Annotated in this window: 90 protein-coding genes (2 of these 90 cut by a window edge); 64 read left to right on the forward strand and 26 right to left on the reverse strand. The window is 42.4% G+C overall.

What is annotated here, in order from left to right:
• The 7 genes from ACSBL2_RS07950 to ACSBL2_RS07980 all read left to right on the forward strand — a co-directional run.
• Positions 1-34, forward strand: partial view of a hypothetical protein gene (locus ACSBL2_RS07950; RefSeq protein ID WP_442591149.1) — the final stretch only. The gene continues 689 nt to the left of window position 1, outside the view; only the last 34 of its 723 coding nucleotides appear in the window; the start codon falls outside the window, past its left edge; it ends in the stop codon at positions 32-34.
• A 439-nt stretch (positions 35-473) separates the two neighbouring features.
• Complete coding sequence (locus ACSBL2_RS07955; protein WP_442591150.1) at positions 474-2570, forward strand: nitrite reductase; 2097 nt, start codon at positions 474-476, stop codon at positions 2568-2570.
• Positions 2567-3358, forward strand: a complete 792-nt coding sequence (cobA, locus tag ACSBL2_RS07960; protein ID WP_442591151.1) for a uroporphyrinogen-III C-methyltransferase — start codon at positions 2567-2569, stop codon at positions 3356-3358. The genes ACSBL2_RS07955 and cobA overlap by 4 nt, the downstream gene beginning before the upstream one ends.
• Before the next feature lie 24 nt (positions 3359-3382).
• Positions 3383-4864, forward strand: a complete 1482-nt coding sequence (locus ACSBL2_RS07965) for a TSUP family transporter (protein WP_442591152.1) — start codon at positions 3383-3385, stop codon at positions 4862-4864.
• Positions 4865-4890: 26 nt separating this feature from the next.
• Positions 4891-5595 (forward strand): phosphoadenylyl-sulfate reductase, encoded by a 705-nt coding sequence (locus tag ACSBL2_RS07970; RefSeq protein ID WP_442591153.1) that lies wholly within the window; start codon positions 4891-4893, stop codon positions 5593-5595.
• Between the two features lie 25 nt (positions 5596-5620).
• Complete coding sequence (cysD, locus tag ACSBL2_RS07975; protein WP_442591154.1) at positions 5621-6511, forward strand: sulfate adenylyltransferase subunit CysD; 891 nt, start codon at positions 5621-5623, stop codon at positions 6509-6511.
• Positions 6511-7761 carry a sulfate adenylyltransferase subunit 1 gene (locus ACSBL2_RS07980; RefSeq protein WP_442591155.1) on the forward strand — a complete coding sequence of 417 codons (1251 nt, stop codon included), beginning with the start codon at positions 6511-6513 and terminating at the stop codon, positions 7759-7761. The genes cysD and ACSBL2_RS07980 overlap by 1 nt, the downstream gene beginning before the upstream one ends.
• Before the next feature lie 165 nt (positions 7762-7926).
• On the opposite strand, the gene ACSBL2_RS07985 is transcribed toward ACSBL2_RS07980, so the two are convergent.
• Positions 7927-8157 (reverse strand): outer membrane beta-barrel protein, encoded by a 231-nt coding sequence (locus ACSBL2_RS07985; RefSeq protein ID WP_442591156.1) that lies wholly within the window; start codon positions 8155-8157, stop codon positions 7927-7929.
• Positions 8158-8428: 271 nt separating this feature from the next.
• Entirely contained in the window at positions 8429-8653 is a 225-nt protein-coding gene (locus ACSBL2_RS07990) for a hypothetical protein (RefSeq protein ID WP_442591157.1), read from the reverse strand.
• Between the two features lie 499 nt (positions 8654-9152).
• On the opposite strand from ACSBL2_RS07990, the gene ACSBL2_RS07995 reads away from it, so the two are divergent.
• The 4 genes from ACSBL2_RS07995 (at position 9153) to ACSBL2_RS08010 (ending at position 15045) form a co-directional block, all read left to right on the forward strand.
• A complete protein-coding gene (locus ACSBL2_RS07995) occupies positions 9153-12104 on the forward strand; it encodes a CheR family methyltransferase (protein WP_442591158.1) in 2952 nt (983 codons plus the stop codon).
• Positions 12067-13689, forward strand: coding sequence for a PAS domain-containing sensor histidine kinase (locus tag ACSBL2_RS08000; protein WP_442591159.1), 1623 nt, complete (start codon positions 12067-12069; stop codon positions 13687-13689). Before ACSBL2_RS07995 ends, ACSBL2_RS08000 begins: the two co-directional genes overlap by 38 nt.
• A 214-nt stretch (positions 13690-13903) precedes the next feature.
• Positions 13904-14554 carry a response regulator gene (locus ACSBL2_RS08005; protein WP_442591160.1) on the forward strand — a complete coding sequence of 217 codons (651 nt, stop codon included), beginning with the start codon at positions 13904-13906 and terminating at the stop codon, positions 14552-14554.
• A gap of 119 nt (positions 14555-14673) precedes the next feature.
• Complete coding sequence (locus tag ACSBL2_RS08010; protein WP_442591161.1) at positions 14674-15045, forward strand: hypothetical protein; 372 nt, start codon at positions 14674-14676, stop codon at positions 15043-15045.
• Positions 15046-15148: 103 nt separating this feature from the next.
• Here ACSBL2_RS08010 and dcp read toward each other — a convergent pair whose 3' ends face one another.
• Positions 15149-17287, reverse strand: a complete 2139-nt coding sequence (gene dcp / locus ACSBL2_RS08015; RefSeq protein ID WP_442591162.1) for a peptidyl-dipeptidase Dcp — start codon at positions 17285-17287, stop codon at positions 15149-15151.
• A 182-nt stretch (positions 17288-17469) separates the two neighbouring features.
• Between dcp and ACSBL2_RS08020 the strand changes: the two genes are divergently transcribed.
• The 5 genes from ACSBL2_RS08020 to ACSBL2_RS08040 all read left to right on the forward strand — a co-directional run bounded on the left by ACSBL2_RS08020 (position 17470) and on the right by ACSBL2_RS08040 (position 22978).
• Positions 17470-17757, forward strand: coding sequence for a hypothetical protein (locus ACSBL2_RS08020; protein WP_442591163.1), 288 nt, complete (start codon positions 17470-17472; stop codon positions 17755-17757).
• A gap of 95 nt (positions 17758-17852) precedes the next feature.
• Positions 17853-19592 carry an ABC transporter ATP-binding protein gene (locus ACSBL2_RS08025; RefSeq protein WP_442591164.1) on the forward strand — a complete coding sequence of 580 codons (1740 nt, stop codon included), beginning with the start codon at positions 17853-17855 and terminating at the stop codon, positions 19590-19592.
• Positions 19582-21342, forward strand: coding sequence for an ABC transporter ATP-binding protein (locus tag ACSBL2_RS08030; protein ID WP_442591165.1), 1761 nt, complete (start codon positions 19582-19584; stop codon positions 21340-21342). Before ACSBL2_RS08025 ends, ACSBL2_RS08030 begins: the two co-directional genes overlap by 11 nt.
• 119 nt (positions 21343-21461) lie before the next feature.
• Positions 21462-22100, forward strand: coding sequence for a hypothetical protein (locus ACSBL2_RS08035; RefSeq protein ID WP_442591167.1), 639 nt, complete (start codon positions 21462-21464; stop codon positions 22098-22100).
• A gap of 89 nt (positions 22101-22189) precedes the next feature.
• Positions 22190-22978: a mechanosensitive ion channel family protein gene (locus ACSBL2_RS08040; RefSeq protein WP_442591168.1), complete on the forward strand. Its 789-nt coding sequence runs from the start codon at positions 22190-22192 to the stop codon at positions 22976-22978.
• 72 nt (positions 22979-23050) lie between these two features.
• On the opposite strand, the gene ACSBL2_RS08045 is transcribed toward ACSBL2_RS08040, so the two are convergent.
• Together ACSBL2_RS08045 and ACSBL2_RS08050 are read right to left on the reverse strand one after the other, a co-directional pair.
• Entirely contained in the window at positions 23051-25339 is a 2289-nt protein-coding gene (locus ACSBL2_RS08045; RefSeq protein ID WP_442591169.1) for an NADP-dependent malic enzyme, read from the reverse strand.
• A gap of 297 nt (positions 25340-25636) precedes the next feature.
• Positions 25637-26515 (reverse strand): PfkB family carbohydrate kinase, encoded by an 879-nt coding sequence (locus ACSBL2_RS08050; RefSeq protein ID WP_442591170.1) that lies wholly within the window; start codon positions 26513-26515, stop codon positions 25637-25639.
• A gap of 189 nt (positions 26516-26704) precedes the next feature.
• Between ACSBL2_RS08050 and ACSBL2_RS08055 the strand changes: the two genes are divergently transcribed.
• On the forward strand, positions 26705-27004 hold the full coding sequence (locus ACSBL2_RS08055; protein WP_442591171.1) for an ArsR/SmtB family transcription factor: 300 nt from the start codon (positions 26705-26707) through the stop codon (positions 27002-27004).
• Between the two features lie 10 nt (positions 27005-27014).
• Positions 27015-28118, forward strand: coding sequence for an NADH:flavin oxidoreductase (locus ACSBL2_RS08060; RefSeq protein ID WP_442591172.1), 1104 nt, complete (start codon positions 27015-27017; stop codon positions 28116-28118).
• 83 nt (positions 28119-28201) lie between these two features.
• On the opposite strand, the gene ACSBL2_RS08065 is transcribed toward ACSBL2_RS08060, so the two are convergent.
• Positions 28202-28612 (reverse strand): Dabb family protein, encoded by a 411-nt coding sequence (locus ACSBL2_RS08065; RefSeq protein ID WP_442591173.1) that lies wholly within the window; start codon positions 28610-28612, stop codon positions 28202-28204.
• A gap of 52 nt (positions 28613-28664) precedes the next feature.
• A complete protein-coding gene (locus tag ACSBL2_RS08070) occupies positions 28665-29531 on the reverse strand; it encodes an HD domain-containing protein (RefSeq protein WP_442591174.1) in 867 nt (288 codons plus the stop codon).
• Positions 29532-29679: 148 nt separating this feature from the next.
• On the opposite strand from ACSBL2_RS08070, the gene ACSBL2_RS08075 reads away from it, so the two are divergent.
• Entirely contained in the window at positions 29680-32415 is a 2736-nt protein-coding gene (locus tag ACSBL2_RS08075) for a response regulator (protein WP_442592228.1), read from the forward strand.
• A 63-nt stretch (positions 32416-32478) separates the two neighbouring features.
• Here the strand turns inward: ACSBL2_RS08075 and msrB are convergent, their stop codons facing one another.
• Positions 32479-32922: a peptide-methionine (R)-S-oxide reductase MsrB gene (gene msrB, locus ACSBL2_RS08080; protein WP_442591175.1), complete on the reverse strand. Its 444-nt coding sequence runs from the start codon at positions 32920-32922 to the stop codon at positions 32479-32481.
• Between the two features lie 445 nt (positions 32923-33367).
• Positions 33368-33802: a DUF1842 domain-containing protein gene (locus ACSBL2_RS08085; protein WP_442591176.1), complete on the reverse strand. Its 435-nt coding sequence runs from the start codon at positions 33800-33802 to the stop codon at positions 33368-33370.
• Positions 33803-34329: 527 nt separating this feature from the next.
• Here ACSBL2_RS08085 and ACSBL2_RS08090 point away from each other — a divergent pair.
• Entirely contained in the window at positions 34330-35592 is a 1263-nt protein-coding gene (locus ACSBL2_RS08090) for an ATP-binding protein (protein WP_442591177.1), read from the forward strand.
• 58 nt (positions 35593-35650) lie between these two features.
• On the opposite strand, the gene ACSBL2_RS08095 is transcribed toward ACSBL2_RS08090, so the two are convergent.
• Entirely contained in the window at positions 35651-36343 is a 693-nt protein-coding gene (locus ACSBL2_RS08095; RefSeq protein ID WP_442591178.1) for a peptidylprolyl isomerase, read from the reverse strand.
• Positions 36344-36386: 43 nt separating this feature from the next.
• A complete protein-coding gene (lspA, locus tag ACSBL2_RS08100; RefSeq protein WP_442591179.1) occupies positions 36387-36959 on the reverse strand; it encodes a signal peptidase II in 573 nt (190 codons plus the stop codon).
• A gap of 327 nt (positions 36960-37286) precedes the next feature.
• Between lspA and ACSBL2_RS08105 the strand changes: the two genes are divergently transcribed.
• From ACSBL2_RS08105 to ACSBL2_RS08135, 7 genes are all read left to right on the forward strand, one after another.
• Positions 37287-38609 carry a rhamnogalacturonan acetylesterase gene (locus ACSBL2_RS08105; protein WP_442591180.1) on the forward strand — a complete coding sequence of 441 codons (1323 nt, stop codon included), beginning with the start codon at positions 37287-37289 and terminating at the stop codon, positions 38607-38609.
• A 104-nt stretch (positions 38610-38713) separates the two neighbouring features.
• Positions 38714-40759, forward strand: coding sequence for a rhamnogalacturonan lyase (locus ACSBL2_RS08110; RefSeq protein ID WP_442591181.1), 2046 nt, complete (start codon positions 38714-38716; stop codon positions 40757-40759).
• A 12-nt stretch (positions 40760-40771) separates the two neighbouring features.
• Positions 40772-43123: a glycoside hydrolase family 2 TIM barrel-domain containing protein gene (locus ACSBL2_RS08115; protein WP_442591182.1), complete on the forward strand. Its 2352-nt coding sequence runs from the start codon at positions 40772-40774 to the stop codon at positions 43121-43123.
• A gap of 52 nt (positions 43124-43175) precedes the next feature.
• Entirely contained in the window at positions 43176-44012 is an 837-nt protein-coding gene (locus tag ACSBL2_RS08120; RefSeq protein ID WP_442591183.1) for a rhamnogalacturonan acetylesterase, read from the forward strand.
• Positions 44013-44014: 2 nt separating this feature from the next.
• The gene (locus ACSBL2_RS08125; protein ID WP_442591184.1) at positions 44015-45142 is read left to right on the forward strand and encodes a glycoside hydrolase family 88/105 protein; all 1128 of its coding nucleotides are present in this window, start codon (positions 44015-44017) and stop codon (positions 45140-45142) included.
• Between the two features lie 232 nt (positions 45143-45374).
• Positions 45375-45665: an L-rhamnose mutarotase gene (gene rhaM / locus ACSBL2_RS08130; protein WP_442591185.1), complete on the forward strand. Its 291-nt coding sequence runs from the start codon at positions 45375-45377 to the stop codon at positions 45663-45665.
• An 86-nt stretch (positions 45666-45751) separates the two neighbouring features.
• Positions 45752-48559 carry a glycosyl hydrolase gene (locus tag ACSBL2_RS08135; protein ID WP_442591186.1) on the forward strand — a complete coding sequence of 936 codons (2808 nt, stop codon included), beginning with the start codon at positions 45752-45754 and terminating at the stop codon, positions 48557-48559.
• Between the two features lie 62 nt (positions 48560-48621).
• On the opposite strand, the gene ACSBL2_RS08140 is transcribed toward ACSBL2_RS08135, so the two are convergent.
• Complete coding sequence (locus ACSBL2_RS08140) at positions 48622-50253, reverse strand: L,D-transpeptidase family protein (protein ID WP_442591187.1); 1632 nt, start codon at positions 50251-50253, stop codon at positions 48622-48624.
• A 160-nt stretch (positions 50254-50413) separates the two neighbouring features.
• Between ACSBL2_RS08140 and ACSBL2_RS08145 the strand changes: the two genes are divergently transcribed.
• The 4 genes from ACSBL2_RS08145 to dnaA all read left to right on the forward strand — a co-directional run bounded on the left by ACSBL2_RS08145 (position 50414) and on the right by dnaA (position 55508).
• Entirely contained in the window at positions 50414-51034 is a 621-nt protein-coding gene (locus ACSBL2_RS08145; RefSeq protein WP_442591188.1) for a phosphatase PAP2-related protein, read from the forward strand.
• A 105-nt stretch (positions 51035-51139) separates the two neighbouring features.
• On the forward strand, positions 51140-52597 hold the full coding sequence (locus tag ACSBL2_RS08150) for an aminoacyl-histidine dipeptidase (RefSeq protein WP_442591189.1): 1458 nt from the start codon (positions 51140-51142) through the stop codon (positions 52595-52597).
• Between the two features lie 43 nt (positions 52598-52640).
• On the forward strand, positions 52641-53831 hold the full coding sequence (gene fabV, locus ACSBL2_RS08155) for an enoyl-ACP reductase FabV (RefSeq protein WP_442591190.1): 1191 nt from the start codon (positions 52641-52643) through the stop codon (positions 53829-53831).
• 246 nt (positions 53832-54077) lie between these two features.
• Complete coding sequence (gene dnaA, locus ACSBL2_RS08160) at positions 54078-55508, forward strand: chromosomal replication initiator protein DnaA (RefSeq protein WP_442591191.1); 1431 nt, start codon at positions 54078-54080, stop codon at positions 55506-55508.
• 73 nt (positions 55509-55581) lie between these two features.
• Here dnaA and ACSBL2_RS08165 read toward each other — a convergent pair whose 3' ends face one another.
• A complete protein-coding gene (locus ACSBL2_RS08165; RefSeq protein WP_442591192.1) occupies positions 55582-57159 on the reverse strand; it encodes a protein adenylyltransferase SelO in 1578 nt (525 codons plus the stop codon).
• Between the two features lie 238 nt (positions 57160-57397).
• Here ACSBL2_RS08165 and ACSBL2_RS08170 point away from each other — a divergent pair, with 238 nt between their 5' ends.
• From ACSBL2_RS08170 to ACSBL2_RS08185, 4 genes are all read left to right on the forward strand, one after another.
• Positions 57398-57994, forward strand: coding sequence for an RNA polymerase sigma factor (locus tag ACSBL2_RS08170; RefSeq protein WP_442591193.1), 597 nt, complete (start codon positions 57398-57400; stop codon positions 57992-57994).
• Between the two features lie 219 nt (positions 57995-58213).
• A complete protein-coding gene (locus tag ACSBL2_RS08175; protein ID WP_442591194.1) occupies positions 58214-59170 on the forward strand; it encodes a DUF6515 family protein in 957 nt (318 codons plus the stop codon).
• A gap of 180 nt (positions 59171-59350) precedes the next feature.
• Positions 59351-60016: an HAD family hydrolase gene (locus ACSBL2_RS08180; protein ID WP_442591195.1), complete on the forward strand. Its 666-nt coding sequence runs from the start codon at positions 59351-59353 to the stop codon at positions 60014-60016.
• A gap of 87 nt (positions 60017-60103) precedes the next feature.
• Positions 60104-62011 carry an AAA domain-containing protein gene (locus tag ACSBL2_RS08185; RefSeq protein WP_442591196.1) on the forward strand — a complete coding sequence of 636 codons (1908 nt, stop codon included), beginning with the start codon at positions 60104-60106 and terminating at the stop codon, positions 62009-62011.
• Between the two features lie 96 nt (positions 62012-62107).
• On the opposite strand, the gene ACSBL2_RS08190 is transcribed toward ACSBL2_RS08185, so the two are convergent.
• Both ACSBL2_RS08190 and ACSBL2_RS08195 read right to left on the reverse strand, forming a co-directional pair.
• Positions 62108-62350 carry a hypothetical protein gene (locus ACSBL2_RS08190; RefSeq protein ID WP_442591197.1) on the reverse strand — a complete coding sequence of 81 codons (243 nt, stop codon included), beginning with the start codon at positions 62348-62350 and terminating at the stop codon, positions 62108-62110.
• 37 nt (positions 62351-62387) lie between these two features.
• Complete coding sequence (locus ACSBL2_RS08195) at positions 62388-62621, reverse strand: hypothetical protein (RefSeq protein WP_442591198.1); 234 nt, start codon at positions 62619-62621, stop codon at positions 62388-62390.
• Between the two features lie 168 nt (positions 62622-62789).
• Here ACSBL2_RS08195 and ACSBL2_RS08200 point away from each other — a divergent pair, with 168 nt between their 5' ends.
• Complete coding sequence (locus ACSBL2_RS08200; protein ID WP_442591199.1) at positions 62790-63257, forward strand: hypothetical protein; 468 nt, start codon at positions 62790-62792, stop codon at positions 63255-63257.
• A gap of 86 nt (positions 63258-63343) precedes the next feature.
• Complete coding sequence (locus ACSBL2_RS08205; RefSeq protein ID WP_442591200.1) at positions 63344-65218, forward strand: PAS domain S-box protein; 1875 nt, start codon at positions 63344-63346, stop codon at positions 65216-65218.
• A 40-nt stretch (positions 65219-65258) separates the two neighbouring features.
• Here ACSBL2_RS08205 and ACSBL2_RS08210 read toward each other — a convergent pair whose 3' ends face one another.
• Together ACSBL2_RS08210 and ACSBL2_RS08215 are read right to left on the reverse strand one after the other, a co-directional pair.
• On the reverse strand, positions 65259-65876 hold the full coding sequence (locus ACSBL2_RS08210) for an NAD(P)H-dependent oxidoreductase (RefSeq protein ID WP_442591201.1): 618 nt from the start codon (positions 65874-65876) through the stop codon (positions 65259-65261).
• Positions 65877-66047: 171 nt separating this feature from the next.
• Positions 66048-66941 carry a LysR family transcriptional regulator gene (locus ACSBL2_RS08215; protein ID WP_442591202.1) on the reverse strand — a complete coding sequence of 298 codons (894 nt, stop codon included), beginning with the start codon at positions 66939-66941 and terminating at the stop codon, positions 66048-66050.
• Between the two features lie 205 nt (positions 66942-67146).
• Between ACSBL2_RS08215 and ACSBL2_RS08220 the strand changes: the two genes are divergently transcribed.
• The 3 genes from ACSBL2_RS08220 to ACSBL2_RS08230 all read left to right on the forward strand — a co-directional run bounded on the left by ACSBL2_RS08220 (position 67147) and on the right by ACSBL2_RS08230 (position 74834).
• Positions 67147-71520: a hybrid sensor histidine kinase/response regulator transcription factor gene (locus ACSBL2_RS08220; protein ID WP_442591203.1), complete on the forward strand. Its 4374-nt coding sequence runs from the start codon at positions 67147-67149 to the stop codon at positions 71518-71520.
• A gap of 235 nt (positions 71521-71755) precedes the next feature.
• Entirely contained in the window at positions 71756-73186 is a 1431-nt protein-coding gene (locus ACSBL2_RS08225) for a glycoside hydrolase family 28 protein (RefSeq protein ID WP_442591204.1), read from the forward strand.
• Positions 73187-73223: 37 nt separating this feature from the next.
• Positions 73224-74834, forward strand: coding sequence for a DUF5060 domain-containing protein (locus ACSBL2_RS08230; protein WP_442591205.1), 1611 nt, complete (start codon positions 73224-73226; stop codon positions 74832-74834).
• A gap of 108 nt (positions 74835-74942) precedes the next feature.
• On the opposite strand, the gene ACSBL2_RS08235 is transcribed toward ACSBL2_RS08230, so the two are convergent.
• The 3 genes from ACSBL2_RS08235 to ACSBL2_RS08245 all read right to left on the reverse strand — a co-directional run bounded on the left by ACSBL2_RS08235 (position 74943) and on the right by ACSBL2_RS08245 (position 78292).
• Entirely contained in the window at positions 74943-75863 is a 921-nt protein-coding gene (locus tag ACSBL2_RS08235; protein ID WP_442591206.1) for a helix-turn-helix domain-containing protein, read from the reverse strand.
• A gap of 193 nt (positions 75864-76056) precedes the next feature.
• Entirely contained in the window at positions 76057-76830 is a 774-nt protein-coding gene (locus ACSBL2_RS08240) for an SDR family NAD(P)-dependent oxidoreductase (RefSeq protein WP_442591207.1), read from the reverse strand.
• 514 nt (positions 76831-77344) lie between these two features.
• Positions 77345-78292 carry a hypothetical protein gene (locus tag ACSBL2_RS08245; RefSeq protein WP_442591208.1) on the reverse strand — a complete coding sequence of 316 codons (948 nt, stop codon included), beginning with the start codon at positions 78290-78292 and terminating at the stop codon, positions 77345-77347.
• A 612-nt stretch (positions 78293-78904) separates the two neighbouring features.
• Between ACSBL2_RS08245 and ACSBL2_RS08250 the strand changes: the two genes are divergently transcribed.
• From ACSBL2_RS08250 to ACSBL2_RS08315, 14 genes are all read left to right on the forward strand, one after another.
• Positions 78905-80572 (forward strand): tetratricopeptide repeat-containing sensor histidine kinase, encoded by a 1668-nt coding sequence (locus tag ACSBL2_RS08250; protein WP_442591209.1) that lies wholly within the window; start codon positions 78905-78907, stop codon positions 80570-80572.
• 12 nt (positions 80573-80584) lie between these two features.
• Complete coding sequence (locus ACSBL2_RS08255) at positions 80585-81253, forward strand: response regulator (protein WP_442591210.1); 669 nt, start codon at positions 80585-80587, stop codon at positions 81251-81253.
• A 400-nt stretch (positions 81254-81653) separates the two neighbouring features.
• Positions 81654-81878, forward strand: a complete 225-nt coding sequence (locus tag ACSBL2_RS08260; RefSeq protein WP_442591211.1) for a hypothetical protein — start codon at positions 81654-81656, stop codon at positions 81876-81878.
• 56 nt (positions 81879-81934) lie between these two features.
• Entirely contained in the window at positions 81935-82603 is a 669-nt protein-coding gene (locus ACSBL2_RS08265; RefSeq protein ID WP_442591212.1) for a type I restriction endonuclease, read from the forward strand.
• Positions 82596-83009 carry a hypothetical protein gene (locus ACSBL2_RS08270; protein ID WP_442591213.1) on the forward strand — a complete coding sequence of 138 codons (414 nt, stop codon included), beginning with the start codon at positions 82596-82598 and terminating at the stop codon, positions 83007-83009. Before ACSBL2_RS08265 ends, ACSBL2_RS08270 begins: the two co-directional genes overlap by 8 nt.
• Positions 83010-83045: 36 nt before the next feature.
• Positions 83046-84593 carry a hypothetical protein gene (locus tag ACSBL2_RS08275; protein WP_442591214.1) on the forward strand — a complete coding sequence of 516 codons (1548 nt, stop codon included), beginning with the start codon at positions 83046-83048 and terminating at the stop codon, positions 84591-84593.
• Between the two features lie 21 nt (positions 84594-84614).
• A complete protein-coding gene (locus tag ACSBL2_RS08280; RefSeq protein ID WP_442591215.1) occupies positions 84615-84953 on the forward strand; it encodes a hypothetical protein in 339 nt (112 codons plus the stop codon).
• Between the two features lie 18 nt (positions 84954-84971).
• Complete coding sequence (locus ACSBL2_RS08285) at positions 84972-86630, forward strand: hypothetical protein (protein ID WP_442591216.1); 1659 nt, start codon at positions 84972-84974, stop codon at positions 86628-86630.
• The gene (locus tag ACSBL2_RS08290; RefSeq protein WP_442591217.1) at positions 86620-90489 is read left to right on the forward strand and encodes a hypothetical protein; all 3870 of its coding nucleotides are present in this window, start codon (positions 86620-86622) and stop codon (positions 90487-90489) included. Before ACSBL2_RS08285 ends, ACSBL2_RS08290 begins: the two co-directional genes overlap by 11 nt.
• 5 nt (positions 90490-90494) lie before the next feature.
• A complete protein-coding gene (locus ACSBL2_RS08295) occupies positions 90495-91748 on the forward strand; it encodes a hypothetical protein (protein ID WP_442591218.1) in 1254 nt (417 codons plus the stop codon).
• A 32-nt stretch (positions 91749-91780) separates the two neighbouring features.
• On the forward strand, positions 91781-92347 hold the full coding sequence (locus ACSBL2_RS08300; protein WP_442591219.1) for a TerD family protein: 567 nt from the start codon (positions 91781-91783) through the stop codon (positions 92345-92347).
• A 12-nt stretch (positions 92348-92359) separates the two neighbouring features.
• Entirely contained in the window at positions 92360-93013 is a 654-nt protein-coding gene (locus ACSBL2_RS08305) for a TerD family protein (RefSeq protein WP_442591220.1), read from the forward strand.
• A 27-nt stretch (positions 93014-93040) separates the two neighbouring features.
• On the forward strand, positions 93041-93733 hold the full coding sequence (locus ACSBL2_RS08310; RefSeq protein ID WP_442591221.1) for an OmpA family protein: 693 nt from the start codon (positions 93041-93043) through the stop codon (positions 93731-93733).
• 11 nt (positions 93734-93744) lie between these two features.
• Positions 93745-93957 (forward strand): hypothetical protein, encoded by a 213-nt coding sequence (locus tag ACSBL2_RS08315; RefSeq protein WP_442591222.1) that lies wholly within the window; start codon positions 93745-93747, stop codon positions 93955-93957.
• Positions 93958-94178: 221 nt separating this feature from the next.
• On the opposite strand, the gene ACSBL2_RS08320 is transcribed toward ACSBL2_RS08315, so the two are convergent.
• On the reverse strand, positions 94179-94940 hold the full coding sequence (locus ACSBL2_RS08320; protein ID WP_442591223.1) for an SDR family oxidoreductase: 762 nt from the start codon (positions 94938-94940) through the stop codon (positions 94179-94181).
• Positions 94941-95089: 149 nt separating this feature from the next.
• Between ACSBL2_RS08320 and ACSBL2_RS08325 the strand changes: the two genes are divergently transcribed.
• A complete protein-coding gene (locus ACSBL2_RS08325; protein WP_442591224.1) occupies positions 95090-95671 on the forward strand; it encodes a TetR/AcrR family transcriptional regulator in 582 nt (193 codons plus the stop codon).
• Between the two features lie 165 nt (positions 95672-95836).
• On the opposite strand, the gene ACSBL2_RS08330 is transcribed toward ACSBL2_RS08325, so the two are convergent.
• Positions 95837-96526, reverse strand: coding sequence for an IclR family transcriptional regulator (locus tag ACSBL2_RS08330; protein ID WP_442591225.1), 690 nt, complete (start codon positions 96524-96526; stop codon positions 95837-95839).
• A 93-nt stretch (positions 96527-96619) separates the two neighbouring features.
• Here ACSBL2_RS08330 and ACSBL2_RS08335 point away from each other — a divergent pair, with 93 nt between their 5' ends.
• Positions 96620-97342, forward strand: a complete 723-nt coding sequence (locus ACSBL2_RS08335; RefSeq protein ID WP_442591226.1) for a 3-ketoacyl-ACP reductase — start codon at positions 96620-96622, stop codon at positions 97340-97342.
• 463 nt (positions 97343-97805) lie between these two features.
• Here the strand turns inward: ACSBL2_RS08335 and ACSBL2_RS08340 are convergent, their stop codons facing one another.
• From ACSBL2_RS08340 to ACSBL2_RS08355, 4 genes are read right to left on the reverse strand one after another with little or no spacing between them, the layout of a single operon-like run.
• Positions 97806-99026, reverse strand: a complete 1221-nt coding sequence (locus ACSBL2_RS08340; RefSeq protein WP_442591227.1) for an ABC transporter permease — start codon at positions 99024-99026, stop codon at positions 97806-97808.
• Complete coding sequence (locus ACSBL2_RS08345) at positions 99013-100185, reverse strand: efflux RND transporter periplasmic adaptor subunit (protein ID WP_442591228.1); 1173 nt, start codon at positions 100183-100185, stop codon at positions 99013-99015. Before ACSBL2_RS08345 ends, ACSBL2_RS08340 begins: the two co-directional genes overlap by 14 nt.
• Before the next feature lie 29 nt (positions 100186-100214).
• Complete coding sequence (locus ACSBL2_RS08350; protein WP_442591229.1) at positions 100215-101018, reverse strand: DUF4249 domain-containing protein; 804 nt, start codon at positions 101016-101018, stop codon at positions 100215-100217.
• Positions 101019-101029: 11 nt separating this feature from the next.
• Positions 101030-103330, reverse strand: coding sequence for a TonB-dependent receptor (locus ACSBL2_RS08355; protein ID WP_442591230.1), 2301 nt, complete (start codon positions 103328-103330; stop codon positions 101030-101032).
• Positions 103331-104586: 1256 nt separating this feature from the next.
• Here ACSBL2_RS08355 and ACSBL2_RS08360 point away from each other — a divergent pair.
• The 8 genes from ACSBL2_RS08360 to ACSBL2_RS08395 all read left to right on the forward strand — a co-directional run.
• A complete protein-coding gene (locus ACSBL2_RS08360; protein WP_442591231.1) occupies positions 104587-105183 on the forward strand; it encodes an RNA polymerase sigma factor in 597 nt (198 codons plus the stop codon).
• A gap of 61 nt (positions 105184-105244) precedes the next feature.
• Positions 105245-106474 carry a FecR family protein gene (locus tag ACSBL2_RS08365; protein WP_442591232.1) on the forward strand — a complete coding sequence of 410 codons (1230 nt, stop codon included), beginning with the start codon at positions 105245-105247 and terminating at the stop codon, positions 106472-106474.
• A 5-nt stretch (positions 106475-106479) separates the two neighbouring features.
• Positions 106480-107400: a peroxiredoxin family protein gene (locus ACSBL2_RS08370; RefSeq protein ID WP_442591233.1), complete on the forward strand. Its 921-nt coding sequence runs from the start codon at positions 106480-106482 to the stop codon at positions 107398-107400.
• A gap of 254 nt (positions 107401-107654) precedes the next feature.
• Positions 107655-111215, forward strand: coding sequence for a SusC/RagA family TonB-linked outer membrane protein (locus ACSBL2_RS08375; RefSeq protein WP_442591234.1), 3561 nt, complete (start codon positions 107655-107657; stop codon positions 111213-111215).
• 20 nt (positions 111216-111235) lie between these two features.
• Positions 111236-112723, forward strand: a complete 1488-nt coding sequence (locus ACSBL2_RS08380; RefSeq protein ID WP_442591235.1) for a RagB/SusD family nutrient uptake outer membrane protein — start codon at positions 111236-111238, stop codon at positions 112721-112723.
• A gap of 187 nt (positions 112724-112910) precedes the next feature.
• Positions 112911-113423, forward strand: coding sequence for a TlpA family protein disulfide reductase (locus ACSBL2_RS08385; protein ID WP_442591236.1), 513 nt, complete (start codon positions 112911-112913; stop codon positions 113421-113423).
• A 200-nt stretch (positions 113424-113623) separates the two neighbouring features.
• Positions 113624-114343 (forward strand): DUF4369 domain-containing protein, encoded by a 720-nt coding sequence (locus tag ACSBL2_RS08390; protein WP_442591237.1) that lies wholly within the window; start codon positions 113624-113626, stop codon positions 114341-114343.
• Positions 114340-115343, forward strand: the 5' portion of a protein-coding gene (locus tag ACSBL2_RS08395) for a redoxin domain-containing protein (RefSeq protein ID WP_442591238.1). Its footprint extends 82 nt past the window's final position; only the first 1004 of its 1086 coding nucleotides appear in the window; its start codon is at positions 114340-114342; its stop codon lies beyond the right edge, outside the window. The genes ACSBL2_RS08390 and ACSBL2_RS08395 overlap by 4 nt, the downstream gene beginning before the upstream one ends.

Consider the following 115343-nt stretch of genomic DNA (forward strand, 5'->3'; position numbering starts at 1 on the left):
CCGGAACGGGATATTGTGGAAGACCTCAGAATAGTTTCCAACTACATCAGTTCTAATCAAGGGGACATATAACTCTATTGGAAATAAAGCTTGCCCCCGCTCCGGGCTCCTCTGTAAATGCTTTAGACCCGGTTTGCCCCGGATTAGCTTCAGGATATATCAAAGTCGATTTAATGCTTTTTAAAGGGCAGCTTACTTCAATTTTAATGCAGACTGTTTACCCCGGATATAAAACGTTCTAAAATATTTTTGTTATAAATTCAGCTTGTCATTCATATGGTAACGCTGTCATAACCTTTCTGTAAAAACATTTTACCCGGCATTTTCAGTCTAATTTAAATCATTCTAAATAGTCCCTATTTACATTTTTTACATTATAAAAACTACTAAACCTATATAGAATATATATATTTGTGTAGAGAGATGCTAAAACGTCTTTTTAAAACAAACAAAACAAACCAAGATTTATTGATATGCAAAGTTTTAGAACGGAGCTGGAAAATCCGATAGTAGAAAAAGATATTATAGATCTTGAACAAAAGATCCGTGCCTTTCGTGAAGGAAGAATCCATGATGAGAAATTCCGTAGCTTAAGGCTTGCCAGGGGAGTATATGGACAACGTCAGCCTGGTGTACAGATGGTACGTATCAAACTACCTTTTGGGAAAGTAACCTTCCAGCAATTGTTGCGTATTGCAGATGTTTCAGATGAATATGGCAGTGGCAACCTTCACCTGACTACCAGACAGGATATCCAGATTCACTTTGTGAGCCTTGACCGTACGCCAGAATTATGGGCTGAACTGGAACGTGATGATATCACCTTACGTGAAGCCTGCGGTAATACCGTTAGAAATGTAACCTCTTCCCCTGATGCGGGAATAAACCCGGATGAATTGTTCGACGTTTCACCCTATGCACAGGCTGTATTTAAATATTTCCTTCGTAACCCTATCTGTCAGGAAATGGGCAGGAAGATTAAAATATCTTTTTCCGCGACAGAAAAAGATACTGCATTCAGCTATATCCATGATTTAGGATTTATTCCCAAGTTGAATGAACACGGTGAACGTGGATTTAAGGTCATGCTTGGAGGTGGCCTTGGTGCACAGCCTTTTCTGGCAAACGCAGTCCATGAGTTCTTACCTGCCAACCAGTTGATTCCTTATACTGAATCACTTTTGCGGGTTTTTGACCGTTATGGGGAAAGAACAAACCGAAATAAAGCAAGGCTGAAATATCTGGTACAGAAGCTTGGACTGGAAGAAGTGTTGAGGTTGGTAGCAGAAGAAGTCCTTGCCAATAAGTCTAAGACTTTTGAGATTGATCTGGATACCGTGCCTCAGCCTGCATTTCCTGCTGCTGTGACAGGGATTGCTCAGATCAGCCCCGCCGATGAAGTACATTATCAGCAATGGCGCGATACCAATGTGGTCGCCCAAAAGCAAGAAGGCTTCTACGGCGTATATATCAAGGTTCCTGTTGGTGATATTAAAACAGACAAGGCAAGGTTGCTCGTAGAAGCGATCCGTCCGTATGCAGCCGATGAAATTCGCATTACCCAGAACCAGGGACTATTGCTGAAATTTGTCAGGGAAGAGGCATTGCCAGCCTTGTTTAATCAACTCAGTGCACTCAGCTTTGCCGCACCAGGATTTGACAGCCTGGCTGATGTGACGACCTGTCCGGGGACTGATACCTGTAACCTGGGGATCTCCAACAGTATGTCGCTTTCAGTTGTACTGGAAACGGTCATTTATGATGAATACCCTGACCTGATTTATGACAAAGACATTAAAATCAAAATTAGCGGCTGTATGAATTCCTGCGGACAGCATGGTCTGGCACATATCGGATTCCATGGCAGTTCTGTAAAAGCAAACGGCAAGGTTGTACCGGCCGTACAGGTAATGATTGGTGGCGGAACAGTAGGTAATGGTGAAGGAAGGGTAGCAGAACGCGTGATTAAAGTACCTACCAAAAGGGCACCAGAAGTCCTGAGGGCTGTGCTTGACGATTATCAGGCAAATGCAGCTGAAGGGCAAAGCTTCCATCTGTATTATGATGAAAAAGGTAAAGACCATTTCTATCAGCTGCTGAAGCCTATTGCAGACTTAACTACGTTGCAGGACCATGAATATGTAGATTGGGGACATGAAGAAACATTCCAGACAGCAATTGGTGTGGGGGAATGTGCGGGCGTGGTCATTGACCTGGTTGCGACGATATTATTGGAAGGCGAAGAGAAGCTACAATGGTCTAAAGAAGCCTATGTGGGAAAAGCATGGTCTGATTCCATCTATCATTCCTATAGTGTACTGGTCAACACCGCCAAGGCTTTGTTGCTGGATAAAGGCATTAACAGCAGTACCCAGATTGGTGTGCTGAAAGAATTTGACACGCATTATGTAGAAACTGGAGAAGTTAGCCTGCCTTCAACATTCAATGAGTTTGTTTTACAGATCAATAAAAATGAACCGACAGAAGAGTTTGCAAGTGCATACCTGAATCAGGCTGATGAGTTTTATTATCAAATGAGAGTGAAGAGAGAGGAGAAAGTTAAAGCATGATAACCACAGGAACAAGAAGAATAAGAGAACCCAGAATAACATTGGTGGGTGCAGGCCCGGGAGATCCGGAACTGATTACCATGAAAGGCGCAAATGCACTTAAAGATGCAGATGTGATTTTATATGATGCATTGGTCAATGAAGCGGTACTCGAATATGCCGCTAAAGATGTCGTTAAGGTCTATGTTGGGAAACGTTCCGGTGAACATTCCTATTCGCAGGAAGCGGTGAACCAGCTAATGGTGGATTATGCCCTGAACTACGGACATGTGGTTCGTCTTAAAGGCGGAGATCCCTTTGTATTTGGCAGAGGATATGAAGAACTGAATTTCGCAGCAAGTTACAGTATTCCTGCACAGGTCATCCCCGGTTTATCGAGTTCGATCTCTGTTCCCGGCCTGCAGCAGATTCCTGTTACCCACCGGGGATTGAGTGAAAGTTTTTGGGTGGTTACAGGAACAACGGCTTCGGGAGCCATTTCCAATGATTTATATGAGGCAGCAAGAACCAGGGCAACTGTGGTTGTGCTGATGGGATTGAATAAATTGAAAGATATTGTCAAACTCTATCAACAGGAACACAAAAACCGGTTGCCCGTTGCAGTCATACAAAACGGGTCTACAGAAAATGAGAAATTAGCCATTGGTATTGTAGATACTATTGTTGAACTGGTAGAAGAAAAAAATATCAAGGCACCTGCCATTCTCGTATTTGGCGAGGTGGTGTCCCTGCATCCGCAGTTCCAACCTATTAAAGATTTTTTTGCAGCCGTTAAGGAGGTAGATTAAGGAATAAGAATAAAGACGAATAAATTGACAAAGTTGGAAGGTAATCAGTTATTTCCCGTATTTCTGAAGTTAAATGAACTGCATACCGTAATCATCGGCGCAGGACCAGTGGGCCTGGAAAAATTAACGGCTGTTTTAAAACAGAGTGAAAATGCAAAGATAACGGTCATTGCAGCAGATATCATTGAAGAGGTATATGACTTAGCGCGACAGCTGCCGCAGGTTACTTTATTGCATAAAAACTATGAGTCGGCTGACCTTGCTGAAGCTGACCTTGTCATTGCGGCAACAAATAATAATGTATTGAACGAAGAAATAAAGCATGATGCCCACGCGCTAAAGTTATTGGTGAATGTAGCAGATAAACCTGCTCTGTGTGATTTCTATCTGGGTTCTATTGTTAAAAAAGGAGACCTTAAGATCGCCATATCTACGAATGGAAAATCACCTACAATAGCCAAGAGACTTAAAGAATTGTTCAATGATCACCTTCCCGAAGAGCTGGATATTACCCTCCAGCAGATGAGCGCATTCCGTAATACCTTAAATGGTGATTTTAATTCCAAGGTTAAGAAGTTAAACGAGGTGAGTGCCGTACTGGTAGAACAGCCTACTGTTGAAAAGGAACTGAAAACTGTTTCAGCCTTTCCTTCATTTAAATGGCTGATCTGGACTACAATTGTGATTGCTATAGGGATTCTTGTGACGATATTCTGGTACCGGGAACCACAGTTCCAGCAATATGTTGCAGAGATCAACCCTCTTTTCTACTGGTTTTTAGCAGGTGGTTTTCTGTTTGCTCTCGTAGACGGGGCTATAGGTATGTCCTACGGGGTCACCTCCACCGCTTTTTCCCTTTCGATGGGTATTCCTCCGGCATCAGCCAGTATGGGGGTACACCTTTCGGAAATCCTGAGTAATGGAATAGCAGGCTGGATGCACTATAAAATGGGAAACATCAACTGGAAACTTTTTAAGCTGCTTATTGTTCCGGGGATTCTTGGTGCAGTTGCCGGTGCATTCTTGCTCTCTTCGCTGGAGCATTACAGCCATTATACCAAGCCATTCGTGTCTTTATACACATTGATACTGGGCGGGATTATCCTTTCCAAAGCGTTTAATGTGAAGTCTAAGAAGAATGGTGGCAAGATCACTAAGATCCCCTTACTGGGATTATTTGGTGGTTTTATTGATGCGGTAGGCGGTGGTGGCTGGGGATCTATCGTCCTGTCAAGCCTGATTGCCGGAGGGAGAAATGCAAGATTTTCTCTCGGTACAGTGAAACTTACCCGCTTTTTTATCGCACTCATGAGCTCACTTACTTTTATCACGATGCTGAATTCTGCTCACTGGGAAGCGATAGGTGGATTGGTTATTGGAAGTGCCCTGGCAGCTCCGATAGCGGCAAGGGTATCCAACAGGATATCTGTGAAAAGTATAATGGTAGCTGTAGGTATTATTGTGGTGGTAGTGAGTCTGCGCAGTATCCTAAAGTTTATTTTTTAAAGATATTTTAACTAAATTGATATAAGATGAAAGCATACCTGGAGGAAATAGCAGCACAGATCAAAGATATGGAACCCGTTGAGGCCATAGCTTACCTGGCGGAGCTGTTTCCCGGACAAATTACTTTCTCCACCAGCTTTGGCTGGGAAGATCAGGTGATTACTGATATGATATTTAAAAACGACCTTCCTGTAAAAGTATTTACACTGGAAACTGGCAGGCTTTTTCCAGAGACGTATTATGTATGGAACAGGACCCTGGAGATCTATCAGAAACCTATACATGCCTATCACCCCGATGCCATCGCATTGGAAGAGTTGGTCTTAAAAAAGGGACCGAACAGCTTTTATGAATCTGTAGAAAACCGGAAGCAGTGTTGTAATATCCGGAAAATTGTCCCTTTGAAAAGGGCACTGGCGGGCAATAAGTGCTGGGTGACTGGAATCAGGGCAGAACAATCACTGAACAGGACTGATATGGCGAATTTGGAATGGGACGAACAAAATCAGTTGCTTAAGTTTCATCCCATCTTTTTTTGGACTTTAGATGAAGTAAAGGCATATATCAGGAAAAATAATATTGTATATAATACCCTTCATGACAAAGGGTTCCCCTCTATCGGCTGTGCCCCCTGTACGCGTGCGGTACGCGAAGGGGAAGATTTCAGGGCAGGACGATGGTGGTGGGAAGACCAGTCGAAGAAGGAATGTGGTTTACATGCCACAAAATAAGATTTTAACACATGAACACATACTAATGGACTATTTAGACGAATTAGAGGCAGAAGCAATTCATATTTTACGTGAAGTAGCGGGACAGTTTGAGAAGCCCGCATTACTGTTTTCAGGAGGGAAGGATTCGATTACGCTTGTGCGGCTTGCCGAAAAAGCATTCCGGCCTGGTAAGTTCCCTTTTCCACTGGTACATATTGATACAGGACATAATTTTGAAGAAACAATCAGCTACAGAGACCAGATGGTGGAACGGTTGGGAGAGAAACTCATTGTAGGATATGTACAGGAGTCTATAGACCAGGGTAAAGTCATAGAACAACGTGGCAAAAACGCCAGCAGGAATTCCCTGCAGACCGTCACCTTACTGGATACGATTGCCAAGCATGGTTTTGATGCCTGTATAGGTGGAGCGCGACGGGATGAGGAAAAAGCAAGGGCCAAAGAACGTATTTTCTCTATTCGTGATGAATTCGGACAATGGGATCCTAAACGTCAACGACCGGAGTTATGGAATATTTACAATGGTAAAATCCATAAAGGTGAGAATGTCCGTGTTTTCCCTATCAGTAACTGGACAGAACTGGATGTATGGAATTATATCCGCCGTGAGAAGATGGATCTTCCGTCGATTTATTTTGCCCATCAAAGAGATTGTATCACCAGAAATGGTCAGTTGATGGCCGCATCCCCATTCCTGAATATGGATGAGGATGATGTGGTGACCAGCAGAATGGTAAGGTTCCGTACTGTGGGCGATATGAGCTGTACCGCTGCAGTAGAGTCAGATGCCTATCTAATAGATGATATTATAGAAGAAATCAGCGCATCAAAAATTAGTGAACGTGGCGCGCGTTTGGATGATAAAGTGTCGGAAGCCGCAATGGAAGACCGCAAAAAAGGAGGATATTTTTAATGAACATACTTAAATTTTTTACAGCAGGCAGTGTGGATGATGGAAAAAGTACCCTCATCGGCAGATTGTTATACGATACGGATTCTATTCTGGCCGATCAGCTGGAAGCACTGCAGCAATCCAATCGTAAAAATGACGATGGATCTATTGACCTGGCGATTTTAACAGATGGATTACGCGCGGAAAGAGAACAGGGAATCACCATTGATGTGGCCTATAAATATTTCCAGACTGAAAAACGTAAGTTTATCATTGCCGATACACCGGGACATATCCAGTATACCCGGAACATGGTTACCGGAGCTTCAACAGCAAACCTGGCTATTATTTTAATCGATGCAAGAAACGGGGTTGTAGAACAAACCATACGCCATTCCTATCTGGTTTCTTTATTGGGAATCAGCCATGTGGTGATCTGTATCAACAAAATGGATATGGAAAATTACAGTGAGGAGGTGTATCTTCAGATCACAGCAGCGTATAAAACTCTTGCTGCGAATCTTAAGTTGAAGGACGTAACTTTTATTCCTGTTAGTGCTCTTAAAGGGGATAATATCGTTAACCATTCTGAAAATATGCCATGGTATACAGGAGCAAGCCTTCTGGACTTCCTGGAAACTGTGGAGACTTCAGAAAAGGAAACTTCTGATTTTGCAAGAATGCCGGTACAATGGGTAATACGCCCACAGACTGATGAATTGCATGATTATAGGGGTTATGCCGGAAGAATTTTGAGCGGTACCTTTAAGGTGAATGACCGGGTTACTGTTTTACCATCAGGAAGCAGTTCTGTGGTGGAACGGATTGAGGTTTTCGACCAGCAGCCGGAAGAGGCTGTTGCCGGTATGTCGGTTACCTTACACCTGAAAGATAATATTGATATCAGCAGGGGAGATGTTTTGGTCAATTCAAATCACCTGCCGCAAAGTTCACAGTTAATTGAAGCCGACCTGTGCTGGATGGACAATAAACCTATGGACGATTCGATTACCTATTTTTTACAGCATAACAGTAAATTAACCAAGTGTAAGATCCGTGAGATCCTCCACAAGGTAAATATCAATACGCTTGAAAAAGAGGAGGCTTATGAGTTCAAACTGAATGATATTGGTCGTGTGGTGATCAAAACAGCTGATGAACTGGCTTTTGATCTGTATACTGAAAATACAGCCAACGGATCCGCAATTCTGATCGACAGCCGTACCAACTTGACGGTAGGTGCTTTAATGTTCAGGGCTATAGTGGAATAATTGTAACCAATCAAACCTACTTTAACCCACATATTGATGTAGCAAATAGCCTTAAAATAAGAAACGGGGGATAACTCTTTCGAATTATCCCCCGTTATCTAATTAACGCTCTCATATACATAAGCGTTATAAAAGACATATTATTGTGTGTCGGCCCATTTTTTTCTAATTGCCTGATTGAACCCTGTTCTGTTCGGTTTCTGAATCCTTCAATCGCTCTCTGGCTACCTTGATCAGGCCATTGCCAAAATTATACGTAAATGTTAACCTGAAAATCCTGCTTTCCTGTTTCTGAGAAAGACGATAATCCCGTGAGGAGATAGTCGTGCTGATCTGTGGCCTCATGAGGTTGAATATATCGGCTGCTGCAAATTTAATATTTGCTTTGTTGTTCATGAATGATTTACTAAAGCCCACATCAATACTAAACAGTGGTTTTATGACTTAGCTTCCATACACCTTTGTAGAATGATAGTTTAGGAATAATTCAGCATTCATTGTTTCGTGTAATCGGAAAGTCTGTATTGTGTTTGCAAGCCAGGTAAATTTAACACGCTTAGATGCTGTTCCCATTAAATTTGCTGAACTGAACCGGTTATGGTAGAGGATAACATCATTCTCTGTATTTCCTGATTTTAAATTGAAGTGGGATAGTTTGTTTTAGGCCTCAAACCGAAAAAAGGAGTCTCACCTGCGCCACGACCAGGAAACTGATAAGGTTGTTTTGATCTTTGAAATAAGTGTCAATTTCGATGATTTCAATAATGCCTTCACCCGGGAATTTGATGATCGATCCTTTCTTTATCATCCAGATGATATAGAGTTCTGAGGCATATTCAACCTCGAGCCCCTGTTCGTATACCAGTCTAATGCGGCCTTTGATGGAACCCATAAGCTATAAATAATTAACGGCTATAAATTTGCAGAATGTTGAAAATTTTCAGGTTGAGCTGATGCTTACAAAGAACGTACTGTTATTTGTGAGTAAAGTACCCCTTTTATGAAGTTGAATACCCTATTTGATACCAATAATTTGTTGAGTTTTACTACATGCGTACTTTCGTATTTTGGGACAAATGTCACATAATGGAAGATGGTAGTTAAGAATTAATAGGATATTTATATTTGATAAGCCCTTTTAAAGCCGATTGGAGAAGGAAATAAGGGGCAGGAGATCAATGATCTACAGAAATGGCCAGCGATAGGAACACATTTCCTGCCGAAAGAGCGTATAATTACGTGCTGAAATGATATTCATTTGATTTCAGGAGCTTTACCAGCAAAATGATTTATTTCTACTGCCTTTTATAGCGCAGCGGGTTATTTATTTAAATATGTTTATGTAATCAGAAGTTTATAAGCCTTAACTTTATCTTTTATATTTCATCGGAATGGCAATGGCTAAAAACAGTTCAGATACTAAAGAGAGTTCGAAATCACAAATGAATTTCCCAATAATAGGGATGGGAGGGTCGGCAGGCTCCTTTCATGCTTTTGAGAAGTTTTTCCTGCATATGCCGATTAAAAGTGGAATGGCATTCGTTATTGTCATGCACCTTGATGGTGCGCATAATATGGATGTCTCCCGTCTGCTACAGCCGGTTACTGGAATGAAAATCGCTGAAGCGGAAGATGGCACACTCGTAGAACCGGATAAGGTCTATATCATTCCTCCGGGAAAAGATATGGGCATGCATAAAGGACGTTTGTTGCTAATGGAGGCATCAAGATATAAAGGTGTACATATGTCAATAGATTATTTCCTGCAAAGCCTCGCTGAAGATCAGTGGAGTAATGCCGTTGCCATCATTTTCTCTGGTATGGGAGCAGATGGTGAAACCGGGGTAAGGATGATCAAGGAAAAACTGGGAATGGCTATGGTTCAGGATCCACAAACAGCAGATTATCCAAGTATGCCTACAGCATCGATAAGGACTAATATGGTGGATTATATCCTTTCAGCAGAGGAAATGCCGGTGAAACTTATTCAATACCTCAACCATCCTGCATTGCAGGAATCGCAGGCCCATTCGGACTCCTTTCTGAACAATACCAACCAGACCCATCTGCAGAAAATACTCATGCTGCTGCGTTCGCATACCGGACATGATTTTACACTCTATAAGAAAAATACCATCGTCAGGAGGATTGAAAGAAGGATTGCTTTCCATCAGCTGCATGACTATGTAGATTATATCAACTTTTTACGGGAAAATCCCAATGAGATCCTGGCGCTGTTTAATGAATTACTGATTGGGGTAACAAAGTTTTTCAGGGATCAGTTTTCTTTTGATAGTTTGCAGGAGTTTTTGTTCGCCTTGCTGGATACCAAGAAAGGTGATGACCCTATCCGTATCTGGGTTGCAGGTTGTTCAACAGGAGAAGAGGCCTATTCTATTGCCATGCTACTCATTGAGTACCATGAAGCAAAAAATCTGACAAGGATTCCAAAGCTACAGATTTTTGCCACCGACCTTGACCCTCAGGCTATAGACCACGCAAGGACAGGATCATATTTTTCCAATATTATCTCTGAAGTGTCCCCGGAAAGATTGGAACGCTTTTTTATTAAAGGCAACGACGGTTACACGGTTAAAAAAGAAGTGCGCGAAATGATTGTATTCGCACAGCATAATTTAATTAAGGACGCCCCTTTTACACGACTGGATCTGCTGTGTTGCAGGAACGTGATGATTTACCTTACTGCTGAACTGCAGAAAAAGATCATTCCTGTTTTTCATTACTCTCTGAATGAAAACGGACTGCTGTTTCTGGGGCCGGCAGAGTCCGTGGGGACTTTCCATGAAAGTTTTACCACATTGGATACCAAATGGAAACTTTTTAAAAAGAAAGAAGGTGGAGCAACGATGAATAAAATGCTTGATTTTCCTTTTAACGTGGCCAACCAGAAAACGAAAAATTTAAAAATACAAAACAATAAAACATTGAAGAATCCTGTAGCTGAAATGTTTCATAAGATATTATTGGATAACTATACCCCAACCTCCTTATTATTAAATGAAAGGGGGGATATTTTATATGTGAATGGCAAAACCGGAAGGTTTATGGAAATCAATTCAGGTGAAGCTGTTTTCAATATTCACCGCCTAGCCAAGGAAGAACTGAAATATGCACTGGGTAATGCTTTACATCAGGCCTGGGAGCAGAAACACCATGTGGAAATTTCTGAACTTAAGGTAAAGGAAAACGGACAGGTATTCCTGATCGGCTTTAGGGTGGATTACCTGACGGAAGATCCGCTGCAGAACCTGCTGCTGGTTACTTTCCATGACCATGGCTTGCTGAAGAAAATACGCCGTGTATCCAAAACCACTGATCCGCTGAAAGTGGGCGAAGTGGAAGAGCTGGAAAAGGAACTGATCTACACAAAACAACAGCTTCACAGCACAATAGAACAGATGGAAACGTCATTGGAAGAACTGAAGTCGACCAATGAGGAACTGCAGAGTACCAACGAAGAATTACAAAGTACCAATGAAGAAGCTTTGACGACCAAAGAGGAAATGCAGTCATTAAATGAAGAACTGATGACGATTAACCTCCAGTACCAGAGCAAAGCGGAAGAGCTTACCCAGCTGAATAATGATATGAAAAACTTGCTGGACAATACAGAGATCGGAACGATCTTCCTGGATAACCACCTGAACATTCTAAGGTTTACCCCACAGGTCACGAAACTGTTCAATGTGATTCCTTCAGACCTGGGGAGATCCATTACCCACATTGTTTCTAATTTCGATTATCCCTCCCTGGAAGATTCCATTAAGGAAGTAATAGAGAAATTAGCGGGTAAAGAACTGGAAGTAAGTACAAAAAATGGCGACTGGTATAATCTCAGGATCATGCCTTACCGCACCATGGATAATTTTATCAATGGGGCAGTGGTCACATTTACCAGAATTACTCCGGTTAAAGCGATGGAGATTAAACTGAATAATCTATTGAATTATGCACAGGTGATGATTGACAGTGTTGCATTGCCGGCAGTATTAGTGAACAGGGAACTGCAGGTTTTACTCACCAATCATCAGTTCTCTAAATTATTTAATCTAAAAGAGCAAGATTTAAAGGACCAATCGTTATTGGAAATTGCTCGTAATTTATGGAAAACAAATAAGTTGGATGATTTGTTGTTTAACATTAGTACAGAAAAGGATGAACTGTTTATTCACCATGACTTTCAGGATGTGGGGATTAAGGATATGTTTATCAGGGTAGAGCCTTTAGGAACCGGGGTGAGTAAAGATCGTTCCATATTTATATTAACTTTCAGGGAACAAGATAGTGGAAAGCAAGAGAAATACACGGAAAGCAAAGCTTAACTCTTTAATTCGTCTGCGGTCAACTCCTATGGTCAATGGGAAGAATACGCTGTCTGAAAAAAACTTTTCAGGAGAAGAAGTGAATATTCTATTGAATGAACTACAGGTGTATCAGCTGGAGTTGGAGATGCAGAACGATGAGCTGAAAGCTTCCTACGCTACGCTTGACCAAGAAAGGGCCAAGTTTGTCGGCCTTTATGATCTTGCCCCGGTAGGGTATTTTATCCTGGATTATCTGGGCATGGTGGAAGAGGCCAATCAAAATGGGGTAGACCTGCTCAACAGTACCAAAAAGGCCATATTGAACCGGCGGTTCCAAAGTTTTATTGCCCGGCAATCCTGGGAAAGTTTCTATAACTTTTTGCATAGAATGCAGACTACAGATGGTAAACAGAGTGCAGAAATACAATTGGTTTTAGCCGACCAGCAGGTGATCTATACACGGATGGAAGGCAGGGCCATTTCAAGTATCATTGTAACCGATATCAAGTACTACATTACCGTTATTGATATCACCATCAGCAGAAATGCGCAACAGGTGCTCAGGGACACTACTGAACGACTGGAAATGACCTTGGAAGCTTCTTCAACAGGAACCTGGACCATTGGCTTTGGCACAGATGAGGTGTTCTTTGATGAGCATAGCTTTAAAATCCTTGGTATCAACAAATCAGAGTTTTGTACCACCATTAAAGGCCTTATTGATTATGTCCATCCTGAGGATCGGATTAGGGTCAGGCATTCCTTAATGCTCGCCGTAAATGGTTTAAAAGAAATAGATTTGGAGTTTAAGGTCGTGACAAGGGAAAAAAAGGTCAAATATATTGCCGCCAAAGGACACGAAATAGAATCATTGGATGACAAGAACTATTTTGCAGGAATTTTAATGGACATTACGGATCGAAAAGTGCTGGAAATGGAATCAGAGGACCTGCGCAATAGCCAGCAGCGGCTTATCCTTTCCGCTACCCTCGCTGCACAGGAGAAAGAACGCAATACCATCAGCCGTGCTTTACATGACAGTGTCTGCCAGATTCTGTATGGCATCAGGTTGAACCTGGAAAATCTGCAGCGGACAAAATACGTAACGGGTGATTTTAAAAATATCAATCAGCTGCTGGATCAGGCGATCAGGGAAACCAGGCAGCTTTCTTATGAACTTACGCCCTCGGTACTGAAGGATTTCGGTTTTGTAGCAGGGATTAAGGAAATGGCGCAACGTACCAGTACGCCGTTGTTTACAATAGATACTTTCATTCATAACTCTGCCGATTCACTCCATGGAGAAGTGCAATTGTCGGCTTTCAGGATGATTCAGGAATTGATCAGTAATTGTATCAAACATGCAAAAGCTACACGGGCAGAGATTAGTGTAAATGTAGAAAACCAACTGGTTATCATAACTGTTGCTGATAATGGAAAGGGATTGAAAACAAATATTGATGAAGCATATAAAATAGGATCCGGTCTCAGCGGGATTAAAAACAGGGTATTTCTTTTAAATGGTCAGCTTGATCTGGATAACACCAGTAATGGTTTAGTCATTACCATAAAGTTTGATAGCAAACTTGGCTATTCTGCCTGATTTTCCTGTGATTCACTGAGAGAAAAGGGTAAGGTAAAAGTATGAACCCTATTTTTCGGGATTAATACGTATGTATGGGGCAAAGAAATGGCTTAAATTCTTAAAAGAGAGGTGTTGTTATGGAGGAAAGTACGTGATTGTTGAATGTTGGGTTCAGATCTTAGTAAACTGTACAAAAAAAGCATAATTTAACCTTTAAATAAATAGCATAAAAATGTTGCAGGTAATTTTAGCTGAAGATCATAATATCGTTCGTAATGGGATAAGAATGCTTCTTGAAGCAGACCAGGAGATCAGTATTGCAGGTGAGGCAGTTAATGGGCAGGAAGTACTGGAAATGATTTCTTCCGGAATAAATGCTGATATTGTTCTTGCTGATATCAATATGCCCGGCCTGGACGGGATTACACTGATCAAACAGCTGAAAATTCAGCACCCTGATATACGTGTGGTTATTCTTTCTATGCTTGACAATGAAAAATATGTATTACAGGCATTTGGTGAAGGTGGTTTTGGCTACCTGTTGAAAAATGTAAGTGCTGATGAGCTGATCTTTTCCCTGAAACACGTCCATGGAGGAGGAAAATACTTGTGTGCAGAGTTGTCCATCAGGATGGTGGATAAATTAATTACGAATTCAGGCGCTCCCATCAATCCTATCCACCCCAAGATTGATTTTTCTAGTAGAGAAATTGAAATCCTTCATTTGATTGCCCAAGGCTTAACCAATAATGAAATGTCTGAAAGACTCTTTATCAGTAAACGGACTATCGAAGGACACAGGCAAAGTCTGATCGAAAAGACAGGCTCCAGAAATACCGCAGCATTGATCAGATTTGCTGTACTTGGTGGTATTGTTCAATAATGTTTATGGAATTTAATTATATTTTGCGTATTTATCCTATGCTTTTCAGGTGTTAGTACGTGTTCAGGTTATTTATAGTATCCCTAATATTGTTTTCGGTTTTTGTAGTTACACTATAAATGAAGGGGAAGAAAAAGATTTTGATGGTTAACCATGGCCGGGATATGGCAGATATCCTGGAAATGATTTTCATTCATCAATTGTATCAGGTAGATATTTGTACATCAATCACTGATATGGAAAGCATCTTTTTTAAGAAGAAACCAGATGTCATTGTGATGGGTGCCGGGATCGTAACAGGTTTAACAGAGATAGAGGAGCTTTATAAGAAAATCAAAAGAAATCAGTATACGCAAACAGTACCAGTGATTTACCTCTCTACAGATGGACATTTTTTTAATCAGAAAACTGAGCGTTTATTCAGAATTGACCCGCTTGACCTTTCATTACTTTCCCTGCAGATCAAAAGTCTGCTCTTTCAGACGGCCTAAATGAATTTGTTGACAGGTATTATATTTTCACCATGTCTAATATGAAGGAAGAAAGAGCGCATTCTCAGCTTTTTTTCCTTCATATTAGACGCATGGATGTTGCTTATCTTACTGTCAATCCTCTGTCTTTTAACATTGGTCCAATTTTTGGATCATGGCCACGAAAATCAAGGAATAATTTCCCATAATCGGCTGTGTTGCCCCGTGACAGTATCATGTCGCGAAAACGCTGCCCATTTGCCCGTGATAGTCCTCCATGTTCTTCAAACCAGGAATAAGCATCATCGTCAAGCATTTCCGTCCATAGATAAGCATAATAACCGGCAGCATAGCCACCTCCCCAGATATGGGAAAAGTAACTGGTACGGTACCTTGAAGGAACTTCAGGAAGGTCAAGCCTGGTCTTTTTCAGCGCGGCTTTCTCAAAATCATCGGTGTGTTGTAAAGGACTGTCAGCGCCAAGTTGATGCCATTCCATATCTAATGCCGCGGCCGCAAGGAGTTCTGTCAGCCTGTATCCCTGATTGAAGGTAGCTGCCTTTTTAATTTTATCGATTAATACCTGTGGCATCAATGCTTTGGTCTGGTAATGTACCGCATAGTTTTTGAGTACTTTGGGATCCAGTGCCCAGTGTTCGTTGAACTGCGAGGGAAATTCTACAAAATCACGAGCCACGCTGGTTCCGGATAAAACTGGATATTGCTGGTTTGCAAACAGCCCATGTAAACCATGTCCGAATTCATGGAACATCGTGCTCACATCATCATAACTTAATAATGCAGGCTGCCCGGCTACAGGTTTGCTAAAGTTACATACATTGTAGATGACCGGTTTTGTTCCGAATAACTTGGATTGTGTTACCATGTTGCCCATCCATGCACCACCATTCTTATTGTCACGTTTGAAATAGTCACAATAAAACAAACCAATAGTAGAATTGTCCTGATCAAAAACCTCAAAGACACGAACGTCTTCCTGATAAACCGGGAGATCTTTACGTTCTTTAAAGGTGATACCATAAAGTTGTGTGGCGGCATAAAATACCCCATCTTCGAGTACTTTATTCAGTTCGAAATAGGGTTTTATCTCGCTCTCATCAAGATCATATTTCTTTTTGCGTACTTTTTCGGCATAATAATTCCAGTCCCAGGTCTGCAATTTGAACCCTCCTTTTTGTAAGTCGATCTCTTCCTGGATATCTGCAGCTTCTGCTTTTGCCTTAGCCGTTGCAGCCGGTACCAATTGGGCAAAGAATGCATTTACCGCTTCTGGAGTTTTAGCCATCTGGTCCTGCAATTTCCAGGAAGCGTAGTTTTTAAAGCCCATCAAGCCTGCTTTTGCTGTACGGATCTGCGCTATTCTTGCAATGGTTTTACGGGTGTCGTTTGCATCGTCTTTTTCAGTCCTGTTCCAGGAAGCAAGGAACAATCGCTCACGGGTAGGACGATCATTTAAAGATTGAAGCAAAGGTTGCTGGGTGGTGTTCTGTAATGGAATTAACCATTTATTTTCAAGTTTCTGGCTTTTTGCACTTTGCGCTGCCGCATCGATTTCTCCCCTTGATAATCCTGCCAGATCTTTCTCCTTGTCCAGGATTAATCCACCGGCTTTATTGGCAGCCAGTAGGGAGTTGGAAAATTTAGCACTTAAAGAAGCCTCTTCCTCGTTTAGCTTTTTAAGCCTGGATTTATCTTCCTCTGATAGTTTTGCCCCCGCAAGTACAAATTGCTGATAATAGTATTCAATCAGGTGTACCGACTCAGCATCCAGTTTCAACTGCCCACGGTTACCATAAATGATCCCAATACGTTTAAATAAATTGGCATTGAGAAATATAGCATCCTGATGTGCGGCCATTTTTGGTGCAATCTCTTCCTGAAGCTTTTGCAGGCTGGCATTGGTATTCGCCCCGCTGAGCAGGTTAAAGACAGCATTCACCCGATTGAGCATCTGTCCACTTTTTTCCATCGCAACCAGTGTATTGTTAAAGTCAGCAGGTTGTGGATTGTCCGCTATTTTTTTAATCTCGGCCAGTTGGATGCGCATCCCTTCCTCAATAGCTGGTTGTATATCACCATCTTTAATCTGGTCAAAATCCGGAGCCTGGTAAGGTAGTTGACTTGTATTGGCAAAAGGATTAGACCCAGACTTGCTTTCCTTGTCCTGGTTTTGGTCATTGTTTCCACAGGATGTACCTAAGGCTACAATAGCCAAAAGTGGCATCATAAATTTTTTTTTCATATCGCTATCTTTTACAGGACGGAATTTACAACATTAAAAGAGAAAATAGGAATCTGTACGCTGCCGATTTTGGTCTGGATAGTTAAATAGGGTTGAAGGAACCTTCAGAATACCTATGGAGAAAATCGCGGCAAACAATCTTTTGCATTGTTCTGTTAAACCTGAACAAATTGACATACATTATGGATCCATTTAAAATTACAGTAAACCTGGACGGACAGGTATTTGACCTTCATATTCATCCGGAAGAATCTGCCACTTATAAAATTATATATAAAGGTGATCTCGTAGGTGCCATTACAATAGGAAATAATGGCGACTGGGAAGCGGTGGAAACGACAAATCTGACTCCTGAGATACATACACCTATGTATGAGTATGACGGTGCGAAGGATGAAGTGATGATTGATCTTCAAAACGGGCATGCACAACATATTGGCAATGCCATCTCACAATATTCAGCAAAATGACAGGTGGATCCATCTGCCATGATTATTTTTGTCTTATATTCGCTCTGCCCAATTTTTAGCTGGCCATAAATTGTCAGACAGGTGCTGAATATCAAATGAAAGAACAACCTAAAAGTGAAAAAAATGGCAGTGCTGGAATATTCAGTCTGCTGAAGCCTTATTCAGGAATGGTCATGTTTTTAATTCTCTTTGCACTACTAAGCAATGGATTGAATTTATGGCTGCCAAAGCTGATTGGTAACGGCGTTGATGCTTATTCCAATGGTAATTTTTCTTACAGGGCAACGATCATAAAATTTGCTGGTGTTGCCCTGATCATCTTTATTTTCAGCTACCTGCAGAGTATTGTACAGACCTACGCCTCCGAGCGTGTGGCACGCGACCTGAGGACACAGCTTGCGGAAAAGATTTCCAGGCAGAGTTTTGCATTTATTGAAAAAGCAAATCCAGCAAAGCTGCTGACCAATCTCACGGGGGATATTGATTCCATCAAACTTTTTGTATCCCAGGCTATTGTATCGATCGTTTCTTCCCTTTTTATCATCATAGGAGCCAGCATACTGCTTTTGACCATCAATTGGAAGCTCGGTTTAGCTATTATCGCCATTATTCCCATTATTGGAATTGCTTTTTTTTTGGTGATGAAAAAAGTAAAAGTGCTGTTCAAAAAAAGCAGGGAGGTCATCGACTGGCTGAATATGGTGATCAATGAAAGTATACTGGGGGCATCCCTCATCAGGGTGATCAATTCGCAGTTGCTTGAGTACGATAAATTCATGGGTGCCAGCACCCAGGCCAGAGATATCGGTCTCAGTATTTTACGCCTCTTTGCATGGCTTATTCCTGTGATCGTATTTACCGCGAATATAGCCGCATTGACGATTCTGGTTCTGGGTGGACATTTTGTGATTAGAGGTAGTATGACTCTGGGAGATTTTGCAGCCTTTAACAGTTATCTTGCCCTGCTGATCTTCCCCATTCTTGTGATAGGATTCATGAGCAATGTCATCGCGCAGGCCAATGCTTCCTTCCGAAGGATAAATGAGGTTCTTGACAAAAAAGAATTGCCTGCAACAGGAACTACAGCCGTAGCACTCAGCGGCGCCATAGAACTCAGGGAGGTAACGGTGAATTATGGGCAGAAACCTGCATTAAAGGATATTTCCATCTCTATAAAGGCCGGGGCAAGAATTGCAGTAATTGGGCCTACCGCTGCTGGAAAAACACAGCTGCTGTATTTACTGACCGGTCTGATCAAGCCCGACTCAGGGATGGTTTTGTTTGATGGACAGCCTATTGAAGCGTATAATAGTGAAGCTTTCCATAGTCAGGTGGGCTTTGTTTTTCAGGACAGTATCATGTTCAACATGAGTATCCGGGAAAATATTGCATTTAGTGACCTTGTTACCGATGAATCTTTAAAAAAGGCGCTGCTTACAGCCGAATTAAAGGACTTTATTGATTCGCTCCCCAACGGCCTGAACACGAAAGTGTCTGAAAGGGGATTAAGCCTTTCCGGGGGACAAAAACAGCGGATCATGCTCGCACGGGCGCTGGCTATAGACCCTAAGATCCTGCTGCTGGATGATTTCACCGCCAGGGTGGACTTTCAGACAGAACGCAATATCCTCAAAAATATTGAACTGAATTATCCCGGAATCACACTGATTTCTGTGACACAGAAAATAGCTGCCATTGAACAATATGAGCAGGTCATCGTCTTAATGCAGGGAGAAAAACTCGCTTCAGGAACACACCAGCAGTTAATGGACAATAGTCCTGAATATGTCCAGATTTTTAACTCTCAGCAAAGCACGAATTTATATGAATTATAATCTGAACAACCAGCCTGCTCCGGAGAAGAAAACGTCTACCCTATCGGGTTTGAAAAGTTTGCTGGGTCTCGTGTCTGAAGAAAGAAAAAACCTGATTATTGCCCTCATTTCGATTCTCACCAATTCAACGCTCAATCTTTTGGGGCCATTCCTCATCGGTTACACCATCGATCACTACATACAGCACAGGCAATTCAATGGAGTGCTGCTATTTGCCGGAATTCTGATGGCCATGTATGTCGTGTCATTTGCAACAAGTTATTTTCAGACCCAGCTGATGGGTGGGGTAGGCCAGCGTATCATCTTTGCCTTGCGGAATTCCATTTTCAGTAAAATACAAGACCTTCCGGTAGCATTTTTCAATGAGAACAAAGCCGGGGATTTGATTTCGAGGGTGAATAATGATACTGATAAACTCAACCAGTTTTTCTCGCAGGCATTGATGCAGTTTATCAGCAATATTGTGACCATGGTTGGTGCTGGCATCTTTTTGCTGGTCATTAATGCTAAACTGGGACTGGCGACATTGATTCCGGCATTGTTTATCCTGTTGTTTACCCGTACAATATCACCCTGGGTGAAGCGGAAAAATGCGCGTAACCTGGAGAGTACTGGGAATATGAGTGCCGAAATACAGGAAAGCCTGAATAATTTTAAGGTCATCATAGCCTTTAACCGCCGGGATTATTTCAGGAAACGTTTTGATACGGCTAACCGTATTAATTATCAGACTGCTATTGGTGCGGGGCTGGCCAATAATATCTTTCTTCCGGTTTTTGGGCTGTTTTCCAGCATGGCACAGCTGATTGTATTGTCCTATGGAATCTACCTGATTATTGAAGGAAACTTTACCATAGGCCTGCTGGTGAGTTATATTTCTTACGCCACCAATTTTTATAATCCTTTAAGGCAGCTGGCTTCCTTATGGACAAGTTTCCAGGTGGCCCTCGCAGGATGGGACAGGATCTCTCAGATTCTTGGTTTACAGAATAACCTGTTGACAGTACCCCAGGAAGCAGGGGAGGCTGCGGCAAGCCTCATGGAATTCCGGAATGTCCATTTCGGATATCCTGAAGGAAAGGAGATTCTTCACAATATCAGTTTCAGCCTACAGCCAGGAAAGACTTATGCCCTGGTAGGGCCAACAGGAGGGGGGAAAACGACAACGGCTTCCATCATGGCGCGTTTATATGATCCGCTGAAGGGGCAGGTATTCCTGAAAGGGCGGGATATCCGATCCTATACGGATGAAGAACGTGCCAGGAAAATTGGTTTTATCCTGCAGGAACCTTTTTTATTTACGGGGACACTGAAGGAGAACATCCTTTATAGCAATAACCTGTATGCCGGTCTCAGCAATGAGCAGTTTATGGAGATTCTGGCCGCTGCGAAGCTGGAGGCCTTATTGGTTTCATTTGATCAGGGACTGGATACTAAAGTGTTAATGGGAGGAGACAGCCTGAGCTTGGGACAGAAGCAACTGGTAGCCTTTATGCGGGCCGTACTGCGTAAGCCTGACCTGCTTATTTTGGATGAAGCCACAGCAAATATAGATACCCTTACGGAAAAATTGTTGGATTTGATCCTCGCCCAGTTGTCTGCCGAAACTACCCTGGTCATCATCGCACACCGGCTGAATACCATTGAAAATGCAGATGAAATATTCTTCATCAATTCCGGTGAGGTTACACGTGCTGGTTCCTTTAATGATGCTGTGAATAAACTGATGCATGGAAAAAGAATTAGCTAGGGCTATATTTAATGTGCTTATGGAGGGTGTTTACTCTATTTTTATTAAATAATTAATTTTAATTAACTAGTTTTGATAGATACAAGTAATTATACCTGTCAGTCAAAAGCTGTGAAATTATGGCCATAGTTAAATATTCAGCTTCAGATTTGATTCCCATCACATTGAACATCCTGAGCTTATCGGTGATGACCTTTGCAGAGTACGGGTTTAAATCAGCACTTGAAGGGGAATTGAAAGATATCAAACCATTGGTTGGAACGGAAATCACCGATGGAAGTGCCTTCGAACTATTGGATGGTTTGGAGGATGAAGTATCAAAATTCGTCATTAGGGCGATTATAAAAATCGACGATTATATCACTACCTTTCGTTTAATGCACAATATTGATCTGGAGGAGCTTTTTGAAGATAAGAGGATTCAGATGCTTGCCGATGATATTTATTTTGACCTGTTTTCCCATGCCGAAGCCCTGGCCAAAGTGAATATCAGGGGGGCAATGGAGGAACTTCCACTAACCGTTGCCAATGCTTTCTTTTATCTCTGTAAGATGATGATCCACCAGGAAATGGATACAGATAGTTACATGGAAAAGGGGCTCCATGTCAATGGATGGAAAGAGTTTGAGTTTCTGGACACATCTGACAGGAATGTTGCCGTATTGTATGATCTAGTGAATGAAATGTTGATCCTGCATGAGGAAATAGGCAATATTTATGCGAATATGGATAAAAATAGTTTACCCGGTACTGGATAATCCTTTTATGTAGTTATTTTCTTGCGTTCATTCCTGCCGTTTGGCATACATTTGGTTTAAGTATATTTTTTTTACTTAGATCTGGATTTATGAATGTCGAAAAAATATACAACTACGCATTTGACTGGCTGCTTAAACATGGTCCGAATATCCTTATAGGAATATTTGTCCTGGTTATTGGTCTATGGATCATTAAAATGCTATTGAAATGGTCTAAATCAGGAATGCACAAAAAAGATGTGGATTCATCGCTGAAACCATTTCTTGCCAGCCTTTTAGGCGTTGTACTCAGAATTCTCCTATTGTTGATCGTGATGCAGATTATAGGACTTCAGATTACTATTTTTGCCACAATTATTGGAGCAGTTGGTGTAGCCGCCGGTCTGGCCTTGTCCGGTACCATGCAGAACTTTGCCAGTGGTATCCTGATCCTACTTTTAAAGCCATTTAAAGTAGGAGATAACATTATTACGCAAAGCCAGGAAGGTACCGTTACCTCTATACAGATCTTTTACACGCAGATCACAACTTTTGATAACAGGACCGTTATTGTTCCCAACAGCAAGTTGTCTAATGAAATTATTATCAATATCAGCAGACAGGGCAACAGGCGCCTGGATATGGAACTGAAATTTTCCAATGCACTGGATATTACTGAAGTTAAGGCCGCTATAAATAAATCAATTGACAGGTCGAAGGATATACTGAATTCTCCTGAGAGAAGAATTGGTGTGACCTCTATAGAACCCGATGGGTACAAGCTGAAGGTGAATGTATGGGTAAATGCACATGGATTTGAAGATACCCGCCTGGCCCTGCAGGAAACCATTGTTGAGGATCTTAAGGCTTCAGGGCTGAAGCTGCCCGGATTAACGTAGTCTGTGCCCTGATAGGGGTAACACTAAACAGGCTGGTCTACAGGAATGACCCCAGCCTGTTTAGTGTGGTGACTATTTTTTAGTTATGACTTTGGTGCCTTGTGCATCTACCACTGCTATAGTGACCATGTTTACGATTTCCCTTACAGAACTGTCCATTTGTAGCACGTGGACAGGTTTATTTAATCCCAGGAGAATAGGCCCTACGGCTTCTACATTTCCAAGTTCCTGTAATAATTTATAGGCGATGTTACCCGATTCGAGGTTAGGGAAAATCAGCGTATTTGCAGGAGTACCAGCTAAAGTAGAGAATGGGTAATTGCCTTGGAGTAATTCAGCATTCATGGCAAAGTTCGCCTGCATCTCACCATCAACAATCATATCAGGATATTTTTGTTTCAGCAACGCTGTCGCATTTCTTGTTTTTTCAGGAATCACACCGGTATTTCCACCAAAGTTGGAATAGGATAGCAAGGCAATTCTTGGAATAATATTGAACCTTTTGATCGCTTCATGGATCAGTGCCGTGATATCTACCATATCCTGTGCCGTAGGGTCAGGATTGACTGTGGTGTCACCCAGGAATACAGGACCTTTTTTAGTGAGCATCATATACATGCCCGCAATTTTCTTCACTTCTGGTTTTGTACCGATAACTTGCAGGGCAGGTTTTAAGGTCGTCTTATAATTCTTGGTCAGTCCTGAGATCAATGCATCCGCATAACCAAATTCAACCATGCTCGAACCATAGTAGTTCCTGTCACGCACCAGTTTTCTCGCTTCATAGAGTGTAATTCCGCGTCTCTGGCGCTTTTGGTATAAATGCTGTGCAAATTGTTCTGCATCAGGAGCTTCTGCATCCAGCGGATCAATGATGAGTACATCTGCAAGGTCAATATCGCTATCGAAAAGGATTTTATTGATTTTGGCTACATTACCTAATAAAATAGGAGTGGCAATACCTTCGTCTTTAACAATTTGTGCTGCCTTTAAGATTTTATAGTGGTCAGCTTCAGCAAAAACGATCCGTTTAGGAGCTGTCTTGGCTTTGCTTGCAATATTTCTTAAGATCTTATCATCTGCCCCTAACCTGATCAGTAATTCTTCCTCATATGCCGCCCAGTTGGTAATTTGTTTGCGGGCAACACCCGATTCCATTGCTGCCCTTGCTACTGCACTGGAAACGATAGTGATCAGGCGGGAATCCATCGGTTTAGGAATAATGTAGTTTTTACCGAATTTCAGGTTGGTTTCATTGTAGGCCAGGTTCACTACTTCCGGAACGGGTAGTTTCGTTAACTCAGCAATAGCTTTCACTGCAGCGATCTTCATGGCCTCATTAATCGTTGTCGCACGTACATCCATTGCACCCCGGAAGATATAAGGGAAACCAAGAACATTATTCACCTGATTAGGGAAATCTGAACGTCCGGTCGCCATGATAATATCTTTACGGCAGCTCACTGCAAGGTCATAAGCAATTTCCGGATTAGGGTTCGCAAGGGCGAAGACAATAGGGTTCCTGGCCATCGACTGGATCATGTCTGTAGAGACGATGTTCCCCGCAGATAAACCAAGGAATACGTCTGCATTTTTCATTGCCTGCGCTAGGGTATTGACATCTTTCCTTGAAGTCGCAAATTCCATACGGATAGGATCAAGGTCTGTACGGTCAGTGTTTACAATGCCATCCTTGTCAAATACAAGCATATTTTCTTTTTTTACCCCTAAGTGTAGGTAAAGTTTAATGCAGGAGACCGCTGCGGCACCAGCCCCGCTCACGACAAGTTTAATTTTATCGAGTTTTTTACGCTGGAGTTCGCAGGCATTGATCAATGCTGCACTGGTAATGATGGCGGTACCATGCTGGTCATCATGCATCACCGGAATATTCATTTCAGCTTTTAAACGGCTTTCAATTTCAAAACACATCGGAGCCGCAATATCTTCCAGGTTGACACCACCAAAGGTAGGTTCAAGGGCTTTTACAACGTTTACAAACTCATCCGCAGTAGTCGCGTTTATTTCCAGGTCAAAGACATCAATGTCTGCAAATATTTTAAATAAAAGGCCTTTACCTTCCATTACGGGTTTACTTGCGGCAGGACCAATGTTTCCGAGGCCAAGCACTGCCGTTCCATTACTGATGACAGCAACGAGGTTACCTTTCGCCGTATATTTATATACATCTTCAGGGTTTGCGGCAATTTCCAGGCAAGGTTCAGCTACACCGGGAGAATAAGCTAGTGCTAAGTCGCGTTGTGAATTTGTAGGTTTTGAGGGTACTACTTCAATTTTACCGGGTCTGCCTGTCGAGTGATAGTCAAGTGCATCCTGTTTGCGGTTTGTTGTTTTAGTCATGTGTGTCAATTCTTATAATAGCGCTGTAACAGAGCTTTTCTTATGTAATAGCTAGAGGCTGCGAAATTAGGCATATATATTTAAAATCATGCTAACAATTAACAGTCATATTTCCCGGTACTTACCATTGGAAAATGGTCTAATAATGCTGTTCGTCCCTGCAAAAGCAGTATTGGTGTAAAAAATTAGCACAGATGTGGAGTAACAATTATATTGCCGCAACATCTACCTATTATTAATATGCTCTCTATGATTAATGGTGGAGCTTTTATGACCAGCTTATAAAAGTTCCATCAATTAATTAAAGATGGATTGTGCAAGTTTTACTTCCACATCTTCTTCTGTTCCGGTGAATGGCCCTGAAGATTCAATTTTCAGACTTGCCATGGCTGCTGCAAATTCCCCGGACTCCTGGATTCCTTTACCCTTACTCCGCTGGTATAAATATCCTGCCATATAGGTATCGCCGCATCCGGTAGCATCGGTCTCTGCTTTTGGACGGTAAGCCCTGATCGTATAGAATGTTGTACCATCATAAATGACGGCACCTTTGCTGCCTAAGGTGATCACGACTTCCTTAACTCCCCATTCATGGAGGATATAAGCACTTTCCTGAATATCAGCTGAGCCTGTCAACACCTCCATCTCATGTTCATTGGCTTTTAAAATGTCTACATACTGAAGACCTTCTTTTTTTTCCTTCCAGTCTATCGCGAGTACGTTGGTGTCTTTTACTTCGCGTAAATACCCCTGGACATCCAGGGATACCCTGCCTTTTAAGGACAGGTACTGTATCAATTCAACCGGGATGTCCTTGGCAAGGAGCGGCCCCAAATGGAATATTTTGGCAGGGATCGATTTCAGGTCCTCTACTGAAAATGAGTCGGCAGTCTGCAATACACGTTGTGTCCTGTTATCCAGGTTATGTCCGTAAATATTTTCAAAGTAAACCGTATGTGCACTTGGCAAGACTTCAACGGTGATTCCCTTTTCACGGAGTGCTTCCACGGAAGCGATTTCTGTTTCTGCAACTGCAGTGACCAGACAGTACTTTGTGTCCATGTTGCGAATGGCATTAGAAAAATAAAAAGAGGTTCCACCAGCCATATGGATACTGGTATAAGGGGTAACTACTTTATCTAAGGTGAGGTGTCCTATGCAACAAATGTCGTACATGTACTGTGGTATTAGGTGGTGAATGAATAAATATAATTTGCAAAGGTAACCAATCCGAACCTGAGGTTATCATAAAGAAAGCTAAATTATCAATTGAAGTGTGGTTTCGGCAGTAATTCCGCACATCACAGGATTGTAATTATAATTCTATTATTGGGATATCGGAAAATTCCGATATACATTTGTGTCATGGATCAACTGGAAATTTTTAAGGCGCTTTCAAACAAATCAAGGTTACAGATTTTGCAATGGCTGAAAGATCCTGAGTTAAATTTTCCGGAACAGCAGGAAGCTGGTTTCGGAGCGGGCGTATGTGTAGGTCAGATCCAGCAGAAAGCGGGACTTACCCAATCCACCGTTTCAGAATATCTTTCCATTTTACAGCGTGCAGGATTGGTGGAATCTAAAAGAGTAGGCCAGTGGACTTATTACAAAAGAAATGAAGCTGCATTTTCTGCATTAACTCAACTCATAGCAAACGAATTATAAAATAACAGATATGAATACAGATAGTTTATTCAGGCCATTTAGCCTGAAATCCTTAAATATTAAGAATAGAATTGTAATGGCTCCAATGACAAGGTCATTTTCACCTGATGGTGTACCCACTTCAGCCGTATCTGCCTATTATAGAAAAAGGACGGAAGGTGAAGTCGGTTTAATTTTATCGGAAGGAACAGTCATTGAAAGGGTTTCTTCTTCAAATGATAAAAATATCCCGCATTTTCATGGTGAACAGGCATTGAACGGTTGGCAGGATGTGATCCAGCAGGTACATGAAGGAGGCGGACAGATGGGACCACAGATCTGGCACATGGGGATTATGGACAACCACCATTCTGGATGGGTGCCCGAGCAACCTTTTGAAGGGCCATCGGGACTAAACAGGCCTGGTTTTACCAATGGTAAACCGATGACGGAATCAGCGATTGCTGATACCATTGCTGCATTTGGGCGCGCTGCCGCAGATGCGAAAAGACTGGGGTTTGACTGTCTGGAAATTCATGGTGCACATGGTTACCTGATTGATCAGTTCTTCTGGACAGGCACCAATAACCGTACTGATCTCTATGGTGGATCAACGCTGGCGGAACGTAGCCGTTTTGCAATTGAAGTCATCAAGGAAGTCAGGAGACAGGTAGGAGATGATTTTGCGGTAATTATCCGTCTTTCACAATGGAAACCTGCAGCATATGACTATAAACTTGCGCCAACACCACAGGAAATGGAAGCATGGCTGAATCCGATGGCTGAAGCGGGAGTAGATATTTTCCACTGTTCACAACGCAGGTTCTGGGAACCTGAATTTGAAGGGTCTGATTTAAATTTTGCGGGCTGGGCTAAAAAGATCACCGGCAAGGCGACGATCACTGTCGGTTCTGTCGGGTTAACGGGAGATTTCCTTGCGGCATTCGCTGGCGAAAGTTCTGATCCAAGTTCATTGGATGAACTGATGAGAAGAATGGACAGAGGTGATTTTGATCTGGTCGCTGTGGGAAGGCCTTTACTTTCAGATCCGAATTGGGTGAAGAAAATCAGGGAGGGCAATATTGAGCAATTGAAGGGATTCACTAAAGCAGCCTTAACAGAACTGGTGATGTAATCATCACCAGCTTTTGAACAAAACCTGTCTGCTTCCATCATTGATGATTGGTTTCAGACAGGTTTTTATGTATAGTTTACTGGTTATACTTCCAAAGCGTCATACACGATCACTTTTTCCCAAAGATGACTGCAGTTTTTGATGAATTCCAGGTGTAAAGGATGGGTCTGATAAGTCGCCTGTCCTTCCAGGTCACTAAAAAACATGAGTTCAGATACGGCCCAGCTATTGTCTACCACATCACGTTTTTCTGTACTGGCTGCCACACCTACATGCAACACACCTACTGTTTCAATTTTGGCTAATGTTTTTACACCAGCAATGAGCTGGTCACGGTCCGCTTTGGAATCCGGATTTTTCAACCAGAAGAACACATGGTGTACGACCGGATATTTTTTGTGGGTATGGGTTAAAGGCATGGCTGTTGCTGCTACGGTACCTACCGCAAGCACTGCAGCAGTTCCAATAAATTTTCTTCTATTTGATTTGTTCATGATCGCAAGTTAATTAACGTAAAATAGCAAACATCTGCGAGTTATAATAATCTTATTTTTCCATCGTCAGCAACGGAGCATCAAGGTGTCTATGCTTAATAGGAATCAGTTTACCTTTCCTTAAAAATTCATTATAGCCCACATGCCGCTTTATTGCTCTTATCGCTTCAAAACCATACGATGTACTCCTGATCTTATTCAAGAGGAAAGTGTCATCTTTCATCAGGTCAGCTTCCTGTAAGCTGCCATCTTTCAGGAATTCACGGATAAGAAAGGCTATTTGCTGATTGGCATACACATAGAGCGGCGCATTGTAGACTTCTTTATTCAGCCTTTTGAAAATATGGTTAATCCATTCGGCATAAGCAGCACTTTTGACTACAATCCTATTGTCCTGTAAGGTGATCAGCTCCAGAAAGGACAAGGCCTGGTTCCTGGTAATTAACCGGGCATACATGGCATCCCTCAGGGTATAATCCAGCCTGTCTGCACAAAGTAAGGGAAGGGGCTGCTCCAGAATGGTAAAGTCATTTTCCAGGATTTGCCTGCTGCCATACCCGTATTTTTCAAGTACTCCGGGTACTTCAGAGCCGAGCAGGACGGAGTCAAAAATCTGCTCATGGTAATCTTCTTCGGTATGGCCAAAAACATAGTCTCCAACATGTGAAAATGTGGTGTGTGACAAATCATGAACCAAACCGGCAACCTGCTCCAGTTCAGTTCCGCCCAATATCCTGATCAGCAACATCACACCGATGGAATGCTCTAAACGGCTATGGCGTATCTCCGGGTTTACTAAAAAGATAGCCCCGCTATGGTGTATCTTTTCCAGCCGACGGATAGCCTTTGTCTGCAATAAATCTTCAAATATGGGCGGAAGCTCAACTGTGCCGTATATAGGATCGTTTACTTTTATCATATTGCAATAATACTAAAAATATTAGTATTATTATAGCGAAAAGATATTCTTTTTATACTCTTATTTATACTGTGAAAGGAATTGAGATAGAGATGATAACTTAACATTGGCTTAATGCTATTTTGTGCCTTGTTCTGTATAATTGAAAGTGAATATTTCCCATACCAATTTTTTTAAATCCTTCAAGGCCAGGCTCCTTTTAAGCTTCTTTTCTTTTGTCACCGTTATCCTGATCTGGTTGTTGACCTACCTGGTGATTGACCATCAGCAAAAGCTATTGAGAGTTTTCTCTGCCGACCTGAGCCATATCCATCTGCAATACCTGGAGACTACAGCGGATTTGCAGAAATTCATGCTTTCCGGCTTTCACGACCCTGAATTTTATGCTACTGGCAAACAGCTTCATATCGACCGTTTTCTGGCCAGTCAGCACCGCATTACAGACCATATTCATATCCTGAAAAAGGCGGCATTAAAGAACGATATTTCTACCGTTGCCAGCCATCGCCTTGACTATTTAATCCGACTTAGCAAAAAAACATCTTCATCCGGAGAGCTACTGAAAGAACTATATTTTAAAAGGGGATTTGAGAATTTTGGAATGGAGGGAGAAATGAGGCAATATGCTCATTGGATTGAAGATTCTAGCAGTGTGTCCAAATATGATATCCTGCAATTGCGCAGGCATGAGAAGGATTATATTATCAGGGGGAAAGCGGAATATTCCAGTTTGTTCACTCAGCAGATCGACTCCCTGCTCCGTATCCTGAAGCCAAATAGCCGCAATTATTTAGCCCTTGTCAATTATAAAAACCGGTTTTTAGATGTGGTGGAATATACTGAAGCGCTGGGAATCAACTCAAAGACAGGGGTCGCCCCTGAAACACAGCAATACATTAACCAGTTTTACCAGCAGTATTCTACACTTGACAGGCTGGCCAATAAGGAGATTGCCGACTTGCAATCACGTTTTACGGCCTGGTTAATCGGAGTTTCTGTCATCTTATTGATATTGGTTATTCTTTTGGCTTTTAAGCTTTCAAAATACCTCACCCGTGACATCAGCAGGTTGAATACCCAAATGTCCGCTTTTATCAATTCTGACTTTCAGGATATCCGTATCTTGCAGGGTGATAAGGGTATATTGCCAAACAGTACAGAGATTGCAAAGTTGTATGCCGATTTTGGCGTACTTAAAAGCACGCTTAAATTACATATTGATAGACTGAACCTGGGGAAGAAACAGCTACAGTCGGTGAATGAAGAACTGCAGGCACAGTCGGAGGAATTACAGGCAATCAACGAAGAACTTCATGCACAGCGTGAACAGGAGTTTGAGGCAAGAAAGGAAGCCGACAGGGCCAATCAGGCAAAAAGTATTTTTCTTGCGACCATGAGCCATGAAATCAGGACGCCTATGAATGGTGTACTTGGAATGGCTACCTTACTTGGGGAAACACAGTTAAATGCGGAGCAGGCAGATTACCTGGGGACAATCAGGAATAGCGGGGAAACATTGCTGAGCGTGATCAATGATATCCTTGATTTTTCTAAAATTGAATCGGGAAAGCTGGAGCTCGATCCCCAGGACTTCGACCTTCGCCACTGTATTGAAGAGGTGATGGATATGTTCGCCGGGAAGTCGGCCCAACTGGGGCTTGACCTGATCTATGAAATCAAGAATGATGTACCAGTAAACCTAATTGCAGATAGTATGCGACTGAAGCAAATCCTGATTAACCTTATTGGGAATGCGATAAAATTTACGGAAAGAGGCGAAATATTTCTTGGGGTAAGCCGGTCCGCTGAGTTTGTGGGAGATGAAATGGAACTGTGTCTGGAAATTAAAGACACGGGTATCGGAATTCATAAGGAAAAAATATCAGGATTGTTTGGTGCCTTTACGCAGGTAGATTCCTCTACGACCAGGAAGTATGGGGGGAGCGGACTTGGGCTTGCCATATGCGAACGTCTTGTCCATTTGATGGGAGGACGTATTTCTGTAGAAAGCGACCCTGACCTGGGAACGACTTTTTATGTTTCGGTCAAGGCAGAGGTCAGTAAGGTTGTATTCCGTAAACATCTTCCCTTTAATATAGATATGCATGAGGGGAAAAAGATCCTGGTTGTAGACGATAATGCCACGAACAGAAAAATTCTTGAACTTCAGCTGAGGCAGTGGAAACTGATGCCCACTATGGTTTCTTCAGGAAAAGATGCATTGATTGCAGTGGCGGGGGAAAAATTCGACCTGGTGATCAGTGACATGCAGATGCCGGCGATGGATGGCATTGAACTAGCCCGGTTGATCAAGGGAGAACAAATGGCCTTACCCATTATTCTGTTGAGCTCTGTAGGTGATGAGGCCAGGAATAAATATCCGCAGTTATTCACCTCGGTATTGAATAAACCAGTCAAACAGGAACAGTTGTGCAGGGTGATTCAAATGGGAATCAGCAAGATCAATGAACATCATGTACAGGTTCCTTCTACTTCTTTTTTGAACATTGCTTTTTCAGAGAACCATCCTTTAAGTATTTTAGTGGCGGAAGATAATATCATTAACCAGAAACTGATTATGCGGGTGTTGAATAAGCTGGGGTATATGCCTGACCTCGCCCAGAACGGACTGGAAGTATTAGGGATGCTGGAACAGCGCTTTTACGACCTGATCCTGATGGATGTACAGATGCCTGAAATGGATGGACTGGAAGCCACAAGGATAATCCGAAGCCTGGATATACCGCGGCAGCCTGCTATTGTCGCCATGACTGCGAATGCGATGCAGGAGGATAAAGAAGCCTGTATACAGAGTGGAATGAATGATTATTTGGCTAAGCCGCTGAAGATAGAATTGCTGCTGGATGCCTTATCGAAAATATAAAATAGGGGGTAAAGACTTGTTATCGCTATTCAGCATCAGGTAGCGATAACAAGTCTTTATCATTTATACTTTTTCAGGTTCAAATTCCAGGGAAACAGAATTCATGCAAAACCGTTTGTAGGTAGGTGCTGGGCCATCATTGAAGATATGCCCCAGGTGGGAATCACAACGGCCGCAAATCACTTCAATCCTGCGCATGCCATAAGCCAGGTCCTCTTTATAGATTACACTGCCAGGTTTTACGGTTTCAAAGAAGCTGGGCCATCCACAGCTGCTGGCAAATTTGGCATCCGACTTAAACAGCGGGTTCCCGCAAACCGCACAATAATAATTGCCCAGTTCGTCACTGTCCCAATATTGCCCTGTAAAAGCGCGTTCAGTACCTTGCTGGCGCGCCACGTGATAGAGGTCTGCAGGAAGTATTTTCTTCCATTCCGCATCATCCACAATAATTTTTGTATGGTCTGTTCTTGAGTAGTAAGGGTTATTTTGAGGTGTAGTGTCCATGATGTAAATATTGATTAGGCATTATACGAATTTTAACCATCAGAATTCATGTTTTGTTTTATATTCTTTAAACCACAGGCAATCGCTATAAAACATCAATTCGACCAAAATCCAGACCAAATATATAACAGAATGATAGGGGCATTAACTCTTTCTTCGTCTAAAACTTGAGCAGAGAAGAAAGATGACACAGAATTATATAATCGATGACGGGGATTTGCTGAATAAGTTATGCAGGTTTTACATAAAAGCATGATCCCGGACCGGATGTAGGCTAAAATTAAGGCATAAAAAAAGGGGCTGAACTTCCTGGAACAGCCCCCGATTATAACCAATATCCATTGGCATAAGAATAAATTGACAATGCAAATGTATCGGCTGCAGGTATTCTAAAAAATGATTGTCATCACAAAGAAAAATGATTAAAATAATCATTTTGAAAAGCTTAGTTGGAAAGACGCTGGTCAGCTCCGGCCATACCCGTATCCTCCAGTATGGAGGTGGGTACATAATGTGGCTCGGCAGATTTGATCTTTAAATAAACCCCGCTTACCGATACCCATTGCAGGTTTTTTAGGTATTTATAGAATACCTTTCCATTTTTCCAACCCTTGTCAATCACCATGGTGATTTTAAGGTCAGGATAAGCCTGGTCGAAATGGATATTTCCCGAAAGGTTGACCAGGTATTGCTCGCCCTCATCCTTGGTCAGAATTGCTTTATAAGCACCTATAACTTCAGTGGTAATTGGTCTGGATGCCTGAATATCAGGTCTACATAGGTCGCAGGTTCCTGTTATGGCCAGTTGGTCCGGTACTATCCGGATGTGGAGAAACAGTACCGGTGTATGGACATCCAGGTTCAGAATTGCTAGTGACAATGAAAATTCAGCTGTTTTTTTTATAGGCAGTCCGTTAACCATTTGCACAATTATCTTAAGTGTATAAAATTAGCCAGATAAGGGTTACGAAAAAGGGTAAAAATACGCTAAGATTAAAACGGGTATTTATACGGTGTTCAATTGCCTGTATGAGGTGTTTTGGGTCGATAAGGATTTGTATGTAGGTATTTGTACGGTGTTTTGTGGCTGTCGAATGCATCTTCCGGGTTATCCTTTTTAAGGGTAAATACTTTTGGGAATAAATTAAAGAATGAGGATGTTCCAGATGTAGATATTTCTTTAATTTATTCTCAAGGAGAATATTGGTTTCGGTCGGTGCAAAAAAAGAAGGGAATGCGGTATTTTTCCTATCCTATAGAAGGAGGGGCTGGGAGGAAAGTGCAATCAGAAATTTATTATGGAGTGATTATCAATAACTAATGTGTTTTTGCTCCTTTAATCTGATAATTCAGCACTTAACCCTTAAAATAATTCTTAGTTTTGCGCCTTCTCACTTTTTTATTTTAATGGCAAATAACGTAAATATTACCTCTAACGGTATTCAGAAAGTACTAAAAAATTATAACGAAAAACAAGCTCTTGCAGAATATATCTGGAACGGATTTGATGCCAAAGCGAATAAGATAGAGATCAATTATAAAGCGAATAAATTGGGATATATCGAAAGTCTGGAAATTCAGGATAATGGATACGGTATCAATTTTAAGAACGTAAAATCTAAATTTGATACCTTTTATGAATCTGAAAAAGCACTCCAGCTGGCAGTAAATAAAAATAAATCTGTCATGCATGGTAAAAATGGCGTTGGCCGACTGACTTTTTTTAAGTTTGCCAATGATGCAGAATGGCAGACCACATTCCAGCAGGCTGCAACAATGAAAAGTGCGGTGATCAATGTCGATATTTCTTCGTTGAATAACTATAAGTCCCGTTTGCTGGAAGAAACCTTAAGAAAGGAAACCGGTACCAAAGTGGTATTTTCCAACGTAAGGATTTCCGAAGATTATTTGCTAAAAGAAGCTATTCCTTTTTTGAAAGCTGAATTCTGCTGGTTCCTGGAACTGAATAAAAAAAGGAAGTTTACCATCCTGATCAATGGAAAAACACTGGACTATAAGGATCAGATCCTCCATTATGAAGATAATATTCCTGTGGTATTTAATGACAGGACTGTTTTCAAACTGAAATTTGTACAATGGAAAGAGTCCTTGCACAAAGAGCTTTCTAAAGTCTACTTTATCAATGATAAAGGTGAGGAACAACATAAGGAATATACCACCTTAAATAAAAAGGCGGATGAATATTTTCACAGTGTATTTATTGAAAGTGAGTTTTTTACAGATTTCGACTTCAATGGTTCGGAGTCTGATACACAGATCAAATTATATAACCGTTCCAAATCTTCAAATGAGTTTAAGTTCCTGATGAAACATGTAAATGAGCTGTTGAGGAATAAAAGGAGACCTTTCCTGAAAGAACATTCACATAAATTTATTGAGAAATATAAGGAGGAGCGTGTCATTCCGCGTGCAAAGGCTGGCAAGAAAAATAAAGATGAACTGCTGTCAGTGCTGAGGGGTTTGTATGAAGTCAAACCAAAACTTTTCAGCAACTTAAGTCTGGATCAGAAAAAGACCATGGTGTCACTGATGGATGCATTGCTGTCTTCAACGATGAAATCAAGCATGCCAGCCCTGTTGGGAAGTACGCTTGGCCTCGATAAAGAGGATAAAGCGGAACTGGCAGCCGTTTTCCAGCAGGCGAAGTAAGCCGCTATCCCTTTGACGTAAAAAGCCTGCATATGCAGGCTTTTTACGTCAAAGGGAATTAGATTTTCGGACTCTTGTCCCTCTGCGTTTTCTTCCAGAGTTTCATGGCTTCCTTCTTCGAAAGGATAACTGGTGTGAATGTTACAGGTTCAAGGGGGACATCATCTTTGTTGGTGGCACTGGAGTTGATCTTTTCGGCTACGGTCATTCCTTCCACAATTTCTCCGAATAGGGTGTAATTCTGATCAAGAAATGGTGTTCCGCCAATAGTTTTATAGACCTCACGTTGCGCCGGACTAAAGCTGATTCCGTATTTCTTTATGACAGCATCAAGGCTTTCATCAGTTTGGAGCGTTCCTTCGACCAGGTATATCTGGGAAAAGTAGGAGCTCTTTTCGGGGTTATCATTTCTACCCATACCCAAAGCACCTTTTTTATGAAATAATGAAGGGATGAGCTCCGCCGGTATACGTTGTACTGGAATTTCCGGATGTCTTTTCTCTCTGTTCAGAATGGTGTCATCCAACTCGCCTCCCTGACTGACAAAGGATTTTATCACCCGGTTAAACTGAGCCTTGTCGAACAGTCCTTTTTTGATGTTCTCCAGAAACAGGTCCCGGTGCTTAGGTGTTTCCTCATATAAACGCAGGGTGATATCCCCTTTATTGGTTACCAAACGGACAAATGATGGCTGGGCACTGACCAGGGCTACAGATAGGACGAACAGGAGGAAGAGGGAAAAAGTTTTCATTGGCGATTTCGTGTAAATACTATAATTTATAAATTCTTAATCATTAATTACCGGGTGTTTTTATAGTCTTGCTTTCTTTTCCAGGGGGATGACCGTTTTCAGGTTCTTCTTCAAAGAATTCCTCTTCCCTGTTGTTCCGGTATTTAAGGTAAATATTCAGCAGCAAGCAAGCCATTCCAATCATGATGGAAACATCGGCTATATTGAATATTCCTGTTTTGACCATCAAATAGTCGATATGGAGAAAATCGGTCACTGAACCATAGACCATCCTGTCATACAGGTTACCTATGCCTCCACCAATAACAAAACATAAACCAACAACAAATATCCGGTGTAAGTGATCATTAATCAATAAAAAGTAAATCCCAAAACAAAGGGCAATGGCAGGGAGAAGCATTAAGAATATAAATTTTATACTTGCCGGCATCTGGTCACCCACACTCAAAAAAGCACCATGGTTCTCTGTTTTTGTTAGCATGAAATGCTCGCTGACCACCTGGATCACTTCCCCCTCCATAAGCTGTTCCCTTGCGATATATTTCGTGAGCTGATCCACACCAACATTGATGAATATGACCAACAGGATGTAAATGTTCCTTAGTTTAACTTTCATTGTGTTGCTTTACTCTGCCATAAACATAGTCGTTTTAGTCTTTATCTCAAATTAAATTTTCTTTCGGAATTTGCCCCACCTAAGGAGCCTGTCAAAATCAATTGGTCAACAGTTTATGTTTAGAGGGGAATGTAGATCCACCAATATAGATATATTTAGTCCGTCCATCCCTTTTCAAAAGCAGTTTGTGTTTTTCTGAATATAAGGCAGGTGATCTATCTATAGGAGGAAAAATTATTATAATTGTTTGATTGACCAGGACAGTTGATCCGGAAGAAATGCTTTATTTTGGTCTTCATGTGCCGGAATGTTAAGGTTAATTCTGGTATGAAATTCTGTAATGATATAACTATGGGTATTCTTTATCAGCAAAAGAGATTTTTTGCTTTTCTTGTCGTTTATGTATTGAGTATATGGCCGGTGCATAAAGGATGGGCACAGCAGCAACAGCGGCATAAATTTGATTTTGGCTCCGGTCGCTTACTGAAGGGTCATGTCCGTGTGCTTTCAACAGATGTGTATTCCCGAGATAGTGGATATGGATTTGATTTTCCCGGATACAGCAGTGGTAAAGCTTTTTATTTCTCCCTGGCCCTGCCTGAAGGGAATTATCGTGTGACCGTCACCCTTGGGGATACCCGGCGCAGTTCCCTGAATACGGTGAAGGCAGAATCGAGGAGGTTAATGTGTGAAAAGGTGAAAACCCGCGCCGGACAATCCGTTAAAAAAACATTTATAGTGAACCTGAAAAGCAGGATCATTGATAGCCAGGATACAGTAAGCCTGAAAACAAGGGAATTGACAAAACTCGACTGGGATGACCGGCTTACTTTAGAGTTTAATGAGGGATCAGCTTTACGGGCACTGGAAATCAGCAGGGCTGATGACCAGGTGACGGTATTCCTGGCGGGAAATTCTACGGTGGTGAATCAGGAAGATGAACCCTGGGCATCCTGGGGACAGATGATCCCGCGTTTCTTCAAACCAGGGGTAGCCATTGCGAACCATGCAGAATCTGGACTTACGTTGGGTTCTTTTTTAGCAGGCAAAAGATTAAAGAAAATTCTTCAGGTGATGAAGAAGGGGGATTATCTCTTTATAGAATTTGGGCACAATGACCAAAAGGAAAAGGGCCCAGGGGATGGTGCCTATGGTTCCTATACCAAAAGGCTGAAATTTTTTGTGGATGAAGTCAGGAAAAAAGGAGGGATTCCCGTGATCCTTAGCTCTACCACACGCCGCTCTATCGGAGAAGATGGCCTGATCGTGAATTCACTGGGCGATTTCCCCGATGCAGCGCGTAAAGTTGCTGTTACAGAAAAGGTGGCTTTAATAGACCTGAACAGGATGACCACTGAGATGTTTAATGCCATGGGGGCTGAAGGGTCAAAAAATGCGTTTGTGCATTATCCGGCAAATAGCTATCCGCAACAGGATAAGGCTCTGGCAGACAATACCCACTTCAATCCTTACGGAGCCTACGAAATTGCACGCTGCGTGGTTTCAGGGATCAAAACAGAAGGACTTGGGATTGCCAGGTATCTTGTGGACGACCTGCCCGCATTTGACCCTCGGAAACCTGATCCGCTGAAGGACTGGTCCTGGCCTGAAAGTCCCAAAAATACCAGCGTAAAGCCAGATGGTAACTAAATTGCAGGACGCTACAGGATGCGCTTAAAAAAAATACTGTATACATTGGTCTCAGGCACTATAAAACAGCATTTCAGGTTTTACGGCGCCAGAGACCAAATTACATGCGTATGAATTTAGGCGATAGCTGTGCTGCCAGGGCAACCATAATTTTCAGTATCAGACCTTCTGTTTACCAAACACAACTTTCAGTAGCCGTATTGAGTTTTAAAACGGTTCTGATCAGCCTGATGGAGCTATCCTCCGGAACAAGAAAAACTTACCTGCCATTATTTTTTACCTGTTTCCTGATCTGTATTTCAGATATTACCGTTTTCGGCCAACGGCAAATGGAAAAGCTGGACAGGGGAATGGTGGCAGTACGGCAGGATGAAAAAACAGCTTACATGAGTTGGCGCTTACTGGCGGCAGACCCCGATGCTATTGCTTTTGATGTATACCGCAAAACCGGGAACGGGAAGCCAGTGAAACTGAATACCGAAGCCCTCCGAAGCAGTACAAATTATACGGATACTACAGCAGACTTTAATTTTTCCAATAGGTATGTGGTGAAGCCTGTTGGAATAGGTGCAACGGCGGGAGCCGGAGAAGCATTTATCTTGCCAAAGGCAGCACCTGTCTGCCAATACCTGACTATTCCTCTGCGTACACCAGAGCATTATACACCCAATGACGTTTCTGTGGGCGACTTGGATGGTGATGGAGCCTATGAAATTATTTTGCACCAAACCGGCCGTTCCAGGGATAACTCATTTGACGGCATGACTGATCCTCCGATCTTTCAGGCCTATAAGATGGACGGTACCTTTTTATGGGAGATTAATCTGGGCAGGAATATCCGTGAAGGGGCGCATTATACACAGTTCATGGTGTATGATCTAGATGGGGATGGGAGGGCAGAATTTGTCTGTAAAACAGCGGATGGAACAGTGGACGGACAGGGGAAGGTGATTGGTGACCCTAGGCGCGACTGGAGAAATAAAGCAGGAAGGATATTGTCAGGGCCAGAGTTCCTTACGGTTTTTAACGGTATGACGGGGGCAATAATGGCAACGGAAAACTACATTCCTTCCCGGGGTAATATTGGAGGATGGGGTGGCAGAGGAGGAAATGGAGGAAACGACAGTAAAGGGAACCGGGTGGACAGGTTTAATGCCTGTATCGCTTACCTTGATGGAGTTCGTCCCAGCGTGGTGATGTGCAGGGGGTATTATGGACGGACTGTACTGTCCGCATGGGATTGGCGTGGAGGGAAGCTGACTTCACGTTGGGTATTTGATAGTAAAGACCCGCAGAATCCATATTCAGGGATGGGCAATCATAATCTTTCTGTAGCAGATGTGGATGGGGACGGTAAGGATGAAATTATATACGGGTCGATGTGTGTGGATGACAATGGGAAGGGCTTATACAGTACAGGATTGCGTCATGGAGATGCGATCCACGTATCAGACCTGATGCCTGAACACCCCGGACTTGAAGTTTTTGGTATCCATGAAATTGAAGATCATACGGAGGGGCCAGGTGTTGCTGTTTTTGCTGCTGCGGATGGTAAAATTTTATGGCAAGGCTCAGAGAATATGGATGTAGGTCGTGGTGTGGCCGATAATATTGATTCGGCAGCCTATGGCAGCCAGATGTGGTGGGCTGGTTCAAATGGCCTATATAACATGGAGGGGAAAAGAATCGGTGTTCAGCCGGTGTCCCAGAATTTTGTGATTTACTGGGATGGCGACCTGTCCAGGGAGCTACTGGATGGAAACCATATCGACAAGTATGGGAAGGGGCGTATTTTTACCGCAGAGGGTTGCCTGTCTAATAATGGTACCAAGGCAACTCCGGCATTAAGTGCTGATCTTTTTGGCGATTGGAGGGAGGAGCTGATCCTGCGTACCGCCGATAATCAGAATCTGAGGGTGTATACAACAACTATTCCTACCCTGTACCGTACTTATACACTGATGCATGACCCGCAATACCGCCTAAGCGTAGCCTGGCAGAATAGTGGGTATAACCAACCTCCCCATACAGGATTTTATTTCGGTTACCAGATGAAAAAGGCTCCCATTCCCCAGATAGTTTTAGTGGAGCCTGTACGACAGCCGGAAAATCCACAGGCAAAGCAAGGATTTTCAACTACGAAGCAATAATATACGAAGAGGATGTGTAAAATACTGACGAAATCAATTCAATTCATTTGCCTGGCAATACTGGTCATCAGCTCAGGGCAAAAAGCCGAAGCGCAAAATAAAGAGAAAAACCAGGGGCGTATCATGACCAACTTTGATAGGGATTGGACTTTTATCCAGAAAGATATTCCTGGTGCTGAAAATCCAATGTTCAATGATCAGGAATGGCGTAAGTTACAGGTGCCGCACGACTGGAGTATAGAAGGTGCCTATGATAAAATACACCTGACCGGACGCGGTGGAGGATATTTACCTTCAGGGATTGGCTGGTACCGTAAGCGCTTTGAACTGGAGGAAAAGATGGCCGGATACCAGATTTCCATTGAATTTGATGGTGTGATGGCAAATAGTGAAGTCTGGATCAATGGGCACTCCCTGGGCAAACGTCCTTATGGTTATATCAGCTTTGCTTATAACCTGACAAAGTACCTTCATTTTGGAAAGGGAAAATTAAATGTCATTGCGGTCCGGGCAGATAACCTGGTACAACCGGCTTCACGTTTTTATACTGGCGCAGGGATTTATAGGCACGTCCGCCTGCTGGCTACCCAATTGCTGCATATCGACAAATGGGGGGTGTATATCACAACTCCTGAAGCAGGTGCTGACAAGGCAACCGTCAGGGTACAAACGAAATTAAACAATGCCTCAGGAAAATCTGAAGCAGTCACCATAGAAACGATGTTGCTCAATCCAGCAGGGAGGGAGCTGAATACTGTCCGGTCCAAACGGATACTGAATGCAGGGGAAAGTATGGTGCTGGAGCAGAATATGATTGTGGTCAAACCAGCATTATGGAACCTGGAAAAACCGCAGTTGTACAAGGCAAATAGTAAAATCAGTATAGGGACTAAGGTTGTCGATCAGCAGACGAATACTTTCGGCATCAGGTCGGCCAGGTTCGATGCGGCAACCGGTTTTTGGCTGAATGATAAAAACTTTAAAATTAAAGGAGTGTGTTTACATCATGATGGTGGGGCAGTTGGCGCCGCAGTGCCATTGAGTATATGGAGGTACCGTTTCAATCTACTGAAGGAAGCAGGCGTAAATGCCATCCGTACCGCACATAACCCTGCTGCACCCGAATTTCTGGATTTATGTGATGAAATGGGGTTTCTGGTGATGGATGAAACATTTGATACCTGGACCGTACCGAAGAATAACGGGGAGCAGGGGTATAACCGCTTTTGGAAGGAATGGTGGGAACGCGATACAAGGGATATGGTGCTGCGGGACAGGAACCATCCTTCGGTTATCATTTATAGTGTAGGTAATGAGATCCATGATAACCTGGATAGTCCTGAAGGATTTAAAAAGTACAAGGACCAGCAGGACCTTATCCATCAGCTGGATTCCGGGCGACCGGTAACAATGGCACTCTTCCGTCCTGCCTCTTCTAAAGTGTATACCAATGGGTTTGCAGAGACAATGGATGTTGTGGGACAAAACTACAGGGAGAATGAGCTGGTAGCCATACACCAGGAAAAGCCGCAGCTAAAAGTGCTGGGTACTGAAAATACGCATGTTCTACAGCAATACCTCGCCCTGCGTGATCATCCTTTTATGGCTGGACAATTCCTCTGGACAGGATTTGCGTATCTTGGAGAAGCTGACTGGCCACAAACTACCTGGGGGGAATCGTTATTTGACCGTATTGGCAACTGGACACATCTGGGATTGCAGCGTCAGAGCTGGTGGTCAGCATCCCCTGTGGTGCATATCGTTCGAAAGGAAGGGAATGCCGGTGCTGGTGAATGGATAAACAATTGGACACCAACGGATTTTGATACTTATGATGATGGCAGGGTCGCCGTATTCAGTAACTGTGATGAAGTGGACCTTGTGCTGAACGGAAAATCCCTGGGCGTAAAACCAAAACCTGCCGATGATTCCCCGAGAATGTGGAATGTTACCTTTGAAAAAGGTACGCTTACAGCTATGGGAATGAACAAGGGTAAGGTCGTGATTCAGGAAGAGCTGAAAACTGCCGGTCACCCGGCAAAGATTGTCCTGAGCAGTGACCGTACCCAACTGCGTAATGAATGGGATGAGGCAGTTTTTGTGAAGGCCGTAGTTCTTGATGCCAGTGGAGTGGTCTGTCCCAATGCAGACCAGCTGATTACTTTCCATATCAGTGGAGGGGAGATCGCTGGCGTGGATAATGGAAATGTGAATAGCCATGAGTTGTATAAGGCTAATCAGCGGCAGGCCTACCATGGTGTTTGTATGGCCATAGTTAAAGGAAATAAACCTGGCCACATAGAACTGAAAGCTACGGCTGAGGGACTTGAGGGTGCCGTCCTCGACATTGAAGTTATCAAATAAAATCATTGATTTATAATAGTGTATTATTGAATGTAATTAATCATCACCTGTCATGCGTATAAAAAGAACCTATTTATCCATCCTGCTGCCAGTTTCATTGGTGGTCTTCTCTTCCTTTGTCATCCTTTATCAGAAACAAAAACCGGTGGTGTACCTTATCGGTGATTCTACAGTCAAAAATGGCAGTGGAAAAGGCGATGGTGCATTGTGGGGCTGGGGGAATTTTCTTGCTGAATTTTTTGATACGGAGAAGATCAGTGTGGAAAACCATGCCCTTGGTGGCACCAGCAGTCGCACTTTTCAAACCAACGGGCGCTGGGAACCGGTAATGGAAAAGCTTAAAAAGGGCGATTTCGTCATTATCCAGTTCGGCCACAATGATGGTGGGGCACTGGCCGATACCTCACGTGCGCGTGGAACCATCCAGGGAACCGGTACAGAAAGTGAGAAAATATTTAATCCTATAAAGAAGAAAGAGGAGGTGGTGTATACCTATGGAGGATACCTGCGCAAATATATCAGTGACATCAGGTCGAAGGGAGCTGTCCCGGTGATCTGTTCGCCTATCCCACGTAATCCCGCGGAAACGGGTGTGGTCAAACTCAGTACTGATAAATATGGAATATGGGCAGAAGAGGTCGCCCTTGCAGAACATGTCGACTTTATTCCGCTCAATAAGATCATTAATGAAAGGTATGCCCAGCTTAGTGCAACAGAAATCAATAGCTTCTTTACCACAAAAGACCATACACATACTTCTGAAAAGGGAGCGAAATTTAATGCCGCTGCCGTCGTGTCCGGTATCATGAAACTTAGGAGAAATACACTTAAAAAATATATATATACTCAGACAAAGGCAGCACAGGAGCTGTCTGCAGAAAAATTATAGCCATGAAAAGATTAATGTTAACCACTATCATCCTGTTTGGATGTACCCTGGAACTGTTATTTGCACAGCGCCTTCCTTCAAAGCGCGAGGTACTGAAGGTTATGACCCTTACAAATGCCTATTTTATGGAAAAATGGCCCGATGCGGGTAAAACTATTATCACCAACAAGGAAAGGGCATCCAATATATGGACGAGGGCTGTTTACTATGAAGGATTGATGAGCCTTTACAAGATCAAGCCGGATAAAGCATATTATGATTATGCGGTTCAATGGGGGGAAAAGCATAAATGGGGTTTAAATGGAGGTATCCAGACCCATAATGCAGATAATCACGCCTGTGGACAGACCTATTTCGATTTGTACCATATTGATCCTCAGCCGGAACGTATCAGGGATATCAAGGCCTCGATTGACAAGGTGATGGAATCGGGCAGGCTGGGCGACTGGACCTGGATTGATGCCCTGCAGATGGGGATGCCTGTTTTTGCCAGGCTGGCACAGCACTATAAGGATAATAATTATTATGAATACATGTATAAAATGTATAACCATAGCAAGACTGTTGAGGGTGGGGGATTGTACAATGTTAAGGATGGCCTCTGGTGGCGTGATAAGGATTTTGTACCGCCTTACAAAGAGCCCAATGGTGAAGACTGTTACTGGTCGCGCGGCAATGGATGGGTCGTTGCAGCCTTGGTGCGTGTACTGGAAATCATGCCTGAAAATGCACCGCATCGGGAGGAATACCTGAAAACTTACCATGAAATGATCAAAGCATTGGTCAAACTTCAGCGTGAGGATGGATTCTGGAATGTAAGCCTGCATGATGATACACATTTCGGAGGCAAGGAAACTTCAGGAACTGCCCTGTTTGTCTATGGTATGGCATGGGGACTGAACCAGGGAATTTTGGACGAGTCTGTCTATTTGCCTGCAATTAAGAAGGCATGGGCAGGAATGACAAAAGAGGCTGTGCATCAAAATGGTTTTATTGGTTATCTTCAGGGCACAGGCAAGGAGCCTAAAGACGGACAGCCGGTAGGTTTCAGTAGCAAACCGGATTTTGAGGACTATGGACTGGGCTGTTTCCTGCTGGCAGGAACAGAGGTCTATAAGCTGAAAAGATAATAGTCTTTAGCGGGAGAACCGTGATTGAACTGATGAAACCATCATGTGCCTGCCGCTTACAGACAGCAATGAAAACCGAGCTTGCGAGTTCTTGAATGCAAATGAAGAACAATAAGAGCTCATGAAAAACCGGGCTTGCGAGTTCTTGAATACAAATGAAGAACAATAAGAACTCATGAAAGCTTAATAACCTTTAAAAACACAATATTCACAGATGAAAATCGCGTTTAAAATGAAACTGAAGCAAGGATGTAAGGATGAATATCAAAAACGTCATGCTGAAATCTGGCCAGAGCTGAAAGCTTTGTTAAGGGAAAATGGCATAACAGATTACACCATTTTCCTGGATGAAGAAACTGACTTTCTTTTTGCTGTCCAGCAACAGAGCGGTGCTTCCTCCCAAGACTTGGGCAATCATGAAATCGTCAAGCGCTGGTGGGCCTATATGGCAGAGCTAATGGAGACGAATGAGGACCTATCACCAAAAAGCAGTCCGCTGCAATTGTTATTCCACCTGCCCTGACCAGTACTGTCAGGGTAAGAAATTTTGGGTGTGGTATACGGAGCGCGTGGTCGCTCCTTTATTTACGTTGAAATAAATTGAAGTATATGTATAAAAAAAGAGGTTTTGCAGCTATACTGGTCTTCATGCTGATGAGTATAGCGGCAGCGGGACAGCTCACCGCCCATAAAACCAATGACTGGCCTGCAATTGAAAAGCAGATGAAGCCCTGGTCACGTTGGTGGTGGATGGGAAGTGCGGTAGATGAAAAGAATCTGGCGCAGCTGCTGCAACAATACAAGGCTGCCGGATTAGGAGGGATGGAGATTACACCGATATATGGTGCGGTGGGATATGAGCAGCAATATGTTCCCTTTCTCTCACCGCGATGGGTAGACCTGTTAAAGTTTACTGTAAAAAAAGCGGATGACCTTCAGTTGGGTATCGACATGAATACAGGAACCGGCTGGCCTTTTGGCGGGCCGCAGGTGAGTACTGAAATTGCAGCGTCAAAACTGATCACACAGCAATATAGACTGAAAGCAGGAGAGCGATTAAGGGAACCTGTCAAAGTAAGCGGAGGTAAACAGGATGATGCAGTCCTGCAGGCCTTGACAGCCTATGGAAATAAAGGGGAAGTCCTGGCATTGTTGTCTTTTATACAAGCTGATGGTACCCTGAACTGGTCGCCCGCCAAAGGAAGCTGGGAGCTCTATGCTGTATTTTCCGGAAAGACACGGCAGATGGTGAAGCGTGCCGCTCCGGGTGGAGAAGGATTCAGCCTGGACCATTTGGATAAAAATGCAGTGAACTTGTATTTGAAACGATTTGATGAGGCTTTTGACTATAAAAGTCAGGGGGTACGTACATTTTTCAATGATAGCTATGAGGTTTTTGGCGCAACATGGACTCCTGCTTTTCTTGCTGAATTTAAGAAAAACCGGGGGTATGACCTCAGTATGCATATCAGGGAGCTGGTGCAAAAAGACAGCACGCTGAACGGATCTGATGCAGTGGATAAGGTGGCCCGATTGAAATCTGATTACCGGGAAACGATGGACGAAATGCTGCTGAATAACTTTACACAGAACTGGACGGAATGGGCACACCGTTACCAGGCAGGAACCCGAAATCAATCACACGGCTCTCCCGGTAACCTGCTAGACCTCTACGGTGCTGTGGATATTCCGGAAACCGAGACCTTCGGATCCAGTTATTTCCCTATTCCGGGATTGCGCAGGGATTCCGCTGATGTCAGGAACGTAGATCCTGATCCTGTAATGAGTAAATTTGCCTCTTCAGCAGCACATACTGCAGGTAAGACGCTGGTTTCCTCAGAAACTTTTACCTGGCTGACGGAACATTTTAAAACCTCCTTCGCCCAATGTAAACCTGAGGCAGAAAAGTTGTTCCTTTCCGGTATCAATCATATTTTTTATCACGGTACAACCTATTCCCCTTCAACGGCCACCTGGCCGGGATGGTTATTTTATGCTTCCGTGGAGAGCAATCCGGCAAATAGCCTATGGCCGCATATCAATGGAATCAATACCTATATCACCCGCTGTCAGTCAATCCTCCAGGCAGGACAGCCGGATAATGAACTGCTGATTTACTGGCCGGTATACGAGGTGTGGAATAATGCAAAAGGTCTGGATAGGGCCTTTAAAATGCATGATATAGATGATTGGCTGTATCCAAGCGAATTTTACCGGATTTCAGAACAATTGTCAGCAGCCGGTTATGCTTTTGATTTTGCATCCGACAGGTTACTAAAAAAAACGAAGGTCAACAATAACCTGCTGCAAACAGCTGTGAAGGGAAATCCTTATCAAATATTAGTTATTCCCGCCTGCAGGATAATGCCAGTAGAAACCATGGAGAATATCCTGGGCTTGGCGCAGGAGGGAGCTACGGTTATTTTCCAGAAATTACCAGAAGATGTCCCGGGATTAAATGAGCTCAAAAAGAGAAGGGCACAGTTGAAATCTGTCCTGGAGAAATTGACATTTGTCCAGGTGGGGTCAAGAATCAAAAGCTGTAAAACAGGTTCGGGAATGATTCTGCTTGCTGAAGACCTGCAACAAGGATTGGCCTACAGCAAAACCTATCCCGAAGCATTGAGGGAATCGGGTTTACAGTTCCTGAGAAGGAAGATTGACAATGGCAGTTATTATTATCTGGTTAACCATACGGCCCATACCATTGATCAGTATATTCCACTGAATGCCAAAGGTAAAGTCCTCATTTTAGACCCTCAAAGTGGTGCAACTGGAATCGCTGCCCTGGAAGATAAAGGAGACCGCTTAAAAGTTAGGGTCCAGCTGAAATCAGGTGAGGCACTGGTGCTGAAAGTCGGCACCGGGGATATTGCTGAAAGTAAACCATGGGTGTATTTAAATAGGGCAGGCCTGGATATTAAACTGGCTCAGCGCTGGTCACTTCATTTTACATCAGGTGGGCCGGAACTTCCTGAAGATCAGCAGCTGGATGAACTGGTGTCATGGACTGGACTGGGTGGTGAAAAGTTAAAATCCTTTTCAGGCGCGGGGGAATACACGGGTAACTTCAATATGGAAGTTAAGGATGCCAAAGAGTATGTATTGAACCTGACTAAAGTGAATGAGAGTGCACGCATCTGGATTAACGGACAGGAGGCGGGGATGGTATGGAGTCTGCCTTTTCAGCTCCGTATAGGCAAATACCTGAAAAAGGGAAATAATACCATTAAAATAGAGGTACTGAACCTGATGGCCAATCGCATACGGGATATGGATCGGAAAAGGATATCCTGGAAAAACTACCATGAGATCAATTTTGTAAACATCAACTATAAATCATTTGATGCCTCGGAATGGACAGTGATGCCTTCAGGTTTAACAGGTCCGGTAACCATTACGCCCTATTTCGAGTAGTTGACTGTAAAGGGGGCATTGCCCCCCTCCACATAGCTGTTGCTGGCAAATTCTCGTGTATATTATTTTGTGGGTTGTATTGCAGGTGTATCGTGTTGTGGAGTGAACATTTGCTGAAGCATTTTTTTATCATGTCCATACACATCGTCCCTAAAATTTAACGCACCGGTTTTGTCTACCCATGCAGTGAAGTAGGTGATGAAGACCGGTACGGGCTCTGCAAGAGTAACCCATGTTTCTTTTTGCGCATTCATGGCCTTTTCAATCCTGGAACTTGTCCATTCCGGACGGTCTGAAAGTAAATATTCTGCCAGTGCTTTAGGTGCTGCCAATCGGATACAGCCATGGCTGAATGCGCGGGCTTGTTCTGTGAAAAGTGATTTCGCAGGGGTGTCATGCAGGTAGATATTATAGCTGTTGGGGAATAGGAACTTGACGCGGCCCAATGAATTGCTCTTTCCTGGTTTCTGTCGGATAACAGGCAGGCCGCCACTGGTTCCTGTTTTTTCCATACGGTGCTGTGAGAGATAGTTCCTGTTGCGCTGTATGCTGGGTAAAATTTCTGTTCGTACAATGCTTGGCGGTACGTTCCAATAAGGACTGAATACAATGTTCTTCAGTCTGTCGCTGAAAATGACGGTCTTATTTGCCGCTTTTCCGACTACAATGTTCATGTTGAGCACCTCTTTTCGGTCTTCAAAAACGTGTAGCCTGTATTCCGGAATGTTAACCAGGATTACCTTCTTTTCTGTAGGTGAAGGCATCCACCTCATCCGTTCCAGATTCAGGAGCAATTGTTCGATCCGACTTTCAATGGGAACATTTAGTGCTTTCACCAAGGCTGCATCAATCTCACCACTTTGTTTGAGGCCGAATTGTTGCTGTGCTTTTTTTACCGCCACCGTCAGCTCGGTATTGAACACAGCATCGCTGTCTGGCCTGCTGATACTCCCATAATTCTCCAGTCGCTTTTTGATCACCGCAATCAATTTTCCGGTATCGTTTTCCTTATACTTTTTCCTGTCCAGCACAATCTTGTCCCAGCTGCCCCGCTGCTGGATTTTGTACCAGTTGGCCAATGCGGCATTCAATGTTTTGTAATAACTGTTTACCGGTTCCCAATCTGCCGCCTGTTCTCCTTTTTTCGACATCAGGGAGTCAAGCAACGCTACTGCATCTACCTTTTTCCTGGGGATATACCATTGCAATGAGGCCGGATCCAGTTTTCCTGCAAAGGAATAGGCCACGAGTTTAAAGAAATGCTGGGTCAGCTGCAGTTCCAGACTGGCAAGTGAAGGGCTGATGGTGGTGATTGCTGTATCTTTGTTCATCAATCCGCTAAGCGTATGTAATAACTCCGGCTCGATCAGGGTGCTGTCGCGAGATTCAGAAACATACCTCCTGTCCATTTCATAAAATATCTTTGCCTGTTCAGCAAGTCCCGTTTCTGTTAGCCATGCGAATTGGAAATTCCGGCTATTGTAAAAATTCCTTAACCGCTGGGCGGAACTGTCTTCCAGCTGCCCGTCACTGATGAACTGCTCCATCTGCAAACTATCGACATATAATTTGGTGACTGCATTTTTCGGGGTGATGGTCTGGTCCCTTTCCACTATGGGTGCCTGTTTAGGTTTGCACATCAGCAATAGGGTACCGGCAGAAAGCAGCGCTATAAAATAGATTTTTGACTTCATTTGATGAATGATCTTTGTATAGGTTTTTGTAGATTTCAATATAGCAAAATTTCTATGCCACGTCATTTTAATCACAATTTAATCTCAAAATGGGATGTACTATTAATTCTAACCTTATATTTGTTGCAATAAACAAAATTCAACTGATCCGTATCAACCAATGCGTGCTAAAACATTCTCCTGGCAGATAGCCTGGGATTATCCTTTATTCCGTGTGAAATTTTTTCTGGGGGTATTTACCATGCTGCTCATCCTCTATTTTTTACCTGATTTCTTTGTGTATATCCAGCAGAGAAGTGGTGTTTTACTGAATGACCGGGTGCTTAAAGTTTTACCTGCCCACGATGTTTCGTTGTATATCTTCCTGATCTTATATCCTTTTACAGGATTTTTCCTATGGCGGATGATCCGCGAATCGTCCATGTGTATTACTGCCTTATGGGGGTATATCTTCCTGTGTATGGCAAGGATGATCACGATTTCTCTTCTTCCCCTGGAGGCTCCTTTGGGGCTTGTACAGCTGCATGATCCCTTCTCTATATTCTTTTACGGAACCAATGTGATTACGAAGGACCTTTTTTTCTCAGGACATACGGCTACTTTATTCCTGGTGGGATTCTGCCTGGAAAATAAACTGGAAAAGAGGATCGCTTTCAGTGCTGCGGTGGTCCTTGCCTTGCTGTTGCTTGTTCAACATGTTCATTATACAGCTGATATTCTGGCTGCTCCATTTTTTAGTTATTTGTTTTGGTATCTTGGGAAAACAATTGCCAAAATATAAGGGTGATAATTCTTAGTTTTGTCCGCCTCCTTTGGTCTATTGGATGAAGGGGCTTATTTTTTAACGAGGAATTTTGTGACAGCGGGTTCCGTTTATACCTATTTAATGGAAGTCAATAATTTAGCTCCTCAGGAGCTTTGGAATAACTTTAGCCAACTAAACAGTATCCCCCGTGCCTCTAAAAAAGAAGAGCAGGTCATTGCCTTTATGCTGGACTTCGGTCATGGACTGGGACTGGAAACAAAGAAAGATCCTATCGGCAATGTGGTGATTAAAAAACCGGCTACTAAAGGGATGGAAAACAGGAAAACTGTAGTACTGCAGTCGCACCTGGATATGGTACACCAGAAAAATGGAGATACTGACTTTGATTTCGATCGGCAGGGGATAGACATGTTTATTGAGGGCGACTGGGTGAAGGCCAAAGGCACTACACTGGGCGCAGATAATGGGATTGGTGTTGCCGCAATTATGGGACTTCTGGCCTCCACCACGATTGAACACCCAGCACTGGAAGCGATGTTTACCATCGATGAGGAGACCGGGATGACGGGTGCAATGCAACTGGATCCGGCAAATTTTACCGGCAGTATTTTACTGAACCTGGATACAGAAGAAGATGATGAATTGACCATCGGCTGTGCTGGTGGAATAGATACCAATACTTCTTATACCTATCCTGAACAGCCTGTGACAACGGATAGTGTGGCCTATGAGATTGCTGTGAAAGGCCTGACTGGCGGACATTCCGGAATGGATATCCACAAGGGACGGGGAAATGCAAACAAGCTGATCAACCGCGTCCTGTACGGAGCCCTGAAATCTGTTGCAATTGAATTGTGCAGCCTTGATGGTGGAAGTTTAAGAAATGCCATTCCAAGGGAAGCGAAAGCAACCATAGCATTGCCTGTAGAACAGCAAGCTTCACTGCTCTCTTTTTTTGATACCTTCACTGCGGTCCTAAAAGAAGAGTACCAAACCATTGAGCCCTCACTTTCCATTACCTTAACTGAGGTGGCACTGCCCGCAAAAATGATGGGGAAAGCCGACCTGGTAAAAATACTGAATGCCATCTATACCCTGCCCAACGGGGTTTTCAGGATGAGCCCGGATATCGATAACCTCGTAGAAGCTTCTACCAACCTGGCCAGGGTGGTGGTTAAAGCAGGTGAATTTACCACACAGTCCTTACAGCGCAGCAGCGTAGAGAGTACCAAAGATGATGTGGCCAATGCAGTAGCGGCAGCTTTTGCGAATATCGGTTGCAGTATTGTACAACAGGGTGATTATCCAGGCTGGAAACCTAATCCGGATTCTGATATTTTAAGGCTTATGGTGAAATTGTACCAGGAGAACTTTGATAAAGAGCCCCATGTAAATGCCTGTCATGCGGGACTGGAGTGTGGCATTTTGGGAGCCCATTTCCCTGGTATGGACATGATTTCCTTCGGCCCGACAATCCATGGGGCGCATTCCCCGGATGAGCGGGTGCAGATTTCTTCTGTCCAGAAATTCTGGAGATATTTGCTTTCTGTGTTAAAGGAAATCCCAGTAAAGGATTAAATAAAAAAGAATTGCCTATTTTTGGCCAAATTAAAACCATTATATGATTATTGCACCTAGAATACGTGGCTTTATTTGCCTGACTGCTCACCCAAAGGGATGCGAGCAAAACGTTGTCAATCAAATCAACTACGTCAAATCAAAAGGATCGATTGCTGGTCCTAAAAGAGTACTTGTTATTGGAGCTTCAACAGGATTCGGACTTGCCTCAAGAATTACCAGCGCCTTTGGGTCAGATGCATCTACTATAGGTGTATATTTTGAAAAACCACCTGCACCGGGAAAAACGGCATCACCTGGATGGTACAATACTGCTGCTTTTGAAGCACAGGCACATGAGGCTGGTTTATATGCTAAAAGTATCAATGGTGATGCTTTCTCTGATGAAATCAAGCAAAAAACAATGGAGCTGATCAAAGCTGACCTGGGACAGATTGATCTGATTATTTATAGCCTGGCTTCACCAAGAAGAACCCATCCGAAAACCGGTGTGGTTTATAATTCAACCTTAAAACCAATCGGACAGGTGTATACCAACAAAACAGTCGATTTCCATTCCGGTGTTGTTTCTGAAGTGGCCATTCAGCCTGCAACTGAAGAAGACATTGAAAATACAGTTGCTGTCATGGGTGGTGAGGACTGGGGTTTCTGGATAGATGACCTGAAAGCAGCAGGTTTACTTGCTGAAGGTGCAACAACAGTTGCTTATTCCTATATCGGCCCTTCTTTAACCGAGGCGGTTTACCGCAAAGGAACGATAGGTCGCGCTAAAGACCATTTAGAAGCTACTGCATTTACTATAAATGACAAGCTGAAGGAGCTTAACGGAAAAGCATATGTTTCCGTAAACAAAGCCCTGGTTACCCAGGCGAGCTCAGCTATCCCGGTAATCCCTTTGTATATTTCATTGCTGTATAAAATCATGAAAGCACAAGGCCTCCATGAAGGATGTATAGAGCAGATTCAGCGTTTATTCTCTGAGCGTTTATACACCGGGAATGATATTCCTACTGATGAGAAGGGAAGAATCCGTGTGGATGACTGGGAAATGCGTGAAGATGTTCAGGCGCAAGTCGCTGCCCTATGGCCTGAAGCCGATACGGATACGCTGCCTGTAATTGGAGACCTTGACGGATACAAAAAAGATTTCCTTAATCTTTTTGGCTTCGATGTGGAAGGTATTGATTACGACGCAGAGGTAGACGAAGAAGTGGAGATCCCTGGTTTAGTATAAAATTGTAAGAGCCGGACATGCCTTTTTGTGTATGTCCGGCTTTTTGGTGGATAACCTTTGTTGGTAATTATAGTTATCCACAAAGGAGATTGTATTTCAATATGTATTTATTTGCTGCTGAGTGACTTAAGAAATAGCTGAGATTTTACCTGAATATGTTGGTAATTTTTTGGATCTTCGCCCTCCCAAAACGACTGCTCGTTGGTCGTTTTTTTTAATTGAATACCAATAATTTTTAGAACAACTATGCAAAAAACTTGTACTGAAGTATGGAATAATTGTCTCCAGATTATTAAGGATAATATCCCGGGCCAAAGTTTTAAAACATGGTTCGAACCGATCTCCGCCCTTAAACTGGAAGGCAGTGTTTTAACTGTACAGGTGCCCAGTTTATTCTTTTATGAGTGGCTGGAAGAGCACTATGTTGGTCTTTTGCGTAAAACAGTAAAACAACAGCTGGGAGAGGATGGGCGCCTGGAATACAACATTGTTGTAGACAAAGCCACTGGTAGCAGCTCACCCTATACCACCAGTATTCCTTCAAATGGAAATGGTGGGGCAGCGAAATCCCAGACTATGCCGGTTCCGGTAGCCATCAATAAGGATATCAAAAATCCTTTTGTCATTCCGGGACTAAAGAAATTAAATGTAGATCCGCAGCTGAATTCGAATTATTCATTTGAGAACTATGTGGAAGGCGACTGTAATCGCCTGGCACGCTCTGCGGGCTTTGCCGTGGCAGCTAAACCTGGTGCCACATCATTCAATCCACTGATGATTTATGGGCCTGTAGGGCTAGGGAAAACCCACCTCGTGCAGGCTATAGGAAATGAGATCAGACGTGCCTTGCCAGATAAACTGGTGATCTATGTTTCCTGTGAAAAATTCTGCCAGCAGTTTGTAGAATCCTTAAAAAATAATACGATTAATGATTTTGTGAATTTCTATCAGGCAATGGATGTGATCATTATGGATGATGTGCATAACTTCGCCGGAAAAGAAAAAACACAGGATATCTTCTTCCATATCTTCAACCACTTGCACCAGTCGGGTAAACAGATTATTATCACTTCAGATAAAGCTCCGAAAGACCTTTCAGGTCTGGAGGAACGTTTGCTGAGCCGTTTTAAATGGGGGCTTTCGGCCGACCTGCAGATTCCTGACCTGGAGACCAGAATTGCGATCCTAAGGAAGAAAATGTATGGAGACGGAATTGAGCTTCCAACAGAAGTGGTGGAATATGTAGCTCAGCATATCGATAACAATGTACGTGAACTGGAAGGGGCCATGGTTTCTCTACTGGCACAGTCTACACTGAACAAAAAAGATATCGATCTTCCGCTGGCCAAGTCTATGCTGAAGAATTTTATTAAAAATACCACAAAGGAAATTTCAATGGATTATATCCAGAAATTGGTTTGCGAATATTTTGAAGTGCCTGTGGAGATGCTTAAATCCCCTACACGTAAACGTGAAATTGTTCAGGCCAGACAGATTTCTATGTACTTATCTAAAAGTCTGACCAAAACTTCCCTGAAAGGAATTGGTGCATTTTATGGTGGCCGCGACCACTCTACTGTGATATATGCCTGCCAGACGGTAGAGGACCTGATTGATACCGATAAGAAGTTTAAAGGGTACGTTACAGATATCCAGAAGAAATTAAAAATGAGTTAATCTTTCTCTGATCCTGTTAAGTACTCAACATACGCATAAAATAGAAAAGAGGCCCGAGGGCCTCTTTTCTATTTTATGAGCTGCAGGAGAGCGTAGAACTTCCAGGTTGCTCATTTGCCCATTCGGGTCTCAGTTTGAAAAATTCATCGTGGGCTGAAGAATAAGGAGTTTTAAGGGCTTCCTTTAATTTCAGGAACAATTGTGGGTCACCTTTTTCCATGTCGGTAATGGCCATGTGCAATAAATAATTTCTCAGGATAAACCTGGGATTGGCTGCACGCATCCGCAACAGGCGGCCTGCTGGATTGATGATATGATCTGCAGTGATCCGCTGGATATAAATCTGAATCAAGTTACAGAAGGCATCCGCTGCTACGGCTGAGTTTTCTGCATAAAAGCAGGGTTTAAAATGAAGCAGAATATCTTCCCCGGCAAGGTTTTTACCTGCGTGGATCATTGTTTCCGGAAGGTCGGTCAACAACTGGAAGAAGATGGTCATATCTGGTTTGACCTGTGCAAGGGTCTGTTCAAAGAGGTCAACCAGATTCCTGTCTGGCTGCCTCACCTTATCCAGACCAAGCTTATTGCCCATCATGGTATAGTACTTGTCAAAGTATATATGCTCATAAGCTTCCAGTTCTGCTACCAATTCTTCCGTACTGTCCAGTAGAGGGGCTATTGCACTGGCCAGACAGCCCAGATTCCAGTAGGCAACGGTGTGCTGCTTTCCGAAAGCATATCGCCTGCCCGGTAAATCTGTCGTATTGGGGGTGAAATCGGGATCGTAGGCATCCAGAAAGGAGAATGGTCCGTAATCAATCGTTAGTCCAAGGACAGACATGTTATCAGTGTTCATCACTCCATGTACAAAACCTACCCTGATCCATTCCACCATTAAAGTGGCTGTTTTTTCTACCACTTCTTTATACCACTGTATAACCTTATGCGCTCCTGTGATATGCGGATAAAACTGAGCAATGGTCCAGTCGGTAAGTTTCTGCAGGTTCTTTTCATCCTGTCTTGCCGCAAGCATCTCAAAATTGCCGAAGCGTAAAAAACTGGGAGCGGCACGCATGACAATTGCACCAGGTTCATATGCCGCATTTCCATTATAGAATAAATCACGCAATACCTGGTCACCAGTGCTCACCAGCGCCAATGCCCGGGTTGTGGGTACGCCCAGATAGAACATGGCTTCACTCATCAGGTATTCCCTCATAGAGGACCTCAGTACGGCCCTGCCATCGCCCCTGCGTGAATACGGTGTTGGTCCGGCTCCTTTCAGTTGCAATTCATAAGTCTGTCCTTTGCTGTTTTCCCACTCTCCAAGGGTAATGGCCCGTCCGTCTCCCAGCTGGCCCGCCCAGTTCCCAAATTGGTGGCCTGCATAACAGGCTGCGTAAGGATACATGGATGGGGTAACCAGGTTTCCACCTAATATATTCAGGTCATCCTCCAGAGGGGTGTTGATTTCCAGTTCGGATGCCAGGTCTTCCGACCAGCCAAGGAGTTCTGGTTTCTTTACGGGGGTAGGCATTGTTTTGGCATATAGAAATCCGGGTGTTTGACGTGGATTCAGCAGTCCGCTCTCATCCCCGTCAAATGCAGCGGTAAATTCATTTTTATATTTTTTGATACTCAGATTTTCCATAAAACGAAGATAATATCATCTTTCGGGAAGAAAGTTAATGTTTTGCCATATTATAATGAACCCTGGCCTTTGTGGTCATGGTGGCTGTTTTTAAGTTGGTGAAGGCAGATAATTTCGTTTTTATCAAAGATTGGATTGTTGTGAAAATTAAAATGAACGGAATGAATGGCTGTAAGGAACATTAATTATTTAATTCTATTATATTTTTGTTGCATTGGTTTTAATTAATAATTACTTTATGGTCACACTATATGCCGATATGCCTCAGATTGACATGAATGAAAATGTAGTGTCAATGCATCATCATCAATCAGAGCGGGAACTGGTTCAGGAAATTAAAGCTGGGAATAATGCTTGTTTGTATAAATTATACAAAATGTACGCTCCTTCACTTTTAGGAATTATCCTAAAGGTGATTAAATTCGATGATATTGCCGAAGATGTGTTGCAGGAGAGTTTTGTAAAAATATGGAAATCAATTCATAAGTATGATCCGGATAAAGGGAAACTCTTTACCTGGATGGCAAAAGTTGCCCGTAATACGGCAATTGACTATGTCAGGGGACAAGCCTGCGCGAAGTGTTTAAAGACTACCGAAATTGAAATCGCTACCTACCATGTCGAAAAACATAATCCGGTGTTTTACAATATTGATACCATCGGGTTAAGGGAATTGATCAATGTGTTGCCACAGGCACAGAAGCAGATTGTTGACCTGGTTTATTTCCAGGGATATACCCAGCTCGAGGTTTCCGACCAATTGCAGATGCCCCTTGGGTCGGTAAAATCTAAAATCAGATATGCGATTCTGATGCTTCGCGGACATTTTAAATGACCACCATTTAAATCGCTTCACCCATTTTAATCCTTGTTGATTCAGTGTTAATAAAAGCGCTGTGCTTATATTTTGCTCTTTTTTCCTGTGTAATTATAATTAATTTTGGAATGAGGGGATTGAATATCATCTTTATGTCACCTTATAGGGAATCTGGCTGGACTTACTAATCTTTCTGGTGAAGGGAAAGTCATATCCCCGAATTTGATATTTATAACTATGAAAGCATTAAAGTATAAATCGTTAATTATTGCGGCTTCATTTGTGATTGTCGCGGGGTTAACTTCAGAAAGTGTCTTTGCACAGAGAGGTGGGGGAAGCAGAGGGGGAGGAAACAGTGGCAGCAGAGGAGCCGGAGCAAGCATAGGCAGGTCTGGAGGAAGTGTGGGTAGGAGCAGCGGAAGCATTGGCCGGAGTACAGGCAGTATCAATAGGAGCAGCAGCGGTATAAACCGGAGTAGTGGGAACATTACCCGGGGCAATGGAAATGTCGGCCGGGGCAGTGGTTATAGTGGAAGGGGAAACGACAGGATAGCTGGGCGTTATGGAAGACCGGGTAATAACAGATCTGCATATGGCAGACCTGGATATGGTCGCCCCGGATACGGAAGGCCTGGGTACGGAAGACCGGGATATTACCGGCCAGGTTACAGGAGATCCTATTATGGATTTTATGGAAGGCCGAATTATGGGTATTACAATTACTACAGGCCTTACCTTGGCTTCAGCTTTAATGTATTGCCATTTGGTTATTATCCATTTATGTTCGGGGCAGATCAGTTTTATTATTCAGGCGGCTTGTTTTACAGGCAGTATGATAACCAATATAAAGTAGTTGATCCACCTGTTGGCGCTGAAATTAAAGAGCTGCCTGGAGACGCCAGGGAAATTGTGATCAATGGACAGACTTTCTTTGAATATAAAGGTGTTTATTATACCGCAGTTCAGAATGCTGAAGGCAAAACGGTGTATACGGTAGCAGGAAAAGATGGGGTGTTGAATACCGATGCAGATGCGGAAGGTATCCCGGAAATCGGTGACGTGGTGACCGAGCTTCCTGAGGGCAGTAATGAAGTGGTGCTGAAAGGAGAAAGGTATTTTGTTTCTCCCGATCATGTCTATTATGAAGAGGTGGTTGACGGGACTACGGTTACTTATCGCGTAGTCGGACATTAGTTAAATCATCTGGTCAAACTGGTAAAGGAAATACAGCCATGGAGCTGATATTTCCTTTTTTTATGTATGGCCCATGCATGGATGAAAGGTGTTAAATTTCGCTGTTCCTGTTTCATCATGGGAAAGCAAACATTTGAAACTAATTGTTTAAACATGCTAAATAGTTTTAGATTTGTTTATATGTCAAAATTTAAAGCACTCCTTTTTGATCTGGATGGAACACTTGTTGATTCAGAGCATTTTCATTTTAATACCTGGAACGAATTACTTGCCCACTCGGGCGTAAAACTGGAATACGACGACTTTCTTAAAAATTATGCAGGAATTCCCCTTCCAGGCAACGCAAGCAGGCTGAAAGGTCTTTATGAAATAGCCACGCCTCTTGAAGAATTGATTGCGCTTAAAGAAGACCTTACTGTAGAAAGGTTAAAAACCAGCGAAATCGGCCTGATGCCTTTTGTCCAGGAAAGCATGGATTACTTTTTTAGCAAGGGACTGGATATGGTATTGGTAACCGCCAGTAAAAGACCAGATGTGAATGAAATGTTTCATAAAAACGGACTGGAAAAATATTTCAATTTCCTGGTGACCAGAAGTGATGTGACCCATAGCAAGCCGGATCCCGAATCCTATAATCTTGCGGTGGCGAATCTGGGCCTGGCAAAAGAAGAATGTCTGGTGTTTGAAGATACCCTGAACGGTTTACGTGCTGCCAAGGCTGCTGGTTTAACCTGTTATGCTATTCAGGCAAATACAGATGACCACGGGAAACTGGCGGCTGCGGATAAAATATTCCTCAATTTTGAGGAGGCCAGAAACTACCTGATCGATAATGATTTAATCTGATTTTCCGCAGGAGTTACAGGTCTTTCCGCTGCCTGCCGGGAACAGTATGTTTGTATCTAATCCGATAAGGGTATTACCTTTGCTGAAATGGAGTATTTTAAAAAGCAGCTCGAATTGCTGACAATTGAGCGTGAAGAAGACCTAAGGGCTTATCTTCGCCTGACGGGAACTTCTTCTGTGACGGAGCGGCGGGAAAATGGACTCAGCTGGTATCCTATTGCCATCCGTGGAACGGAAATGAGCAGGGGGGACTACCTTAGTGTAGAGATGGAACGTACTACCCACCACGATCTTTCCCATCAGTTTCGTTTTGGGGCATCGGTGGTCTTGTTCTCTAACCATGATCCGAAAAATGACAGGCTTGAAGGTATTATAGGCTATATCAGCGGTAACCGCATGAAAGTCACGCTGCGCAGTGATGAACTGCCGGATTGGGCATCAGATGGTAAATTGGGCATAGATTTGCTTTTTGATAACAATAGTTATGATGAAATGCAGTCTGCACTCCAAACGGCCTCAGTGCTAACTGATAAAAATGAAGAAGGACGGTTAACAAAAATACTCACCGGCATAGCCTCTCCGGGCTTCAGGCTTTTGCCTTATACCTTCCAGCATCCGGAATTAAATATCCGGCAGCAGCAGGCCGTCAACCAGATTCTGTCGGCAAATGAACTTGCTATTGTCCATGGCCCTCCTGGTACCGGCAAAACGACTACCCTTGTACAGGCGATAAAAGCGCTGCTGAAGCAGGATCATCAACAGATCCTTGTCGTAGCCCCAAGTAATACCGCTGTGGATCTTTTGAGTGAAAAGCTGGCAGCTGAAAGCTTAAGTGTAGTGCGTATAGGTAATCCTGCGCGGGTATCGGCAGCATTGATGTCACTCACGCTTGACCACCAACTGGCGTCACACCAGGAGATGAAACAAGTAAAATCCCTGAAGAAGCAAGCCAGCGAATACAAAAATATGGCGCATAAATACAAGCGTAATTTTGGTAAAGCAGAACAGGAACAACGTAAGGCACTTTTTAATGAGGCAAGGAAAATAAGCAGGGAAGTTGAACAGATTGAACAGTACATGATGGACGACCTGCTGAATAAAACACAGGTCATTGCCGCGACACTGGTGGGCGCCAACCATTATACGATACGTAACCGTAAATTCGGTACGGTAGTGATAGATGAGGCCGGGCAAGCCCTGGAACCCGCCTGCTGGATTCCACTGATGAAATCGGATAAGGTTGTTTTTGCAGGGGACCATTGTCAGTTATCACCAACAATTAAGTCGAATGAAGCTGCCAGGATGGGCTTAAGTACCACATTGCTTGAAAAATGTGTGCAGCTGCATCCGGAAAGTGTAACCTTGCTGGAAGAACAATACCGGATGAATGAAAAGATCATGCGGTATTCTTCAAGGGTGTTTTATGGGGACCAGTTAAAAGCGCATGGTACGGTAGCCGGACATTTGCTTTTTTCGGGAGATACGGCACTGGATTTCATTGATACGGCAGGGACAGGTTATGAGGAGAAAGCAGAAGGAACAAGTACCACAAATCCTGAGGAGGCCTCTCTTCTGTTGAAACACCTTGCGCAGCTGTGTACCGAGCTGAATAGCCATTATACAGCAGATGATTTTCCTTCCATCGGCGTGATCTCTCCTTATTCCCAGCAGATTCTCGTGATCCGGGACCTGTTGCTGAACAATCCTGAATTACAGCCCTATGCCTCAAAAATTACCGTGAATACCATCGATAGTTTCCAGGGGCAGGAGCGTGATGTGATTTATATCAGTATGACCCGGAGTAATCCGGAAGGGATTATAGGCTTTCTGTCAGATATCAGGCGTATGAATGTTGCAATGACAAGGGCGAGGAAGAAACTGGTTGTTATAGGGGATAGTGCGACTTTATCCAGATTACCCTTTTACGCTGGTTTTGTCAGCTATACGGAGGAAGTTGATGCGTATAAAAGTGCATGGGAATTTATGGATTTATAAAGCGGAAGAGGTAAAGAACTGATTTTCTTAGCCCGGTTTCCTAACCGGGCATTAGCCGAACGGTGATGACCTGAAGAAATCGGATCATGTGCAGTTCTATTTTTGCTGATCCAGATATACCGTCAATATATTCTTCAGGTAGATCTCCGGCTTAGGCATGACAATAACTGCACCTTCTAATTTATCCTGCGAATGTTTCAGGTAATTTGCCTTAATCTTACCCCATTCCTTGGAATAAAGTTTAATGAACATCTCTACAAATTCCTTATCTGTATATTCTTCCGGAAGTTTACTCAATACAATTGCTATCTTTTCTTCTTTTCTGTGTAATACTGCCATGTTATTATTTTAATGGGTTGCAAAGCTAGGAATAATATTAAGCTTGCAGCATTTTATAATGATCAATTATCAGGCCCAGTAAATTACTGTTCACCTCGGTCTTGCCTACAGGTTTCCATTGATTGTCTTGGTCTGTCTGGATTTCAAAATTTTCATGGTCTTCTAGGGAGACAATATGGTTGGTCTCCTCTCCCTCAGTAACCGTATGTATGGTTACCGGGACAGTTTGCCCCTTGTATTCAACCTCGAATCTTGTTGTGGTATAACTCATATCCAAAGGTATGGTTTACGAAATTTATTTTTGAATTTTATTGTTATATTGAAAGCGTTTTGAGTAAAGGGGTGTGGAAAGAATATTTTTGTTAATATTTAACACAGTACGGGAAATAATGTTTACTTATGTTATTCCATAAGCTTCAAGGTAACCAAAAATAAATGTATGACTGATTTTCAGAAAAAATATTTGAAGATTTTTATCTTCTTTATTTTACTTCTTACCGTATATAGTTGTAAAACAGTATCTCCTGAAAGCAAGGTGCTAACCATTTCCCGGGGAACCAGTTTTGGACATTGCCGTGGAATCTGCAATAAGGAAATTACCGTTGGTCCTGCTGAGGTGGTTTATAGCCAGTGGGCAAACGGTGAAAATCCAGGGACAGTGAAGGTAGTCAGGGTACTTCCGAAAGAAAAATATGAATCACTGCTTAAAGATTTGGATCGCCAGTCCTTTGCTGAGTTGAAGGAAACCATTGGTTGCCCTGATTGTGCCGACGGTGGGGCGGAATGGTTAGAGGTGACAGCAGGAAATAAGAAAAAAAGGGTAACTTTTGAATATGGGAAGTCTCCAGAAAAACTAAAAAACATCATCATCCAGCTAAAAAAAATACAGGAGACATTTGAGAAATAAGCGAAGAAATATTTAAATTCAATGTTGCAGACTCCGTCTGATGAGATGGATCACACCTGCTGCAAAATATTACAAAGTATTGTAACATGGAACACCATCCCGAATATCGAAAAGATGAGCTGACACTTAAAAAGTCGCTGGATCTGTATGAAAAAGCCAATGAAATGGCTGGAGTAGGGGTATGGGAGGTGGATTTTGTGACGAATAAACTCTTCTGGTCAGTTGTTACGAGGCAGATACACGAGGTTCCCGACGATTATGAACCAGAATTTCAGGCGGCCATCAACTTTTATAAAGAGGGATTCTGTAGGGAAGAGCTGCTTAGGAATTTTAACCATACCGTAGAAACCGGTGAACCTTTTATGGTGGAGCTGCAACTGGTTACTTTCAAGGGAAATGAAATGTGGGTGAGGGCCAAGGGCAGTGCTGAATTTAAGGAAGGACGTTGTCTCCGTTTATTCGGAACCCTGCAGGATATTCAGATACAGAAACTTCAACGGATTCAACTTATCAACAGTGAGATTAAATACCGCTCTGTCATTGAGAACTCCCTCTATGGCGTATTGTTAACCTTTCCCGGCGGATTTGTATTGGATGCCAACCAGGCCGCCTTAAAGATGTTTGGCTATACCCTGGAAGAAATCAGGAAACTATCAAGGTATGATATATTCGACATCAACCATCCAAACTTGTCCCGTTTTCTTAAACGCAGGGAAAAAGATGGAAAGGCCAAAGACGAAATCACTGCTATCCGTAAGAACGGTGAAATCTTTCCCTGTGAGATTTCAGGTGCTTTTTTTACAGATATCGATGGAACGCGGTTGAATAGCCTGGTTATTGTGGACATTACCCATATTAAACAGGCAGAGCGTGCGCTGGCATTGAGTGAGGACAAATACCGTAAGATTTTTGAAAACATACAGGATGTTTATTACCGGACGGATAAAGATGGGGTCATCATTGAATTAAGTCCCTCCATAGAATTTTATAATTATAAGCGTGAAGATCTAATCGGATCACTTGCCAGTGATTTCTACTATTTGAATGAAGAGAAGGATAAAATCCTGAATGTGCTGAAAAAAGAGATGAGGGTAAGTGACTTTGAGGTGAAATTGAGGAGCTCAACGAATGAGCTGTTTTATGCCTCTGTGAATTCCCGACTGGTGATGGAGAATGGGATATTTATGGGCACTGAGGGGATCATACGTGATATCACGCTCCGTAAAATTCAGGAAAATGAATTGGCTTCCTTAAATACTGAACTGAAAGGCCTGAATGAACACAAGGAGAAATTATTATCGGTGATCGCCCATGACCTGAAAACCCCGATTGCCAGTTCGCTGAAGCTGGCAGAGCTGGCGCTGATGGATGTGAGTGAGACGTCTAAGATTGAACTGATCGAATATTTAAGTAAAATCAGGGTGGGACTGGACAATACAAATGAATTGTTGGAGGATTTACTGAGCTGGGCGGCAAGTCAGTTTGGTTCAGTGATTTTTAATCCTGTATGTATTGAAGACCTTAAAGGACATATCTATACCGGTATCACAAGGCTGGTTCCTATTGCTGAAGCCAAAGGGATTAAACTGACACAGCACATCGATCCTGGAATTGTTCTGATCGCTGACAAAGATATGCTCGATGCCATCATCAGGAATATTGTTTCCAATGCCATTAAATTTACAGGCAGGGGCGGACGGGTAGAGATAACGGCAAAGTCACGTAAAGACGATGTTATTTTTTCCGTGACTGATACCGGGATTGGGATTTCCCCTGCTATCGTCAATGTTTTATTCGAGAAAAGTTTCAACTATACAATCTATGGTACTTCAGGTGAGAAGGGTACCGGACTTGGACTGGACTTGTGCAGGGAATTTGTTGAGAAGCATAAAGGTAAAATATGGGTAGACAGTACGGTGGGTAAGGGAAGTACATTTTATTTTACCATTAAAAAGGTATAGCAGGCGGCATGGCAGAGATGCCGCTTTTCATTGCTAAAGATTAGACCTGGAATTCCTTAACCGATGAATAAATGAATGTTTTTTCCAGATGTGCCGTATACCTTTTCATGTCACGGGGAACATCTGCATTCTTTTCAATATCATGAAAATGGATACTTTCCAGTGGCTTCATCCCTGTGAAGGCATTCATGCGGTGGAAGCCGAACAGTGCTCCCTCATCTACCGATTTTTCCATAAAGAATTCTCCGGGAATGGTAAATGCTTCTTCAGGGGCATTCCATGAGGTTGTTACCATGTATTTCTTGTCAAGCAACATCCCACCAGTACCGTAGTTTCTTGTCGGATTTGCGGAACGTCGTCCGTCACTGTGGTAGATTCCATTGGCATGGCCCTGGGTAAATACCACATCGATATATTTCTTGAAACCATGGGGCAGCTGAAACCACCAGATCGGCGTATGGTAAATCACCACATCTGCCCATACATAATTGTCTACCTCCTGCTGCGGATCATAGTCGTCATTTACATTGGTCATCCTTACTTCAAAACCGGGATGGCTCCGGAAAAAGTCAATGGTCGTATCTGTTATGGTTTCATTGAATCGGCCCCCGGAATGTCCGAATTTCTGGCCTCCATTGATGATAAATATGTGCTTCATTATTTTGTATGTTTATCCTGCAGTCCCCTGCTATTATTTACAGTTCGGGCTATCAGGTGTTTTTTAATTACAGTACAAAATTATGGCCTTTGGGGCTACTATTATAATAGTATGAATCATAGTTATCTATTATTTATGTGATAGTTGACCCGGGTTTTAGAAGTGATGCTATTACATCACCTGGCGGATGAGCTCTTTGATACGGGCAATTTCCTCAGCATACAAGGTGTTTTTCCGCGTTGCAAAATATAGGGTATTTTCCAGGAGGGGGTTGCCTTCCCAGATGACCTTTACCTGTTCCGCATCAATTTCCTTTTTTCCGATATGACTGGGAATAATGGCGAGGCCATTTCCGCCACTCAGGCAGCGTACAATGGAATTCAGATTTGGAACAATATAGTTCGGCCGGAAATCAGGATACTTGTTGAAGTTCAGCTGCCAGAATTTCCTGAGATGCTCCATATCTCCGGTGGTTCCATACCATTTATGTGTAGAAAACCAATCCAGCAGGCCATTGGGTTTACCTGTTTTAAGCAATGCATCAAATTCATCCTGGTTGACCTTGCTGCCCCCTATAAGAACAATCCTTTCAGATGAAAATGCCTCATGTTCAATAGTTGCAGCCGTTCCCCTCTGTGGAGTAATGATGAGGTCAAGAATACCCTTCTCCAGATTTCCCAGCATCTCAGGATATTCTCCAAACTGGATGATGAGGTTAAACGGAAGTGTAGACACATAAGGTTCGAGCGTGATCTGGAAGGTCTCAAAACACATGCCGACACTAATGGTAGGGGTATGCTTCTCATTGCTCTTCTGGAAATTCTTTTCCGCATCCTCCAGCTTGCCCAGGGCTTCGATGATGAAATTGTAAAAGACCTTGCCCCTTTCTGTAGGTACCATTTTACGGCCTGTGCGGTCAAATAACTTGTACCCTACATAACTTTCCAGTGAACTTAGGTGTAAGCTTACACCAGGTTGAGAAATGAACAGTGCTTCCGCTGCCCCCGTAAGTGTTCCACTTTTATAAATTGCCTTAAAAGTCCTGTACCATTCTAAATTAACCATGTGGATGAACTATCAATTATAGGATAGAAGATGCAAAAATAGAAAATTTTATAATACCTCCCACTGCCTTTGCAGCCTAGCCGTGATTGCCTAGTTTACCGGAAGATGGGGGCGCCCCTAGCTGCTGCGCACATATTTAGTTGCATCATGGATAAGGAGGCACAAACAAAATTGCTATTTTTAACAGTTTAACTTATCTTTCCTGATGCCCATCAAAGTTGTACCTAAGCTGTTTCTCTTATGCATGTTTCTTTTTTGCCCCTGGTGTTCGTGGCTGGCGAAGGGACAGGAGGATATAAAATGCAAGATTGAACACCTGACTACAGAAAATGGCTTATCCCATGATGGTGTCATGACCATGATCAAAGATAAGGATGGCTTCATGTGGTTTGGAACCTGGGACGGGATAAACAGATATGACGGTGTAAATTTTGTAACCTATAAGGGAAATGCCGGCGACAGAACAACGCTGAACAACAACAGGATAGATCAGATCGTAGAAGACCATCAGGGTAACCTATGGTTGAAGGCCTATGATAACCAAATCTACCGTTTCAATAAGAAGACAGAGCGTTTTTTGTCGGTTGCTGAAATCATCAAAGATGAAAGTATCAATTTCGAAAAAATTATCCTGACCAGGAGCGGGAATATTTGGCTGACGACTGATGGTCGCGGTGTATTCCTTGTTCAACAGGATGATGGGGCCATTCCGAGAATTGTAAACTATCAGGTTAACAAGGATATGGTCTCACCTGCGGAGGGTAAGATTAATTTTTTGCAGGAAGATCTGAACGGAAATGTTTGGATAGGGGCCAAAACCGCATTATATCTTCTGAAAAAGAATGATCAGGATAGCCTCCTCTATAAAACTTACCGGTTATTTAAAAAAAAGGAAGCGGTCTGTTTCCTTGAAGGTACTGATTGCATATGGTTTGGCTTCCATTCAGGCGAAATAGCCACTCTCGACAAACGCTCGCAACGTTTTGGATTGAAAAGGATGTCCGCCGGGAGGATCAACGCCATGTACTGCTCTAAGTTAAAACAAAAGAGCTATTTAACTACCTCAAGCGGCGAATTGATCCAGGTTTCGCCCTCCTTAAACGAAACGAAAAGGTTTTTTTATGGAAAGGCGCTTTATTCAATATTCGAAGATAAAAGGGGGATGGTATGGCTGGAGCCTGAAAACCAGGGTGTAATAAGATTCAGCCCATGGAGCAAATCTTTTAAAGATTTCCTTCAGAAAAGGGATGTCATGCAGCCGACAAAATATTACAATATTTTTGAAGATCGTGATGATAGATTATGGATCGCAACAAAAGGCGGTGGATTTGGCTATTATGATGAGCAAAATGAATCCTTATCCTATTTTTATAATCAACCTGGTCATGCCGGCAAACAATTTTCAAATACCGTCTCATCTATTTATATGGATGACCAGGCAAAAGTCCTGTGGTTAAGTACAGAGGATAGGGGGATACACAAGATCATCTTCCAGCCCGAAAACTTCAAGTATCATCTTATGGATAAGGACCGGTCAAATAAATCCTTAAATGAGGTACGGGCTATCTACAGGGATAGCAGAAATAGAGTATGGCTTACATCGAAATCGGGAAATGTAGTCCTGATGCAAAACGGGAAAAAACTGGATGATCCATTCAATGGCACCTTTAGGGAAAAACTCCAGTTCATCTATACGATATTAGAGGATCGCAAGGGGAATATCTGGCTTGGAACGAAGGGCAATGGCCTGTTCAAGGCTACCCCTTTAAATGCACAGCATACAAAGTATACACTCCGGCAATTTCTGACGGACGAAAAAGATAACTACAGTATCCACCATAATCATATTTATAGCCTCATTGAGGACCGCCAGGGTAGAATTTGGATAGGTACCTACGGAAATGGCCCGGGGGTGATTGAAAATCCCCATGCCGACCATATCAGATTCAATAGTGTCAGAAACACGCTTCGGGACTATCCCATCCATTCTTCCCCTAAGATAAGAAGTCTTACCGCAGACAGTAAAGGGAGGATATGGATGGCAACGACCAATGGATTGGTCATCTGTGATCCACAGGCGCGAAAGCCTGAACATTACCAGTTCCAATCTTACAGGAAAGTCCCGGGAAACAGTACTGCTTTGGGCAGTAATGATGTGAGGTTTGTTTACCAGGATAGCCGGAACCAACTGTGGATAGCGACCTCAGGTGGAGGCCTCGGTAAGGTAGTAGAGGCAAAAAATGGCGAGATTGGATTTAAAACATTCACAAAAAGAAATGGACTCTCCAGCGATTATATCCTGGGCGCAGTCGAAGATGGACACCATAATCTATGGCTTACTACCGAGAATGGAATTTCAAAATTGGACCTGTCAAAAGAACAATTCAGAAACTACAATTCCTATGACGGCTTACTGAAGATTGGTTTCTCTGAAGAATCTGCCCTGCGGCTAAAGGATGGAAGTTTGATATTTGGATGTACAGAAGGCTACCTGAAATTCTATCCTGATGCCATCAAAGACAGGCAGATCAAAGCGAACCTTGTGCTGACCAGCGTGCGGGTTAACAACAAGGAGCCAGACTTGAATGCAGACGAGAGCCCTAATCCGTATAACATTGCCTATGCAAAGTCTCTACGGCTTCGTTACAACGAAAATACAATCAGCATCGACTACACCACTTTGGATTTTAGGTCTAACAGTAAACAATCTTATGCCTATCGCCTTAGGGGATTTGACGAACACTGGCATGACGTCAAAAACCTTCAGAAGGCCACCTATACAAACCTGCCCCCTGGCAATTATATTTTTGAAGTAAAATGCCTGAATACAGAGCTGTACAGTATGTTGCCTATCAAACGTTTGTCCATCACAATTGATCCTCCGATCTGGAAAACCAAATGGGCGTATTTCCTTTATTTTGTCCTGCTGTTGCTGGTGTTGGAAGTGATTCGCAGGATCACACTCTCCTTCATAAAATTGAAAAACAGGATCGCAGTGGAGCGGCAGGTAACCGAGTTGAAGTTGAGTTTCTTTACTAATATTTCGCATGAGCTTAGGACACCGCTTACCTTGATCACAAGCCCTATTGAAGAGATCTATAAAAATGAGTACCTCAGTCCACGAGGACAGGAATACATCGAGATCGTCAGAAAAAATGCTTCCCGTATGGGGCGTTTTATCAATTACCTGCTGGATTTCAGAAAGGTTCAAAGCGGAAAAAGCAGTGTAAATACAAAGGCTATCGAATTGGTTTCGTTTATGGACCAGGTCGTAGCTTATTTTGCTGAACTCGCAAGGGAAAAAGGGATACTGATCAGGGTTGAATCTCAAAGGCCTGAGATTTTCATGATGGCAGACACGGAAAAATTGGAAGTGATCATTTATAACCTGTTATCGAATGCCTTGAAGTTTTCCTATGACCATCAGCAGATCCTGATACGGATTTTCGAGTTGGAGTACCAATCGGTCCAGATAGATATCGTAGATAAGGGAATTGGTGTCGAAGAAACCAAATTGAATGATATTTTCGAGCTTTATTATGAAGAGGAAAGATTGGGCCGTAACCAATTTGAAGGCACCGGTATTGGTCTGGCATTGTGCAAGGAATATGTAGCGCTTCATAAAGGCAGGATAACAGCAAGAAATAATCCGGACCATGGTCTTACGGTTACCGTGGTACTGCCTAAAGGAGAATTTGTTGGAACGATGCCCGAAGTGGTCAGTACCCATGTCTCCGGCGAGGATGTAGATTCCGGCGAAACTGAACATCAGGAATTTTTTCCGGATGTAACGGATGTCCAAAATGGATTAGAAAATCCACTGGTATTGATTGTGGAGGACAATGATGACTTAAGAAAATTCCTTTGGAACCAACTGTCGGATAACTACAGGGTAATAACCGCTGAAAATGGCCTGCAAGGCCTGAAGAAAGCTAAAGAATTTCTCCCGGACATCATATTGAGCGATATCATGATGCCCGAAATGGATGGGATCGAGATGTTAGACAAGATCAGGAATGAAATGAGCACCAGCCATATTCCGGTCATCTTGTTGACTGCCAGGTCTACTATAGCGCATAAGATCAGAGGTCTGGACTACGGAGCCGATGCTTATATCACCAAACCTTTTGAGACAGATTTCCTGAGGGTTTCGATCGAGAGTCTTATTAAACAGAGAAAACGAATCTTCGAATCTATACTCAGACAAAAGACAAACTTCGAATTGGCACCCAGTGAAATAACCATTACAACAAAAGATGAGGCATTTTTGAAGGAGGTGATAACGATTGTGGAGAATGAAATGGAAAAAGCAGATTTCAGTATTGATTCTTTTGCTGATACCGTTGGATTGGGGAGGGCAACATTTAACAGGAAGTTCAAATCCCTTACCCATATGACTCCGGTTGAATTTGTCAGGGATATGCGTTTAAAACGGGCAAAACAACTGTTTGATGCAGGTGACCATAACATTGCCGTTATCGCTTATTCAGTAGGTTTCAACAGTGCGGGGTATTTCAGTACTTGTTTTAAGGAAAAGTATGGCATGGCTCCGACTGAGTATATCAAAAAGCAGATCTAGGATGAGTTCTCCATTGTATAGATTTTTGTTTAAATGCCCAAGGTGTTGTTATACAGGTTTTTGTATTTGTTTTCGGGATGCCGGACTAAGAGATGTTGTTAAAAAAATGAAAGCTTTTGCGTAATTTTTAAAAGTCTTTTTCTCCTGGTAAGGGTAGGTTTGGATGCTTCATCAAATCATGATACAATTGTGATCCTGTTGATATAACCAAATATAAAATCTGAATCAAGAACAAATGAGACTGACCTTTAAAACGACAAGGATCTTATGGGGTCCAACACTTTTAGCATTCCTGGTATTCGTTGCCTTTAGGCCTAAAGATCCAGGCAAGGTCTGGCGTTCGTCAAAAGAGCCTTTGGCTGAACTTGCCCAATTGAGAAAGGTCATCAAAGAACCCATTTTTAAGCACCAAGACTATCTGTTGACTGCTTTCGGTGCTCTGGGTGACGGAAAAACCATGAATACCGAGGCTTTTAAAAAGGCTATCGAGCAGTGCAACCGCGATGGAGGGGGAAGGGTAATTGTACCAAAGGGTGTATACCTGACCGGAGCTATTTACCTTAAGAGTCATGTAAATCTACATTTTGAGGAAGGTGCCAGGGTATTGTTCAGTCGTGATGTCAAAGACTACCCCATTGTGTTTACCAGATGGGAGGGGATGGAGTGTATGAATTATTCTTCCCTGTTCTATGCTTATGGCGAGAAGAATATCGCTATCACAGGTAAGGGCTATATCGATGGTAATGCTGATCAGGACAATTGGTGGAGTTGGTGCGGTAGTCCCAGGTTTGGTTGGAGTGAAGGAAAAGCCAGTCAACGTGCCGGGCGAAATCTGCTGCATGAGTTGAACAAAAAGCAGGTAAATCCGAAGGACAGGGTTTTTGGAGAGGGGTATTTTCTTCGGCCGAATATGGTCCAATTTTACAAATGTGAGAATGTTCTGATTTCCGATGTAGAGATGACCAATTCCCCGATGTGGTTCCTCAATCCGGTTCTATGTGAAAACGTTATCGTCAGAAAGATCAGGATTGTTTCCCACGGCCCCAATAATGACGGCTGCGATCCTGAGTCCTGTAAAAATGTATTGATCCAGGATTGCTACTTTGATACAGGTGATGATTGTCTCGCGATCAAATCGGGCAGGGATCAGGATGGCCGCAGGATCGGCAGACCTGCAGAAAACCACATCATTGAGCGGTGCGAAATGAAGGATGGACATGGTGGTGTGGTTATCGGTAGTGAAATATCGGGAGGAGCAAGGAATATTTATGCCATAGACTGTATCATGGATAGTCCAAACTTGGATCGGGTACTTCGGCTGAAGACGAGTTCTTCCAGAGGGGGCATTATTGAAAATATTTTTATGATGGATGTTAAGGTCGGTACCTACAAGGATGCCGCTGTCACCTGTAATATGTTTTATGAAAATCCAGGGGATTTTTTACCAACGATCAGGAATGTTTGGGTTGAAAATCTAGATGTGGCAAAGGGTGGTCAGTATGGTCTGTTCATCAAGGCCTATAAAGCATCTCCGGTTCAAAATCTCACAATGGTCAATTGTACGATTAGGGGAGTTAAGGAACCTATGAAAATTGATTACTATAAGGACCTGAAACTACAGCAGGTTACCATTAACGGTAAGCAGGTTTCACTATCAGGCAATTAAGATTAAACATACCCTATTGTTGCTAAACATCAGTTACATGACCGCTAAAAAAGCTTTTATCATTTTTTCCCTTTGTATAATTCATTTAACCACATTCGGTCAGTCAAAGGTTGAACAATGGAAACGGTTTGAGATGACATTCAACCAAACGTTTTCAGGAAATGCATTTACCGATGTTCAATTGCAGGCTACATTTTCCAGTTCCGACACTACTTATATCATCAAAGGTTTCTATGATGGCAATCATACGTTCAAAATTCGTTTTATGCCACCAAAATTGGGAGTCTGGAACTATACCGTTCAAAGTAACCTGGAGAAGCTCCACAATAAAAAAGGTTCTTTTGAATGTGTCAAAGCGATATCCGGCAACCATGGGACGGTAAAAGTTGCCAATACCTATGATTTCAGATATGCAGATGGAAAGCCATACTATCCCTTTGGGACAACTGCCTATGCATGGACTCATATGTCCAAAGCCATACAGGAAGAGACTTTAAACAGCTTGAAGAAAGCGGGTTTTAATAAGATACGGATGTGTGTTTTTCCAAAGAACTATGATTTGGTAAGGGAGGAGCCTGAGCTTTACCCTTTTGAAGTGAAAAAGATCGAAAAGGATACCAAGGGAAATGAAGTGAGGATCTGGGATTTTGAAAAGTTCAATCCTGCGTTCTTCCAACATTTGGAGAAAAGGGTTGCCGATCTGGATGCCTTGGGTATCGAGGCTGACCTTATTCTCTTCCACCCCTATGATAAGGGAAGGTGGGGATTTGATGCGATGCCCAATGAAGTCAATGTGCGGTACCTTGAGTATATGCTGGCCCGTTTAGGATCCTACAAAAACGTTTGGTGGTCGTTGGCCAACGAATGGGATTACCTGAAGAGCAAGACTGTTAAGGATTGGGATCTTTTTGCGGAAACCATGGCGCAGAAAGACCCATACAAACATCTTTGTTCTATTCATGGGGCTTCTTCTACCTATTACAATTATTTCAAACCTGAGTTTAGTCATGTCAGCATACAGGATGAGATACCCGTGGGGAATCCCAGTGCTGCTGGTCTCTTGAGGAACATATACCATAAGCCGATTATCAGCGATGAGGTTGGCTATGAAGGAAATCTGAAATCCCGTTGGGGAAGGTATAGTCCTGAAGAAATGAACCATTTGGTTTGGAATGGGGTAATCGCTGGAACATACGTTACCCATGGCGAGTGTTATATGTTCAAGGATAAAACGGATATTATATTTTGGGGAAAGGGTGGGACATTCAGGGGAGAGAGCTGGAAAAGGACGCCGTTCATAAGAAAAATTGTCGAAGAATGTCCAAACAGCCTGCAATTGTCAGATATAGGCAGGGATAATGTGACGGCTACCGCTGGAGATGGTTATTATATCATCTATTTCGGTAAACAGATGAATGATTCCTGGTTCTTTAATCTTCCGGCCAAAAATGGTTCTTACAAAAAGCTAAGCGCCGGCAAGAAATTCAAGGTAGAGATCATAGATACCTGGGAAATGAAAATCCAGGAAGTTCCATTGGTCTTCGAGACGGCTAAAGAAAATGATTATCGTTTGTTCGACAAAGACCTTCAAAAAATACGATTGCCGCTGAAACCTTATATAGCGCTAAGGATAACCGAAATCAAATAAAACTATATTCGAAAATTGATAGGGAAGCCGCCTTCGGGGTGGCTTTTTGCATTGTTGACATCACTGAAAATCAACGAACTCAAACAACAGTATGTTGGAATAGTTTTTTTAGCTGAAGGAAGACCTGAATTCAACAGGAGACATTTTAGTCTTGCTTTTAAACAGCTTGCTGAAACTTTGCGAATGCTCAAAGCCCAATTCATAGGCGATTTCGCTGATAGACAAACCAGTCGTAGAAAGTTTCTCTTTTGCTTTTTCAACAAGTTTGAGGTGGATATATTGCTGTGCATTCTGCCCGATAAGTGAACGGAGCAAATCGCTTAAGTATCCCGGAGAAAGGTTTAATTGTTCTGAAAGGAATTGCACTGTAGGAATGCCTTGATGCAGAGATTGCTGGTTATTGTAATAATTATCCAGAATAGCCTCTGTTTTTTCAAGAATATCATTATTTACCGCTTTACGGGTAATGAATTGGCGCTTGTAAAAGCGATTGATATAGCTGAACAGCAATTCTATCTGGGCAATCATTACTTCCTGGCTAAATTCATCTACGCGGCTATTGAGTTCCTGCCCCATAATGTTGTAAATAGAAAGAATAATGTCTTTTTCCTGTTCTGATAAATGCAGGGCTTCGTTGACGGAGTAAGCAAAATAACCATACTGCTTTATCTTTTGTGCCAGTGGATAACCCAACAAAAAATCTGGATGAATGAGTAGTATGTATGCGTAGGTGTTTTTATTGTACTCTGTAGTGCCTACCAACTGGTTGGGTGCTAAAAACAGCATACTCCCTTCATTAAAATCATAATAAGCCTGTCCATATTTCAGTCTTCCGCTGTTTTTTGTAATGAAGGTTATTTTATAGAAATTTAGCACATCATAAATCGGAGCCATTTCCGTATTAAAAGGATTGCTTTCATTGAAATGCATCAGGCTTATTAATGGATGTTGCGGTTTAGGCAAACCGAAAGCATGATGGCTTTCCGTGATAGACAGAAACCGGATGAGTTTCTCATCTTTTTTTTTCATCGGTATATAATTGTTTTTTAAACGTGATGAAGCGATCATGTACCTATTCATTGCTGTTTGTAAGCGGTAGGCTTATGATGGTTTCATCAGTATATTTCTTTTTTCAGGTAGCGGGTCGTTAAAGTCTCCCGTTTAAATTTAAATAAAAAACCTATGACAATGCTATCGCCATAGGTTTTTATGCTGCTTCATATTACCAGGGAAGACTGTTATCCGGCCCTGTAAAATTGGTAGGCCCTGTAAAACTTCCTGTTGGGATGTCTTCTGCCAATGCCACTCTGATGGGTTCAAGAGAACCTTCTTCAACTGTATCTGTTCCCTGAAAATTATTTAATGCCGTAGCCGTAAAACCCGGGCTGACCAGATTGACTTTGATGTTGGAGCTTTCCAGTTCTATTGCCAAAGACAGGAAAATACCATTGAGCGCAGTTTTAGATGCACCATAAACGGCATCGAATGCCGTACGGTAAGGGTTTGCAGAATCAGAATTTAAAGTAAGGGAACCCAATGCACTCGAAACGGTAACAATGCGGGCGGCTGTTGACTTTCGCAATAATGGCAAAAAGGCCTGGGTTACGGCAAGTGTCCCAAATACGTTGGTATCCCAAACGGTGCGCATCTCACTTATCACTGCGATGCTGGGCAGTTGCGCCCCCAGGATTTCTTCCATTGTACGTCCGGATTTTCCTGCATGTGAAATGGCGGCGTTATTGACCAATAAGCTAAGATATCCGAATTCACTTTCGATCAACTTTACTGCCGCATGGATCGAGCTGGTATCGGTGATATCCAACTGAATTGCTTTTGCCTGTCCACCGATTTTAGCAGCGGCAGTTTCACCTTTTTCCGGATTTCTCGAACCGATATACACCGTATAACCGTGCCCAGCAAGAGCTTTGGCTACTTCATAACCTACACCCGTATTGGCTCCCGAAACAAGTGCTATTTTCTTTTCATTTGCTTGCATAATTGTTTTTTTATATGACAAAATTCTACAAGAACAATACGATAGCTGTAGCCAAATCAGGGATAGTTGTAGCCAAATTGAGGATGGTGTTTCCTTATAGCCTCTGCGTGTGAGCTACCGGGTTAGTTATAACAATTTTTACACGCCCGTCTACCCATTTTTTCCGCTTTAGATTTGGAAATTTTTATTACCTGATGGTTACAATTGGCCAATCCCCGACACTCATGGCTATGGTAAACTTTCGCTCCTTTACTTTGACATATCATTACGGTACTATCTATGGAGGTACTTGCGGTATGGCGGACTGGAAAAATACAGGTTGTACTTATATAAATGGAAAGGAATATGATGATATTTTTCATAGCAAACAAAGTATAGTTTTATATATCTGCCTGTAAATGTATCAATTGTCTGAAGAATATGAAAAATATTGGGAGCTAATTTAAAGTTTTATTTATATGGATAAATACATTGGGATTTATAAAATAATTGCATTTGGAATCTGATATGACAATTACTTTTTTGAAACATACTTTTTATAGATATACTCGGTCATAGGCAATAATCTTTTACGATTATCTTCAGGATGATCACCCCCCGCAGTGTAAAACTCCACATGGCCATCTGTCTTTGCGTAATGAACCTTACCAATATCATTTGCAGTGATCAGCGAAAGGTCAGTTATCTTTTTCAAATGGTTTAACCGAAAAGTATCCAGAACAACGATCGCAGCACCTTCAACTTTTTGGCCATAGGCTATGGATTGATACTGTTTTCCATCCCAATACATATACTGACTTCCTGGATAAATGATATACAGGATACTCACCATAACGAATACAGCAAAAAATGCGATGATCGTTTTTTTAAATTTGGCCGGAATATTTAAAATCCTGTTGTCAACTAGTGGATCCGCTAATCCATATGGTTTAGGTTCAGGCAGGTCTTCTTCTACAATTCTTTTACCGTCTGATGCTACGATGATCTCCGTGTTTTGTTCCTCTTCTTCGGGTTCTGCTGCAGGACTTTCAGCTGCATCTGTAGACAGTTCAGTAGTAGGGCTTGATGGATTCTGCTCTGCTTTAACGAACGCATAAATATCACCAGGTCGGTTTGGCCGTGGTTGAAAGTCTATTAGCCAGGCTAGCAGTTCAATGTTGGCTTCTTCTCTTAAATAAGCTGTTGAGCCTTTTAGAAAGTTATTTAAAGGTCTGAAAATATCAGGATCCGCACTCTCAATGATTGTCAAATATTCCTCAGCATTGTTTCTTTTGCCAAATAATGTTGCGAAGGTTCGGTTGTCCTTCTCTGTGTACCTTTCTGGAAACACATTTACACATTCTTTCTTTAGCCTTGCAGGTGTATGGCGCTGCAAATTAGGGGGCAAAAGAACTTCCTCTTTTTTCTTCTCATAAGCGAGAATTACTGCTTTTGTATACTCTTCAAATCTGCTTAAATCCATTGAGAACTCATAATGAAACGGAATTTTTGGAATTTATCTGGAATCTTCGGAATCCCAATGGAATCATTGGAATCTTCGGAATCCTTTGATAGATAATCATTTACCGCCCCCTATGTTTGCATAAGAAATCAGTTCAGACTTTGATTCGCTATCAGGGTTTAAATGTACAAAACAGATTTCATAATTGATGAAGGCGCGGTAGTTAGTAACCGGTTTGGGAAGCAGTTAATAGCTCCCGCGTTCGAATCACATACTTCCCAAAAATTTCAGAAGGCCTTCTGATTTACAATCGTAGCAGCCCCCGCGAATGGTCGCGGGGAACTACACCGGTATTTCATTCTAAATTTTTGATCATGTTTTTTCAATTCATCATTGCTATGCTTTTGGGCTTCGGATGCCCGTCTACTCCTCCTCAAAACAACCAAGACGGAACTGTTACTACCCAGGGAGGACCACCAACAGTAGGTGACCATGGACAGACGCCACCACCAAAGCTTAATTAGATAAAGAGAGGTCTGGGCGGCAAAACTGCCCAGACCTATTTATTTTAAATAATATCAATTAATTTAGTGAAGCAATAATTTTATACTTATTTTGGTTAAAATTATTGGCTTGAAATATTCCTTTATACTATCTATCTGTTTTCTGTTTTTCCTTTCTTGTACGAATAACCTCAAGAAGGTCAGTAAAGAGGATAACCCCTACTATGACCAGGCCTTTGTATTTTTGGCTAAAGCCAATGCTGACAGTGCCTTTTTATACTTTAATAAAGCTAAGGACTTGTTCCTACAAAAAAAAGATAGCCTTGGGGCTGGAAAGTGTTTGGTCAACATGGGAATCATTTCTACAGATAAAGGGGATTATTTTGGGGCACAGGAATTATCATTGAATGCATTGGCTTATTTTGATCATAAAAATAAAGATCAATTTGTCTTCCTTCGCTCGAATTTCAACAACCTTGGCATTGCCACACATCAACTTAGAGATTATAAAAACGCAGTCAAATTTTATAACTCGGCTATTTTCTTTTCTACTGATTCCTTAGATACGCGTGTTTATTTGAACAATAAGGCGCTGATTTACCAAAAGACTGGCGACTATAAGGCTGCTTTACAAATTTATAGCCAGCTATCTAGAATGCTGAGTAAAAATAAGAAGGAACAGGCCAGGGTACTTACTAATATTTCCTATACGCGATGGCTACAGAATGCTCGGTATAATCCAGTTCCTGATTATTTAAAAGCCCTAAAAATCCGGAAGGAAGAAAATGATCTTTTTGGACAAAATGCAAGCTATTCCCATCTTTCTGATTATTATGCGGTTAAAAGGCCAGACTCTGCATTTCTGTATGCAGATCTAATGTATCAGGTAGCCAGGAAACTTGATCCCCCCGAAAATCAATTGGAGGCACTTCAGAAACTAATCAAATTAAGTGCGCCGAAAGCCATGAAGCAATATTTTGAAACCTATTACCGGTTGGATGATAGTTTGCAAAATGTACGTCGTGCCGCCAAAAACCAGTTTGCGCTTATCCGTTATGAAACGGAGAAGCATAAAGCAGATTTTCTAAAAGTTCAGGCAGAAAACATTCAAAAAGAGAATGATATCCTGAAGCAGTATTTCGCCCTTGGCGCTTTACTGATTATGCTAGTCTCAGGCTATTTTTGGTATAGAAAAAGACAAGAGGCATTAAAACAGGAAAACGAACTTGAAGTAAAAAATACGGAACTGAAGTATGTCAAGAAAATTCATGATAGAGTGGCCAATAAAGTATACCATGTCATGTCTGAAATAGAGAATAGTCCTGGTTTCGACAGAGATATCCTGTTGGATAAACTGGAAGTGCTTTATAATGTATCGAGGGACATCTCGTATGAAAGTAAGGAATTGAATGTAGAAAATAATTATGCAGGACAGCTCTCAGAAATGCTGCAGTCCTACTCTTCAGGAACCCGGGAAATTCTGATCGTAGGAAATGAAGAGGAGTTATGGCAAAGCACGAATAGTGCATCAAAAGAAGAACTTTTTTTTATTTTGCAGGAGCTCATGACCAACATGAAAAAGCATAGTAAAGCAGGAACGGTAATCCTGAAATTCCACTGTGCCAATGGAGACATCCGTATCTCCTACATTGATAATGGGGTTGGTATGACTGATGCTTCCAAGAAAAATGGCCTGACAAATACGGAAAACCGTATTAAAAGTATTCGGGGAACGATTACTTTTGACAATACACTAAAAAAGGGACTGGGAATCAATCTTTCCTTTCCTTTTTCTTAAAAGATAGTCACAATGTTCAAAAAAGTACTTATAGCAGAAGACCACGAACACGCCAATATCTCTGTACGTAAAACCCTGGAGGATTTGGGTATAGAACATAGAGATTTTAGATCTTATTGCGATGAAGCACTTCAACTCTTACGAATAGGTATCCGTCAGGAACAACCTTTTGATTTATTGATCACTGACCTTTCTTTTGATGAAGACAGGAACAATATCCAAAAGATTAAGGGAGGCAAGGAGCTTATTGAAGCGATAAGAGCAGTTCAGCCTTCTTTAAAGATTATTGTCTTTTCCCTGGAAAGTAATATTGATGTTGTTGACGATTTGTTTGATGATTTAGACATCGATGCATATGTCCGTAAAGCGAGGTATGACGCAGAAGATCTTAAACGTGCAATAGATGCCGTATTTAACCATAAAAAATATCGCTCAGCCGATTTAAGGCGAAACAGCAGGACAGATAATTCATACGATTTTAAGGTGGTTGATATTGAAATCATCACCTTGCTGTGTAAAGGCACACCTCAAAAGAATATTCCTGCCTGCCTGCTGGAAAAAAATATAAAACCTGCTGGCTTAAGCAGTGTTGAAAAACGTCTGAATGCCATGAAGACTGCTTTGAATATCTCTACGAATGAGCAACTCATTGCTTACTGTAAAGACAGGAGAATTATCTAATTAGGTGATAAAACCCCATAAGCATACCGCTTATGGGCCTGTCACAATTGCTAAGGCAGGATAAGCATATCATCGCGACTATTTTAAACTTAAGTGCTCCCGAATATGAGGATTGCATTCCGGTATTTCAATTTTGGCATACTGGAATGCAATCCTCTTTTCAATGTGCCAGGTTCTTACGGTAGATCACAGTTTTCGCCTCTCCCCAATCCCAGGAATTCCGGCGGAAGTATACGGCCGGTTTGAAATAATTCTCAAGTTATGCTATTGGTTTTTCTTGTATAAACTCCTGTTTAATAGTCTTTATAAGATTTAATCATTTTACGGTTATCCGTAAAAATACCAGCTTCAAGCGCTATACTTTTGAGGGTATAAACAAAGAAAATTTATAACAATTCATATGAATATACTTTTACTATCCGGATTTCTAATCTTTAGTACAATCACTTTCGCCGGGCCTGGAGATGTCTACATCTGCAATAATAAAAAGGCCGAAAAATACCATTATTCGCCAACCTGCAGAGGACTGAGCAACTGCCAGTTTAAAATTGTGAAGATAACGGCCAAGGCGGCAAAGAATAAAGGAATGACGCTTTGTGCCTGGGAAACTAAGAATAAGAAGTAGGCAGTGAAAGCAAGATTTGTCAATACAGTCATCACGAATCATAAATTAAACTTGGAATGGATTTTAAAGATCAGATAACGCAACTGGCATCTCGCGTAGAGAAGATGTTACCTCAAATTCAAACGGAAGAAGCGACGAAGAATGCTTTGGTTATGCCATTTATCCAGATTATGGGATATGATGTTTTTAATCCGTTTGAAGTGAATCCAGAGTTCATTGCAGATTTGGGTATAAAAAAAGGGGAGAAGGTCGATTATGCCATTATGAAAAATGGTGATCCGACCATCTTAATTGAATGTAAACACCATCTGGAAAACCTTGATCCTCATAATTCACAGTTGTTCAGGTATTTTCATACCACCAAAGCCAAGTTTGGCTTATTGACGAATGGTTTAGTCTACCGTTTTTATACCGACCTGGTCGAAAAAAACAAAATGGATGGTACCCCATTTTTTGAATTCAAGTTAACTGAAATCAAAGAGGCAGAATTGGCAGAATTGAAGAAATTCCATAAGTCATATTTTGATGTGGAAAATATCACCAATACAGCAAGCGAGTTGAAATACCTGAATGAGCTAAAGACCTTACTCCATCAGGAAATTGCCGATCCTTCGGATGGATTTGTTACTTTCTTTACCAAACAAGTATACCCTAAGGTGATCACGGCTAAAGTTAAAGAACAATTCTCACCGATTATTAAACGCACATTTAATCAATATGATTAGTGATGCCATCAATGAACGCTTAAAATCTGCCTTAAACCAGGAAAAGGAGAAAGATGCCGCAGATGCCACTAAAATTCCCTCCACTACGCCTGAGCCGGAATCTGGCATTATAACCACTGAGGAAGAGATTGAAGGGTTCTTTATGGTTAAATCTATTCTTAGGGAAAATATCGACCCTAAAAGAATTACCTACAGAGATGCACTTTCTTATTTCGCCATTCTTTTAGATGATAATAACCGTAAAACCATTTGCAGGTTATACCTGAACACTAAAAAATACCTGGCCGTACTTGATGAGCATAAAAAGGAGACGAAGTACGAGTTGGAGTCTTTAGATGATCTCTATAAACATGCGGGCCTGCTGAGAGAGGTCATTAACCGGTTAGAAGGGATTAAGATTAAATAGCGTCGACCACCACAATTAAATAAAAGATTATAGATTATGAAAACAGATAAGACTCCTGGTTTTGTCAGGATTGCAAGCGCATTTTGGTTACTTATGGTGGTCATTGGCTGCCAGGGTAACCAAGGAAATCAACCTTCTGAAACGCCGTTTGAAGATGCAAAATTCAATGCTTATGACCAGGAATTGGGTACACGTATTGAAGCTTACCACAATACCATTGCGCCGAATAGTGCGAATTCAAAAAGCGGCGATCCAGCCCTGTATATCGATTTCTCTTCGGGAATTAATAAAGCTTTTTCAGATCCGGCAATTAAAGGAATGATGACAAATTGCTTTAATACCGTTTTAGCTGAAAAGTTTGAAGTGTATAAACTGGGCGCAAATACAATAACCCCTTTAAATATTTCAAATACCACCGAGTTGGGGCAGCAGGTCAGTGACCCTGCCCAATATGCCGACATATGGGCTCCGATCCAATTGGCGGTTGAAAAAATTGTGGAAGGCAATAACGATGCATTGCTCATTACTGATTTTGAAGAATGGCAAAAAAATGTTGAGGTCACGAACACTGCATTCCTAAAAATACCTTTCTCCAAATGGTTGAAAAAGGGTAATGCTATACATTTTTTCATCGCAGATTACAAGGAAGCCGGGCTGGATAAGCACCTGTATTTTACGGTCTTCAATTGCGGTCATCCAAATGGGTCAAATATGATATCGAAACTGGAATCACAGCTGGCACCATTGACCACAAGATTTGATCTGTCAGTGCAATCTTACCAACTGCACACAGGTTATCCTGGGGAAAAGTCTGGCGGAATATTTTATGATCCAACTGGAAAATCAGATGCCGCTAAAAATATACTCGACCTGAAGGAGAGTTATGTGAACGGAATGAAAGATGGAAATCATTTCGAATACTATCCTTTAGGCGTAGACTGGAAAACCATAGCTGAGTTACATACAACATACGCAGCCCAGGGGCAGTTTAATGATTTTTTCAGGAAGTTATATATTGATTTAAGCAACGATGACAGTTATACATCCGGTGATTTTGAGGTGAAAGTTGCTGATGTCAGCACTGATTTTGAAAATTTCTCTAAATCTGCTGAAGCTAAAAAGCACCGCCCGAAACTAGCCAAAGGAAGCGATGGTGAGGATAAATTTGCCGATGATGAAACTGATCCTATTGCTTTATCCTGTTATTACAATGATGGAAAATTAAAAGAACAATGGGTCTATAAGGCACAGGCCGCACTGCCGTTAAATGAGGTTTTTATGCTCAACAAATCCTTGTTGGAAAATACCAGGAAATCAGACAGTAGGAAGGTAGAATTCGGAGTGGCCTTTGATCCCGGGTTTAATGTGAAAAACATTCCAAATCCTGATGGATTGCTGAAGGCCGATATCGTATTACTTACTGCTACCCCAAATCTTGCAAATCCTAAACTCTCAAAATTCCAATGGCTGAATGCAAAGCAAGTACCAAATACAGCTTTATATGAATCTATAAAAAATACGCTGCAGGAAGTAAAGCCAGCCAATAAAGTCATCTACTCTTACTATATCAAAACACAACAATAATTCACCTCAAAAAAACATCACATGGAATCAGCATCAGCATATATCTTCACCACCATCACTGCCTTTATCTTTTTACTGTTATCAGCACTCATTGCAAACGCAATCAAATTTGAAGGGGGCAGCAATCCAAAAGATCCGCAAGCACGGAAAACCTGGTTCTGGATCCTGGCCATTTTAAATCCAATCCTGGCTTTTTTGCTGGGCTACTTCGTGTTCAAGCCGGATGCCAACATCATGGTTGTGAACAATTATGTCAGCGCACTAAGTATGGGTACGGCAATAGGATTTGTATTGTACATCCTTTTGGGCTTTGTCCTCAGTAAAGTATTTGCAAACGGCAAAATAGGCCACTGGTTTTAATTCCTTAAAAAAACTTCAATGGATAAATTATTTGTCATCGCCATAGGCGGTACTGGAATGCGCTGCCTTGAATCTTTTGTACACTTCAGTGGCATAGGCATGTTTGATAGCCAGGAAATAGAGGTACTCACTTTAGATACCGATCAGAATAATGGTAATAAAGGCAGGGTTGAAGAACTCATCAACCTCTATAATCGTATCAAAACATCGGGCTCAACTGAGGATGGTGGAACGCCTAATGCGAATACCTTCTTCTCCGCAAAGCTTAATTTACACCGTTTCTGGACAAACTATTCCGGTCCCGGACGAGAGAATTACAAAAACATTGCTAAAATAGCTACAGGCACACCAGAACAGCAGAAAGCCAATAAACTGATCTCAGATTTATTTCTGGATACCAGTTCTGTCCAGGAATTTGCCTTGGACCATGGTTATCGCGCCCAGACACATTTAGGTTCTATGCTGATGTACCATGGTATTGTCGAAGCAGCAAGGAACCTTCTAAAAGGATCTGCAGTGCAGTCCCAGGAACGTGAACTGGATTCTTTTATGGGCAAGCTGGAAAAAGCGGGTGCCAATGCCAGGGTTTTTATTTTCGGTTCTGTTTTTGGCGGTACAGGGGCATCCGCTATTCCTGTGATACCAAAAGCTTTGCAGGATTTTGTAAAGATCCGCTCCAATGGAAATGCCAGCATAGATTTTTCTAAAGCGAAGTTTGGCTCTACGCTATTGACTGAATATTTTACATTTAATAAGCCGGATGCCCAGCAAAAGTCAAGCAAGGCCAACAGCGTTATTGCCGATTCCTCTTTCTTTCCATTAAACAGTCAGGCTGCCCTACAGTTTTACCAAAGTGACCCAACTGTACAGAAATGCTATAAATTACTTTACCACATTGGATGGCCGATAGAAAGTAAAAAGATAGATGGAAACCATACCTCAAACCAGACGGTAACTGGTGGTAGCGAGCAGAAGAATGCATGCCATATTACAGAGTTGCTTTGTGCCTGTGCTGCCTATGACTTTTTTACGCGTAACAATGGTTTTGATAGCGCAAAGGCCGACTATTTGTATAAAGCGGTAGCGTTTAAAGACAATTCGTTCAACTTTTCATTCGATGATTTTATTGGGAAAGACAATCATGCTGGTGAAATCTTCGTGAATAAACTTGGGGCTTTCTTTGCCCTTGCCCATATCTCTTTAACCAAGAATGGTGCTGCATTTGATGATGCCGGTATCAAAGGGTTTATCAGGCAATGTGAGAACCAGAAACTGCATCAGTACAGTACGATTACCGATGCGGAGTGTAATGATATCAATGAGTATTTCAAGCTGTTTGCCTATTCCTTTAAAGCTGCAAAGTTTGTACCTGGATGGCTCTACCAGGTGAGAAGCTCTGTTGCACCCGGAAAATTCCTTTTTGATAGCAAAGCCTTTCCGGATAATCTGGCAGAACTCAAAAAGTTGGATGTAGGAACAATGTTTCTTGATGAAAAACACCATTGGTCGAAAGGTGGGATTTTCGGTGACCGGTACGACACTTTCGTGGCGAAACTGATTAACAGCAGTCCGAAAGAGGAGCAAAAGGTAAATACGACCAAAGAGAAATTCCTCGCCCATATTTTCAATGCACTTACTGTTTCACAAAACTTCAATATCAACTCACATGTCAGATAAAAGAATAAAAGCACTGGCGATAAAAGTTCATCCCAAGACTGAACCGAATGGTGTTGAATTTGCCTGGGACAAAATTCCTCAATTGGAAGTTTTTACCAGGAACATTTTAATACCCGAAATAGCCGTCGATAAAGACGGGAACTCCGCTGTCAATATTGGGACTATTGTCTCTGGTATCCCCTCCGTATTTGCCCGGGCTAATCTCTTTAAAGCTGCCCTTGACCATATTCAGGACAAAGATGCGGAAGCCGCAGGATTAATGTTGTTTTACAAATCGCTGGTTAGTGAATGGAAGGGCTTTATCAGCTGTATCGCATTAAATTATAAGGACATAGAAATAAGCAGAATACATTTAACGTATTCTGACGGACAGCAGCTCATGAATACCTCAAATATTTATGAGCCCGTTGGTGCCTTCGGCAATATGCTGTTTGAGCGGCAGCCATTATGGTGTGATCAGTCATTAACCAATAATGCCGATAAAATACCATTTATCGATGTCATCTCCTATAAAGGAAATGTAGTGGGCGGAACTTCTCCGGATAGTTTTCTGTTCACTTCCGTAGCCTATAACGTTAAAGATAAATTGCCTTTTGTGAACGTGCAGAACGGTAAGTTTATTGATCCTTTGCAATCTGAATTAAATCCACAAGAGCTATTTACACTTTATGGTTATGCCAGGCATATTCTCCATCATATTGAAAAATTCAGGTCTAATTATGCTGGCCTGGAAGAGCTGATCAGGCCAGAGTATGGCAATATGTCCTCCAGTTTACAGGGATGGATGGATGAAATGGTAGTTTATCAGCAGAAAAAAGGATATCCAAAACTAGATAACCAGTCCCCACCAGAAGTAGGGTCACTTTTCAATTCCCCTTTTAGTATATTGTTTAACTACGCTACAGAGTTGCATGGATCGGAAGGGATCATCTATAATGCCCCTTTAAACGGAGGTATTAGCTTTGACCCGAAAGACCTGCTGCTGCCTGATACGACCGAAATAGCGCAGATAGATTTTGGCAGGGAAGGAATGGAAAGCAGGAATTACCTGAAAGCTAAACCAATCTTGTTATTAGCTGCAGAAACTAAAGGCCAGCCAAATAATTATGCCTATTTCACCCTGCCATTAACTCCGCTGGCATTGAATGTTTTCGGGGCCACACTGGATGCACTGTTAGGCCTTTCCGATACTTCAAATGTTAAATCCAGGATGACCGCAATTTATGATCCGGGTGATAAGGATGGGGAACGTTTAACCGTCAACCTTAAATTATATACAGAAACCGGGAATGAGATTATTAAAGAAGTGATCTATAAAGTCACAGCAGAATCGATAGCAGGAAAAGACATACTGATGTGGCCTAACTTTATCTCCAGGCAATGGAATCGCTATTTTATGTATTCAGAGATTCCCCATAATGGTGCTAAATTCCAGGCAACGCCATTTATAGGGAATGTAGACGATGATTTCTTTAGGATTGTCCTGGATGAAAACGGAATTCCACTGTATCTGGCAAATCATGGCAGGGCTGCAGTAATCCCGGAAAAGTATGGGGATTTAAAGGCACAATTACACATCACTTCTAACAATGCCGTAGCTGATAACAAGTACAAGTATGAGATTTATGAAAGTAACCAGCCTTTCAAGGGAGTGAAATTTGCTCATGCAGGGCTGGATTGTGGTTTTGGAATTATCCGTTATGACGGATCCGGCAATACACAATCTTTACCCGTTAACATGCTGCACGCTGTAAAAACATTGTCGAAAGCCTATCTGGGCGTCGACTTCGGCAGTACAAACTCTTCTATTGCCTATTTCTCTGACCATAGAAATGAGGTGTGCGAGCATTTAAAGCTGACAAATAAAAGAGTTTCCCTGTTATCCACCGATGCCAAAAATAATGATGAACGTCCCGCAGTGGAAGATGAGATCTTCTTTTTTCAAAATGATGAAATCCTAACCAACGCCATTAAATCGGTGCTTACCATTCACGATTCCAGAAGGGTGGTAAACGAAGGCGGTATCCAGAATGATTCATTGATGGCACAGGCAGTAAAAGGTGGTTTTCCTTGTTTCGAAAAAAACCTGCCCATTGAAACGGCAGAAGATAACCGGTATATCCTGAGCTATAACAGGGTAGGAAAGGCAGAATTAGTGTATAACATGAAATGGTCTACCCAGCCAATTGACAAGAGCTATAAAACTGCCTATTTAAGCGCTTTACTGTTGCATGTATACGCGCAATTATTTATAGAAGGGCATGAACCCTATACCTTAAAATGGTCATATCCATCTTCCATGGGTAAAGAATTACTGAGCGAATACAGGGCCATATGGGATTCACTGAAAGAGATCTCTCCAATTGTGGGCAGTGTTCAATTAAAAACTTATCCTCCTTCAGATCTTTCAGATATTGGAGATACCACAGGCGGCAGTTCCTGGGGGGCGACGGTTGCTGATACAGGTTGGGGAAGTGGTGTGGCTGAACCAACAGTATCAGCTTCGGGTTGGGGAACGAGTGAAACCAGTGGCGGTTGGGGAGATGATTCACCAAAGAAACCAGCCAGCACGGTAAATATTCGTACAGAAACAGGTCCCGTAAAATTTGATTTCAGAAAATTAAGTAATGAAGAGTCGCTCTCTGAAGCTTGTGCTGTTGCCAATTACCTGGTGAGACCTAACGGCGGTTATGCCATCAATCCTGGTGAGCTGGTTCTTTGTTTTGACATTGGCGGCAGTACGACCGATATCACTGCCTTATGCCAGATGGAAGGTGGAAAAGCAATGATTAAACAGAACTCTATTCGTTTTGCAGCAGAAAGAATTGCACAGGCAACCAAATTTTCTCCAAATTTCAAGAACGTCCTGTTAAGGATGTGCGAAAAGAAAAATATCTCCATTCAGGGCTTAAATAAAGGAATAAACAAGTTTTCTGAAAACACAGCGCCATATTATTTCGAGCAGGTAGTAGACCGTTTAGCCGCATCAGATTTTGAAACCTTTTATTTGCTCATTGCCGCTGAATGTAAAGAGATGATGAGCATCAATCTTTATGTTACAGGCTTAATCATGTTCTATGCCGGCCAGCTGGCCTATAAATTAAGAACGGAGATTGTAAAATCTGAAGATGCCCCGGCAGCAGTTAAAGCTATTCCGCCCAAAATTAAAATTGCTTTTGCAGGGAAGGGATCAAGAATTTTTGATTGGTTTACTGCTGTGAATTCGGCAGCAGCCGATGATTATTACACGCAAATGTTTATCAGGGGAATGGGTGGTGAGGCAGTGGCAAGGCAAACGATCACGCCGATCAGTACCAGTCCATTGAAGATTATTGATATCAACTCCCAGCGTGGAACCAATAATGCCGATGTAAAATATGAAGTATCAAAAGGTTTGGCTATTCCTACCCATATCACAAGCATCCTGGTACCCACCAATAAACAGGCGATAGAGATACTTGGTGAAGATAATTTCTGTGTTGTTACACCAACGGGAGAATTCAAGTATCTGGAATCTACCAATTCTATCACTCCGGAGATGTTGGAACATATAGGTAACCATTTTATCTGTTTGCCACCTGATGGAAAGCCACACTGTCCGAGGTTTATGGATTTCGCGGACTTATTTTATAAAGTCTCTTCTACCATGTTTGGCCTAAAAATGAATGCTGCAGACTTTATGGCGGGCTTCCAGGATATGAATATTGAAAATTATATCAAAGGGGAACCTGGTTTTATCAAAGCACAGAAACGCAAGCATGATGATCAGAAAGAGTTTGACTATGTAGCTCCAATTATCATTTTAGAAGGGATGAAATTCTTTGAAAAACATTTGCTTAAAGGAATCCAAAAACAATAGCATCGATGAAATTCTGTGTATTAGCAAAAATATCGAAACGTATGGTGTCTTTCTGGTACCAATCAGACAGTAATGCTTATGCTCCATTGAGTATAAAGGAATCCAATGAGATTCCCTTATACTTTTATGTGAATGGAAACGACTTTATTTTTGGAAGTGTAGCGAGGGATCGTTTTAACAGGCATGACCCTCATGCCTATGGCAACTATTTTGAAATCATAAAAGATCCGGGGACGCATTTTACGATATACGGGAATAAAAAGCCAGTTAAACAACTGTTTTATTACGGTATTGAGCAGTACCTGTCCCACTTTCTAAATACAGTTTTATATAAAACTGACTCCATTGAATCTTACAGGCAGCACTTTCCCCTTCGCTTCTTATTTGATACAGATATAGAGGATCATGAGCAATCGTTGATCGAGCACCTGTTCCAGGAAGCTGGCTACTTTAACCTGGACCGTGTTCTGTATAACAAGAACTTGTTTGGCGTGTTGACTCAAAAAGGAATACTGCCCAGGGAAAAAGCCGTCCTGTTATTAAGTGGTGTGGATGATGTGCTCTATCTGCAACTCTATAAAAATATCAATGCTGCAGTAACAGATTCCTTCAAACTAGAAGGACAGGGGGCCGACCCCAGGGTAAAAATTCTGGCAGATATGATTGTTGAATACATCATTCTCCAAAACTCCTATCTATCCATTGATAAGGATACGGAGATTGCCTTATTGCTTCCTTTTTGTGCAGGCCTGCTGGAAAAGACGCAGCCAATTATAAAAGGTGATGCTGAACTATCTGATGGAAATAAGTACTGGTTCAAAGTCAATGAGAGAAATCTAAATGACAGGCTCCAATATTATTCAAACGACGGCCTGATCTATACTGCCATAGATGATCTATTGAAATCGGCCGCCCTAAGGGTAGACGATGTAGTTATTCTCCTGGGTACAGAAGAGATCAGTACTTCTTATTTCTCCACCAAACTGCTCAAAAAATATCATTATGTAAAAGAGGTGCAGGCTGCGGATATCAGGGATACGATGAAAGCTATTTTTATGGCAATCTCCGAGGCGAATTACGCTGTCCAAACAAGGCAGCCAGTAAGACCACCTGTGTTGCCTGCAGCCCCTGCGGTGGCCAGGCCGGCACTTCCACCACCAAAGCAGATAAATATACCAAAGCTGCCTGAAATAAAGCCCGCGGGACCAACAAAAGTTAATACAGTAAAACTTCCCCCACTTCCCCCTAAAAAAGGCTGATAAAGGAAGATAAACCATTAAATAAAAGCAAGATGGCTATACCATTAGAAAAGAGAAAACCAATATCCATTACCAAAGAACAACCGGGCCTTAATCGTATTGTAGCCGGACTGGGATGGGATCCTGCCACTGTAAACGGGCATTCCGTCGACCTCGACCTTTCCTTATTCATGTTGGGGGCAGATGGCAAATTAGTGGCCGATGAGTACTTCATCTTTTATAACAATCCGGCCAGCCCTGATGGATCTGCCAATTACGCTGGAGATAGCAGGGGCGGCGAAGGTGATGGGGATGATGAAGTCGTAAATATTGACTTATCAAGGATAGACCCGAAAGTGGAGTTCCTATACTTTGCCGTCACCATAGACCAGTGCGAAGAAAGAGGTCATCACTTTGGCCATGTGCAGCATTCCTACATCAACATTAGAAATGCTGCAGACAATTCCGTCTTATGCCAGTACAAGCTACAAGAGCATTTTACCATTGAAGATTCCCTGATTATTGCAGCTATTTCCAGAAATGGAGGAGCGTGGGATGTCGAAGCCCTTGGTCAGGCATTTTCCGGTGGATTAAACACCTTAGTAGAATTATATCAATAAAAAATTATAAGTATGAGCAGTTTTAATTTAAGCAAAGGGGATAGGTTTTCCCTTTCCAAAGCAGCACCAGGGCTATCCGTTGTGAAAATAGGGATGGGTTGGGATCCTAACGACGAGCCCGGCGGACCAGAGTTTGATCTTGACGTATCTGCATTCTCCATAGGCAGTGATTTTAAGATTCCTTCAGATTCTTATTTTACCTTTTATGGTCAGCTAAATATGGGGAATAAAATTGAAGACAAAATAGAAAAAGGCTTATTCAGGCCCCTCACTGAAGATGGGGCAATTCTTGGCGCAATCGATGATCCCGATGGAATGAGAAGTGATGGCGATGATGATGAAGATATGTTTATAGACCTGACAAAAGTGAGTCATAAAATTGAACAGATTATCATCTGCTGTACGATCTGTAAATATCCCCACGATCATAAGAAAGACCGCAGGACATTGGCGCTGAACTTTGGTCAGGTAAATGATTGTTACATCCGTATTGTGGATGAAAGTACAGGACAGGAGATGATTCGTTATGACCTGAAAGATCAGTATACCAACGAAGATGCAGTAGAATTCGGCAGATTATTCCGCGTTGGCCATACCTGGGAGTTCGAAGCGATGGGCAGGGCACATACAGGTAGCCTGCAGACATTAGTAGATATGTATACCTAATCTTATAGCACTAATCTTTTAGAAATTATGGCATTTGACTTAAATAAAAATGATGGATCCCATACGGGTTCGTCCAATAAAACACAGACTCCTCCTAAATTTGATTTGACAAAAGGAGAAGCCGCAGAAGCAAGCTTACCTAAAAAATCCTCCAATTCAGTAACAGGGTTAATCGGCCTGCTTGCCATCTTAATTATTGGAGGTGGAATCTGGTATTATTCATCCCTTCCAAAAATAGCCGGTGCGGCTGATGTGGCAACCGCCAGCATCAAATCAGATTCGGTTGCTGTAGTTGAAGATCAGGTACAGACAGCCTCTGGTGCCATTGTGGCGGATACAACTGCGCTTGCTGCACCATCAGCCCCCAATGATGCCGTCCCTGCTCAATTGAATCATAAAGTTCCCGCAACATTTGTTCAGGGCTCTGCTTCATTTACGCGTATAGACCAATCCTTAGTCAAGCGAATCACTTCTTATTTATCAACTCATCCAAAAGCACTGATCACTGTAAATGGTTACGCGAGTAGTGATGGTTCATTAGAAATCAATCAGACGGTTTCACAGGCTAGGGCCAATGCATTTAAGGAATACCTGATTTCTAAAAGTGTAGCTGAGGATAGGGTAGTCGCGATAGGAAAAGGAATTGAAAATCCAATTGCATCAAATGATACCAATGCAGGCAGAAAGAAGAACAGAAGAGTTGAAATCACATTCCCTTAAAAGTATCAATTGTGGCAAAGAGAAGAAGTAAGAAAGCTACTGCGCGTTCGGGTAGTCTTAAAAAAACTGTGGTTTCTTTAGGGATACTATTTAGTATAATCCTTTTTATCATAAAAATTATTACCGGTAGTGTGGGTTGGTTTGAAGTTTTTACGCCTGTGGTTATCGCATTTTTTATCGTTTTTGTACTTTTTGCAATAAGGGCAGTACTTCATAAAATATAGTTTAAACAGCTGGTATGATCATGTTACATCCGACCATTTCTCCTCAATGCAAATATTTGCAGTAAGTTGAAAAATCACGAATGAAACTTACAGCTATAAAAAGAAAGGCCTGTATCATTTTATTTCCTATGATACAGGCCCTTTAACAGAATAGTGATGGTGTGTAAATCGTTACTTGAATTGCATACAATTGTTGATTTGCCTTGTCATTACAGTCCGCTCTAAAACTTTGCAGCTTTATTAAAACCAGTAGTTACCCCACCGTCAACTATAAATTCTGCGGCTGTACAAAATCCTGAATCCTCTGTAGATAAAAATACAATCACATTCGAAACTTCGTCTAGTGAGGCGGCCCTTTTTAAAGGTGTATTATCGATTAGGGGTTGCATCAGCGACTGATCGGCTTCGAGCATGGCCATTGGTGTTTTCACAAGGCCTGGATGGACGGAATTGACACGGATATTAAATTGTGCAAATTCCTGTGCAGCCACCTGGGTCATGGCTTTAATCGCAAATTTACTGCTGGCATAGGCAACATCACCCATGTTGGCCCTGATGCCAGCAATCGAAGATACATTGATTATGGAGGCGTTGCCACTCTTCTTCAACGCAGGAAGTGCATATTTTAAACCCAGAAATACCGATAACTGATTGATATGGATTATTCTCATGTATTCATCCGCAGCGGTGTTTTCAATCGATTTGTAGTGAAGAATTCCCGCATTGTTTACCAGGATATCCAGTTTGCCATCATTCTTATCAATGGTGTCGATCACGTTTTTCCAATCTTCTTCTTTTGATACGTCTTGCCTGATAAATATCGCCTTACCCTCATATTCCTGGGCAACCTTTTGTCCCTCTTCTACAAGCAGGTCTGTGAAATATACTTTTGCTCCTTCTTCAACAAACCTTTTCACATGATTTAGTCCCATTCCCCGGGCACCTCCCGTAATGAGGGCAACTTTGTCTTTTAATTTTGTCATTATATTCTCAATTATGTTTATAGTAAGCTAAATCCAGTTGGGGCATATAGGAAAATTTAATGCGCAAAGGATTTATCTAAATAACAGCTTATATTCACAAATTGTTGTAATTTCAGTGTAATAAAAGAATATTAATTCGTTTTAGAACTATGCGGCTTCAGGATCCTTTAAAAAGAGAAGAAATTATTCAGGCAGTTTATACGATTGTCGGCAGACAGGGACTGGCAGGTATCAGTATCCTTGGCCTCACTAAAGAAACGGGACTGAGTGTAGGGGCTATGTATACCTATTTTAAAAATAAAGAGGAAGTGATCCAGGCGGCATACGCATCGGCAGGGGATCAATTTTTTGTTGAAGTTTATGAAGGGTTGGATCTGAGTTTACCCATTCGTCATGTGACTAATGATTTGTTGTTTAGAATGTTGAGGTTCAAACTGAAGCATCATGACGAGACTGTGTTTACTGACCAATATACAAGATCAAGCTATCTTCAACTTAATTATGAGGAGCAATTGCAGCAGTTTAATTTACAGAATAAACCGCTGTATGACCTGATTAGCCGAGGTATGTCTGAGGGGATTTTCAGGCAAACGGATGCGCCGGTCCTGATTAGTTTTATATATGGGACAGTGGGTACGCTCGCGAACGCAATCATACAAAAGTATCTGCCGCTAAAAAAACGGGTGATTCAAGAAAACTTTCAAATGATATGGAAGGGGATTACTCAATAGTGTTATTTATTGGGGAATATATATTCTTCTTAAGGTAGTGAAGATAATTCCGACAATGCAGCTGAGAGACAAGGAATTTGTCAAATGTGAGTGTAATCATTATTAGCGTATGTTTATGATAGCTTTAGCTGAGCGGGGCTTCCGCAAAGTGCAATGCTGCTGAGGTCACAGATATGTTTTGATATAATAAATGGCTTCCTGCATTTCCTTTTCCGCAAAGCGGTAGGCAGGCCCGGAAACCCCTATGGCTGCTACCAGTCTCTTCTGCTCAAAAATAGGCAGTGCAATACAATTCAATTCCTTTTCCATACGTTCAAAATCGTCTGCATATCCCTGGGCAATCACTGTTTTGAGACGGTCGTTCAATTGTTCTGCTTCTTCCGAACCTAAAGAACGTATGATGTGGTCTCTTAAATGCGGCGAATAGGCCATGAAAACATTGCCAATTGCTGAGTTCATCACGGTATATTCTTTTCCCAGTTCAAGACTGATCCTGACATTCCGGTCGGGATCACATTTCAATTCATGGCGAATGTGTGATCCCATTTGGATGGATAAATACGTCGTTTCTCCGGTCAACTCCATCACCTTCTGCAATACCGGCCTGAAACGTTGCTTCAGCATATGCGCTGATACCTCAGGGGGCATCAGTATGCGCATCTTGCTGCTCAGGCAATAACGCGGACTGAGCTCATCTTTCTGCAAATAGCCCAGTTCCAGCAAAGACTTCAGGAAATGATGGGCAGTTGTTTTCTCAATCTGCAAATGTTCTGAAACATCTTTCAAACGTACCTGGTTACCATTTTGTGCGATGTACTGGAGGATTTCCATCGTTCTTTTTACCGATTCAATCATAAGTTCATTATTGTTGAACAAATCCACAGTAAGTCAGGAAATGTTCGGTAATAAGTTTAAATATAATGAATATTGTAGTCAAATAAAAAGCAGATGATATCATTGAAAGGAAAAACAGCGCTCATTACCGGTGCAGGAAAAGGATTAGGTAAGGCCTTCGCATTGGCGTTGGCAGCCGAAGGCGTAAACCTGGGATTGATTGGCCGCACCACGGCAGATCTGAAAGTCCTTAGCGAGGAATTAAAATCATCATTTCCGGACATCCAGGTTGCGGATGCCACTGCCGACATTGGTGACCTTGCCCAGGTCAGGTCTGCCGTTGCCTCTATCACCGATGCTTTGAAAACTATAGACATCCTGATCAACAATGCAGGCATTCTGAAAGTTGGTGGTTTTCTGGAATTGCCGGTAGAAGAATGGGAAGAGGTGATACGGATTAATGTGTTGGGTACCTATTATGTCGTTCACGAAGTTTTACCTTTCTTATTTCTTCAGGGAAAAGGTGATATTGTAAATATCGCATCGACCGCAGGTTTAAGGGGTGGAGCAAAAATGAGTGCATATGGCGCATCTAAAGCTGCAGTGATCAATCTTACGGAATCGCTGATGCAGGAGGTGAGAAAATCCAATATCAGGGTAACTACAGTGAATCCAAGCACGATAACTACTGAAATGACCCTCAAAGCAAAGTTTACGGATGGTGATGAAGAAAAGGCATTACAACCGGAAGATCTGGCCTTTTTGGTCGTTCACAATTTAAAATTGCCGCAACGCGCTTTTGTTAAAGAGATCGGATTGTGGTCAACCAACCCTTAAGAGGGGGAGGTAAAATAAGTTGAGTTTAACGTCAGAACACACACATATGATTGAATAAAAAATGCAGGCCATCTGATGGTAGTCCTGTATCTTTTGCTGAAAAATATGATTATATTTTATCCGGTACTTTTAGGGGAGGATCTTGGCTTTAGTTGTGAAAATCATAATGATTTCACAACTAAAGCCAAGATTGTTGATGTTGTTCTTAATGAAGACACTCTGATCTGTCCTGGATATTATCCTAAGAACCTTGTCACAATCCGTCAAGTCAATTGACCAATCAATTACACTTTCTGAAAATGGTTTCATTGCTTTCGATACCTTGACAAGATCTTTATGGTTTTCAATATCAGTATACATAATGGTGATAACTTTGCACATGTTGACTGGGTTTATGGTGATTTATAACTGGCGCATTGTAAATTAAATTTCATCGCAGGACTAATGTCATTGGTCATTCAGTTTATTCATATCGCAGGGCCTCTATTGGATCAAGCCTGGATGCTTTCAAGGCAGGGTAGTAGCCGAAGAAAACGCCGGTCAGGGTGCAAAAGGAAAAGGAGACCAGCATAGGATAGGTCAGCACTAATATAGGCCAGGCCAGTATTGTTTCCATAAGGACTGAACAAGCTTGTCCCAGGAGCATACCGGCAATACCGCCGCTTCCGCTGATGATGATCGCTTCGGTCAGGAACTGGCTGAGGATGTCTTTACGCCTTGCGCCAATGGACATACGCAAGCCGATTTCCCGGGTTCTTTCGGTCACCGTCAAATACATGATGTTCATGATCCCGATGCCACCGATCAGTAGGGAAATACCGGCAATCCCCATCAATAATATGGTCAGCAGGCTGGATATCGTATTTAGCGTTTTCAGCATCTCCACTTGTGTAAGCACCTCGAAGTCGTTGGATTCTTCCTTCCGTAGCCGGTGGGAGGTACGAAGCAGGTCTACGATCTCTTTCGTGGCTGCGTCCGAGAGTGCTTCTGATCTTGCTGAGGCATAGATGCCGCCAAAGTAGGTCGAAGCAATCACCCTTTTCTGTACCGTAGTGTATGGCGAAAGGATGATATCATCCTGGTCCTGCCCGAACGCGCTTTGTCCCTTTCGATTCAGCACACCGATCACTTTCAAGGGCAATTTACCGAAACGGATGGTCTTGCCAATGGGGTTCTGGCCTTTGGCAAAAAGATGATTGACAACAGTCTGGCCCAGCAGGCAAACCTTGGCATACCTGCGCACCTCTTCTTCGGAAAACATCAGGCCATCCCTTAGCGACAGGTTCCTGATAGACAAGAACTGCTCATTCACGCCTTCGATCGTTGTCGGCCAATTCAAAGCACCATGAATAGCCTGACCGGCTGACTGTGATGTGGGGGATACTGCCTGCACATATAAGGTGTTTTCTTTTATTGCGGTCACATCCTTCATGCTGAGGGTCTGAAGGTCGGCACTTTGAATGCGGGTACCCCCCGGATCATTGCTGACAGGCGTGACCATAATGAGGTGGGTACCCATGGTAGCCAAAGTAGCTTTGACCATATATTTAGCACCTTCTCCCGCCGCGCCTATCAGGATTACCGCTGCTACGCCAATAATGTTCCCGAGCATGGTCATAAAAGCACGTAATTTGTTGTGCTGTATGGCTTCAAAAGCCAGCCGTATGAGATTAAAAATTTCCATATGGAGAGGTCACCACAAGGTCGTGCGTAGCTAAACCGTCCAGTATCTGCACGCGGTTATTGTCGTCGATACCCAACTTCACCTGGCGTTCTTTCAGGATATCTCCTTCTTTAACCCAAACCGAACTGCTCTTTACTTTGATCTTTTCTTCTGCTACGCCTGACGAAGCGTCCTTTTTCAAGGGAACAACTTCGTATTTGCCATCAAGCGTAGAATCGGGTTTAAACCTCAGCGCCTTAGCCGAGATGCGGAGGGCGTGATGGAACTCCTTTGTGTAAACAATAATATTCGCGGTCATACCTGGCTTGAGTTTCATCACCTCATTGGGCGCGTTGATGATCGTTGTAAAAGAGACTACATTGGCAGTTACCTTTGGATGTAACCGTATCTCGGCCACTGTACCCTTGAACGATTCGTCGATAAAAGCATCCACTGTAAAAGTTGCACGCTGCCCTTTTTGGATATTGCCGATGTCAGCTTCATCAATAGCAGCCTGTACCTGCATTTTGGTAATGTCTCTGGCGATCACGAACAAGGTTGGGGTATTGAACATGGCCGCTACGGTCTGCCCGATGCTGATATTACGGGACAGTACCACCCCATCTATCGGCGAATAAATGTCAGCGAAGGAGAGGTTTCTGGTCGAAGACCTTAGCTGTGCCTCGGCATTTTCCACTGCGGAGGCTGCCGAATGATAGGCATTCAATGCACGTTCGTATTCCAGTTTACTGACTGATCTGGTGGCATACAGCTGCTGGTGTCGTTCAAAGTTACCTTTGTCGAAACTGAGCTGGGCGCGCTGTTGGCGTACAGTGGCGGAGTTCTGGTCAACCATTGCCCTGAGCAGGGTCTTGTCCAGTTGTGCAAGTAGCTGGCCTTTTTTAACGACCGAATTGAAGTCGGCATTCAGCAGGCTGATCGTTCCGGACACTTGTGTGCCTACAGATACAGTGTCCAGGGGCTGTATCGTACCCGTGGCAGTCACGCTTTGCGCAATATAGCCATAGGATGGCCTTTCTACGGATAGGATGAGATCGTTGCCTGAATTGCTATAAGAGAATATCCAGGTCAAGGTTGCTGCCAGTGCAATGATGGCAATGGTTAGAAAAAGCTTGTATTTCCTTCTCATTTTATGGTCAGTATCCTTTGTAGAAGTCATATTCCTGTAAGTTAGGGCTGCGGTATAGCTTAATTTGCGGGTACAACAGCTGTTATTCTCTGAACGGTATGGGCTGAAAATATACCAAAGGCGAAGTCGCCCTTTAAATTTGTGGGTGGGTTAGTCGGGGTAGTAGAATAAGGCCCGTCTGTCATGAATTGAGAAAGCGTGAAGAAATAATCATACGCACTTTTGTCCGTGCAGCGGAATTCGAATAATACCGTATCACCCTGTTTAATTTCGGCATCAGGATTGAACAGCAGTTGTTCGTTCAGTAATCCGTTGAAGGTATTGTCGTTGAGCGTGAAATAGGTTTTGTCGAGTTTACCGTTAACGGTTTGAATAAATCGATAATTGTTCACCTCATGAGCAGGATCTGTAAATACCGGCAGCGTGGAATATTCCGGGCCGCCTGAATCCCCCTTGCTGGTGAAAAGGTCGAACTTTATGGTATCCAGTTTGACCGGTTGAGGCATGGTGCTCGTGGCACTGAAAATTTTTTCTTCCACACTTACCTTCAGGTGGTACGTCCTGCCCGGAACGCCGACCAGGATTGAAGTCTGATAGATACCCGGCGTGGTCTCTTTGAGTATTTCGGTTAGCCCGGTGTTATCTGATAGGGTGACTATAGCGCCACTCACAGCTGGCAGGGTATTCGACTTGGTAAAATCCACCGTCTTGTGGATCTGTACCGTATAGGGACCCACTTCGTTCGTGATGTTACCTTCGAACACGAGCTGTGGCTCGCTGGATTTTAATTCCAGGTCTATTTCTTTGGTGCAGGAAGTTAGGAAAAGCAGGAATGCTATAATGGGAATAACGATCTTTTGCATGGTGATAAATCTTAAAATTTGAAATTATAGGTTACAGAAGGTATCCAGCGGAAGAGTGTGGTTTGTTTAACCACTGTTTTATTGGGATCTGTCTCACTGTCTTCGAATGTCAGCGTATAAGGGTTCTCCCGGCCATATACATTGTACAGGCTGAAGTTCCAGGATACTTCCCTGCCCCGTTTGTTTGTTTTGGTGTAGGTCGCAGCGAGGTCCATGCGGTGATAAGCAGCCATTCTGTCCCCATTGCGGTCGGTATAAACGAAGATACTTTGTCCCCCAACCTGGTATTTACCTTTCGGCAGGGTGACGGCATTACCGGTGCCATATATCCATAATCCGGATAGCGACCATTTCGCTGAAAGATCATACACCCCAACCAGGGAGATGTCATGGGTACGGTCCTGTCTGGCATTGTACCATTTGTTGTTATTGATGCCATCTATCTTTCTTTCCGTTTTCGCCAGGGTATACCCAATCCAGCCGGTAAGCCTGCCCTGGGTTTTCTTGACCAGGAACTCTGCTCCGTAGGCTCTTCCCTTGCCAAAAAGAAGTTCACTCTCCACATCCCTTGACGTGCTGATATCTGCCCCATCCTTGTAATCGATCTGATTTTTCAGGTTTTTGTAGTATACCTCCACGCTGGTCTGGTACTTACTATTGTTGAAATTCCTGGCGTATCCCAGGCTGAACTGGTCACTAACCTCTGGTTTGATGTTATAGCTATCGCCAAACCACTGGTCGGTCGGGGAGGTGCTCGTGCTGTTGCTGAGCAAATGCAAGTGCTGTGAATTGCGTGCAAACCCGCCTTTGATACTGCTCACATCGCTGATCAGGTAATTAAACTGCAGCCGCGGTTCCAAATTGAAATAGGTCTTGCCGATTTTTCCTGAATCCAGCACGACACTATCGGTCTGGATCCCTTTGTTAAAGAAACGGTACGTATCCCCTCCCAGGATCGAATAGGCGGACAAGCGGATGCCGTGATCAAGCGTCAGTTTGTCGGTTATCTTCCATGTGCTGTTCACAAAGCCGGCATTTTCGTAGGAAGAGCGGCCCTTCTTGTCTGCTGGCACCGTTGCACCTCTGGTCACCCTGGTCGGAACCAGGTTGTGACGGATCGCGTTAAAACCGAATTTAACGGTATGGTTTGTCGTGCGGAACCAGGTCATCTCTTCTTTCAAGTTGAAATCCTGGATCTTGGAATTCAGGCGGGTCTGGCTGTTACTCGCCCCGAAATTCATCTTATAATTGTAATCACTGTAGATAAAGGAGGCATTGGAGAACAATTTGGGGCCGAACTCAGAGGACCAGCGCAAGGTGGCTGTTTTATTTCCCCAGTCGACCGCCATTGATTTGCCTATGCCTAACACGTCCTTTCCAAGATAACCGGAGAAGAAGATCCTGTTCTTTTCATTGATCTGGTAATTTGCTTTTGCATTGATATCGTAGAAGTATAGGGTGTTCTCTTTATTGTCTTCTGAAAGTTTCAGGAAGAGGTCAACATAGGTTCTTCTTGCGGAGACAATAAACGAACCACGGTCCTTGGCAATTGGTCCTTCAAAGCTTGCCCTGCTACTGATCAGGCCAATCCCCGCACTTCCATTATACTTCTGGTTGTTCCCGTCTTTCATTTTCACATCCAGCACGGATGACAGGCGGCCACCATATTGTGCGGGGCTGTTCCCTTTCAGGATGGTGACATCCTTTAAGGCATCACTATTGAATGTACTGAAGAAACCCAGCAGATGGGATGCGTTATATACGGGGGCTTCATCCAGCAGGATCAGGTTCTGGTCGGCTGCACCTCCGCGAACAAAGAAACCTGCACTGCCTTCACCGGCGGATTTGATACCGGGCAAAAGTTGTGCGGTCTTGATGATGTCCTTCTCCCCGAAGATCACCGGTATTTTGGCGACACTGGCGGGGGTCAGCTTTTCCAAACCAATTCGCGCTTCCCGTATGTTATCGTCGTTTTTTTTCGCGATGATGCCTACTTCGTTAAGTGAGGTAGAATTGTTATCCATTGAATGATTCAGCTTTATATTAGCGGTCAGGTTAAGCTGTACCGTATCGTTCTGATAACCGATCATACGAAATACCAGTCTATGCTTTCCGGCAGGCAACGTGAGTGAATAAAATCCGTAAGCATTTGTAGCCGTTCCGGTTCCGGTTCCCAGTACAGAGGCGGTTGCCCCTATAATGGTTTCCCCATTTTTCTTATCGGTGACCGTACCATTCACCGTGAAACGGGATTGAGCGAATGATATCGTCGTGCTGAATAATAAAAGGATGTTTAATGTGATTTTGTACATGATCGTGGATTAGTGTTTTTGATTGATGTCCCCTGGTCTGATCGCATTGAGTAATTGATGGTCAACAGAACAAAGGTGTGGTCAAAAGCTATCCGGTAGAAATTTTTGAGATGAATGAAAGGAGTTCTGCGAAGAACGTAAGCATTTTGAGGAAAGAAGGAAGGGGATGTCGGCTTAAAAGAGCATAAAGCAGAAGTTTTAACAGTTGTGACCAACACAGCTATGTTTTAAAGGTTCGGGTTTACCAATACCCTGAGATGCCGTCGCTTTAATTGAGTTTAAAAATGGCGATTCTGTGGGATCACTGCTTTTCCGCTTCTAAATGCTACCAAGAGCGTATCAACGTAGGGATTTGGTCGTCATGAAGCCATGTCTAAGCCGTTGTGAACCAATGGTGTTACTATAGTTGACAAGGTGCTGACAAGGTGTTGACAAGATGCTGGCAAGGTGCTGACAGGGTATTTGCCCTTGTCAACACCTTGTCAGCATCTAATCAGCTCCTTTTTAAACATCGTTTCACTATATATTTACTTTTGCTTTACTATTGTTTTATTACGATCAGTGTACGACCTTGCTTATCACATGGTTACTTAAAAAATGAGATCTTATGGTAATATGATCATAAGGGTTCAATGGAGGAACGAGCGGGGGGTAGCTATTTGCGTTGAAAGGTTGTGTTTTATTCTGATAGGCTTTGAGTTGTGCGTCGCTTATTTCATTGTATTGCGTCAGAATTTTCTTTGTCTGGGTTTTGTCAAAACCACTGATAGCAGCAGGATTTATTGCCGCCGCGTAAAAAGGCATTGCATTGATTATAACATAGGTGATCGCTTTAGGAGGGAAGGTAACTGTTAACGCACTGATTAGATTACTAAATATCTGCTTAATCAGAGCAATTGCTGAGCATTCCAGCTGAATATGGAAAAAGGCTCCCGGATTGAGTTAATGTAATGGCAGTACATTTAATCTCAAAGTTGTCCCGGGATCTCGAGAGAATTACAGTAAACGGGTGATGATGGAACTGAAAAGTTGATGATTATGCAAAAAAGCCTTGGAGGAAACCTAAGAATTCTTTGTGTAATTACTTATATCCACATTAAATTGTTTGTTAAAACCTGCGGAAATATAGGAAAGTATAGTAAATCCTGTCATATGGGGTATTTTCTGGAGCAATGCATGTGGTATTGCCAGATTTAATCAATATTTTGCCGTCGATTTCGGTAATTTTATTGAGGCATTTGCACAATAACTAATAAATGAAAAAAGCAAGGGAAGAAGAATTAAATTGGATGCAAGAGTTATATGAAGGGAATGAAAAGGCACTTGCTCATTTTTTTAAGCTCCACAGTAAGTCACTTGCCTATTTCACCACCCGGATGCTTGAGGATAAAGCAGAAGCTGATGATATTGTGTCAAAATGTTTTCTTAAACTCTGGCAGAAGCACAAAGATTTCAAGACCGTACAAAATATCAAGGCCTTTCTGTATATCAGTTGTCGCAATGCCTGCCTGGATTATCTGGCCAGCCTAAAAGTTAGGACTGCTGCACAGGAAAAATATATCATATATCTTCAGCAGGGAGAGGAAACTATCCTGTATGATGTCGTTCAGGCAGAGGTGCTGGATATGGTCAATAAAGAGATTGAGGAACTGCCCGATAAAATGAAGGTGGTATTTAAAATGCTTTACATTGAAGGAAAAAGTACAAATGAAATTGCTGCTGAACTGGGGCTGTCTATACAAACAGTACGCAATCAAAAAATAAAAGCCGTAGCTATCATTAAAAATTCTTTGCTAAAAAAAGGTGTTTCCAATGCACTGCAGCTGGCCTTTTTGTTTTTTATTCACAAATAAAAAAAATATTTCAATTTCATATGGTTGCTTTAGGCAGTCATCCCGTTTCTATATCAATAACATGAACAAGTGTGAATTGAATAAAATGGACGAAATGTTAGAACAGGAATTTTATATATCCACATTGATCACCGCATCGCTTAATGGATCCTTGGATCCTGCAGGAGATGAGGAGCTACAGGCCTGGAAAAAATCCTCTCCGGAAAACCTGGAGTTTTACGATCGGTTGATCGCTCAGGAATATTTTATGCAGGAGTTTAAAAATTTCAATGAGGTTGAAACCGACACTATATGGGAGCTGACAAGTTCAGGGCTTAAAGGGAGCCTGACCACCGAAGCCCCTCTGGCTGCTGTAAGCCCCATCAAACTTTGGTTCCGTATTGCAGGATTAGTTGCAGCGGTAACCACACTTGCCCTGTGCATTTATTTCTTTAGTGGGATTCGCCGTGCTGATCACTCTACAATTGATTATGCGAAACAGTATCCATATATTAAACCTGGTCGTAACGGTGCAACGATAACGCTGGGCAATGGTAAGGTGATTAAGTTAAGCGACCTTCAGACAGGTGTAGTCATAGGAAACAATCGCCTGGCTTATGCGGACGGAAGCACTGTCAATGCAGAAGCGGAAAGCAAGCTAAAAGATGAAATGCTGACGGCCACAACTGCAAAAGGACAGACCTATATATTTACATTGCCTGATGGTACTAAAGTTTGGCTAAATGCAGATTCAAAAATTTCATTTGCCCAATTCTTTACCAACAAAACACGTAAAGTATTCCTGGAAGGTGAAGCTTACTTCGAGGTGGCGAAAGATAAACTTCACCCTTTTGTGGTCATGGGTAAAGAGCAGCAAATAGAGGTTTTGGGCACACATTTTAACGTAAATAGCTATAAAGACGAGCCTGGAATTGCAACAACATTGCTGGAAGGTTCGGTGAAGATAAAGGTTGGGGATGAGCAAAAAATTATCAGGCCCGGAGAACAGGCAATCAATAGATTTGGCAGGATCGACGTGCGGGAAGCTGATCTATCCAGTGTCCTCGACTGGAAGAATGGCGATTTCTATTTAAATCATGTAGAATTTAAAACGGCGATGAGAAAAATTGCAAGATGGTATGACATGGAAGTCATCTACGATGCATCTGTCCCGGATAACATGGAGTTGGGTGGATGGGTTTCCAGAAGTTACCAGCTTTCTACGGTACTTAAATCGGTAGAATCTGCTGTATCAGTGACTTTCAGGGTAGAAGGACGTAAAATTTTTGTGTTGAGAAAGCTTAATGATTAGAAAAAATGAAACGATGTATATTATTAATAGCCATGTGCCAGCTGGCTTTTTCGACCCTTGCTCAGCAGCATCCGGTTTCCTGGGAATTCAGCAGTAAGCAGACTGGACCATTAACGTATGAGCTGAAATTTCGTGCCGAGGTGAAAGAGCCTTATCATATCTATCCTCAGGGACAAGGTGGCGGTATGGGGATGCCTACAGAATTTCTGTTTGATCCTAATGAGAATGTGGAGTGGAGTAGTGAACTCCTGGAAAAAGGCTATGAACAGAAGGAGGGAGAGCATTTATCCCACTATTCAAAAGGGGTGACATTTACACAGACCGTCAAATTAAGGTCTGAAAAGGAAACCATACTGGCATTTACGATAAAGTATATGGCCTGTACCAATCAAATGTGCCTTCCTCCAGCTAAGAAACGGTTTACTTTGGACTTAGCGAGTCAGGATAAGGATGCTGTAGCAGTTAAAAATGACGATTCTTCTGATTTATCCGGTAAGCAGCAAATCTCTTTTAAGTATGAAGATTTTATGATGCCTGATGTGGAAGGTAAGGTCATCTCTTCTAAAGACATTACCTCAGCAAATAAATATACTTTCATCGACTTTTGGGCAAGCTGGTGTTCGCCATGCAGATCGCAGGGGCGCGGGTTGATTCCGATGTATAACAATTATAAGCCGAAAGGTTTTGGTGTAATCGCCATTTCTTTAGATACTGATGCCAATGCATGGAAGAAAGCAATCCAGGCGGATGGCTATACCTGGGCAAATTTGAGTGACCTGAAAGGTTTTGGATCTGCACTCAGTAAGCAATACCATATCACTGCTATTCCGAGAAATTTGCTAATCGATCAAAAAGGAAATATTGTTGCTATCGACTTACACGGAAAAGAACTGGAAGCGAAACTCGCCGAATTATTTAAGATTTAATTGAAAATGAGATAATCAACCGATTGTGAACCTAACCCAAACAACCATGCAGAAAAATCTACTATAAAAACTAAAAAAGCCCAGTCCCAACTGTGTTGGAACTGGAGCAGCTTGGAATTAATAAAATATCAACTACAGCAATCTATCCGTCGAAAGTAAGAATTGCTGCAATCAACCAAACCAGACAAATGTATAAAAATTCTAACAGATACGGGGGGACGTACCGGTCTCTCTGTTCTAAATTTATGCTGATTATGCGCTTAACCACCGTAATATTAATAGCATCCTTTTTCCAGGTCAGTGCATCAACCTTTGCCCAACAGATTACCCTCAACCGGAAAAATGCTTCCTTAGAGTCCCTTTTGATGGAGATCAGGAATCAAAGTCAGTATGATTTCCTTTATGATGGAAAAATAATTCCCAGGAACAGAATGGTTGATGTCAATGTGAAAAACGTGGATATCAATAAAGCGTTGAAAACGGTACTTGCCGGATTGCCCCTGACTTACAGCATTGAAGGCAAGATCATCAACATTAAAAAACAAAGTGATCCCTCACTTATGGACAGGATCATTTCTGAATTTGCAAATATTGACATCTCGGGAAAAGTCGTAGACGATAAAGGAAATCCTTTGGCCGGAGCTTCTGTATTTGTTCAGGGGGGGAGTAACAGGACTGCTACGAACCAATTTGGTGAATTTACACTGAAAAATGTGGACGATGCTGCAATTATCCTCATCGCCTATATGGGCTATGAGCCTGTGGAGATGACTGCTGCCAAGAATATGGGTACAATAAAGATGCTGCTTGCAAATACCGATCTGGAGGAAGTTGAGGTGAAGTTCAATACAGGGTATGAGAAAATATCCAGAGAACGGGCGGCAGGTTCATTCGCTAAACCTGATATGAAGGTGATGATGAACAGGACGAGCACTCCAAATGTTCTTCAACGGCTTGAAGGCCTGGTTCCCGGATTGCTGGTGAATGCCCAGGCAATAAACGGGACAAGTGCTGCCAATATGGAAGGTGGTCGTGCTGGATTACTGGTTCGTGGACAAAGTTCAATTCCTGATGCTACAGGGGTTACTGCGCGACTTACCTCTACTACACCGTTAATTGTGATCGATGGAATTGAGTTTAACGGGGACATTAGTCAGGTGAATATGCAGGATATAGAAGATATCACTGTTCTTAAGGATGCTACCTCTGCTTCCATCTGGGGGGCTAAGGCTGCAAATGGAGTAATTGTGATTACGACCAAAAAAGGTAAGGCAGGTGGTAAACTGAAGATTGACTATGACGGATATTATGCTTTCCAGGGCCGACCAAACCTGGATTATGTACAAAGGCTAAATTCACAGCAGTTTATCGCCGTTAACAGGGAATTGTTTCCACAGTATTTGGAATTCAACCAAAACTATGCTGCGGTTACACAAAATTTTGGCTCTCTGCCGCATCTACAAATTCAATACGACAGGGCCAGAAATTTAATTAGCCAGTCTCAGGCTGACTTTAAATTAGATAGTTTAGCAAATCTTTCTAATACCAGCCAGATTGCCGATCTTTTTGTTCGTGATGCAGCGAGCTTAAACCAAACGCTATCAATTTCAGGGGGAGGAGATGTACATACCTTTTACGGATCGTTTAATCACATCGGTACCCAAAATAATACCCCGGGATCAGAGAATAATCAGTATAAAATTAATTTGAATAACAATTTTATCCTGGGTAAGAGAATTACTGTTTCTGTGAATGCGGACCTGACAAACACCGTTACAAAAAACCGGAATACGTATAGTGCGGATCGCAATATCGTTCCTTATCAGCTATTTACAGATCCAAATGGCAATCCTTTGACCATTAATTATTTAAAGGGGATACCAACTGAGGATGGGAGCGTTGTACTTTCTGATTCCCTCAGAGCGATTTACCAGTCAAGAAGCAGGGTTGATTTAAATTATAATCCTATCCTTGAAAAAGAAAGCGCGTACAGTACTTCTAATGGATTATATGCCAGGTTAGTAGGCGCAGTGAAAGTAAATCTTCTTCAGGGGCTTGATTTTCAGGGTACTTATGGCTACAATATTGCCAATACCAATACCAGATCGGTGCGGAACCAGGACAATTATGAAATGAGAATGCAGGTCATGCAGTTCACACAGGCTGCGAATTCCACTGTGATTCCGGTATACAACATCCCGGCTATAGGGGGGAGGTTAAACGTGGGGACTACTGAATCAAAGGAATGGACTTTGCGAAATCAGTTGTTCTACAACCGGGACTGGGATAAACATCAGTTTTCCCTGATGGTAGGCCAGCAGGCTACCAGCAGTACACCTGTAACCACAACTGGTACCTATTATGGATGGGATGATCAGCTCCAGACTTCAAGACCGGTAGATCTGGCCAGATTGGCGGCTGGAATCAACGGCGCTATAGCAGGGACAGCCATACTTTCTGAGAATAATGTCGGCGGCGGTGAAGGACGTGTGGCAAGAACCACTTCTTATTATGCGAATTTAGGGTATACCTTCAATAGAAAGTATACATTGAACGGGACCTGGAGGATTGATGAGAGTAATTTATTCGGAAGGGATAAATCGGCACAAAACAGACCGGTATACAGTATCGGAGGTAAATGGGGTTTAGGCAGTGAAGATTTCATGCAATCCCTCCATTGGTTAAATAGACTGGATGTCCGCCTGACCTATGGTATTACGGGGAATGCACCATTTGCCGGAACAGCAGCGTCTTACGATATTTTAGCGGCAGACAATAATGTCAACTATGTGACTGGTGCCGGATTTATCCTGCAGTCTCCAGCAAACACCAAGCTCTCATGGGAAGGTACGAAAGTGTACAATGCAGGGATAGATTTTGCCATATTTAGAAACAGGTTGAGCGGATCTATTGACGCTTATCTTAAAAAGACCGAAGATTTGATCGGTCAGCTCTCTACTTCGCCTCTTACCGGTTATGACAATGTGGTTGGTAACTACGGAAATATGGAGAATAAAGGGATTGATATTGGTTTAACTTCTACCAATATCATGACCAGAAATTTTACCTGGAGCAGTGGTTTCACCTTTAGTTATAACAAAAATAAATTAACGAAGCTGCGGGAAAATATACCTACTACAGGCGAAGCTTTAGTGGGCACACAACGATTTGTTGGTTATCCCTTAGGAACCACTTTTGTTTACAATTACGGCGGTTTGAATTCGGTGGGTGATCCCCAGTTCAGGCGAGCCGATGGAAGTGTTACCGCTGAAACCAGTGTGGCTTTACCAGAAGATATCCTGTATATGGGAACGACACAACCTGTTTGGTCGGGCGGATTGCAGAATAGCTTTCAGTACAAATCTTTCGGATTAAGTGCGAATATTATTTATAATGGAGGTCATGTCATGAGCAGTAACCGGAATCCAACAACCAGGGACCAGGTACTTGGTGATAATAATTTACAATTGGGTTTCCTGGACCGCTGGAAAGTTGCGGGTGACGAAAACAGAACCGATATTCCAAGATATGTTGCCTCAGGAGAACTTGCCGGTGAACGTAATTTAAGTTATTACACCAGTTCACAGCAATTTATATTGAATGCATCGTATGTAAAGCTTAGGGACATTACACTCTCGTATAACCTGCCAGGCCTTGTGGCGAACAAAATTAATGCACAAGCCATCTCTTTTAGGTTCCAATTGAATAATCTGTTGTTATGGGCAGCCAATGATGAAGGAATGGATCCGGAATTTACGGGCTCTACCCGTAATGCACAAGGTACAATTAGTCTGGGAGCTCATATTACCTTTTAATTATTAATAAGTTGACGGATATGAAAATTTTTAAAAAATATATTTTAGGTTCAATGCTCTTCATGGCAATGTTGTCACAGGTTTCCTGTAAAAAGGAATTTCTGGAGGTGGTACCTAAAGGCCAAACGATTGCAGTGACAACTGCGGATTATGAAAAGATTCTGAACGCTAATTATCTTTCCACCAGTTTTAACGCCAGTGTATATAGGGGGGATGAAGTGGCCGGATTACAGCCCTATTTTAATTCTATGAGTGGTCTTCTTAATAGAAGGATGCAGCGTCTTTTTAGGTATGAAGACCGGGTTTATGACGCAGATCAGCTGCCTGACGAAATTACAGATGCAAATAATTACATCCGAAAGCTTTACCTTTTTAATAAGGTAATCAACGAGGTAATGGATTCGGAAGGTGGAACGGAAGCGCAAAAACTCGCATTATTGGCAGAAGCCAAAGCGGGTAGGGCCATCTGTAACTTTATGTTCCTGTCTGATTTCACCAAGCCTTATAATGCGGCTACTGCAGCTACAGACCCTGGTATTCCTAACCTTACTGTTGCAGATGTAACGCAAAAGGATTTTAAGCGGGAAACAATACAGCAGGGGTATGATCTGGTGCTTAAGGATTTAACAGATGCTTTGCCTGATTTGGATATGGTTACGCATCGCCGTAAAATTTCAAGGCTGGTAGCCGAATTCTATCTGGCAAGGGTTTATCTGGCCATGAATAACTACACTGCAGCAAGTACACATATAGATGCCGCTTTTCTGGAAGTTCCTAAGGCTGTCATACCGTTGGAGTTATACGACTATACGGTAGTACTTAATCCTGACGATCAGGAAGCTCCGGGTTCATGGTTCCCTGATAGTGGTTTTGGTCTTGATAATGAGCCGCTTGCTGCTAATAATACGGAGATTATTTATAATATCACAGCAGGTTGGTTCCAGTTTCAGGCTGTTGATGCATTTGTTTTCAGTCCTGGAACAGCCGATTTATATGATCCATCGGACAGACGCCTGAGTTTATATACACCTTTTGAAATTTTCTCAACTGAGCCTCATCCTAATGGGATGAGACGCAGAACATCTGGTTTTTTTACCGGGATAGATGTTGGCCCTTCTTTGCCCGATATGTATTTGATGCGTGCAGAATGTAGGGCCCGTGCCAATGATTTAACAGGTGCTATAGCTGATTTGACACTCCTGAGGGAAAAAAGAATTGCCGGAGCAGCTGCTGCGGTACCATCGACAGCTGCTTCAGGTCAGCAAGCTTTGGTGCGTTTCATTTTAGATGAGCGTATCCGTGAATTTGCCATCACGGGCTTGCGCTGGTTAGATATGCGTCGCCTTTCCCAGGATCCATTGTATAATGATCATGTGAATTATACACACACCATTTACGGTTCGAATGGGCAGGAAGCTACTACTTACCAACTTAAACCAGAACGATTTGCCTTGAAATTTGGAGAACGTATGCTGAATGAAAGCAATGGTTTAGAGGACAATCCATAACTATCTATTATTTATTCCTGAGAACTGCAATGCGGGTTGCAGTTCTCTTTTTCGAATTTTATTATGATCGCTTCATCACCTTTAAAAAACAATATAATCTAATGAAACCATCATAAGCTTACCGCTAACAAACAGTAATGAATAAGCTTATGATCGCTTCATCACCTTTAAAAAACAATATAATCTAATGAAAACAAAAATATTATTATCCTTAGCTGTGTTTTCGTTAACCAGCTATGTACATGCACAGTCAAAACTGAAAAAGGAAGCTGAAAAAAGTGTTTCTATAGGCGGCCTGCAAATTGGTACAAAAGCACCTGGCATACAAGCCGAAGAATGGCTTTCAGAAAAGCCGGACATGAAAGGGAAGTTTATAGCACTGGACTTTTGGGGAACAAGTTGCAAACCATGTATCTCAGGATTTCCACATGTGAATGAACTTCATCGTCAATATAAAGATCAGATTGCTTTCATTGCTGCAACAACTGATGAATCACCTGAAGAAACTTATGCTTTTAATGGCCCTGTAGTCGAATTTTCAAGCATAATGCAAAAGCCAAAAGTCTGGAAAGATTTTAATATTCAAGGTATTCCGCATATGATCATTATTGATCCCAAAGGCATTGTCCGTTTTTCAGGGAATGGGCATGATGTGACTGATCAGATGTTAAACGATATGATTGCCAAATACGGTAAATAACTAACTGATTTTTAGAAGCCATCATGCGCCTACTGCTTACAAACAGCAATGAATAAGCGCATGATAGCTTCATCACCGATAAAAAACAAATATTTACTAATGAAACCATCATGCGCCTACCGCTTACAAACAGCGATGAATAAGCGCAGGATAGCTTCATAACCGATAAAAAACAAATATTTACTAATGAAAAATATACAATGAAATACATCTTATTAAATGTCCTGATATTCTCCGCATTTTTTGTCAATGCACAGGAATTGGAGTTTACAGGAGAGCTTAGCGGCTTGCAAAAAAATACAAAAGTGATTTTAACTGACCTGAGGTCATTGAAATCTAACTCAACCGAAAAGAGATTTCACGATACGGCAGAGGTCAATGACGGAATGTTCAAATTTAAGACCAAGCTTCCGGGTGCCGGCATGTATTTGCTTCGTGTAGCGCTGATAGGACAAAATCCTGAACATCGTAAGTTTTATTTAGAAGCTGGAAAAGTACGCCTTCAAGGAAAGAGGGGCGAGCTGAATAAGGCTAGCCTGACCAGTGATGCGCCTTATATGAAAGATTATATCCGGTTTACCGGGATGATGGATGGTGAGGAGGTTTTTGCAAGAAAAAAAGCACTTACAGATACCTCGATGATGCGAATGGCAGAAACGGGTTCTTATGATGGTCTTTTTAATACCCCCGGTCTATTGGAAAAATTAATGAAAGTAGAGAAAGAAGCAACGGATAAATCCATGGAAATCGCTGCGAATTGGATCTCAGCACATCCCAACTCGGACATTAATGCTTATGTAATTTATACTTACCTGCGTGATAAAACGGGCGATAAGACTGTAAAACTAGGACTTTCCAAACTCTCTCCCGCAGCACGCAGGTCATTTCCAGGAAAAATATTAACAAATACACACAAATGAAAAAACTGATTATCCTAACAGCTGCAATATTGTTTGCTGTAACACTACATGCACAAACAAGTTATACCATTAAAGGGCAAATACCTGCTGCACACAAAGCTATGCGGGTAGTGATGTCTTATCCACCAGATGATAAAGGCGGAAAGTACAATGCAGACACTGCGAATATCACCAATGGGAAATTTGAATATAAAGGAGTTATCGGCAGACCGCAATTGGCGGAATTGAATTTAATTCTCCCAAAGCCGGCAGCAGGGGCTGGGCGTAGAAATGAATCTGATGAAGGTGGCGGAATGAAGAATGTCGCTTTATTTTACCTGGACGGCAAGGTTGATATCGCATTTGATACGGCGGGTATGGCTACTGTCGCCGGGGGTGGTCAAGAACAGTCAGGCTGGAAAGGCTATGAACAGATGGTAATGGCCAAAAACAAGGCGCTGAATGGTGCTCCAGCCTCGATGGAATTTTTTGAAGAGGTGGTTACGGACTATGTTAAGGCCAATCCGGATCTTTATGTCAGTGTTGATTTGATGGATATGTTCACACAAAGCAGCATACAGCCAAAACTCATTGAGCCAATGTACAATTCGCTGAGCAAAAGAATGCAAAACTCAGAAAAGGTTTTAGGCTGGAAACCAAAATTAGACGAGGCGAAGCTGGCAGTTTCAGGGAAAGTAACAGCGCCTGCTTTTACACTTAACGATACGGAAGGAAAGGCCATATCACTGGCATCTTACAGGGGTGGTTACGTACTGGTAGACTTCTGGGCAAGCTGGTGCGTGCCTTGCCGTGCAGAAAACCCAAATGTTCTGGCGGCTTATGAAAAATATAAAGACAAAAACTTTCAGATACTGGGCGTATCATTAGATGAAAAAAAAGACCTCTGGTTAAAAGCGATTGCGGAAGATAAACTTCCCTGGAAACAGGTATGTGATTTTAAAGCCGCTGAGAGTGAAGTGACAAAATCGTATAACATATCATCCATTCCAGCCAATGTCCT

Source organism: Pedobacter sp. AW31-3R, from assembly GCF_052180285.1.
GTDB lineage: Bacteria > Bacteroidota > Bacteroidia > Sphingobacteriales > Sphingobacteriaceae > Pedobacter.

Excerpts from the sequence above, each read along its gene's own strand:
- ACSBL2_RS07955 (WP_442591150.1), top strand. The coding sequence starts at position 474 with ATGCAAAGTTTTAGAACGGAGCTGGAAAATCCGATAGTAGAAAAAGAT.
- cobA (WP_442591151.1), top strand. The coding sequence starts at position 2,567 with ATGATAACCACAGGAACAAGAAGAATAAGAGAACCCAGAATAACATTG.
- ACSBL2_RS07970 (WP_442591153.1), top strand. The coding sequence starts at position 4,891 with ATGAAAGCATACCTGGAGGAAATAGCAGCACAGATCAAAGATATGGAA.
- cysD (WP_442591154.1), top strand. The coding sequence starts at position 5,621 with ATGGACTATTTAGACGAATTAGAGGCAGAAGCAATTCATATTTTACGT.
- ACSBL2_RS07980 (WP_442591155.1), top strand. The coding sequence starts at position 6,511 with ATGAACATACTTAAATTTTTTACAGCAGGCAGTGTGGATGATGGAAAA.
- ACSBL2_RS07985 (WP_442591156.1), bottom strand. The coding sequence starts at position 8,157 with ATGAACAACAAAGCAAATATTAAATTTGCAGCAGCCGATATATTCAAC.
- ACSBL2_RS07990 (WP_442591157.1), bottom strand. The coding sequence starts at position 8,653 with ATGGGTTCCATCAAAGGCCGCATTAGACTGGTATACGAACAGGGGCTC.
- ACSBL2_RS07995 (WP_442591158.1), top strand. The coding sequence starts at position 9,153 with ATGGCAATGGCTAAAAACAGTTCAGATACTAAAGAGAGTTCGAAATCA.
- ACSBL2_RS08005 (WP_442591160.1), top strand. The coding sequence starts at position 13,904 with ATGTTGCAGGTAATTTTAGCTGAAGATCATAATATCGTTCGTAATGGG.
- ACSBL2_RS08010 (WP_442591161.1), top strand. The coding sequence starts at position 14,674 with ATGAAGGGGAAGAAAAAGATTTTGATGGTTAACCATGGCCGGGATATG.
- dcp (WP_442591162.1), bottom strand. The coding sequence starts at position 17,287 with ATGAAAAAAAAATTTATGATGCCACTTTTGGCTATTGTAGCCTTAGGT.
- ACSBL2_RS08020 (WP_442591163.1), top strand. The coding sequence starts at position 17,470 with ATGGATCCATTTAAAATTACAGTAAACCTGGACGGACAGGTATTTGAC.
- ACSBL2_RS08025 (WP_442591164.1), top strand. The coding sequence starts at position 17,853 with ATGAAAGAACAACCTAAAAGTGAAAAAAATGGCAGTGCTGGAATATTC.
- ACSBL2_RS08030 (WP_442591165.1), top strand. The coding sequence starts at position 19,582 with ATGAATTATAATCTGAACAACCAGCCTGCTCCGGAGAAGAAAACGTCT.
- ACSBL2_RS08035 (WP_442591167.1), top strand. The coding sequence starts at position 21,462 with ATGGCCATAGTTAAATATTCAGCTTCAGATTTGATTCCCATCACATTG.
- ACSBL2_RS08040 (WP_442591168.1), top strand. The coding sequence starts at position 22,190 with ATGAATGTCGAAAAAATATACAACTACGCATTTGACTGGCTGCTTAAA.
- ACSBL2_RS08045 (WP_442591169.1), bottom strand. The coding sequence starts at position 25,339 with ATGACTAAAACAACAAACCGCAAACAGGATGCACTTGACTATCACTCG.
- ACSBL2_RS08050 (WP_442591170.1), bottom strand. The coding sequence starts at position 26,515 with ATGTACGACATTTGTTGCATAGGACACCTCACCTTAGATAAAGTAGTT.
- ACSBL2_RS08055 (WP_442591171.1), top strand. The coding sequence starts at position 26,705 with ATGGATCAACTGGAAATTTTTAAGGCGCTTTCAAACAAATCAAGGTTA.
- ACSBL2_RS08060 (WP_442591172.1), top strand. The coding sequence starts at position 27,015 with ATGAATACAGATAGTTTATTCAGGCCATTTAGCCTGAAATCCTTAAAT.
- ACSBL2_RS08065 (WP_442591173.1), bottom strand. The coding sequence starts at position 28,612 with ATGAACAAATCAAATAGAAGAAAATTTATTGGAACTGCTGCAGTGCTT.
- ACSBL2_RS08070 (WP_442591174.1), bottom strand. The coding sequence starts at position 29,531 with ATGATAAAAGTAAACGATCCTATATACGGCACAGTTGAGCTTCCGCCC.
- msrB (WP_442591175.1), bottom strand. The coding sequence starts at position 32,922 with ATGGACACTACACCTCAAAATAACCCTTACTACTCAAGAACAGACCAT.
- ACSBL2_RS08090 (WP_442591177.1), top strand. The coding sequence starts at position 34,330 with ATGGCAAATAACGTAAATATTACCTCTAACGGTATTCAGAAAGTACTA.
- ACSBL2_RS08095 (WP_442591178.1), bottom strand. The coding sequence starts at position 36,343 with ATGAAAACTTTTTCCCTCTTCCTCCTGTTCGTCCTATCTGTAGCCCTG.
- lspA (WP_442591179.1), bottom strand. The coding sequence starts at position 36,959 with ATGAAAGTTAAACTAAGGAACATTTACATCCTGTTGGTCATATTCATC.
- ACSBL2_RS08105 (WP_442591180.1), top strand. The coding sequence starts at position 37,287 with ATGAAATTCTGTAATGATATAACTATGGGTATTCTTTATCAGCAAAAG.
- ACSBL2_RS08110 (WP_442591181.1), top strand. The coding sequence starts at position 38,714 with ATGCGTATGAATTTAGGCGATAGCTGTGCTGCCAGGGCAACCATAATT.
- ACSBL2_RS08115 (WP_442591182.1), top strand. The coding sequence starts at position 40,772 with ATGTGTAAAATACTGACGAAATCAATTCAATTCATTTGCCTGGCAATA.
- ACSBL2_RS08120 (WP_442591183.1), top strand. The coding sequence starts at position 43,176 with ATGCGTATAAAAAGAACCTATTTATCCATCCTGCTGCCAGTTTCATTG.
- ACSBL2_RS08125 (WP_442591184.1), top strand. The coding sequence starts at position 44,015 with ATGAAAAGATTAATGTTAACCACTATCATCCTGTTTGGATGTACCCTG.
- rhaM (WP_442591185.1), top strand. The coding sequence starts at position 45,375 with ATGAAACTGAAGCAAGGATGTAAGGATGAATATCAAAAACGTCATGCT.
- ACSBL2_RS08135 (WP_442591186.1), top strand. The coding sequence starts at position 45,752 with ATGTATAAAAAAAGAGGTTTTGCAGCTATACTGGTCTTCATGCTGATG.
- ACSBL2_RS08140 (WP_442591187.1), bottom strand. The coding sequence starts at position 50,253 with ATGAAGTCAAAAATCTATTTTATAGCGCTGCTTTCTGCCGGTACCCTA.
- ACSBL2_RS08145 (WP_442591188.1), top strand. The coding sequence starts at position 50,414 with ATGCGTGCTAAAACATTCTCCTGGCAGATAGCCTGGGATTATCCTTTA.
- ACSBL2_RS08150 (WP_442591189.1), top strand. The coding sequence starts at position 51,140 with ATGGAAGTCAATAATTTAGCTCCTCAGGAGCTTTGGAATAACTTTAGC.
- fabV (WP_442591190.1), top strand. The coding sequence starts at position 52,641 with ATGATTATTGCACCTAGAATACGTGGCTTTATTTGCCTGACTGCTCAC.
- dnaA (WP_442591191.1), top strand. The coding sequence starts at position 54,078 with ATGCAAAAAACTTGTACTGAAGTATGGAATAATTGTCTCCAGATTATT.
- ACSBL2_RS08165 (WP_442591192.1), bottom strand. The coding sequence starts at position 57,159 with ATGGAAAATCTGAGTATCAAAAAATATAAAAATGAATTTACCGCTGCA.
- ACSBL2_RS08170 (WP_442591193.1), top strand. The coding sequence starts at position 57,398 with ATGGTCACACTATATGCCGATATGCCTCAGATTGACATGAATGAAAAT.
- ACSBL2_RS08175 (WP_442591194.1), top strand. The coding sequence starts at position 58,214 with ATGAAAGCATTAAAGTATAAATCGTTAATTATTGCGGCTTCATTTGTG.
- ACSBL2_RS08180 (WP_442591195.1), top strand. The coding sequence starts at position 59,351 with ATGTCAAAATTTAAAGCACTCCTTTTTGATCTGGATGGAACACTTGTT.
- ACSBL2_RS08185 (WP_442591196.1), top strand. The coding sequence starts at position 60,104 with ATGGAGTATTTTAAAAAGCAGCTCGAATTGCTGACAATTGAGCGTGAA.
- ACSBL2_RS08190 (WP_442591197.1), bottom strand. The coding sequence starts at position 62,350 with ATGGCAGTATTACACAGAAAAGAAGAAAAGATAGCAATTGTATTGAGT.
- ACSBL2_RS08195 (WP_442591198.1), bottom strand. The coding sequence starts at position 62,621 with ATGAGTTATACCACAACAAGATTCGAGGTTGAATACAAGGGGCAAACT.
- ACSBL2_RS08200 (WP_442591199.1), top strand. The coding sequence starts at position 62,790 with ATGACTGATTTTCAGAAAAAATATTTGAAGATTTTTATCTTCTTTATT.
- ACSBL2_RS08205 (WP_442591200.1), top strand. The coding sequence starts at position 63,344 with ATGGAACACCATCCCGAATATCGAAAAGATGAGCTGACACTTAAAAAG.
- ACSBL2_RS08210 (WP_442591201.1), bottom strand. The coding sequence starts at position 65,876 with ATGAAGCACATATTTATCATCAATGGAGGCCAGAAATTCGGACATTCC.
- ACSBL2_RS08215 (WP_442591202.1), bottom strand. The coding sequence starts at position 66,941 with ATGGTTAATTTAGAATGGTACAGGACTTTTAAGGCAATTTATAAAAGT.
- ACSBL2_RS08220 (WP_442591203.1), top strand. The coding sequence starts at position 67,147 with ATGCCCATCAAAGTTGTACCTAAGCTGTTTCTCTTATGCATGTTTCTT.
- ACSBL2_RS08225 (WP_442591204.1), top strand. The coding sequence starts at position 71,756 with ATGAGACTGACCTTTAAAACGACAAGGATCTTATGGGGTCCAACACTT.
- ACSBL2_RS08230 (WP_442591205.1), top strand. The coding sequence starts at position 73,224 with ATGACCGCTAAAAAAGCTTTTATCATTTTTTCCCTTTGTATAATTCAT.
- ACSBL2_RS08235 (WP_442591206.1), bottom strand. The coding sequence starts at position 75,863 with ATGAAAAAAAAAGATGAGAAACTCATCCGGTTTCTGTCTATCACGGAA.
- ACSBL2_RS08240 (WP_442591207.1), bottom strand. The coding sequence starts at position 76,830 with ATGCAAGCAAATGAAAAGAAAATAGCACTTGTTTCGGGAGCCAATACG.
- ACSBL2_RS08245 (WP_442591208.1), bottom strand. The coding sequence starts at position 78,292 with ATGGATTTAAGCAGATTTGAAGAGTATACAAAAGCAGTAATTCTCGCT.
- ACSBL2_RS08255 (WP_442591210.1), top strand. The coding sequence starts at position 80,585 with ATGTTCAAAAAAGTACTTATAGCAGAAGACCACGAACACGCCAATATC.
- ACSBL2_RS08260 (WP_442591211.1), top strand. The coding sequence starts at position 81,654 with ATGAATATACTTTTACTATCCGGATTTCTAATCTTTAGTACAATCACT.
- ACSBL2_RS08265 (WP_442591212.1), top strand. The coding sequence starts at position 81,935 with ATGGATTTTAAAGATCAGATAACGCAACTGGCATCTCGCGTAGAGAAG.
- ACSBL2_RS08270 (WP_442591213.1), top strand. The coding sequence starts at position 82,596 with ATGATTAGTGATGCCATCAATGAACGCTTAAAATCTGCCTTAAACCAG.
- ACSBL2_RS08275 (WP_442591214.1), top strand. The coding sequence starts at position 83,046 with ATGAAAACAGATAAGACTCCTGGTTTTGTCAGGATTGCAAGCGCATTT.
- ACSBL2_RS08280 (WP_442591215.1), top strand. The coding sequence starts at position 84,615 with ATGGAATCAGCATCAGCATATATCTTCACCACCATCACTGCCTTTATC.
- ACSBL2_RS08285 (WP_442591216.1), top strand. The coding sequence starts at position 84,972 with ATGGATAAATTATTTGTCATCGCCATAGGCGGTACTGGAATGCGCTGC.
- ACSBL2_RS08290 (WP_442591217.1), top strand. The coding sequence starts at position 86,620 with ATGTCAGATAAAAGAATAAAAGCACTGGCGATAAAAGTTCATCCCAAG.
- ACSBL2_RS08295 (WP_442591218.1), top strand. The coding sequence starts at position 90,495 with ATGAAATTCTGTGTATTAGCAAAAATATCGAAACGTATGGTGTCTTTC.
- ACSBL2_RS08300 (WP_442591219.1), top strand. The coding sequence starts at position 91,781 with ATGGCTATACCATTAGAAAAGAGAAAACCAATATCCATTACCAAAGAA.
- ACSBL2_RS08305 (WP_442591220.1), top strand. The coding sequence starts at position 92,360 with ATGAGCAGTTTTAATTTAAGCAAAGGGGATAGGTTTTCCCTTTCCAAA.
- ACSBL2_RS08310 (WP_442591221.1), top strand. The coding sequence starts at position 93,041 with ATGGCATTTGACTTAAATAAAAATGATGGATCCCATACGGGTTCGTCC.
- ACSBL2_RS08320 (WP_442591223.1), bottom strand. The coding sequence starts at position 94,940 with ATGACAAAATTAAAAGACAAAGTTGCCCTCATTACGGGAGGTGCCCGG.
- ACSBL2_RS08325 (WP_442591224.1), top strand. The coding sequence starts at position 95,090 with ATGCGGCTTCAGGATCCTTTAAAAAGAGAAGAAATTATTCAGGCAGTT.
- ACSBL2_RS08330 (WP_442591225.1), bottom strand. The coding sequence starts at position 96,526 with ATGATTGAATCGGTAAAAAGAACGATGGAAATCCTCCAGTACATCGCA.
- ACSBL2_RS08335 (WP_442591226.1), top strand. The coding sequence starts at position 96,620 with ATGATATCATTGAAAGGAAAAACAGCGCTCATTACCGGTGCAGGAAAA.
- ACSBL2_RS08340 (WP_442591227.1), bottom strand. The coding sequence starts at position 99,026 with ATGGAAATTTTTAATCTCATACGGCTGGCTTTTGAAGCCATACAGCAC.
- ACSBL2_RS08345 (WP_442591228.1), bottom strand. The coding sequence starts at position 100,185 with ATGACTTCTACAAAGGATACTGACCATAAAATGAGAAGGAAATACAAG.
- ACSBL2_RS08350 (WP_442591229.1), bottom strand. The coding sequence starts at position 101,018 with ATGCAAAAGATCGTTATTCCCATTATAGCATTCCTGCTTTTCCTAACT.
- ACSBL2_RS08355 (WP_442591230.1), bottom strand. The coding sequence starts at position 103,330 with ATGTACAAAATCACATTAAACATCCTTTTATTATTCAGCACGACGATA.
- ACSBL2_RS08360 (WP_442591231.1), top strand. The coding sequence starts at position 104,587 with ATGAAAAAAGCAAGGGAAGAAGAATTAAATTGGATGCAAGAGTTATAT.
- ACSBL2_RS08365 (WP_442591232.1), top strand. The coding sequence starts at position 105,245 with ATGAACAAGTGTGAATTGAATAAAATGGACGAAATGTTAGAACAGGAA.
- ACSBL2_RS08370 (WP_442591233.1), top strand. The coding sequence starts at position 106,480 with ATGAAACGATGTATATTATTAATAGCCATGTGCCAGCTGGCTTTTTCG.
- ACSBL2_RS08375 (WP_442591234.1), top strand. The coding sequence starts at position 107,655 with ATGCGCTTAACCACCGTAATATTAATAGCATCCTTTTTCCAGGTCAGT.
- ACSBL2_RS08380 (WP_442591235.1), top strand. The coding sequence starts at position 111,236 with ATGAAAATTTTTAAAAAATATATTTTAGGTTCAATGCTCTTCATGGCA.
- ACSBL2_RS08385 (WP_442591236.1), top strand. The coding sequence starts at position 112,911 with ATGAAAACAAAAATATTATTATCCTTAGCTGTGTTTTCGTTAACCAGC.
- ACSBL2_RS08390 (WP_442591237.1), top strand. The coding sequence starts at position 113,624 with ATGAAATACATCTTATTAAATGTCCTGATATTCTCCGCATTTTTTGTC.